Raw genomic sequence first — 115343 nt, forward strand, 5'->3', positions numbered from 1 at the left:
CTTCTAATGACGTTAGGTGGTAACCACCTGTTACACATTCATCGATAACAAGATCCACCTGACGACGAAGTTCACACAACTTTTGCCAACTCATGTTGGTGACAGTGAAAGCCCGGATAAGTTTTTGTTGCTCCAAGCGGCTAAGTATCGAAGACGTTTCTTTATAGCCTTTCCCTCTGCACGTTTTCGCATAATCAGGATAGCTGTTTATATCTGTTGGAGCATAAAGCACTTTCATTCGTTTGCGCTTTGTAAATGTCTGTTTTGTTAGGGGGGGCACAGAAAAGTCTTTTAGAAAAACATCTAAAGCATTGGGCACTGCAATGGCATTTGGGAAAAATCGCGCCTGCTTTTGGGCAACCACCAAGGTTGTGATGTCATTACGATAAAGCAGATCTCTGCCAGGAAACGCATGTTTGAGCACCTCAGGTTCGGAGTGATATTGCAACACGGCAGGCTTGTTTTTAAGCGCACTCCTAAAAGGTTTCATTTGTGGGCTGTCTTTGTCTAACCAATTGTGGAAATGCACGAAATCTGCACTAGCAAGCAGATGCTGCACCTTATTATTTTCGTTGAGCAAAACGTCTCTAGGGTATCGCCTGCCATTGGTGATTTGAGATGCCGTGATGACTCGACTGTGGTGAGGCGTATACCGATTGAGCATATTGTGCAGATTCCACAAGGCGCCAGCGCAGTTGGTCAATCCAACATGAACAATATTGAGCGCTTGTTTGACCCTAACCACTTTCGCCTTAGATTGATTCTCCGTGTTACTCGTCGAGCTCTGTAGCTTGCCGGACCTATTGGCGTCGAATACGACTAAACTTTGTTTGGGCAAGGAGGTTAACGCACTGTCTTGGCTTAAGTTGAATAGCTCAATCCCATTACTTTGCAATGACTGATATAAAGCACCATATTCTTGGTCAATCTGCTGTACTTTTTTTTGCAAAACGTGCTGCCCCGTGTCGGCAAAAAAATGATTGTCGGTTAAATCGACCCCGATCAAGCCAATACGTTTTGCGCCCATAAACGCCGCCAGACAGACTGCAAAATAAGGGGAGTTTTGCGTGTAGTGGATACCCGACGTTTGTGGAAAGTCAGCCCCTGCTTTAACACCTAGAGGCGTCTTAACAAGCTGACTGTACTTAAGAGGCAGCGGCAATTGAGAAAATACGTATTTGCACCGACTATGTTGCACGTAATGATAACGACCTAGCCTGTATTGGTGAGGAGGATTGAGTGCGACTAAGTAATTGGGCGTAAACAGCCGCCCAACGTCATTTACACCAATAGTGCTGTAGCGACTAGGATGTTTAAGACTAGTTAAAGAAGAGCCGCATCCGCAGACGATGATGTTGCTGCCTTGATGAATATTCCTAAAGACTTGCCAATCCAATTGTCTAACCACCCATTTTAATTTTTTGGGCCTCATGCAAGGTTTTAATACTTGGTATTACTTTTGTCTCCACCGTGTCTTGCCAGTTTTTTAACCCTCTGGCGCCGACATCCGGTGGTGTGTAGGCTCGAATCGCACTGTTAAACGCTGAGCGCGTGGCGAACCCTCCTGATAGTTTGCGAACAGCTTTTATTCTTGTCATCGTTGTACCGGTAAAGATAGAGGGGAAGAAAGGTCCTTTACCGCCGCTATATTCAATGGCACTTAACTGGGTTCCTGATGCGCTGGACAAGCTAGGTGTTTGGCTGGCAGAAAAATCAGGTTTTTCCACAACGGAAACATCCTTAATTTTAGGCTTGTTATCTTTTACCCAGTTTTTGCCACCTTTGTGCAAGTAAAGGCCCGCTTCCATTTTTACCGACTTGGCATAGGGTTTAAAGGTGCCACCGTGGTAGCTGACTGTAGATTTCCACCACACTACATTTTTGTCATTATCGGTCACAAAACGTTTAGCCACAGATTCAAACGAGCGCATAGTACCGGAATTGACTGAATTAGGGCCAGGGACCAGGTTATAAGGCTTGCCTTCGCCACCAATACTTTCGTTAACCAAGTGCATTTGCACCCATTTATTGGTGGCCGTTGTAAGCCCTTTTTGAGCGATTTTCTTCCATCCCGATACGCCTGAATTGATGCTGGTATCTACAGGTGTACTGCCGGCCACTAATTTGCCTTTGGACAGTTTGTCCACCTTAACTGTTGAAGGTCTGGCCGGACCTGAATTACCTCTTGCTGGGCTCCAGACAGGCTCTGGAATGTCGCCAGGGTTAATACCGCCACTGAGTTTGGCAAAAGCTTGTGATGTTGCTGCAACGTCCGCCACCATGGCGTCTTTATCGGATTTTTTAAATGGATGTTTAACCGTATGGGTTTCGGCTTTTTTCTGTTTATCGTCTGCATTATCAAGATGTTTTTGCTGAACCGGATCGGGATTGTCTTTGAGCTGCTTTTTCTTTTCTTGGATGTAACTTTCAACGGTCTGCGGCGTTGAAGCAATCATCATCTGGCCTTTTTTGCCCTTTTTCTTGAAGAACAAGGTGTGGTTTTCGCCAGCCTTGTTTTTGAATTTTTTCTTGGTGTTAAACCAAGAAACCACTTTGTCTTTAAGTTTACCCGCGCCTTTTTTGGCTTTCTTGAGCAAGTTCTTAGCAAATCCAACAATTTTATCGATGACTTTATTAACAATTTTATCGATGGGTTTTCGAATTTTTTTGATGATATTGGAGACCGCTTTGCCAATACCGGACAGACCAATCAATCGGGCCAGGAAGTTTAAAATAATTGGAATGGTCATCGCCAGTGCCGACTCGACTTTAGACGCCGCCGCAGAGATTTTACCGGCGGCAATATTGCCAATAGAATCAAACACGCTTTTGACAAACTCTACGATCCGTTGCCAGTTTTCCACAAAAAACATGATAGTGTTGTAGATGGCTAAAATGGCCTGAACAATGGCTCCAGCCGGATTAAGAAAGCTGAGCAATTTGATAACGGCTTGTTTAACGACATTGACGATTAGCCAATTACGTATGCCCTCCATCACTTGCTGTTTTATCTCGGCAGCTTTTTCTTTAATCATTTCCCATAAAGCAATCGGTCCCTCGGTAATCAGTTTTTTAACAATATCGACAGTGGTCTCGGCGATTTTCACCACACGCTCGCCTAGTCGCTTGACCAGTTTGATCCGGATCCGCTGCCAGGTGAGGCCAAGTATTTGCAGGACCAAACTGAAAATACCTTTAAGGTCCCACTTGTCTGGGAGGGTGATGGGAACCTCAGCCATAGCCCCCGTTAACCAGCTAATCAGGCCAGAAATCAGATGTTTTTTGATGTTGGTAACAAACTGGCCGATGCCTTTTTTGACCGCCTTGATGATATTGCCGATGAAGCCGACTGGATCGGTGACGATCGTTTTAATCACCACTTTACCTTTATTGATAATGCCCATCAGTTGGTCTGTGGCGAAACCTGCTTTTTTCAATGCCCATTCAAAAAACTTAAGCATGGCATTAAGCAGAAGGTTGCCAAGTTTGGATATCAGACCTGACATCTCTTCTTTCATCTTTTCAATTTTTTCTTCGATGGCTTTAATCGCTGCTTCACGTTTTTCTTCGAGTTTTTTCTTCAGCGCTTGTTCTTTGTCGTTAATTTTTTTGTCCAGTGCCTGCAATTTTCCTTTGATGTCCGTCAACGCTGATTGCCCGACTTCTTGCAGTTCGGGGCCTAGAGTTTGCACAAAGTTTTCTATTTTGACTTTGGCCGCTGCGACGATGTCTTTGCACTCCTGAATGACCTTTTTATTTTCTGCTGTGATTTTTTTAACCAGGCCATCAATTGCCGTCACAAAACGGGCTTTTTCTGAATCAAAAATGCCTTTTACTTCGGGCAATTCATCCATCCCAAAGAGTTTGTCTTTTGCCCACAATAAACTGCCACCAAAGCGGTCATAACGGCGTCGTTTGAAGGCGTCCATTCGGCGTTTAACATTGTCTTCAAACGAGTTGGTAGCCGCTTTTTCACCGTTATCAAAGTCTTTCAGAGATTGCGTTTCCAAATTCTCTAACTTTTGCTGAACCGTGGTATTTGCAGTTTCGTAAATGCTATTGATTTGATCGGTGACGGCTTGTCTTTTGAGTTCTAATTTTGATTTTGTTTTAGTTTGCTCTTGTTGCGCCCCTAACAACTCTTGTTGGCGCTCTTGTTGCATTTTTTGCTTTTCGCTTTGTTCTTCCTTGGCCAGCTCTTGAGCGACGGACTGTTTTTGATCTTGTTCGAGTTTTTTAACCTGTTTTGGGCCCTCCTTGACATTTTCTTTGACTTTTTTGCGTTCCTTATTCGCCTCGGCTAGGTCACCCTCATCGACCATTTCCAGGTGTTCGTCCTTGATTTGTTCTTCTTTGAGCATATCGTCGGATTCGCTTTCGAAGTTGCTCATGTCAGTGTGTTCGTCTTGCACTTCGCCGACCATGCCCGCACCCAGATTAAGTGCCTCGGTTTCAGGTGCCTGTTCAAGTTCAGGCAAGGGTTCAGCTTCAACTGCTGGGGCCGGCTCTGGACTCTCTTCTATTTCCTTGTAAGTGCTTTTGACCTCAATGGTATCTGCGCTGACAACACCCTTTACGGCTTGGCCGACTGCTCGGCCTTTACCTTCTTCCTTGAAGCTGTCGACTTCTTCCAAAGAAGAAGGAATAGCGTTTTCTAACGCGGTGTCGAAAGCCTGTTTTGATCCAGCTTCGTCAGGCTCAGGTGCAGATTTATTTTCGACTTTATCAACTTGTGATGCGTTTGCTCTGGATTGACTTTCATCCGTTGGCGCGACCACAGATTTTTGGGTGTCCTGGAGTTTTTTATCCGGAGACTCTTTGGTTTTTTGATCGTCTGCGAGCTTTTTAATGCCTTGGCTTTTGGCATTGAATGCAGCTTGAGTCGCTTTTTTCAAAAAAGCGCCCACATCGCCTGAGGATGCACCTTTGCCTTTAGTTTTTTTACCTGAAGATTTGGCTGCTTTTTTGCGCAGTTTTTTAGCGCCTTTTTTTGCTTCTCCTTTCTTACTATCTTCTTTTTTTCCTTGTTCTTTTTTGTCGTCTTTTTTGTCAGCATTTTCAGCATCAATGGCAGGTGCTTTTTGATCTAACTTTGTACTTCCGGTATCGCCGTTAGCTGGGGGCGTATTTGCGCCTTCCACTTGAGAATCAATTTGCTCAATCTTTTGTTCAGTTTCTTGTTCCTTTTTAACGGTCTCTTTATCAGTAGGGTCGGGAACAGGTTCATTGCGTTTTGCGTTGTTTTGTTCAATTTTTTGTTCGGACACTTTTTGCTCAGCGCCACCTTGTTGAACCACATGAGTCAATTCGTGGGCGAGTAGGGTCTTACCACGAACAGAATCAGGTTCGTACTTACCGGCGTTGAAAAATACGTCTTTACCGTGTGCAAAGGCCTGCGCCTTGAGGTCGCGATTCATCGCGACAGCGTCACCATCTTTGTGGATTTTCACATCTCTAAAATCGACGCCAAAGCCTGTCTCCATTTGAACGCGAGTCTCATCATCCATTTTTTCGCCTTTGCCTTTGTTGGCAAAGAGTTTTCCTTCTACCTGGTTCAACTCTGGGAATTGTTTTTTATCTCGCTTGTTAGCCCTTGCATCGCTTTTCGTTTGAACGGTCTCTTCTTCCTCTTGGCGCTGGATTTTCGTCTGGGGTTCATCCTCCTGCCGCTGGACTTTGGTTTGGGCTTCTTCTTCCTCTTGGCGCTGGATTTTTGTCTGGGGCTCATCCTCCTGCCGCTGGACTTTGGTTTGCGCTTCTTCTTCTTGACGCTGAATTTTCGCCTGGGGTTCTTCCTCCTGACGCTGGATTTTGTCTCGTTTAGTTGTCTCTTCTTTTTCTTCTTCTCGGCGCTGCAATTTAGTGCGCGGTGCGCTGTCGGCTAACCTTGATATCATGGGGGCTTTGGTGGCCGTTGCAGCGGCTTGATTTGGGGAGCCTCCACGAGTATTTTGGCTGCTAACCACGGTATCAGCCACGCGGTCAGCCTCTTGTTCATGACTATCATTGCTGCGACTAACACTCAGTTTTGTTTGCAACCGAGCGCCTGCGGCTCGGGTTGAGTCACTTGGTTGGGAGTGAGTTTTTGCCGCTGATTGCATCATAGTCTTAAAGCGTTTTGCCCTCCTTGGTTAATTCCCTGCGAACACCGGTGACCAGATCTTCAAATTTCAAATCCTTGGCTTCATTTTCCATGGTCACCAATGCGGCATAACGCACAACATTCATAATTGAGCCGCCAGCCAACTCATACCGGTCGGCGAGCACCGTTACGTCCCATTTCATTTCCAAATGAGAAAGCATACTCAAAGCCCCTTGCCAAAGCCGTTTTCGCTCTTCTTTGTTGGGCATCGGGAAGTACACAACCGCCTGGAATCGGCGCATGAAAGCATCATCTATATTGTGGCTAAAATTAGATGCGAGGATCACCACACCAGGAAAATCTTCGATTCGCTGCAACAGATAGGATACTTCTTGATTGGCGTAACGATCGTGTGCATCACTAACATTAGTGCGTTTACCAAACAACGCATCAGCCTCGTCAAAAAACAAGATGCAATCCATTTTCTCTGCGGCAGCAAAAATCTTATCCAGATTTTTTTCGGTTTCACCAATATATTTGGACACCACCGACGACAGGGCAATTCGATATACATCGCGCTGTAATTTTTTTCCCAGCAGTGTTGCAGTAAGTGTTTTCCCTGTGCCGGGTGGCCCATAGAATAGTGTTTTGTAACCGGGTTTGAGACGTTTCGCTAACCCCCATTCTTCCATTAATTTTTGCTGGTGTTTCATCCACATGATCAGCTCACTGAGCTGTTCGCGGGTTGTAGTGGGTAACACTAAATCATCCCATTCCATTTCAGTTTCAATCAATTTTGCCGGGAAGTCTTGACTGAAGTCAGGTTTGTTTAATTCTCCTTTAGTTAAATAATCGACTATCTCGTTTGAGATAGTCAGTTGGCCACTAAGCTTCGGCTCACCGCTGGGCGCGGGCTCCAGGGTGATGATATTGTGCTTGGCAAAAAAGTGATCACGCTCAAATAGTGCCAAATATTCAAAACGCGCATGTAAATTGGCTCCAGCCAATAAAAACATGGCGGTTTCTCCGGTGGGTAAAAATCCACTGTGTAGTTTTCCTTGTACACCACCAAATTCAGTAAAACCCCGCTGGTTGGTTGTATTGAGCATGAATAATATGTCTAACAATTCTGGCCTGACGTGCGGCGTAAGCACGAGGACAATAAGCAATCTCTCTGCGATGGTCATTTGGTAGTGATGGATAAAGTTGCCATAAATCGAGTCGTTGGGATCAAGATCAGGTGGCTGAATATCAGTTTCGATATCGGTTATGGTTTCCTTGGTGCGATCTTCGATACGGGCCATCAGCATCGCTGAAAACCAATTGAGTTCTTGGTCCAGTGTTTTTGCATTACTTGCTACTAACGTCATCGTGTCCACTATTTTAATCCATCGTTAAGCGCGTTTTGTGCCCTGATACGCCTGACCTGATGCTCACCATTCCACATAGATCGGTCCCTCCATCCACTTGGTCGACACTACGCCGATACTCCAGGGTAATTTTTCAAGCAACACGTCATAACCGCTGCGTTCTATAAACATATTCCAGTGGTTGTCGTGCCGTGTAAGTATTCCCTGCCGTTGCAAAAACGCTTGTTTGAACCCGCCAGCGGAGGTTTTGCCCAAACCCTGCCAATGGTGTAATACGCTATTTATTAACTCGCTACAGGCACGCCTTTCTTCTTTAGTCAGTTTGATTTTTACTTCTGTGGGGAGGTTAAAGGCGACGCCGCACAACAATTTGTTGAGCAATAATTGATGTTCAATGAAGGTGGTTTGCCCACTGACAAGATATTCTGTGAGTAACACTGCACGAATTCGTTTTTCAAAGGTTGAAAACTCGCCATCTTTGGTGAGTGCAACATCGCGAAAAAAGTGCCCTAAAAATGGCCAAAGCAACACAAGCCCCGCGTTATTGACGTAGAATTTCGCATTCTGCAATTCGGTGGGTAGCTGCTGGGCATTATTTAGCTCATCTAGGTCAGTTTGTATTGCTTCGTATTGCTCAGTTGAGGCTGCAGCTATATTGAGCAGGCCAACATCGCCCATTTGAGAAAGGGGGACGTCTTTTGTGTCTAATGGGCTCTGCTTGTCCTGCTCAGACGACCTGCCTTTTTGCGATTCAGTCAAATTGGGCGCCATTTCAGTGTCTTTTTTGACTGAGTCGAGGCTAGCCCCAATGTCAATTTGTGACAGAAACTTTGTTATTTCTGGGATGAATTCCCACTGCCTGGAATGGTTAGCATTGAATAATCTCACTAGTGCTGCAATCGATGATTTAGGCACCTGAGTATCTGTTCTGATAATGTCTATAAATTGCCTAATGTACTGCGGGCTAAAAGTTATGCTTTGGCTATTTTGATTGCTGTATTGATTATTGGTGGTGATTAACAGTGCCGTCGATTTCGATGAATTGGTTAGCCAATTCAGCACCTTTGTCTGAGCGGCTTTCAAAGTCATAAGCATTGCGGCTAGTTTATCACCTTGACGGCTACCTTTTTTCAACCAAGTTTTCAGCTCAGTGATATAGGCCTGCAGAGCAGTCAGTGGCAGTTGTGATTGTCGCTCCATTGCTTTTAATAGTTTGCTGACTTGGTCAGGGTTGAGTTGCTGGATCAGTCTGAGATTCGGTGCGAGGTTTTGCAAAGTGCCAAGACGACTTATTAATACCTCGGGTGTTTTTGTGAAAAGCTCGTCGAAATGGGCTTGAATATCCCAATTTGGGTTATTCTCCCACCAAGGCAATACGCCATGATCTAGATAGAAGAGCAACAGGTCTTGCGATCGTTGCACGTTGTCTTGAACGATGACGTCGGTATTCGGCATGGACGTTATACCATCGCTTTCGCTTTGCAGATGTAGATTTTGTATAAAGTGACTCAACTGTTCCTTCAATTTCTGTGCAAATTGCTGTTCGAAGTTTTCATCCAGCGGACAATCACCCAATTCCAGCGTTAGCGTGTCAATGTTGATGCAAAGGTTAGGGGGTACGTGTGCATCAAACACATCATTTAATTGTTGGGTCAGAACGTTTTTTTTAAGCCCATCAATGCGGGATTGGGCTTGCTGGGCAGAATACTGATCGCGAACTCGCAACTCTACACGTTGTGTCCTGATCACATGTGTTTGAATTTTTGTTACAAAGCTGTCTTGCGAATTTGCCATTGTTTATTCTGCCTTCGGTTAAACCCTTATTTAGCGCATTTTTTCCATAACCTCGGTAACACTGTTGGTTTTAATTGCATTGTTAAGCTCGCCCCAATCCTTTTGCACCTCTGCAAAATCAATCTTGGCTTTATTCAAATGACTACGTATCGTTGCCAACCGCTTTTTATCCGCTTCTGTCATAACATCGCCTTTTTTCAGTACTAATCTATCCATATAGCCATAGGCCGCCATTCTCATAAGGTTTTGGACCGCTGAAACCGTAGCCTGCTGTGCTCTTGGAATGGCTTTGATTAGCTCTTCGTTTAAGGATTTATACGTTTCACTGATTTGTGCTTCACTCACAGACATATCTGGCGAGAGGTTGAATACAAAGTCGTCGGTTGTTGCGACCAGTTTCTTCGTTTTTGCAGGCCCATTGGCAATTAATGAATCGAGTAGTGATGCCTGTTTGAACTTGTGACTTTTTAACGACGTTGTAACGATTTTAGCTGCTTCTTCGACGCTGACGCCGGTGTTCTCGGCAAGCAATATCCCCCAGTTTTTGCGGCCTTCAAGGGCCGCAATCCACGCGTCTATGCGAGGTGCCTCAGCCACTGCCCTTTGCATATTTATATCAATCTGATGGCTCTGGCTTGATTTCAAGCTGATATTACCGCTATTAGGTGCAAAGCCAGGCACTGTTGCTTCTACAGTGGTATTGCCTGGGGGCAGTTGGGCAAATTGGCTCGGAGAGCCTTGTTGCTCGAAGGTTTGTCTTTGCGCTGTGATCACTTTGACACTGGCATTTTTAAGCTCTCTTTGACTATTATTGTCAAATACGTTGACCTTAAGTTTTGCTGGTTTTATTCCTTCCATTGCTTGGGGAGTAATTGTGACGGTGTCATTCACTCCTGCAACAATCACATTCTGGAATGCGCTGTCAAAATACCCCTGAGCACGGGCAACGATTGAAATAGTGCCGGGAGTCAGATCGGAAATCGTTATCAAGCCTTTGTCATTTTTTGCATTGATAGTGGATTTTTCTACCGTAGTGACGCTGATTTCGGCATCGAAAATGTTTTCTTCGGTTCGTATATCAATCACCCGATATGAGACAGTTGCTTTAGGTTGTGGTTGCGGCTCTGGGGTCTTGTCGGGCACGGCAGGTGGTAAAAAATGAATAATCACTTCGCCAATATCTTGCTCTTTGCATTCATTGTGCTCGTCAATCAGTCGGTATTGGAAACGGTCAACCAAATGTGGCAGTGGGGCTTCATGGGAATAAATAATGCAGTGGTCTTCTGTTAACTTAAGTTGGCCTTCGAGATGCGTTGTTTCACTGATTAGTTCTATGCGTAGGTGTTCCAGGCAAACATTCATGGGGACGTCGCCTTTAAACGATAGGGAATGACTCATTAGTCCAAAATCGTTGCCCATAACGTTGATCACCCGTTTAACCGGCATATAAACTTCTGCCTGTTTTCTGATATTCACATCACGCTCTTCTTTGCTTAATTCTGCTTCTCTTTTAGCCTCTTCCGCGCGAGCCAACTCCCGTTCTCGTTTTTCTTCTTCTGTTTTTCCTAATACCAGTTCAATGGACTCTATGTCGGTAATCGCCAGAGGAGGAAGGCAGATTAACTCGGTTGGCTCGATACAACAGCAGTGACAATTTTCTGATGCAAAATCAGCAACAATGCGGTTTTCATCGTCATAAATCAGATATAAGGTGCCGCCTTTGGGGACGCTGAACAAAGGTTCCAACCCATTAAAATGTGACGCATAGTGTTTTAGCCAGGGAGTATTGGCTTCACGCATGGCTTGGTAGTATCGACTCAGTCCAGCCATAGCCGATATTACGCCGGTATGTCGCAAATTATTCAGCAGCATATCAAATTGGTTGTCGTAAGGATCAAGCACTCGAGTACGTTGGAAAACCTCACGGCGGATAGGTGTTTTTATCAGGTTGATTTTTGGTAGCAAAAGCAGCCGTGCATTCACGATTAGTGCCTGCATGCTCAGCAAGTGGGCCAAAAGCGCTTTGTATTTTGCCAGCACGATCTCAAAATTCCAGGCACAAATTTTTGTCGGTAAGTAGGTCAGCAGAATATCTATATCCTGCTTAAGCGCGATGATGTTAGTTTTTAACCAGACAAAAAAGGACAACTTGCTGATGTCTGGTGCGGCTATTGCGGATTGCATTTTTTCGCGAATAATTTTCCGTTCCAGCCTGGTCACGGCCTCTGCAGCTTCTTCAACTGACGCTTCTGGTTCGTGATCAAATTCATCGTAATATTTGAGAATCGATTCAGCGTATCCTCGCAATCCCATAAGATCCTGCATCAGTTGCGCGCGCAATATTTGGTAGTCAGATGCAAGGTATCCCATCTCACAAAGCATTGGCTCATTGCAGCGCATGTCACCCCATTTTTGAAATACATCGTACAGAAAGACTTGGTTACTGAAGATTTCTTTTCGCTTAGTACCCAAATCCGCTAGGTCTTTTTCATCAAGTTGTTCGTCGTAAAACCTTTCGCTGAATAAAATATGATACTCGCCTTGCAGGGCGGCTTCTTTGGTCAATGCTTGTTGTATTTTTTGTGCAAGCTGCTGTTGGGCTTGTTGTTTTTCATCAGTCAGGAACAGTGGCTGTACACAAAACTCCAAGTTTCGCTGATGCTGGTAGGCTTGGATCTCTTGGAGCGCATCGTCTAATTGCATTGATAAGTGGCCGTCAACACGCACAATGTCAGCCTGATTGTATAAGGTGTCGAGCTGAATGTTTGGGTCGTTCTTGTGATCGTATGCCCATGGTGCAGCATTAGTACAACACTCGTCAGCGCGCCAAATGTTTAGCACTTTTTGTTCTGCTGCGAAGTACCAGGGAATACCTCTTTCACTTAAAGGTTTATCCTGACGACTGCTTGGATAACACTGTAGTTTTGGTGAGTTGGCTAAGTCATTTAAATCAGGCAGTGCCTCAACCAGACAGGTTAAACGTTGATAAAGCGCTCGAACCTTAGGTAAATCACCCTGCATGACGTTGGCCACAGCTGCCGGCATAAATTCATGACGGAAGTGCTCTTTACCGCCGGTATGTCCCAACATTAAATGGCGCGGGAAATCCAACTGTAAACAGCATTGTTTAATGAGGGGGCAGGCGGAATCCATGAGTTCGTTATGAGCAGCCACGATGATTAAAACAACGTCATAAATGTATTGATTAACCTGGTCTGCCGTGGCGTTTTGCATGGCCATCCAGTTCTTTAGATCTCTTATCCAAGATGATGGGTCCTCAAAGCCTAATAACTTGGCACAAAGCCCTGTAGATGCATGGAGGCTATCTGCCAAAGGCTCGGCTAAATCCCTTACTATATTTAAATAAACTCCGTTGATATCAATTTCACTTTCTACTTTGTTTAATGTGGTTTGTGTATGGAAGCGAGGAACCTGAATATGTTGCAAAGCAGGTGGGCAGGTAGGCAACTCGGCTAACACCGAATCAGGAACAAGCAAAGCCTTTATTTGATATTGATAATTTTGCCCTTTGTCATCACAGTCGGTTACCAAGCAGGATTCTAACTCAATAATTTGTTTTTCCAGGTACAGCACCAAAATGCTGTCGGTAAAGACCTGGGCGTTGATTGGCTTGATTTCCAACAAGTCACCGTTTGCATCGACCAGTTCTAAATTAGCCGCTTCATCTTCGGTGAGTAGTTGGCGGATCCCTTCTACCTGTCCTACTTGGCTGCCAGTTTTCTGCCAAGGCTCATAAATTGGAGTGGGGGGCTGCTCTTCAGGATCGATAACATCAGGATCCCAGTAGGGCACGTAATGACTAAATTCAACGTCATCGATTTTTAGCAAAAAACCTTCACTGGACAAGCCATAACCGCCATCAATTTTTATGCGAGTTTTTCCCACATTGATGTCCCAATGCAGTCCACAAATGATCCCGGCACCGGTGAGTTTTATCCTTGAAAGTCTTTGTTGAGCGTCTAGGTAATCAAACAATTGGTTCAATTGAGTACTGGTCAGGAGCTGATTACTCACGAAGTTTGGATGTTTATAAATGGCTGTACTCATGCTTTTCATACCCCTTAGTTAATAAGAACCCAATGTCGAATGTCCCAGCACTAACACGGGATCATTGCCATCAAGTTCTTCGCACCCTTTGAGCCTCGCCAGCGGATAAACGGTGACTAACGAGTGCATGGTTTTAATTAATGCCTCAAGTTTTTGCGCGTACTCGGAGTCGTTGATGGGAGGGAGAGGGAGTTGTCCGTTTAATGGAATCTGTGTCAGGTCGGTCGCTTCTTCTCGACACAATTCACGGTGATCATTCAGATTAGCAAGGGCATTCGCCCAAGCAAAATAGTCAGAATCGAGCTGCTGCATTTGTTGATGACTAATCCAACAAATTTTACAAAATACATGGGCTGGCGCTTCACGACGCAAGGTATCCTCAACGAACTGGCGAAATGCGATATCTTGAAAACGGTCTGGCCAAGCAGGCAGAACCAACGTCATTCGGTAGGAATAGGGATCGATCACTTCACTGCAATTGCACTCTTGTTCTGCATTAACTTGAATAGGCATGAAAGGATCGGTTTTATGCCTTTTGCGCAGTAATATATGTTCGAGTAGGTGAAAACCTTCTGATTGAGCATACCTCGCAAAATACTCAATGACACGAGTGAGGCTTTCTTCATCAATGGTATGGCCAATGACTTCTCGATCGCCCTCTCGATTACAAATTGAGGTCAATACATAATGATTGTTGGCAGGATCAAATTGATAATTTTGCTCATCAGCGCCGATGATCAGTACATGGTCAATCATGTTTTCGATGAGCGATTTTTTGTCACAACACTTACTCTTAAACAGGATTTGTCCGGCTTCATCGTTGAGTACAAAATGCCAGCATATTTTGTCTGGTAATTGCTCTCGTACCACTTCAATTTGCTGTCCGGCAATATACCTTGCACTCACGTCTTTTATGCCGAGTAATCCATAAATCCGGTGTTGGAAGCCAGACAAGGAAGCGGGTGTCATGTCATCTGCAGCAAACTGAGGATATCGTTGGTCATAGCCCAACCCTCGGGCACTAGATGTTTGCGGATAAGTCTGCAAGAAACAGGATTTAGTCTGATTAACTTCATCTAAATTCGCTTGTTGATTTTGTTCTGATAAGCGAAACATTAGTAAACTGTAATCAGTAAAATTCTCACTAAATCGGCCTAACAGATGATCGAGAAAGCGACTTTTTCTTTCTTTGGCGGATTCACTGGTTTCAATAATTTGTTTGAGATCATCTTCAAGTTGCGGATAGTTGATGTAAAGCTCGTCAATGTCTTTGAGATCGTCAGCAGTAAAAGCACGGGTGAAATAACTGGGTGCGTCGGTATTAGACCAAGAGAACAACGACTTAACGTTATCGAGCTGAGCAAGGTAGTTGACCAGGAATTGCTCAAAAAACAGCATGAAGGCTTTGAGTTGTTTGGATTGCGCCTTACGCAATGCACTTTTTGATTCTTCCACGCGAATATTACCAACTCGATAAGTTTGCGGCATTTCGTGTTGCATTAAATAATAATCACCCACCGCCCGATGTTCGCCCACAGGAACCGGCAAATCATTTTCATGGCCTTTTAATTTTTTGCTCAGGTCACCGGCTTTTTTATCGTTAAGCAACACCGCAACCTTACTGCGATTGGCGTAGTCGGGAATACCATTTCGAAAGAAAACTACTTTAGATTTTTCGGAAGAGAAGCTGGGAGTGCGACCTTGGTCTTTAGCTAATGGCAGTTGCCAAGCTTCCTGTATTCGCAACATGTCATCAATAAAACTGAGTAAATGCAGGTGTTTGACGGCTTTAATGTGAGGAATATCCATCAAAATGTTAATGATGTCTGAACTGCGAATTTCACACTGGCGCTGCACGGCGGCAAATTCCTTGTCATCGATAAAACCGTGCTCCAACAATGGACCTTCAAATATCTCTTCCATGCTAAGGCCTCTGTCGACTAATTCATCAATCGAGTAAAAGTTAATCGCTGGTGAAACATGTTGCTCTAATCGATAAAACATCTCAGCCATGATTTCATTTAAGTCGGCGCCTGGCGATACCTCCAATTCGGTACAAACGGCGATCTCTTCTTGTTTGAGCTCACACACATTGACCATGTCCTGACATAGGCTACGGTGTTGATGCAACAAGTCATGGGCTTGGGTCATCACATCCCTGTAGGTAATACCCGACGCATACTGACGGGGAAGGTAGGTGATTTGCCAATCATAGAAAAACAAAAAAGCACCAACGGGGAGCCCAGCTTGAGAGCCTGAGGTTAGGTCGATTTGTCCTTCGATTGAATAGGGGTAGGTCGCTTGTGGTGTGCGGAAAAGTTTGAGGCTGCCACTACCCCCATAGGCTTCGAGGCGATAATTTTGTCCTGCTGGCAAGGCTATGTTTAGCGTCACTTTTTTACGTAAACTGACTGTGTTTAGCTGAACTTCTTGATCAAAAAAGATTTGTCCCTGTTCACTCAGTAATCGCAGTTTTACGCTGCCGACTTGGTCGGGATAGACAACAACAGAATTGAGCACTAAGGCTTCATGCACATCGAAGAGGATACCTTTTCCAGCAGGCTGAATAAATCCACCCGATGCGATGTTTTTAGCTGGCGTGTCAACGCCATGAGTGACAAACGCATCGCGGCGGATGACGCGTTCTTCGTACTCGATGAACACATCATACAAACCATTGAGGGCATCATTTTTTTGCTCCTCTTGGTGCTCGGCAGCGCAATCTTCAAGGCGCTTTGCTGGCCTATTCAAGCAATAGTGAATGCTACAGTGAGGTTCAATCCAGGCGTTTCTTACACCTTCGATGTCGATAAGGATTTTACGTAAATCATCAAATGTAACCGGTCGTGAAGTGAGTATGTCTCGCGCCGTATGAAAGTCAGCATCATTGTATGACACACCATTTTCATAGCGGGTGAGCAGGTCGGCGACATTATAGTCGGTACGAAATCCGAGGTCGGTGATCCCATAACATAACAATTCAAGTAAGGTGATCCCCGGATCATGAATGTTATAGTCAGACCATAATTGATGGCCCAATTTTTCTATATATTTCAGGCCAGTTTCGCGCAGCAACGCATAATTTTGCGGATCTTTCAGTCCGGGGTTTTTAACAATAAAGTTTGTTACCCCCATTTCACCACTGAGTTTCATCTGATTTGTGCTCGTCAATTGACTCATCGCGTCGATTTCTCCTTACCAAAACAGTAGGCACAATAGTCGTAGCCCTGTTTTAGTGCCTCATCCAAGGAGCGAAATGATTTAACTCGGTCTTTGCGGATCCGTTCGATATAACAACCCTGTTGTTGATTGGAAAGATCGTGAACCTCAGTGGTGCGGGAGTTACCGATATATCGAGATGTTTTTGTTAATGGCCGCTGGAGTCGATGCTTTTTGATGCTCTCAACACTTTCATTGACTTGTGTAGCTTGTTCGTTATTGTCTTTTTTGTCATTGCAGTTGCCGCAGTCACCGCATCCCTGGCAGTCTTCTTCGCTAATCTCACAACGATTTTTACCGGTGTAGCTCACACAAGGTGTGATGTCATGTTGGATGTCGTGTGTGGCCGCTGAAACCAATGCTGAACTGGCGCAGGTGGCTACAGCTTCTTCAATGTTCAACAAGGTGCCATCAGCTTTAACTTGGTCCATGGTGAAATCGGTGACAAAATCCACGTAGGGTAAATCTTCGATGGTTTTTAGAATTGATGAGCGATGAACACGGCCGCCAAAGGTCAAATCCGCGCCTTCATCATATAACCAAGGCGATAGGAATTTGACAATATCTCCATTGAGCACGCCAGTGTAAAACCCTTTGTCTAGTCCAGCTTGAAACTGCACATTGAAGTGCACTTTAATTTCTTCGTAATTGGGGTTGGTGACATTGATGCGCACAAAATTACTGGCGTATTGCTGCAGAAAATCGGAAATTTCAGTCAAGGTATTGAGACTGATTTGCGGTTTCAACGGATCAATCGCATTTTGGTTACGCAAATTGGGCACGACAATCATGCGCACATAGCCAGGCGCGTGTTCTGAGCATCGGCTGGTATGGTTAATACATTTGGCTTTGTATATTTGCGGGAATTGCTGCAGCACCAACCGTTCATAATCATAAATGCTGACAGCCCGTTGTTTATGTCTCAATCGTTCGCTCGCACGGGTATAAAAGGCTTGGTCTGTTTCTTTGGTTTGCCCTGAAAAAGAAGCATAGGGTTGAGAAACAGACTTGATCGCTGCAATGCGGCTTTTTAGTTTGCTGATGCTGCCAGCAGGCAAAGGGGATTGCAGGTGGCTCTCACTATTATTGTTGTCCGCAAAGCTGGCTGTCGCTGCCTGTGGATGCAAGGCGATCATATTCGGAACAGAAAGTGTATCTTGGCCTACCGCCGCACGTATCCAATGAGAGCCTGTAGGCAAAGACGTGTTGTCAGTACTGATTGATTTAGGCATCGCAAAGGTAACTATCCCTGAGCGTAACAGGCCATTCGTACTGTCTTGAATAATTTCAGTGAAATCAAAATCGATCCATCGCGTTTGATTCAGGTATGACCAAATTACCGGCTGATTAGGTAGATTAGGATCTTCACTGCCTTCTGCAATTTGGAACAAAATGGACAGGTTTTGCCCAGGTACAAGGTTGTCGAGTCCGATATAAAATAGACCGTGAGCGGTTTGCTCACTCGTTTGTTGGCTATCGTTTTGCGGGATTTCAACAGTGAACAGGGGGACTAAGTTGGCTTGATGGCTAAAGGTTTTGTCGCCCAGATCATCCACTGGAAAAATCTCTTTATTGCCAAACGGACCCAGCTGATAAAGCTGTAAGCTTCGTTGTTTAAAATCCGCTTCTGTTAACGCCTGGTAATCAATGGATTCACAGGCACGATAAGACAATTCAAAAGATTCGATCAACGGCGTATAAGGCTGATTAGGCAATGCTTGAGGTGGCGACGATGTTGGCAAGTCTATTGCAGCTTGAGACAACACACTCGGATAATGTTCATGCAAAAAGCTCTGATTCAATCTTACGCTGATAAATCCCTGGTTTAGGCCATTATCAAAAGATACAAATGCAGGCAGTTTGGCATCAGCTTCGATAATCGCTTCAGCGCTGCAATCATGCAGGGCTGGGCCCGTTGTTAGTCCTATATCCCATTGCTGCTTTGCGGCAATTTGTGGTGGAGATTCTGATGTAGTGTCAAACAAAATTTGTGCGGTGGACGCATTTAAATCTTGCCATTGCCCTTTGCTTAGGATGCTCAGGTTACCGGTAAAATAATCATTGCTGGTGGGCGTGCTGATCCCAACTGGATTTAGATATTGCGTGTAGGTTGCATAGTGTGAATTGAAACTTTTGGTTTCTGGTAAACCGCCCCAAGTTAATTTTGTAGAAATTCCATAAACGGATTTGCTAAATACTTCTTGACTGCCGATTAAAAAACGACTGCCGATCCGCGGAATTGTGCCAAATGGGAAAAAAGGCTTGGCAGGGTCGACTGAGCCCGTATCGTTGCCTAACACCAGATTTTTAAGCCCGATCTTTTCCTCACCGTCTTGGTCGCCACCTACCTGGACGTCGATAGTCAGTTTATTCACTTCAATAAACTGAAAATACTGATAGGGATAAACGAAGGGGATGAGTGCCCAATGTTGATCAATAAAATCAGAAGGCCGAAATCCGGTTTGGTTAATATCGTTAAGGGCCTGATACAAGGCATCTTGCTCAAAAACGTATTGTCCCTGGCTGAAAGTGTCAATCTCATCGTTGTATTCGATAATCTGTTCTTTGATGACCGCTTCTGTCAGTGCGGTCTCTGAAGTTGAAACTTGTGTTTCCATAAATTGCAGCACCTGATAGGGCAGGCCACGATTATTTAAGGTAAAGCGCAATATGGGAAAGTCGCTATCAAAACCAGCGCCATGGGTGTCAGCAAGGTAGGCAACAAGCGCTTCGTCGGTCACCGCCAGACTCATAATGAAGGTTAGGGTCTTTTGGGCATTGTTGATACTCACCGATTGGGTCGTCAATCTGCTCCAGCCACTTTCGCAACTCGCTTCAATGCTAACGTTATGCTTAAGCTCTTGCTCGACTCTGCTGGTTTGAGGTTCAACCTTATCCAGGCCATCAAAAGACCCGACATTAAAGGTTAGTGCAATACGTCTGTCACCTTCTGCAAGTAATAAAATAGGCGCACTTACAGCAAAACCTGTTGTGGCATAGGGCATCTTAGCGCTGCCAAAAACTGGCCATTTACCCTGTTCATTTTGCAGTGGCTCGGCAATCCCATCCTCGGTGTCAGCATCTTGTGCGCCGTAGAGGTTGACAACAAGGTCATCGATTTGCTCGATGAACAGATTTTTTAAGCCATGAACATCATTGATGACAGTGTTGTTTACCACTAATTCATTGTCGGTTTCATAAAAAAGGTTTTTGCCTTCATCGTCTTTCCCTGCAAGCAAGGTTGTTTGTTGTTTGACTAGTTGGGGCTGGGCACGTTTGGCCAACTCAAAAATAATGTGCACTTGATCGGGTATGGCAGGATGATGAGTGAGCCCAAGCACATCCTGGTAGTAGAAGTCTAAATGACGTTGACCAATACTATTTAGATGATTCTGAGCATATTCAAATAACCTCAAAAAACATAAAAACAGGGCCATGTGAGGTTGATGCTGGGGGTATGACTCTAACGTTTGTTCGAGCATGCTTTTTGCCTGATCAACCAAAAATACTAAGGCGTCAAAACATTCGTTAAATCGTCCATGTAAGTGGTTAACGGTCAGATCAAATTCTAACTCGTCAGCCAGGCCCGCAGATTGAAAGGCCAAGGTATCGGAGGTAACAGTGTCGAGCTCCCAAATACTATCCAGGGTAAATAGCGCTTCATCCAATATTGGTAATCCCAAATCCACGGCGCGCAAATATTGCCCATAGACACTCTGTAAACTTTCTTTGAGCACTGAATTGATCAATCTCTCCAATTGATTGGCAAGGCGTAAGGAAGGTGTTGCCTGTTGATACCATTGGTCAAATTGTTGTGCGAGCGCCGCCAACTGAGTGACAAGTTTGGGGTAAAGGGTTTGCTTGTCGGCAAAATTACAACTGCGGTAGGCGGTCAATTGTTTTTCGAACCCGTCTTTCACGCGCTGAACATCATATAGTTGCACAATGGCAACCTGAGTGGTTTCGTCGTTATCGATAAACGCTAGCCAATCGCCACCCGCATTATTTGACGGTGAATAAAACTGCAATAGTTGCGCATATTGTCTGGCATACATGAGTAAATCTGGCAGACCGCGCTCGTCAATTTTGACATAGTTGTGATCCAGAGCGGCCTCAAGACGTTGGCGCTGGCTCGTTCCGTCTCGTTTAAGCGGATTATGAAAACAGCAAGCGCATTGAGTCGATTCTGCAGCCATGAATTCTCACCTCATCCAATCTCCGTTCCCTCTTCTAAGTAGAAGGGGTAAACGAAGTTGTTTCGGGTGTTGGTGGTTGCAACTTTGTATTGAATGTCGATGTCAATTCGGCCTTCAAGGGGCTGCGGAATAAGTAGTACGTCGATCAAAATAATGCGCGGTTCAAAATACAAAATGGCAGTTTTGATCAGGTCTTTGATATAGGCTTGCAATCCGGTATCGACGGGCTCAAATAGCAGCTTATGTAAGTTGCAACCATACTTGGGTTGCATGACGCGTTCACCCACGTCGGTCGACAGTAAAATTTCTAAGCTTGAAGCAATATCTTCTTCATCACTCAGCATGTCGATACTCTTGGCGCTTTTGTTAAAGGTTGGGGGGAATCCCCAACCTTTGCCTAGAAACGAATACTCGGCTGCCATGTTAACCTCCGATCATCACTGTTGGCTCGCCCACCGCTGCCATCGCACCACAAATACAGGTGTCTGTAGTGCGTAGTGCTGGCATGCCCCCAATCAGCACTGTAGCGCTACCCATGGGAAAGGGGCTGACTGTCGGTAAATGAGCAGGCGGTGGGATCACGCAGACATGCTGATCAGTGGCGATTGCCGCAGGCATACCACCAATGAGAACCGTGGCAACGCCCGGTCCCACAATGGTGCCGCCATGGGTGCTGGTATCTGTCACACGTGCCGCTGCTGGCATAATAAATGGTCTCCTGTGTTAACAATGTTCTGGCAATTAACCTGAACCTGAACATCTTTTATGGGTTAATTAATCTGTACTAGGCTGCCTTTGACTGTCATGGTGCCCCCCGATGACACTTCGGCGCTACTGCTGCCTTCGGCTTTAAATTCTGCCGATGCCTTGGGAGAAATATTGGTGCCCTCGATGTTGACGTCCCCCGATGCCGTCAAATTGATATCCGCTGCGCTGGTAAGGCTGATCCCATCAGAATTCATCAGGATTTCATTGCCGTTTTCATCGGTAAAGGTGATGCTGCCTTCGTCGTCGCTGAACAAAAAGCTATTGCCGTTCGGGGTTTCTAAGGTCACAGTGTTTTTGTCGTCATTGAAAATCAATTTCATTTCGCTTCGTGATACATAACCTTTTTCGTGATTGTCGTCAGTCGCTTCTAACGGAGCGGGTTTGGCGCTACTGTGTAACATGCCTAGCACGACTGGGTGGCGTGGGTCGTCGTTTAAAAAACCTAATGCGACCTCGTCGCCAATTTCGGGTAAGAAGAAGGAGCCTCGATTCTCTCCAGCATCTAAGGTGGCGACTCTTGCCCAAATACCTTCTTCACTTGGGTCAATCATCGGCGTGCGAACCTGAATGCGATGTTCACCGTCAGGATCTTCCAATGACGTGACCAGGCCTAGCTGCAACCCTGATAAACCCGGTAATAGGCCACTTGCCTTGTGAGATTGAGGATCCTTTGTTAGTTGCTCAAAGTGTTCAGGGGACAAGCCCAGTTGAATGTCTGTTTCCCAATTTTTATCGTTGATTTCATGATGAACGCCCGAGACTAAAACTTGGCCATTGAACCTGTCACCCATACCTTTAATTTCAATCAAATCGCCAGGTTTGACCGCCGATACCCCCTGAACTTTGACCCGTCCTCGCACTTTTGAATAGGCACTGCTCATCCAATTGGCATCAGCCCAGGCTTGCAGTTCGTCATCTTTGACCGCACCGCCATGTTTGAGTTTGTATGCATCAAGACCGATCACATCAGCCAGCTCGGTGGCTTGCAAGTTGCCTGGCGTGGTGGCACCGGGGTCAACCGCGTCAATCTCAAACATTTCTTGATTCGCTGGATCCCAGGAAAGAGATTGCATGGCCGAGAATTGATCTCTTGCATCAACGAACATTTCTATGTCTAACACATTGCCACCGTAGGCGAGGGATAACACTGGATCACCAGAAGGATCCGGGGCTTTCGCGACTAAGCTGCCGTCTTGGGTGACAATGAGTTTGCCATTGGCTTGAGCACGGGCCAGGGCAAAATCCCAGTCAGTGGCATAAAATTGCACGATAAAAGGGTGGGTGACATCGGTGGATTCTATGTCGGTTTTTAAACCAGCATTACCGGCCAGCTCTTCGATGACATCTGAATCCAAACTATCGTAAAAATAGGCGCTTTTCGGGCCAATTGTCATTTTGACAGCGGCGTCTCGGCATTCCAGCTTCAAATACGATTGCTGACTTTTGTGCACCCGCAGGCTGTGGCGAATGATGATGCCTTTAAAAATCACTTCTTCATTGCCGTGATAGCCTGCGCTTATTTCTATCTCGACACCCGGTTTAAAGGCCTCATCATTACTGGCTTTAAAATCTTGTGTGGCCGGATCGCCGTCGAGGATCACGATGTCAGCGCTGGCAACGCGATTGAATTCACGATTAACAATAATCCCCTTGATTTGAAATTCACCGCTAATCTGATTGCCGTCAGCACTGATTTTAAAGCTCGGACGATCCGCAGGAGCTGGGGTGGGAATTTTAAGCTCGTCTGCCATCTGATCACGCCTCGCCAGTTAGATCTTTGATCGGGGGGAAAGCCAGCACCTGGCCTCGTTGCAATCGGCGATAATTTAATAGCTTATTGTAATGGGCGACTTGTAAATAACGTCCGGGTTCGCCGTAGTATTTATGCGCCAAAAGACTAAGATGCTCTCCTTGTTCTACGGTGTGCAAGTGAGTGAGATCTGGCGAGCTTTTGCGCTCCTCCGCCACTCTTAAAGCGTCTTCAACATTTTCTGAGAAGTTCGCTTTAACCTTAGCGCGCAGAGGATAACCATCAGATTTAAACAAGGTGTAGGTGACTTCTGCGGATTTGAGCACACATTTTGAGATCAGTGCGCCCCAGCTAAGTTTTAGATAAAGAGGACGATGGATTTCGCCATCATGTTTGCCGGTCACCGTTAGAAAACGCTCAACAGTGCTTTGTACATCCATTTCTGGCACCACCGCGCCTGTGCCATCAAACAAAAAGTCGAAGGTATATTCTTGCGGCTTTATTTTGCCAAATACTTGTGGACTGCCCGTGTCACCTTGCCCTTGACGTTCCTCGTATTCAATGTCGTATTTCTGGGTGTAAGTGTTGGGATTAAAGATCACCTCAAATTGATCCACCGCAGCACCGGAATAGTCGGCTTCTCGGTAGGCTTCAATTAGCATCTTTTTCAACTCACCACTCACATCACTCTCCAGATTTTCTGTGTGGAATGCAGAGGTTTTTCGCTGCACTCATGGCCTTATCAACGTTCCTGTTTACGCCTTAAAATGTCCATCACTTGCTCAACACATTCAGCAATGATTTCTTGCTTCATGGCTTCCTTATCAGCGGCCTTAGGCGCTGCGTTGGCCTTGTTACCTTGTTGCTCACCGACAGTGGCACGGATCACGAGTTCTTTAATTTCAATGGGCATGTTGTCTTCCGTTTTGTCAGACTTTTCTAAAGCGTTTATAAACCAATTCCATTGATTCAATAGCCAATGCATTCTCTTGTGCTTTGAGGTCCGACAACGACCATTTCACAGGGTAGGCGGCGCTAAATACCCATTCAGCTAACGGCGCGTCCTCGGCATCTAAAAGCGTCACGACTATGTCTCTTGGATTGAATTTAAAGTCTTCGACAGCGCTTCTCACCCACTTACCGACCTTGGAGTCTTCGATGTATCCGCGTTTTAACGACAAATTGCCGTATTTAGCTCCGGTCGGCAGCTTGTGTGCATACTCATTTAAGCCACCTTCCTTGAATTCTTCGGTGGTGATTTCAGCGCTAAGCCCAGAGACCTCTTGAAAGCGGTTGTCTTTTTGTTCCGAAAATCCGCCGCTGCCGTCATGAGAGTTAGGGCCAAACTCAACCTTAAAATGAAATACAACGGGCATATCGTACATCGCGATAACCTTTTTAATTCAATGGGTTGCATTAACCGTTAGCGATTTTGACGCCTTCATGGGCAATCTCAATCGACTCGATGGCGGCTTCGTTGCCACTGGCTTTTAGATCAGGCGAAGTCAGTTTTGTAGGCCAGGCATTGATAATATTCCAGGTCATCACCGGGCTACCTTCTTCATCGAGCAAGGAAATGTTGATGTCTCGTCGCTCAATTTGATTGAGATTGATCTCGTTTAGCCAATCAAAATATTCGTTATCATTGGCAAACACACCGCGCTTAAGGGTGATGTTGCCGTACTTTTTAAGACCGGGCATTTTGATGGTTGAATACTCGGGCGCGATACCGTCTCTGTATTCAATCATTTGTACTTCAATGTTGAGTCCTGTGACTTCAGAAAAACCGATGTTGGTGCCACCCCAATCAACTCTGAATGAAAAAACCGTTAATGGATATGCCATGACATTTTCCTTTCAACTTTCTAATCGTTACATTTTGGGCTTCCCCAACTCATACACTCAGCTTAGGATTCCTGTAACTTGTGCATAAATTTGAGGATGATGAATTCAGCGGGTCTGACCGCGGCCATGCCAATTTCGACATACAGACGACCTTCCAGAATATCTTGTGCTGTCATCGTTTCTCCCAAGCCGATTTTGACAAAAAACGCCTCTTCAGGTGTCGAGCCCGCCAGCGCACCTTCGCGCCATTTCTGGATCAGGTAATTGTCAATCATGCCTTTTATCTTGCTCCACAACTGGGCGGTGTTTGGTTCAAATACTGCCCAAGCAGTGGATTTTTTGACCGACTCTTCAACCATGTTGAAAAAGCGCCGTACTGGTACATAACGCCATTCGTTGTCGTTACCGGCTAAAGTTCGGGCTCCCCAAACAATGGTGCCGCGACCAGTAAAGGTGCGAATTGCATTAATTGACTTACCGCCCGTTACATCCACATTGAGCGATTCCTGTTCATTGGAATCAATGGCTTCAACAGGTCCTCGCACCGCATTGACGCTGACATTAGCAGGGGCTTTCCATACGCCTCTGGCGTTGTCAACAAAGGCATAAAGGCCTGCGACAGAGCCTGATGGAGGGACTTTGGAATATTCACGTTTGATATGTTCAACAATATTGCCAACAATGGTGTGAGTTTCGTAGAGGGTCGCTTGAGTGATATCCACATGGGTCTGCGCCGCTTCGAGCATGTCATTGACAAAATTGTTGATGCCATCAAATATGGCATCGATACTGACAATCTCGTCGGTGGGTGTAGAGGTTGGGTCGGGTTTGCCTACCAAGATATTTAGCGCAGTGGCTTTGGCACCTGCCGCTACTGCATAATCTGTTGTGGTCGCGGCGATTTCTGAAACAATGTCGCCATCGGCAGGAGAGCTGTCGAATTCATCCAGCCATCCGGTTGCATCATATTCCACATAACGGGTGTTCACTGCTGCCGCATCATTGGTGGTCAGGGCAATCACATCGGCATTTTTTTCCACAGCAACCAAATCATGAATAGACGATTTGAGTTTGTCTTTTGCATAGGCTGCTAAATCCAGCTTGAGGTTGTCGCCGAGTAAATCGGTTGCTAATTCAGGCAATTCGCTCGTCACGCTTTGCACAAAATCCAGCAACGCGGTGAGATCTGCCGCGGCATTGGCATCATCAGACGCCATCAATGCATTACGCAAAGTGGCGTAACGGGCCTTTAATGAATTTTCGTTTTGTCCAGTCAGAATATCCGACACCATCGTGCTTAGCGTGACCTGATCTGTCAATGCAGTTTTCGCTGTGGTCACCAACGCATTGAGATCGGCGTCTGCGGTAAGCTCCTCGAGGGCCTGTGGTGTGCCATCGGTTAATGTGACACTGTCTTGAAATACCTTCATGTTGATGGTTTTTTTGTACGCTGTATGCAGCCAAGGAGCGTAGGCAGCGCCATATTTGAGGTTGTTGATGCCGATATTGTTTCTAAACTCCTCGACGGCTTCATCCAACTCACGGTCTGATGTTTCATACAAATCAAACAAGCCAACACGGTCCTGTAAATTGGCACATTGCGCTAAGGTGCGCTGCTGCAAGGTGTAAAACGCAGCCGTATCGGTTAACAAGGGCGCATCGGGGTACAAAATAATGGTTGGCTCATCGTATTTTTCAAGGCGTTTTAAACCGACAGACAACCCAGGAAAATTGGCTGGGTCCGCGCTATTGCCCAAGGTCACATCATCACTAAAGGAGCCAACAGACACGATATAGCAGTCGCCACCGCCATTATCGAAAAATTGCCGTAAGGCTTCGTATAAATAAAAACGTTTGCTGGGCTGTACAGCAGTCACTGCAAAATTATTGTTTTGATCGACGGTGATCGCGACACTTTCGCCAGTGTCACTAGCGATGTCGTATTCACCACCAAATAAAGAGACAAAATCCAAAAGCGATGAAATTTTTGTCGGGACATTGGTTAATCCTTCACCCTTTTTTTCTGCTTTTTGTGTATAGCCAATAAATGCCGGAATTGCGGTTTCAACTTCCGCAACAGAAGGAGGAAATATCGAGATTTCCTTTACGTAAACACCTGGGGTTTTATATGCCATAGTATTACCTGCTCTGTGAGATGACGTTCATCAAACGTAAACGTACATGTCAGAAATAAAACTCCCCTCAGCTAAACCCTTCTGGAGGTGAGTCGTTAAATGTGGAGACGGCAATTTTGTCAGCTCAGTACCGCTATGGAAGAGCGTTATCGAAGCGGGAAGCTCGGATAAGTCACGTTCTTGATTAGACGTAAAGGTTGCTAAATTACCGTCGACACTTTTGCTAAAATCAGCAATGGGATCGAGATTGTTCAGTGTGTATGGGCTGGTATCGTATTTTTTGTTGACTAGATAGCGCCATGTGGTTTTTCTAGGCTCAAATTGCACCGTGTAGCCATCGATTTGCTGGATACGATTGTCGATTAAAAAGCGGTAGGCCAAAGGCACCTGTTCAGAATTGTCCGTGGTCAGATTTACCGTCGAGTCAAATAATTCGATGACGGCCAAGATCGAACCGCTAAGCGCATTGGGATCATAAAAGAAACTTAAAGCTTGCCCGGGTCCGCCCTGATGACGTAGTAGGTATCGTCCCGCCGCTAAATTATTGATAGAACTTAAATCGAGCCGATATTCCTCAGCAACATTGCCCAACTCAGAATGATCAAATGACTGTTCGAATATTGCATTGCCAAAGGCGTCTTCCAGCTCCATGGTTGCGCTGCTCACCGCTGGAGAAAAGGCGTAAGTGACAGTGTTGCCAAGCGGCCTGCTCAAAGGTTCGCCTATTCTCTGATTAATGAAGCTATCCCCCAAATGCAAACGCCCATCTACCTGATCGTCACGTAAATTATTGAAGTAGAAAAGCTGCTTGCCCGGTCGATAGTTGGGTAAATCAGTGATGTTGCTTAAGTAGGTGTTTTTTTCCACAAGGTAAAAATGCATTCGAAGCGCATCAATAGAAAATTCTCTTAGGGTTTCTGGCAGGGAAGGCGGACTGGTCGGTTCAATACTGTCTTGCGTGACTTCAACAAATATCGAAAAGCCAGAATGAGTAGGACGGAAAATGACGCCAGTTTGAGCAAATAAACGAGCGGTTGCCTCACTGGGAATAACGTTGAAATCCTCGGTACTTAAGCCAGATTGATAAAAACCATGACGCAAGTTGACCTGTAACAGTGGGCGATAGATGAGCTTCATACGCCTTCACCTTCGATATGAATTTCTTTGACTGGCGGCGCAATGCCTTCAACTTGATCATCACGGACTTCAAGCATGCCAACTTTGTAAACGACAGAGGGCATGTATTTAGCCCCCAACACACCCCAAAGATTGTTTTGCTGCTCAAAGGTCATGGAAAATAGTTCGAATGAAAGTCGGCCGCGAATGTTCTCAAGCCCACTGATTGATTTGTAATCGAAATAGGGATTCAACTGAAAAAAACTGATCACATTCGTCAGTGATTTCATGGCTTCAAAATAGCTAGACAGATTTGCAATGAAGAGTATGTATAAGTTGATATTGATTTCGGGTTTGAGTCGTTCGCTACTTCCATCGGGTAAGGTTCTGAAACTTTCTAACGGCTTATAAACTGCGTCCTGTTCAAGGTTCACCATCGACATCACAACTTTATTTTGCGCAGCAGAATTAACGTTACCATCGACATCAAACAGGCTGGCCGCCACTACATTACTATCGGCAGCGGCTCCGGTGCGCAGTCCAAAGTACGTATTAAGTTCAGAAACCACATGTTGCAGCGCGATATTAATCACGTTCATTCCCTTATTAATTCAATATTCCGACAATTCTGTTTTATTGATTTGCCTCGTAGTATTTAAATCCTACTTTGACAACTACAAGCATACGCCGAAGGATGACCAGTAAAGGGCAGTTAAATGGTCCATTAAGGAATCAAAAAAGAACTAGATCCCTGTTGTTGATCGCAGTTAATACACAAGGTCTGAAGCGTTAGCAGAATAAATGTTTGGGTGGCGAGGCAAAGACGGAAATCTGTGTTAAGAGGGAGGCGGCAATTTAATGTTCTGTGTTTATTCGAAAATACCAGTTAAGCTGAATGTTAGGCAGATAGCGCTCATTTGAGCCCTTTTCTTTTACCATCGATTTTTTTCAAGACTTCTCTTATGAACACAGTTGCTTCTTCTTCTTGTTGAAACACCTGATCTTTTAATAAGGTTTTAATACCGACAAGTTCGCGAGTTTTAGCAAGCTGATGTTCTGCCATGGCAATGTTCATAATGTATGCGTCCACTCTGCAACCCGCTTTAATGCAATCTGCGTGAGAGGAGAGCACTATTTTTCTGGCTTCCTCGGTAACAGCCACATAGTCAGTGAGTATTCCCAAATAACCCCAGGTATCATCTTTAATTTGTGGTAAAAGACATTCCACTTGTTTTACGAAGCTTGTTGCTAACTTCACGGTCCCTACGCCGGTAACGCGAGCGGTCATTATGCGATCTCGAAAGTACAAATCATATTCGCCATGCATGTCTTGGTAATGAAATTGAGAGACCGGGAGTGTCAAAAAGTCTGCTCTTTGCTTACTGTTTGATACTTACATTTTATGCACGTGATGTGAATTCGGTCAAGTTTGCCATTGTAACTGTTACTGATCACGGTAAGTCGAGCATACCGATATTGGTAGGTTAATCTTGGCTAGGAATTTTCTCTAACCGCGCACCCCGTTTTTCAATCTTTTATTGAGGTTGGTGTCTTTTATACTGGCTAATTTGGCAATGTTACACGCACCTCTAGGCCACCTTCTTTGCGGTTGGATAGCGATATGTGACCATGATGCGCATCCGTTATCTCTCTGCATAAAGCCAGGCCCAGACCACTGCCGGATGCTTTGGTGGAGTAAAACGGCACAAGAACATTGTTCATTACTGTCTCAGCAATGCCTTTACCCTTATCCATCACGCAGATAATTGATTGTTGAGGAGTCTGTTGAAATTCCACTTTAATATGCTTAGCTTCTGAGCCCGACTCGTGAGCATTTTTAATTAGATTGATAAGCAGCTGTTCAAGCTGGATTGGATCGGCAACTAGCGTCGCGTATTGCGTTTTGTCATACGCAAATGTCCACTGCTGCGAGAGTTGGTTGAGCAGGTCTTGCCAGTCGATTGAGGTGAGCTTTGGCTCAGGTAACTTGGCAAATTTGCCATAACCGTGGACAAAATCGCTTAGGTGTTTAATGCGCTCGTCAATCGTTGAAAAAACCCTTGCTAATCGCTCTTCATTAAATTGGGAGCTAATAATTTTTCCACTGTGCAACATCGATGAAATTGGACCAAGGGAGTTGTTTAACTCATGGCTGATGATTCGTATGACTTTTTTCCATACGGCCACCTCTTGTCGACTTAGCTCCCTTGTCATTTGTTTTAAAATGTAGAGTGTATGCACCTGATTGTTGAGCACAAAGTTTCCGGTGGAAATATGCCAGGTTTGGGTTTCGCTATCATCTCGAACCACACCGAACAAACCTTGTTTTGCAGAAAGTACAGCTTCAGAAACACCTTTAGGTGCGGAGGCAAGTAGATCAGTAAGTAGGCGGCCCTCTAACCCTTGCTTGGCATTAAAAAATTGGCGTGCGGCGATATTACTAAACACAATTTGTTGTTGGTCATTGACCAAAAATAGCGCTTCTGGCGAACTTTGAGTAACTTTGTCCAACAACAATTCCCGTTGGAACAGCCAATGTTTTTCGTCTCTGAGCTGCTGGACAGTGTGATTGTATAAGTGGCAAAGATGATCCAATTCGTCTTCATTTTGTTCAGACAGCGTGGTGGAGTACTCACCATCTTTTAGATTGAGCAAACCCATTTCAAGCGCTGACAGCCCTTCATGGGTATCGCGAAACAAATGATGAGCGAGCAATATGGACAAGCTGCTTACACCAATTGCCAACAATACTTTGTCAAATATGCCCCAAGGTAACATCCACAACAAAGGGATCAGGCCAACCGCACTGCAAACAAATGCGATCATGTTGATTTTGGTTTGCATGCGATAACGCACTAATATTCGATCCCTAGCTTGGTTAACCTTCGATACAAGGCTTGTCGGCTCATCCCATAATGTCTAGCGACTCTCGCAATGACGCCTCGATGTTCACGCAAAGCCAACTCTAATTCCGCTTTATCAGGTTCCTCCCGTTGTGCATTAGTGTGACTAATTCCCTGTGAAAGTGAAGCGTCCAAACCAAAGTCTTGTTCTTCAAGTACGCCTTCTGGTTTAAGAACCGCCACCCGTTTGCAGGCATTTTCTAACTCTCGAATATTGCCGGGCCAAGGGTAACTAAGTAATGCTTTTTCCGCTGACAAGCTCACATCACGTCCTGGTAGAAAATAGTGAATGAGGGGCATGATGTCATCAATGCGTTGCTGTAACGGCGGAATAGGAATTTCAATAACATTAAGTCGGTAGTATAAATCTTCACGAAATTTGCCTTCAACGATATCTTGCTGCAAATTGGCATTAGTGGCAGAAATGACCCTGACTTTAGTGTGTTGAGTGTTGACCGAACCAAGACGTTCAAATTCGCCAGTCTGTATCACTCTTAACAATTTTGTTTGGCCAGAATAAGATAAATTGCCAATCTCATCTAAAAATAAAGTTCCTCCGTGAGCGGCTTCAAATCTGCCTATTCGGGTTTTATTTGCGCCTGTAAACGCACCAGCCTCTGCACCAAACAATTCAGCTTCAATTAAATCTGCGGGCAGGGCAGCACAATTAACTTTCACAAAAGGTTTTTGCTTCAATTCGGATTGAGCCTGGATGACTTCAGCAATTTTCTCTTTGCCACTGCCATTGGCGCCAGTGATGAGCACCGAAATATCGGATTTAGCCACCTGAATGGCCATGTCTACGACTCGTTGCATTGCCGTACTTTGGTAGATCAGACCAACATCTGCAGCAACCTGTTTTGTCGGTGCCAGTTGTTCTTCGTGACGCTGAAGCTTGTCTGTCTTGTCTCGAGATTTGCCTAACTCAATTAAATTCGCAACACTGGTGAGTAACTTTTTATCATCCCAGGGCTTTGCGATGTAATCCGCCGCACCGGCCTTTACCAACTCAATGGCTTGCTCAAGATCTGTCCAAGCGGTGATTAAAATGATAGGTAAATTAGCGTTAAGTTCACGTAAATCGTTAAACAACTTTTTACCTTCTTCTCCAGAAGTAGTGTCGGCGGTAAAATTCATATCCTGGATCACTAAGGTGACACGCAATTGATTGACGTACTTCACTGCCTCTTGTGGGGAGGTAGTGGTGATCACATCGTATCCATGGATTTCAAGTAATAACGACAGCGCCTGCAGCACTGCCGTTGTATCATCAACAATAAGAATTTTATCCATCAATCACTCTGATTCTTAGTCCCTATACGTCTACACGTTTAAATGCTACGAGTTGCCACGCTTGGAGATATTTTCGCTGCACGATTCGCTGGGATCAACACCGACAGTATGCTCACAACAAAAACAAAGGCCGCAGTAATTGCCACATAATTATGATCCAATGCTGGCAACGAGTACAACTCTAACAAAGCTTGACCCATATATACTGCTGCAATTGAACCAATCAACAAGCCGGCTATACAAATCATACTATTTTCGACAATAAAGTACCTGACGATATCAGACTTACGCGCACCCAAAGCGCGGCGAGTACCGATTTGGCGTGTCCGTTTATTGATATTAAATACGGTTAATCCAAAAATACCTAGCGCTGTGATTAATACCAGTACAGTAATAAGGACCACTAACATGCGTAACATTAAAATGTCAGACGCATTATATTCGCGCTTAGATTCGTCCAAACCTTGCAATCCAACAATGACACGTTTGTCGTATTCGGCCAATAGCGTGTCTTCGATTTGGCGCATTACGGCTGCTCGCTGACTCGCTTCTGTTCTTACCACCATACGTTGAAAGTTATCTGCGCTGACAAAAGGGATAATCAAAAAATTGTCTGCGATTGATGCTCTAAGCCATGGGCCTTTCATTTTGTCTACTACACCAACAATCGTCATCGGCATATCGCCCAGATAAATAGTCTGACCTAATCCGTCTCCGTTTGGGTAGATTTCGTCAAGAAAACTCTGACTTACAATGCTCACATTTGGCATGACGTCATTGTTTTCAGCCACGATCACTTCATCTTGCTCAAAGTTTCGTCCTGCTATGATTTTGACACCAAGTGTATCAATGGCATGTTCGTCGCCAAAAGTGTAAGCCGCGGTCACTTCCAATCCCTCGCGACCTTGCTCAGTGGTGGGATTGATGCCAAATGACGACGCAGATCCACTGCCACTCAAAGGCACTTCTTGGATTGCTGCTGCATTTATAACGCCAGGCAGGTTACGCAACGTGGTTTCTGTTTCTTCAAATTGCTGGGATAGATTGCGATCTTTACCAAATGTCAGCACAGCAAAATGGAATATTTCATCCTCTGGATAACCGGTTTCCTGTTGCAGATATTGAAGGCGATCGTAAATGATAAACGCAGCATTGCTCACAATTGCAGTAGTGATAGCAATTTGAATCAACAACATGAAGGCGCCAACTTTGGAACGACGCATAGCATTAAAAATGGGTTTGATTTCTAACATGCTCGACTCCTATTGAGTTTTTAAATAGATGGCAGGGGTGGTTCGGCATACCAACCAAGCTGGGTAGAGCCCAGCGATAACGCAGGCGCCAATAGCAATAGCTGGGGCGGCCAACAACATGTATGTGTCCATTGTCGCTAATGCTGAATAGTAACTGTAGGTTTGACGAACACCCCATAGCCCCAATTGGGCTATACCTATGCCAAATAAACCACCCAACAAGCCCAAAACTGAAACCTCAACAAGATGCTGGGCAAAAATTTGGCGCTTACTTGCGCCCAGAGCTCGTCTGACACCCACCTCAGGCGCGCGTCTTAAGAACTTGCCTAGCATCAAGCCAAGGATGTTCGCTAAGCATACTGTGAGAAACATGAAGCTCAGACCCACCAAGACGCGATTGTCTTCAGTAACGACGTTATTGTATTCCAACCATTGATTAACGTTCCGAAGTGCAAATTGCACTGTTTCCCTCTCAAATCGGCCTTTCGTGGCTTGTTCTGAAAGGTAGGTTCGAAGATAATCACTATAGATTTGCTGCTCTTCAGGGGTATCTAATTCGGCCCAAAATTGGATCCAAAATTGTTCAGATTGTAAATGGTCTTGAAAAGTACGAACATCCTCAAATTTCCAACCATTTGTGTTTCCCCAGCTACTCAATTCTTTAGATACCACCAGGCTAAAAGGAACAAATATTTTTTCCATTCGATTAAATGCGCCGTTGTTGAGATCATAATATTTGGTATGGATTTCCCAGTTTTTCACAATACCGATGATTTCATAGCTTTCGTCGTCGAGATATATTTGCCTACCCACAGAGTTTTCTCCGCCAAACAGGCGTTCGTTAAGCTCTTGGTTGATGACTACGACAGGAGAGGCGTTTATCTGTTGATTTTCAGTCCAACTGGCGCCGTGGACAAAGTCCAAATCAAACATCGCGAAAAATTCACGGCCCGTGGCTCTCGCACCTTCGAGAAAAGGTTTTACCTCGCTTGAATTCATATGCACACTGAAGCCGGTGCGCATGGACATGGTTTTGCGCTCGGGAAAATCCGCATTGTAAAGGTTCATCGCATCTGTGTAGGTCAGTTGATAAGGTAAATTATCTTCAGTCGTCCAGGTCCGTCCTTCATCCATGGTGTTTAACTGCACGTGAAACAAACGGTCACTCTTGTGCGGAATAGGGTCCATAGACATCATGTGATATACCGACAAACTGGTCATGGTGATGCCAATCCCAACGGCAATTGCTGCAATCATGAGGGCCGAAATCAATGGTGTGCGTCGCAAACTGCGCCAGCTTAAATCAAGATAATGAATAAACATTTAAGCCTCCACTGCTACATTTGCGGGAGTCACAACACCAGAAGGACGACTTTGATACAAGGTGAAATCGGCCAATTGACCATCTACTACTTGGATGTTACGTGGTGCACGGCGAGCCAATTCAGCATCATGCGTGACCATGATGATAGTGGCTCCTTCGCGGTTAATGTCTTCCAATAGTTCCATAACCTGGCGGGCCATCAAGCTATCCAGGTTGCCCGTTGGTTCGTCTGCGAGCAAGAATCGTGGTTCTCCCGCCAGGGCTCGCGCAATGGCAACGCGTTGTTGTTGACCGCCAGAAAGCTGCTGCGGTAGATGTTTGGCCCGGCTGGCCAAACCCACTTTTTCCAGGCAGTTTTCGATACGGCGTTTTCGCTCTGCTGATTTAATGCCTCGATAGCGCAGCGGTACTTCAACATTCTCGTATAGGTTTAGGTCTGGGATCAAATTAAACCCTTGAAAAATAAATCCAATTTTTTGATTGCGTAGATCAGCACGTTGATTATCAGACAGGGTGCCAACGTCCACATCATCCAACAAATATTGTCCCTTAGTAAAAGGTTCGAGCATGCCTGCAATGTTTAAAAATGTGGTTTTTCCTGATCCAGAAGGTCCGGTAACGGCGATAAATTCACCTTCTTCGACATCAAGGCTGAAGTCGCGTAACGCGTGGGTTTGAACTTTTTCAGTTTGATAAACTTTATTGATGTTTTTCATTTTTAACATATGAGATGTCCTTGATATTAGTTGCGCAACAACACGGCTTCGGTGTCGATAAATTCGTCATAATTGGAAATGATTATTTGATCACCAGCATTCAAACCGTTCAAAATCTCGACTTCTCGCATGCTAGTTGCTCCTGTTTGAATATTGATTTTTCTGGCAATATTCTCTTCAACTTTGTAGGCGATAAAGCCGCCTGCCTGTAAAAAGCTTCCTCTGCGTACTTTGAGTACATTTGCTTTGTTCTCTAATAAAATACGCGCTGAAATTTGTTGATTTTGCCTGACACCTGAAAGATCGCCCTGATTGAATCTAACACGGGTAGTCACTTCACGATTTGTGACTTCGGGGGATATCGCAGAAAGTACTCCCATCACCTTTTGTCCACTGATATTCATTTCGACTGACATACCCAAACTCAACTCGCTTGCGACGCTTTCTGCAACATTTAATTCGGCTTCATATGCAGTGAGATCAACAAGTGTCATCAGCGCTTCATTTTGAGACACCAAAGCTCTTTGCTGAGTTAAAAGGTTGCCCACCACGCCGTCAACAGTGGCTCGTATGTTCAACTCGGCGGTTTTTCTTTCTAATTCTTCCACCACTAGATTTTGCCTAGCTAAGGTATTGCGTGTGCTTTCCAGTTCAAAAGAAAGGGTATCTTTGGCTAGTTCAACTTCCTGTTTGGCGTGTTTGAAATTGAGTTTTGCTCTGGCTAAATCATCAATCGCTTTCTCTAAATCGATTTGACTGATCACATTATCAACAATAGACGCTTGTGCACGACGCTCTTCTCTATTAGCCGCTTGTAGATCAACTTCTGCCAGTTCCATTTGCTTGGTGAGTAACAGAGTCTGCCTTCTTGTATCTAATTTTTTACGCGCCAGTTCTCCCTCCAAACTAGCCAACTCAGAACGCTGTTGTTGCAATTCGTTTTGCAACGAGGGACTTTCCACTACGGCGACAAGTTGCCCCGTTGTTACACGATCACCGGCCTTAACTTTTAATTCTACAAATCCTTGTTCGGGGCTGTACAATTGAGGCGCATTAGCGGCAACAATCCTTCCGTTTGAGGAAATGTCCCTGATCAAGTCGCCTATTTCCAGTGTTGCGATTTGCAACGTATTACGGTCAATTGACTTGGATGTAGTTGTCGTATTGATCAGTGCATGCGCCGACAGAGCTACCAGCAATAAAGCGACAATAGCTGTTGCCCAATACCTGAAAGTATTCGAAGTGGAAGTCAATTCGACATCTTGCCCACTCGTGTCCTTAATCATGCCAAATCTCCAGTTGGCCTTCCGTTTCGGACTCGTGAACACCGATGAATAGAGCAATAAAAATTAAGGTCATAGGCGAGACCAAAAACGTAAATGCCATCATGTCTGTTCCTCTGTGTTTACTGAATAAAAGTGACCTGCTCAATAAACTTAGCGAACTTCGTGCCAATGCCTAAGTATCTGAATTTTAAGATTAATGTAGAGGGTTTGATGAGGTGAAAAGTGTCCGCGGACAGAAAAAGTGTCCGCGATGGACACTTTTTGAGATTGAAATAGTCACAGGCACCGATTCAAATAAATACAAGGATTATCTGGTTTTTTACGTATCTAATGTTTTGAAATTTGTGCCTGAATAAACTGAGCCGTTATTTCACGCTATGCAATGCACAGATTTTATTGCCACTGGGATCTTTAAGATAAGCAAGGTACAACTTTCTGCCACCACCTTCTCTAATTCCTGGTGGATCTTCGCAGGTCTCGCCGCCATTTTCTAAACCGGCCTGATGCCACGCATCAGCAAGTTCGGGGGTTTTGGCAAAAAAGCCAATCGTCGAGCCATTTCCGTGACAGGCTGGTTCGCCATTAATGGGTTTGCTTAGGGCAAATATGCCTTTTTCGGTATAGTAAAAACAGCGGCCTTTGTCGTCTATGACACCCGGTGGATGTCCCAGTGCACCCAACACCGCGTCATAAAACTTTTTGGATTGTTGAATATCATTGGCGCCAATCATTACGTGACTAAACATGATTTACCTCTTTAATATGGGGTCAGTAAAAATAATAATTTATCACAGTCCTTCGCAGGGTATGAATCCGTTGTAGTTATTGAGCAGTATAGCCACCGTCTATCACCTGCAAACTTCCGGTAATAAATTTAGCGTTTTCGCTGGCTAAAAATAGTGCTAGTGCTGCGACTTCTTCAGGCTGACCTAGCCTCCCTAGAGGCTGCAGGGCTTGTTCTTCAGCATGCACATGTTCCTTGTCAGCACCAGATTTTTCCACGTAGCTGTCAATTGCTTTATGGTACAAGGGAGTCTCTATGGTTCCGGGGCAGATAGCATTGGCGCGTATATTAAATTTTGCATAATCGATGGCAGTGGTTTTTGCTATCGAAGCAAGCGCACATTTACTTAGGTTGTAGGCAAACGAGTTGGGTTTTGCGATAAGTGCCTGATCAGATGACATGAACAAGATGACGCCAGATTGTTGAAACTTCATTTGCGGCAACACCGCTTTTGTTGCACTCACCGCGCCCTTAATGTTGATGTCGATTATGCGATTTAAGTCGTCATCACTGGTTTGTTCAATATTGGCAGACAAATGCACACCGGCATTGGAAATTAACACATCTACTCTGCCAAACTGACCGATAACATTATCGATGGCACTTTTCACCTCTGCAGACTGACTGACATCACAGGGGATCCAAAGCATGTCGCGATTCTCTGTGTTGTGGCTGGCGATATCGAGGTTGATCACTTGATAACCATTGTTAGCAAACGTCTGGCAGATTGCTGCACCGATGCCGATACTGCCGCCGGTGACAATACAAACGGGTAGAGTGGACTTAGTTGTCATATGATAATTCAATGTGTGAAGGTAGTAATAGAAGCATAATCGACGCAATCGCACTATAACAAGGTATTTATGCAGGGCGATTGTGTCTTTGAACAGGTGAGCCGTTTAAAGCACTTTTGGTTTTATCACTTTACGGATTTGATCGCTGCATTTTAACAATCTCGTCTAACAGACCCATCATCAATTTAGTGCCGGTGCCAGATGCAATGGCATCAAATACGTTTTCTTCATTTTTACCTTTTTGTCCACCGGCTAGATCGCTGACCGAGCGGATCACCACCCAGTCTATGTTGTTGACAAAACAGACCTGACCTACGGCCGCAGATTCCATTTCAGTGACCTGGGCATTAAACACTTGGTGCAGCCAAAGACGATAGTCGGCATTGTCTAAAAACACCGATCCCGTTACACCATTTCCGCCAATTTCAACCTTTATCTCTTTTCCTGAGGGCAGTGTGATAGGGGGGATTTTGGCCAGTGCTTTATGGCTCAACGCGACTAGTTCAGGTGTAGCTGAGAAATAAGGGATTTTTTTGCGGTACTGCCATCCTTGTTTGATTACAGACACCTCATTGGGGTGTATAAATCCAAAATTTTGGTAATCAGGTGTATGTGGGTCGGTTTTCCTGCGGGCGGCGTAGGAATCCAGTTGCTGCTGATAATAATCAGGCAAGATATAGTCATTTGCTGAATGTTTCTGCGGATTTACATAAACAGATTCGTCGTGATAATACCAACGCTCTGGTACTGCGATATCACCAGGACGAAATTCAGGGTTAACGGCACCGGCAATTCCCATCATCACCACGCGTTCAATGGGAAAATAATCAATCGCCATCTGTACTGTCATCGCAGCATTGGCAACACTTACGCCTGTGGCAAAAATTACCACTGGTTCTCCTTTGTAATTGCCCAATTGATAAGTGACTCCTTTGAAGGCGACCGTAGAAGTGATCGTTGCATCCTCTGTTTGTGAAAATGCATGTTCAATGGCGGCTATTTCCGGTTCGTAAGCGGCAACAATAGCTGTCCACTCATTCTCAATATCAAAGGCCTTTGGGCCGTACACAGCATCCGTGTTTGCCCAAGTATTGAACGTTAAAAAATAGATTATCAATGAAAAAAAGGCTGTTTTGATTAGACGATCCATCCAAGGCTCCGTTATATTTCGGACAATTTTGCAGCGATTCAGTGTAGCCCCTTTAACTCGGTATTCAAAGTGGCAATCTTTGTTTAATAATTGTGTTGAATCATTAAGCTCTTGCTGCCTTTTTAAACATCTGTGATGTAGATCAGTTCTTTATTTCAGCGCAGTATTCATTATTTTTTCAAGATACAGGCAGACACAATCGCTGGAGGAGTAAATTTTGCCAATAGATTGATAATATTAACCTTCTCTCTCAAACATTCGATTGCATCAACTATTTTTTTAATTCACCAACAAATTCCACTACACTGGTTTTCAGGCTTGAAGAGAAAGTTTGCATATTGTGTTGGCGGTTAGACGCCGATAAACAAGGTGTGAGATAATCCGTTGAAAATAATCGTGAAAATAGTGGAGCAACAGCTATTAAGGGCTATAAAGCGAAAGTATTAATTGTCGAAGATGAGCCAATCAGTGCGGTGATAACCACACATGCATTGTCGGATAGTTTTGACACCTTCCATGTTAAAACCGGCGATGAGGCCCTATCGTTTTGCGCAAATATTGAGCCTGATCTCATTCTAATGGATATTAATATGCCAGGGATAAGCGGCCTTGAAACCTGCAAAATTATTAAAGGCAATGAATCACTCAAAGATATTCCCATACTATTCATCACTGCCAGCCAAGATGCTGAATCTGAGGATCAATGTTGGGAGTCAGGTTGCACAGACTTTATCACCAAACCCTTTTCAACCAATACGCTCAGACACCGAGTTAACGCTCATGTGGCAGCGAAACTTATGGCTGACAGGCTTAAAGAACTTGCCTCGATTGATGGACTTACGGGGGTGCACAACAGACGCTATTTTGAACAGTACTTTGATGAACAGGCTAAGTTGTCTGCCCGCAATAAAAAGCCACTATCAATTTTGATGATCGATATCGATTTTTTTAAACAATACAACGATTTATATGGTCATTTAGCGGGAGACGATTGTCTGCGTCTAGTTGCTAACATCATCGACAAAGCGTTGGAGCGCCCGACTGATCATGTGGCCCGTTATGGCGGTGAGGAGTTTGTCGTTATTCTGCCAGATACAGACATCAAGGGGCTTGAAGTGGTGGCAAAACACATTCTGCAAAAAATCCAAACGGCAAATATTGTTCACGAAGGCGCGCCAAATGGGGTGCTCAGTGTCAGTTTAGGAGGCTGTTCGGCGGTTTGTGATCTAACCCATTACAAATCCTTGATCCTTTCTGCTGACGAAAAATTGTATCTTGCTAAACGATCTGGCCGCAATCGCTATCAGGTTAATTAAGCCGATTTTTCCTAAGAAACAACAAAGTAAAATAGACAATCTGAGCGGGCGATATCTGCACGGGTTGTGACCATAAAGAGCTTTAACGGTTGTTTTGTTAGAATTTGCTCATTTTCAACGTAGAAATAATCTCCTACAGAAGAAGATTGACTATCTAGTTGCAATGACCGGTTAATATCACCATTTATCCATCCAATGCGCTGATTAGCAGGGGTGACACCAAAGTTAAACTTTTCAATATCTTGGCGGATAGTAATTGAACTCCCGTTCAGTCTCTGCTCACCGAAACTCACATCAACGTCGGGAACTAGCTCTAATCGTCTTGGAGTATCGAGGATCTCAACTTGTTGTTTGGTTTGAAATACGTTGTCTGAACAGACAAACGACAATAGTCCTTTGTATGCAGTCACATCTGCTTCATCGTCTTGAGCCCCGCCAGCTTCGACGGTCACGATTGGACAGCCAAAGTCCAATTCCATAACTGAACCCAGTCGTATATCTGTATGTATTAATCTATGGGTAAAATGAGACGCCAAAGCCCTGTGTTGGTTTGAGCGCGCAACGCCAACGCAAAAAGCGGGTCCGCTTCCTGAAGTATTGTGTACATCTACAATTGCCTCGGGTCTGACACTGTTGATGAATTCAGAGATGGCGCTTGCTAACACACTTTGCAAATCTTTTTCCGCAGTAGAAAAACAGCGATTTAAGTCCCGTTGACCCGGCAACATTCGATGCGTAAACACAGGTTCAGTTCTGGCAGCAACAACGGAAGCAATGATTATCTTAACTGATGTCTTGGGGCGAATTTGTTCACGGATAAATTGGTGCGTTGCTTTCAGACCAGAAGGTTCATTGCCATGCAAAAGTGTTAAGATAACACGACAGCGATCTGGCTCTTGGCCATCAAGATGAATAACACTAGGTCCTCCTAATCGCGCCAAAAACTCAAAACAGGTTTGCCCTAGCTCGTCATAGCTGGGATTATAAATGTGTGTTAGCTTGATACTGCTCATTGGGTTACTGCCATGATGATACAGCGTTGCCGCATTTCATATTGTTAATATAATCTTTAAGCATCATGCTAAGCGCCTGCTCGCGAGAAAAATCCTTTTCATATTCATCTAGTTTATCCAACTGCCATACAGAACCAGTTTGTTGGGTTGCCAATCGATCCTCTATCACTGCGATTAATCTATCGATTTCTTTTGATTCGACCTCCAGTTCAGTTAACCCTTTTGCTGCAAGTGGCAGTAGCTTGGTAATGACTTCGCTAACCGGGTGCTCGACGAGTTGGTTTTGCCCTTTTGAAGGCCATAAAACCTTGGCATTCAAGCCAGATTGCGCGGTGCGATAAAAATTATATTCGGCATATTGAAAAGGTAACTTAGATAAATAATCCTGAATATTGTGAGACAGGGATTGCGTTAATCCGATTGCTAATGCTGCATTGGCCATCATATCGGTGACGGTTGGCCCGGCTGGGAATGCGCGATACTCGATACGCAGATGACCACCATTATTGGGTTCAAAAACAGCACGATTCCACGACCAAACCGTACCATTATGTAAACAGAGTTCCGCAAAATCCGCATTTTCTGGCGACACGTAAGGCAAGATAGGCGGGTAGAGCGCGACATTTTCTGCAAACAATTCCCATGCACCGTCTCTTACCCATCCCTGGCCGTAGGATACTCGTGCAGGCTGGCGCCATTCAGTTAACGAGCGAATGCGATTGTCGATAGATTGCTTGAATAGCGCTATTCGCGTTTCTTGCCAAAGGCGTTGCCCCATAAATGTGGGTGAATTTCCAGCCATAGCCAGCACTAAAGGTGTCACTAATTGCGCGGCATTGTACAGTTCGGAAAATCTGTCCGCTGGGACTTTTAAATGTACTTGGAACGAGGTGTTTGCGCCTTCCATGGTGACTTCGTCACACTCCATTTGCAACGAGTCCTGGCCATGAATATCAACTAAAAACGGTTCGCCTTTCGACGCAGATAATTGATTAGTTAGCGCGCGATATCTAGGTAAATCGGACATGTACGAACGGTGCAGGTGAGCATTTTGTAGCGTAGGCAAAATTCCAATTGGAACAATTTTAGTGTTTAACGATGTCGCTGTACTTTGCAACTTTGACAATAGTGGACGCAGTTCATTTTCCATATTAGCAAACGGTTGGCCTTTGGCATCGACTGGGGATAAGTTAAATTCGAGATTAAATTGATTTAGCTCCTCGGTTAATTGTTGGTTATCCATCAAAGTAATGAGTTGCGCATTTTTTGCGGTAGGTATTCCTTGTCCGTTGACCAAGTACATTTCCAATTCAGCACCAATTGTCGAAGGTCCAGCAGAAAACCCCGGTTGTTCAATGACAGAGCGCAATTTTTCAATTTGCGACTGCAGCCGAAAATTAAAATCAATATAGTCTTGTCTACAAAAATGATCTTTATTAAAGAATTGACCCATAAACGAATAATCCAACGATGCTGATGAAATCAGTATAGACCTTTGGCTCGACCTGGCTAATTGATGTAGGTCAAGGAACAACGCATTTCATTTTTTCCCAATATGTTGATTTTTGAAGCACTTGAACTCGTACCAAATGAACGGTTTATTTCATTTCTATATTGAATGAACGCATCATGTTTGCTTGTAACTAAATCTTTTAAGTGAATATTCACAAGTTGTTACATTATGCCTATGTAAGCCCTTTATATGCTCATCTTAATTGTTTAAGAAAAAACTTGAATGATATGCAAATGTTAATTAGTATTAACATGATTGCAACACAATCACACACACATTAGTCAACCAAGGGCACACATAATGAGTAGAAAAAAACTATTTAAACCCGCTTTGTTGTCAGTTGCTGTTTCCACCGCAATGTGGTCTGGGCATGGTATTGCTCAACAAACGGATGCTGCGACCCCTAACGATGATGTAGAAGTCATCTCCGTACAAGGTATTCGCGGTTCTTTGATTCGAGCGCAAGCAGTCAAAATGGACAGCAGCTCAATCGTTGAAGCAATTTCGGCGGAAGACATTGGTAAACTCCCTGATTCATCCATCGCTGAATCGTTGGCTCGACTACCTGGTCTAGCAGGTGAGCGGGTAGGCGGCAGAACATCTGGTATTTCGGTTCGTGGTTTTAAAGAAGATTTTGTCGGTACATCACTAAATGGCCGAGAGCTTATTGGTATTGGTGACAACCGTGGTGTTGAATACGACTTGTACCCCTCTGAAATCATGACCGGCGCGACTATATATAAATCCACTGATGCAACACTTTTAGTTCAAGGTATCGGTGGTACGGTTGACCTTCAAACCGTCAGACCGTTAAACGCTGAAGAAACGCTGACCGTTACCGGTGTTTATGAAAACAGCGGCAGTGATTCAAGTAACCCTGAGTTCGACAACAAAGGTCATCGTCTAGCACTTTCATTTGTTGAAAAATTCGCCGACGATACCATTGGTTTAGCAGTTGCTATTGCGACAACAGAGTCGCCCAACAACCAGCAAAAATATGGTGTTTGGGGCTATGCAGACAACGGCGATGGTATTTTCTTGCCTACCGGTTTAGATACTCAGGCAATCAGCACCGAATTAGAACGAGATACGATTTCTGCTATTTTACAATTCCGCCCAACAGACAACTTAGATATTGTTGTTGATTATCTAGATATTGATTACTCAGATTCTGGTGTGTTACGTGGTTTTATTGAACCCTTTAACGTTGACCCAGCTTCAGTATCTGGCAGTGGCGCTAACTCTACAGGTACACAAGTTGGTGCTAATCCCGTGTTGCGTACTGATCCACTGCAAAAAGACGGTGAATTACAGGTCTTTGGCTTGAATATTGAGTATCAACTTAATGATGACTGGACCGTTGAATTTGACGCGGCGCGCAGTGAATCTAGCAAGCGTGACCTTCGCGGCGAATCCTATGCAGGTCTTGCTCGCTCAGGTACGTTAACTAATGACCAGTTTGGTACTCGCGACTTTGTGATGAGTCAAGATGGTATTTTCTTTACTAGCTCAACAGGACTTGATGCCTTTGCAGATCCTAGCACCTTACAATTAACTGGTCCGCAATTCTGGGGTGGTGGTTTAGCCAGCTTAGAAAGCCAATTTGCCACCAATACGCCACGACTTGATGGTGCGACAGATGCAGATGGTAATCCACTTAATTACAGTTTTTTGAATGCTCAAGATGGGTTCTTGAACTTTGCTGATTTTGAGGAAGAATTAACCACAGTGCGTATTGAAGCTCAAGGGTTCCTTGAGGGAGATGTGTTTACCTCTATTACCTTTGGTTTGAATTACAGTGATCGTTACAAAGACAAAGATAACAAGGGCTTTTTTGCTACGGATAGGGGAGCATTCCCAGGTTCGCAAGCCATTCCTTCGAGTTATGTTTTTGGTTTGGCAGATTTAACCTGGGCTGGTCTAGGCCAGGTCGTAGCTTATGACGGTTTTGCACCCTACAACGATGGTACATACGAACAAAATGATGCGGGTTTGCTCGAGCCGGATCGCTTGGGTGACACCTATATCGTGGAAGAAGAAGTTGTTACTGCCTACGTGAAAGCCGATTTTGCAACCGAGATTAGCGATATGCCATTAACGGGTAATATTGGCGTGCAATATGTTCAAACCGATCAGTCTTCTCAAGGATTCTTGGGTATAGTTGGAGCCAACCTTCGTGTCTGTGATGACAATTCAGACAATGTAATCGATGATTCCTGCCGTCGAGATATTGGAGCCGACTATTCAAACGTGTTACCGAGCTTAAACATGACTCTTGAAGTGGGTGACAATAGGTTTGTGCGCTTTGCTGCCAATAAAGCAATTAGCCGTGCCCGTATCGACCAAATGCAAGCATCTGGTTTTGTGAAATTTAACCAAAATATCGAATTGATTGCGATCCCTAATACTTTGGAGGATGTGCAAAACTTCGGTACGCCTTGGTCAAAAGCAGAAGGCAACCCAAGATTGCGTCCGCTTGAAGCAAATAATTTTGACTTGGCGTATGAGCATTACTTTGAAGATGAGGGATATTTCTCTGCGACAGTATTCTACAAAGATTTGACTAACTGGACCAACGATGCGTCAGCCAACGGCGAATTAATTAACTTCCGAAATGACCCGACAAACAATGGTGCTGATTACTTTATTCCTGGCTTCCATGATCGTGTGGCCGAAGAAACCCGACTGTATGGACCAGCGAACGTGCCTTACAGCGTTGGTGACACAATTTCACCTCCTGATTTTGGTACCTTTGCGTTCTTCGAAGATGGTTTAACCGGAAGTGTTGAAGGTTTAGAGATAACAGCTAACGTGCCCTTTGGTATGTTCGCTGATGCTCTCGATGGCTTTGGTATTGCTGCTTCAGCGACTTACATCGATGCAGAATTGGATAATGGAGCGAAAATCCCTGGTCAATCTGATGAGGTTTTCTCACTGACCGCTTATTATGCCATGGGTGGCTTCGAAATACGTCTCGCCGGAACTGACCGTTCAGAGTTTTTAACCTATGAGCGTGGAGGTTCGAACAAAATCTCTGAAGCGACTCGAGATGGGGTGACCTTGCTCGATGCGCAAATCAGTTACGATTTTGCTGACTCTGGTATCGAGTATTTGGAAGGTCTGCGTATATCACTGCAGGGCACTAACTTGACAGACGTTGATGAAGAAACCATTGATGGCAATGGCATCGTGACAACACGTCGTCAGTTTGGTCCTTCGTACCTACTGAACTTTAACTACTCGTTCTATTAAAAAGCGTCCCGTGAAAGACCTCATTTGTCAGATGGCTGATTTATTGGCCAACTGACACTTGAGGTCTTTTTTTACTTTCATCACAATAACTTTTAAAGTCCATTCATTACCGATTATTCAAAAGGTTAAGAAACATGCAACAGCCTGTTCGTAAAGTCGTTATCGCTGGCGGAGGAACCGCAGGGTGGATGACTGCTGCACTTTTACGCAAGGTACTACAACAGCAGATCGAAATTCAGTTAATCGAATCCGACGATATTGGTATCGTTGGGGTGGGAGAAGCTACGATCCCTCCGATTCAAATTTTTAATCAATACCTTGGTTTAGACGAAAAAGAGTTTCTACGTGAGACTAACGGCACAATAAAGTTGGCAATAAAGTTTGAAAATTGGCGAGTGCCCGGAGAAAGTTATTATCACACTTTCGGTGCTCCCGGTGCCCAAATGGGCTTTTGTAGTTTTCAACACTACTGGATGCGTGCGCAACAAGCGGGATTAAAAGAGTCCATGTGGGAGTTTGATCTTAACTACTTATGTTGTGAACGCGGACTATTTAACAAAATTAAGACTGAAAATCCCATTTACGATTTACAATATGCCTACCATTTCGATTCTGGTCTGTATGGGCAATATCTTAGAAAACGTGCCACCAAGTCAGGCGTTATTCGCACAGAAGGTATCATTGAACACATTAAAACCGACGATGCCTCTGGCTTCATTACCGGCTTGCAACTTAAAAGCGGCGAGCTGGTTGAAGGGGATCTTTTTATAGATTGCACGGGATTCCGAGGACTGTTACTGCGAAAAACCCTTGGAGTAAACTATGAAAGTTGGGCAGATTTGTTACCTGCAGACAGTGCATGGGCGGTACCCACTGAAAGATTCGAAAAGACATTGCCCTATACCCGAAGCATCGCACATCCGGTTGGATGGCAATGGCGCATTCCGTTAACTCACCGAAACGGTAATGGTATCGTATACAGTTCGAAATACATCAGCGATGAGAGAGCCCTTGAGGCGTTAATGAACAACCTGGATTCGAAACCTTTGGATGAACCAAGGAAAATTCAATTTGAGACAGGAAGAACGGCGCAACAATGGCATAAAAATGTCGTCGCTATCGGCTTGTCCAGTGGATTTTTGGAGCCCTTGGAATCCACCAGTATACATCTCATTCAATCTGGTATCGTGCGTTTGTTGAAGATGTTTCCAAACCAGGGGATCACTCCTGGCGTTATTGATTTATACAATGCTGAATCCAAATTCGAATTTGAAACCATCCGAGATTTTATCGTTTTACATTATTACGTGAATGAGCGGGAAGACTCACAGTTCTGGAAAGATATGCGCAATTTGACCTTGCCTGAACGTTTGCGGGTAAAGTTAGAGGCTTTTAAAGAGTCCGCAGCAATTTTTAATGATCCAAGTGATATATTTAAAGATGCATCATGGTTGCAGGTGATGATGGGGCAGGGGGCCATGCCAAAAGATTTTCATCCTGCCGCCAAGATTTCGACAGAAAACGAGTTACTGGCTGTGATGAAGAAGATACTCGATGCAAAACATCAACCGCTAGATAAGATGTTGTCACATGACGAGTTCTTAGCCCGTTATACTGGCGCTGCGTAGCGCACTTTATCAACACAATTGAAAAATCAGGAAGGCAATTTTATGGGACAGGACAGGCCCATAAAAACCACCTTCCTAACTTTAGACCAATCCACTTCTTTATGTGGATTGGTATTACATCAACTCTGGGTGTCCACCATACATATTACTGCTTGATAGGGCAGTAACTCGACGCTAGTTCCTTCATGCGCCAACGACGTGCAGTTGTTTTGCAGCACGCCGGTTATTTTTAATGATTCAGCTAACGTAACTGCGCAATTTTCTTCTGAAAAATTGAGCATAATCAATAAGGTTTCATCATCCAGTTTTCTCAGATAGGCAAACATCTGTTGATGCTCAGGGAAAAGCAATTCATAGCTACCATAGACCAGCGTTAGTTTTTGTTTGCGCAAGGCTACCATCTGGCGGAAATAATTCAGCTCAGAGTCGCTACGATCTTGCTGTTCTTCAACATTTACGTCGATGTGATTAGGATTGATTTTGATCCAAGGAACACCTTTCGTAAAACCCGCATTCTCATTCGCATTCCATTGCATCGGTGTTCTGGCGTTGTCACGGCCCACTAGCTTGTGTGACTCGATCAGTGCATCAACGTCACCACCCTCAGATTGAGTAAGGTGATACCAATTGAGCGTCATCAAGTCTTTGTAGTCTTCAATGTTTTCAAACTTAATGTTGCTCATGCCGATTTCATCACCCATATAATAATAGGGAGTGCCACGCATGGTGAGCAGAAAAGTGGTTAGCATTTTAGAGGCTCTTGCTCGCCATTTTGGCGCATCATTCGCCCAACGGGTAACCATACGAGGGAAATCATGGTTACCCAAGTAAATAGTATTCCACCCTTTTTCGGCAAAAACTGTATCCCATTCAGTCATGACTTTTTTGAACTTGACCAAGTTTTGGTAATCATCATTAACAATGTAGCGCTCGCCGACGCCGATGGACTGATGATCAAAGTGATAGCTCATATTGAGCTCTTTTCTGTCCTCATCGACAAGTTTCAAAACGTTATCTGTTTTGGTTCCAGGCCCTTCGGCAACGGTCATGATGTCGTAATGCTGCAGTACTTGTTGATTCATTTCTTGCAAATATTCATGCAACCTTGGACCTTGAGCGTAAATGTCTATCATGTTTTGGCCTTGATAGCGTTCGGGAAACTCGGGGTAGCCTGGGTGTTTTGAAATAAAAGTAATCACGTCCATGCGGAATCCATCAATGCCTTTTTTGAACCAAAAGTGCATCATGTCGTAGATTTCAGCCCGTAGTTTTGGGTTCTCCCAATTTAGATCAGGCTGTTTCTCCGAAAAATAGTGTAGATAGTAGGCGTCAGTCGTTTCATCGTACTTCCACGCAGAGCCATTTTTAGCAAAGTAGCTCCAGCGTTTCGGTGGGTGACCATGTTCAGCCGGCCACCAATGATAAAAATTACGGTATGGATTGTCACGAGATTGGCGAGATTGCTGAAACCATTCATGTTCATCACTGGAATGATTGACAACCAGGTCCATGACAAGCTTGATGCCTCTTTTGTGCATTCCTGCCAATAGCTCGTCAAAATCTTCCATCGTGCCAAATTCAGCCATGATGTTGCGATAATCCGAAATATCATAACCATTATCGTCGTTAGGAGAGCGATAAACCGGGTTTAACCAAACGACGTCGATACCGAGGCTTTTGATATAATCGAGACGTTGGATAATACCTCGTATGTCGCCGATACCATCGCCATTACTGTCTTGGAAACTACGGGGGTAAATCTGATATACCACGGCTTCTTTCCACCAAGCTCGTTGCATTTTGCTTAGTCTGGGCATGCTTTGCTCCACTTGAAAAAGTGTTTTATTAACTGTGTTGGAAAAGGGTATGCCGAGCTTAGCGCTCGGTCATACTTCTCGCTTCGGCTTCGGCTTTGAGCGCCTCACCGGTATCTGTGTCTGTCTTGTTGTCATGTAGTCTTAATGCAAAACACGCAGCAATCACCAGACAAACACCACATAAAACAATGGCATTACGGGGGTCACCCATAAGTAGTGAGTCGTAGTACAATCCGACCGTAAGCATGCTGATAATTTGTGGCAGACATATAAATGCGTTAAGCAGTCCCATGTATACCCCCATGCGTTTTGCAGGAACTACGTCAGCGGCAATTATAAACGGCAGAGTAATAATACCAGCCCAACCCACACCAACTAATATCATGGCTGTAAATACCAAGTGCAGTTGCTGGGTGAATAGAATGGAGATGAAACCCATACCACCGATAGCAAGAAATAGGGCGTAAGTATTTTTCTTACCTATACGATGGATAAAAGATGGTACCAAGAAGGACATAACCACCGTAGTTATATTCATTACCGCGAAAGCTAACCCAACGTTTGCTGTGCCTTCAGCAAACCCTGGCGAATCAGGTGTGGGAGCATTGAAACTGTGACGAGCAATTGAAAGCGCTAAAAATTGCCACATCAAAGGCATGCCGTACCAAGAGAAAAACTTCACCCACCACAAGCGCCTGATTTCATCAGGCATGTCTTTTATTGCTGAAAAAATTTCTACGATCGCGCTACCAAATGCGTTTTTGCCTTCATGTTCTTTACGAAAAGCCTCCAGATCTTCAGGGGGATCCTCTTGCGTGGTGTAGGCTGTCCAACACACGGTGACAAGCATGGCAACCACACCAACAACAAATGAATATTTGACAATATCTGGGATTGAATTCCCATCTGTGGCACTGGCTACACCAAATGCCAACATGATAAGGGGCATAAGACCGGCCAACAATTGACCACTGGCTAACATGAAGGTTTGTACGGCATAACCCACGGTTCGCTGTTCGGATTCGAGTTTATCTGCCACTAACGCCTTGTAGGGCTCCATAGCAGTGTTCATCGCCGCATCCAAAATCCAGAATAGACCTACTGCCATCCACAAGTATGGCACATAGGGCATGAACATTACCGCGATGCTGCCTACCAAGGCACCAATCAAAAAATACGGTTTCCTGCGTCCGAATCGAGTCCAGGTGCCGTCACTCATGGCACCAATAAGTGGTTGGATCAATAATCCGGTAACAGGGCCAGCTAGCCATAAAATGGGTAGTTCAGATTCAACAGCGCCGTGGTAGCGGAAAATAGGACTCAAATTGGCCTGTTGCAAACCAAATCCATATTGGATCCCTAAAAACCCAAAGCTCATATTCCAGATTTGCCAAAATGACATTCTTGGCTTTCGTTTGCTCACTCCAGACATAAATTCGACTCTTGTTAGTGATTGAAACGCTTACGACATTGCTTCCACATGTAAACGCAGTGTTAAATCATCTTAAAGGTTTAAGATAGATATTTCTATAGTTTTTTCAAGAATTTTTATCGATAGGGAGAGCAAGTAAGTGATGCGAAATCGACGATGCAAATATACTAGGGAACAGCCGAGATAGTATGAAATGTCAACAAATAGAAGGTGTCGCAGGAAATCTTCAATCAACCAATTGCTGATAAATATGCCATCCATGGTAAGTTTTTGACACGCTCGCAAGCACTTTGTACTAAAGTCGTATAAAGTGGTGATTGTTAATAAGTTGTATTGGCTATATCATACTGCGGTTCTTAACTAATTAAGCCGCGTGCTTCAATGAAAATAATAGTGTTTTTGTAAATCGACTTAACGACTATAAACCTTTAAGTTGAAAAGCAATATGGCTGTCAATATTCATTAGTCATAGCGGTTGAGGTGATCGTCTCATCAAACGTAAAGTTAATCTTAAACAAGTTGCTCTTGAATTGGGCGTGTCGACTGCAACGATTTCGAATGCATTCAACCGACCAGACCAATTATCTGCTAAATTGCGCGAACGAATTTTACGCGATGCAGCAAAGCTTGGGTATCATGGTCCCAATTTAGCAGCACGAACACTGCGAAGAGGAGAATCTGACGTTATTGGCGTGATGTTATCTGATTCTCTTACGTATAGCTTGTCTGATCCAGTTGCAAATCAGTTACTGCAAGGAGTATCAGAGGTTTTGGTTGAGCGTAACAAACACTTGCTTTTGCTCTCCAGTCATATCGACTCCTCAGAACAGCGAGGTGCTGAATCGCTTCCGGATGGTTTTATTTTGTACGGAACCATTGATCAGCCTTCTTTTGAGCGAGTGAAAAGAACCGGCAAGCCTTTGGTACTGGTTGACTTTGAATCTGATGAAATCACTTCAGTAAATATTGATAATGAAAAAGGTGCGTATAAAATCGCGGATCTTGCATTAAAACAGGGCAGTAACGAAGTTGCAGTGCTGGGGCTGAAATTGATAGATTTCGATCGCGTTTGTCGTTTAACACAGGCAGATTTGGATGCAGAGTATAAAGAAATATCTCGTTCTCGATTAGCCGGTTTTACTCGCGCTGCAACGGAAAATGGTTGTGCATTTCAGCCTGATAGTGTGTGGCATATTCCCATCAATAGCACGGCTAACGCGGAGATAGCTGCGCGTGAAGCACTGACTAAACATCCTCGGCCCAATGTGCTGCTGTGTATGAGTGATGTGATCGCACTTTCTGCTATCAGAGTTGCCCGTGATCTGGGACTAGATGTACCCAATGATGTCAGTATCACTGGCTTTGATGGCATACCAGAATCTGAACGCTCCAATCCTCCTCTGAGTACAGTGTGTCAACAAAGCATTGAAAAAGGCCGACTGGCAGCGACTATGCTTTTGGACGGTGCAGATGATAAACAAGTCACGTTGGAGACCAAATTGGAAGTCAGGGGATCGATAGGTAACAGTTGAGCACTTTGACTAACGTAAATCTTCGATTAGCAGTGCGCAGAGGCACTGCTAATCGAAGTTAGCGTTTGTCACTTGCCTTAATCGCGCACAATCCACATTATTTGATAGGGGTCGAGCATAATATTGTTATGTGATGAAGTGAGTCGAGTTTCACTAATCAAGTCTCTGCAAGCACCATGACTAATATGATCCAATACTTTGCCATCTGCCTCTTGTGCATGATCACTGAAATTGCAAAGCGCTAATAATGATTCACCCTGAGCGTCGTGACGAACATAAGCAAAAATATGTTGATCATTGGTCACTAAAATGTGCGTTTCTGCATCGCCCAAAATGGGTAACCTTTTGCGCAATTTTATGAGTTTCTCTAGGCCCATTGAAACTTCAAATTGAGGGCTTTTTTCACATTTCGAATTAGCAATTGCCTGATCATCTATGGCAATTCGATGCACCCAGCGATCATCATGTTTTTTGGTCTCGTCTTGCCGGTAGCTATAATCGTTCAACAAACCTAACTCGTCTCCTGAATACAGCAGCGGTATTCCACCGATGGAAAGTATGATCCCATGAACCAATAGTATTCTTGCTACCGCGTGGTCAATCAGCTGTTGATTGTTCTGTTGCAATGCCTGCTCTAAGCCAGCCAAAGATGCCAACGAGCCACATACTCGACAGTCGCCCGTGGAGGGGTTTTCTCCAAAGGCTACACCTGAGGCAAAACTACCTTCGAACCGACCAGTATAAAACTGATTAAGAAAGTGCCGATGATCCGTGCCGTTAATTCCGATATGCCAGGCGACCGAATCATCAAAGGTCCAGCCTATATCATCGTGGCCACGAACGTAGTTTACCCATGTGCAGTTGGGCGAAATGGAGAAGCTCTTTTGCATGGACTCCGTTAACAAACGTGTTTTTCGTGTTGCCAAGCTATTCCATATAAGGGCCATAAGTAAAGGGTTATAGGAGAGTTGGCATTCATCTTTGTCGATATATTTGACCACTTCATCAGGGTGCACAATGGCTTCGGATTTAAATACAACCGCCGGCGCTGAAATTTGTAAACAACAATTAAAGGCTTGAATTAATAGATGCGCTTTATGTTGATTTTCGCAGGACGTGCCCATTTCTTTCCAGATAAAAGCAAGTGCATCAAGTCGCAACACCTCACAACCAATGTTGGCAAGGTAAAGCATTTCTGAAGTAATCGCATTGAACACCGCGGGGTTCGAATAATTTAAGTCCCACTGGAAGTTATTGAATGTGGTCCAAACCCATTTTTGAGCGTCATCGTTCCAACTAAAATTTCCTCTTCGGACTTGGGGAAAGATTTCTCGCAAGTTTTGTTCATACTGGTCGGGTAAGGTCCGATCATCAAACATGTAATAGTAGTCCTGAAACTCTGAATGCCCAGCCTTCGCTAACTTTGCCCATTGATGTTCATCAGATGTGTGGTTGAAAACAAAATCAAGCACCAAACTGATACCCTTGTCAGACAACGCTTTGGCTAGTTTTTCAAGATCGGCGCTAGATCCCAACGACTCGTTAACTTTACGATAATCGGAAACTGCATAACCGCCATCACTATCACCCTTAGGTGAATCATACAAAGGCATTAGGTGAAGATAGGTAACCCCTAAAGATTGCAAGTAGGGTATCTTTGCAACAAGTCCCTTCAAATCGCCGGCGAATAGATCTACATAACAGGCCATACCAAGCATGTTTTGATTTTTGTACCAAAGTGGATCGGATAGTCGTTTTTTATCTTTGTTTTTTAATTTTCGCGAGCGCTCACTAAATCCGTTAGCCAACGAAATGACGAGTTGATTAAGGTAATAGTAGAAATCGTACCTTTGTCCATAAATATCGAACAACAGCGAAAACAGACGAGGGAAGTGCTCGTTGATTCTGGCCATAAAAATTTTTTGGTCAGCCTTTGTCATCGCAGACAAATCAATACTTTCAAGTATACGAGAGAGCGAGCGTTTGCTCTCTAATTGTATGTCCATAACCTGTGTTCTCTCTGGCTAATTAAAAAGGACTTAGCTTATTGAAGAAAGCCGATGAAATTTTTGTTTTACCCTTTCTTACACGAATTAGTATAACATGTGTTTAACATTTGTTAATTTAAATGCTAGAAAAATCTTAAACGATACAGTAGCATTATATCAAGGTGTTCAACGAATTTAGTGATTCACTTTAGTTACTCGGTAAGTGACCATAGCAACCCTCGATAAAAAGTACCCATTGCGAGGTGATTTCTGCTTTCATAACGTCATGACGCCGGCACATTTTGAGTCAGGTTTAGTTATCTTGGGGGATTTATGAGCCAATATTATGCAGTGATAGAAGCGGGTGGGACAAAGTTTAATTGTGCGATGTTCGACGCTCAGCATAATATCCTCAGCCAAAACCGAATTCCTACCACCACACCTGCAGAAACACTGGATGCCTGTATCGAGTTTTTTCTAGCTCAGAAGCAAGCGGGCTTGATGTTTTCACAACTTGGGTTGGCCTGCTTTGGGCCATTAGATCTTAATCAAAATTCGAATAATTATGGGTATATTACCAAAACCCCAAAGCCCGGTTGGTCTGACACACCGATTTTAGCAAGGCTAAAAAACGCGTTGGAATGTGACGTAGCCATTGATACGGATGTGAATGCCGCTGCATTAGCTGAATCGCGGTGGGGAGCGGCAAAAAATACCCAGGTTTCTGTGTACGTAACCCTAGGAACAGGGGTTGGCGTTGGTGTTGTTATTAATGGAAACACACTAAAAGGGCTGATTCACCCTGAAGCTGGGCATATGTTGATCCCTGCACCTGAAGGCATTGAGGGGCAATGTCCATTTCACGGAAATTGTGTTGAAGGACTGGCTTCAGGCAAGGCGCTTTCTAAGATATGGGGAAGGCCAGCCGAAACGCTAGAGGATGATCACCGTGCTTGGGATATTCAGGCACAGGTTGTCGCCAAACTATGCCATAACTTATTGGTGTCCTACAGCCCACAAAGTATTGTTTTGGGCGGTGGAGTGATGGCAAAACCGGGATTGCTAGACAATGTGATCCGCTATACTGAAACGTCTTTGCAAGGGTATTTGGATTTTCCCGATGGCGTATCGTTATCGAGTTTGATTACTCTTCCTGGACTAGGTGAAATGTCTGGATTGAAAGGCGCACTGGGACTAATTTTATAAATCACTTTTTAGCAACAACATCCGTAACTATCGAGACTCAGCATAGGCCAGGTTTACCCGATGCATTATATTCGGCGCATCGTCGACAGATTTTTTCAATACAAAATACATGGGCAACTCAAACAGTTGACTGGATTGAATATCATCTCGGTTGGCGCGTTTGGAAAACATCAAAGCGATGTTGTTAGGGCCAAAATATGAAATCGCATATTTCGCTCGGTTTTTTCTTAGCAAAATAATTTGTTGTTCAAGGTTACTTTGATCTGAATGCACAGTGACTTTGTTCGTTTGGTCAATCAAGTGCTCTTTTAATGGGCCTTCAAATGAATTCAAAGGAATTGGCAAGATAACGGAAGTGTTTTTTAATTCACTTAACCCAGCAATGCTAGGCGTTGTCGCCAAGTGATAAACGTAAAAATCTAAAATAAATAATGGTTCATCAGTAAACAAATAGTTGTCAGGATCATCCATCAGGGTCTTGGTAGCAATGAATCCATTGAGGTCCACGCGACCGATGAGTTTATCAATATCCTTCGGGAATGTTCTCACCAGCTCAGACTCTACTCTGGCACGCTTAAAAATATCCTGTAATTGCTTGCCCAGAAGCCCTCGAATGGACCCATCGGCGTTCGCATATATGTGCGGAGGTCGCTCAACAAACCCGATATATAAAGGTTTAGCTGTTGATGTATTGGCCCATAAGAAAATGCTTAATATGGCCACAATCATTTTTTTCATTTATTGTTTTACACCTGTTTTTAAAACTTAATTCATTATTGAGGCATCTGCTTTTATTGTCTCGTACACTGTGTTTAGATCAGAACCGAATGGTTGTTTATCATCATGTGATTTACTAAACACTTGACCTCAAATTATAGGACACAGAATTGCACGACACAGTTGTAAATGCCATAGAAATCAAAGAACTTGAGTTTAGTTACGCGAAGTCGGGCAGGCCAAAAGTATTGCAGGTCGACACATGGAAGGTGGCAAAAGGGCAAAGTGTATTTTTATCCGGGCCCTCAGGCACGGGTAAAAGCACATTATTGAATCTCATTGGTGGGACCTTACCCATTCATTCTCCCAATCGAGGTGAAATACGGCTTCTTGAGCAACCTTTTTCGAGTTTAAGCCCATCAAAGCGTGATAAGTTTCGAGCTAAACACATTGGCATGGTTTTCCAGCAATTCAATTTAATACCCTACCTAAGTGTTGAAAAAAACATTGAAGCTGCCGCCTACTTTGGTAAAACCTTGAGTCCTGATACCAAGACAATAGCCAAGGAATATCTTCAACGCATGGACTTGGCAGACACCATTCTTAGCCAACGTTCAGATACGCTGAGTGTCGGTCAGCAACAACGGGTAGCCGTTGCGAGAGCGTTAATTAACAAACCAGAAATTTTAATTGTCGACGAGCCGACCTCAGCGCTCGATGAAAGTGCCAAAATGGGCTTTATGAATTTATTAATGCAATGTGTCAAAGAGCTTAATGTAAGTCTTGTATTTGTTAGCCATGATAGTCGTTTGGCTTCGCATTTCGAGTATTCCCTTCAATTAGGGCAGCTAAATCGTGCTGAGACGAGTGAATTATGATTTTCACCATCGCGCTACAAAGTCTTAAAAGTCGAAGAGGGGCTGTTTTACTCACTATGTTATCGGTGATACTTAGTGTTGGACTCTTAGTGGCTACTGAGCATATTCGACTGCAAGCAAAAGACAGCTTTGGGCGCACAATCTCTGGTACCGATCTGATCGTCGGCCCACGCACTGGCCAGACCAACCTGTTGCTCTATTCGGTTTTTCGAGTCGGTAACCCAACTAACAACATTTCTTGGGCCAGTGTTGAAAGTATCCAAAATTATCCAGGCGTGAATTGGGCAGTGCCTATTTCGCTAGGGGATTCGCACAAAGGCTTTGCGGTGGTTGGCACGACCTCTGACTATTTCAGGTTTTTTCAATATGGAAATAAGCAAGCGCTGCAGTTCAAAGAGGGGCAAGCATTTGATTCGGTGTTTGGTGCAGTCATCGGCAGTGATGTAGCCAAAACTATGCGCTATAAAGTGGGAGATGAAATCGTCTTGTCACACGGCATGGCAGAGGTTAGTTTCAAAACACACCAACATTCGCCCTTTAGGGTTACTGGCATATTATTACCCACAGGTACGCCGGTCGACAAAACGGTGCATGTGAGTTTGCAAGGGCTTGAAGCGGCTCATATGTCTCAACATCAGCTCCACGAACTCGAGCATGATCTGCAAGAAGGCGAAGAAATCACTTTACCTATCGAGCAAGTCACGGCAGTGCTTGTGGGGCTGGATTCTCCAATTAGAACGCTGCAAATCCAGCGACAAATCAACCAATCTGCGCTAGAGCCAATGATGGCAATTCTGCCAGGCGTTGCATTGTCAGAGCTTTGGCAATTGGTCGGAAATATTGAAAATCTGTTATTGCTTATCTCTGTAATGATTTTATTTGCGTCCTTGCTGGGTTTAGCCACTATGCTGCTCACTTCAATACGAGAACGACGCCGCGAAATCGCCGTACTGCGCGCCATAGGCGCAAGTCCTGTTGTGGTGTTTCTGCTGATCCAGACCGAAGCTTTTTTAATTAGTGTCTCTGCGTCCATAATTGCTGTTTTACTGGTTTGGGGAACATTAATCATTGGCGCTAATTGGTTAAGTGAAGAATACGGGCTATTTGTTGATGCAAACCTATTTACTCTTGGAACCTTTACTGTCGTTGGCTTAGTGTGTGTGATTACATTTATTATTGCCTGTGTGCCGGCGATTACCGCGTATAAACAGACGTTACAGCAGGGGTTGAATGCCAGATGACAACTCCCTTAGATCCCTCACAAGCAATGCGTTACAGTCGGCATATTATGTTGGCAGGCTTCGATTTGGAAAAACAAGAGCGCTTGTTAGACAGTTCAATTTTGCTTGTCGGTTTGGGTGGTTTGGGCTGTGCGGCTGCACAATATCTGGTCGCTAGCGGAGTTGGGGAAATTACCTTGGTCGATGATGATGTTGTCGACTTAAGCAACATTCAACGTCAGATTTTGCATGGTGAAAGTGATGTGGGAACAAGCAAGTGTGCGTCAGCGAAACAAAGTTTACTGCAGTTAAATAGTCAGGTAAGTATACATACGATTGAAACGAGAATGGATGCCGAACAGCTAGCTGAGCAACTTAAAAAAAATGATATTGTTATCGATTGTACCGACAACTTAGCGTCAAGAAACTTGCTCAATCAAGTGTGCTGGCAAAACCAAAAACCACTGGTATCAGGCGCAGCAATTCGGCTAGAAGGGCAGTTGTTTAGCGTCATTCCCACTAAAAATACAGCTTGTTATGCTTGTTTAAGCCACTTTTTCGGTGAGCAAAACCTAAGCTGTTCTGAAGCTGGTGTGCTGTCTCCACTTGTCGGTATTGTGGGCAGCTATCAAGCCATAGAAGCGATTAAAATACTCACGGATTTTGGTGAACCTCTGGTGAATAAATTGATGCTGATTGATGCAATGACAACTCAAAGCAGAGTCTTTGAACTGCTTAAAAACCCCGGTTGCAAGGTGTGCGGGTAGGTGTTTTTGATACCACAACTATCAGCTCGCTCAAAATATATACAGTCAAAAATTAGCTGATGCAGTGCTCATGTGTACGCACTGATTAAAAGGCGATGTCTACGTTTGGCCGAACCAAGGTCATCGCTTCATTTATAAATTTGCGATGACCTGTGCCGCTTTAATGTTAGGTGTTCAAGTGATGAATCAAAGAAGGTCTAATTTGAGTTCATCTTGCAATTTTCCTTGTTTTAACAGATCACAAGCGCTTTCAATGTCGGGAGCAAAATAGCGATCTTTATCGTAAAAGGGGACTTCTGCGCGCAAGATCCCTTTCACTCGTTCAAGTTTGTCGCTGCTTTTTAGCGGCGCCCTAAAATCGATTCCTTGGCAGGCGGCCAGCCATTCTATTGCCAGTATACCTGCAACGTTTTCAAAGATATCGCGCAATCTGCGCCCAGCAAAGGTCGCCATAGACACGTGATCTTCCTGGTTTGCTGAGGTTGGCAGGGAATCAATAGAAGCCGGGTGAGCATAAGTTTTATTTTCACTGGCTAATGCGGCACAGGTCACCTGTGCGATCATAAACCCTGAATTGACACCACCATTGTTGACAAGAAAGGGTGGTAATCCACTTAAGTGGGAGTCAATCAGTAGCGCCATTCTGCGTTCCGACAAAGAGCCTATTTCACACAACGCGATAGCTAACATATCAGCAGCCATGGCAACGGTCTCAGCATGGAAGTTTCCACCAGAGAGAATGTCGCCACTATCGGCGAATACCAATGGATTGTCGGAAACGCCATTTGCTTCGGTCTCTAAAATCTGTGCTGCACAGCGCATTTGTTGCAAACAAGCGCCCATTACCTGCGGCTGACATCGCAACGAGTAGGGATCTTGAACTTTCTCACATTGTTGATGAGAATCGCCAATCTCAGAGCTGGCAAGTAAGTCTCGATACGCTACTGCGATATCAGACTGAGAAGCGTGACCACGAGCCTTATGAATACGCGCATCAAAAGGCACTCGAGAACCTAACGCAGCTTCTATCGTTAACGATCCAATACCTATGGCGCTCTCCAAGGCATTTTGTGCGTAAAACAACCCTTGTAATGCAAAGGCAGTTGATGCTTGCGTACCATTTAAAAGCGCTAAGCCTTCTTTCGGAGCAAGGTCGATTTTTTTCAGTCCCGCAATGGCCAGCCCTTGCTCTGCTGGCAGTCGCTCTCCATTGTGCAATACTTCGCCTTCACCTAGCAATATTGCGCTCATGTGTGCCAGTGGCGCAAGATCTCCCGATGCACCCACAGAGCCTTTTTCCGGGATGGCGGGATAAACTTCCGCGTTATACAGCGCAATTAACGCGTCAATAACGCTCAATCGGATCCCTGAAAATCCTCTTGCCAAAGAGTTAATTTTCAACAACATCAATAAGCGCACAGTATCGGTTGACATGAAATTGCCGATCCCCGCTGCGTGGGACAAAACAATACTGCGTTGTAACAATGACAATTCATCGGTTTTAATTTTGGTGTTGGCTAATAATCCAAAACCCGTGTTAATACCGTAAACTGTTCGGCCTTGTTCGATGACTTGCGCAACGGTTTTTTGAGATGCTTCAATGGCTGGGATCGCTTCTTTGGCAAGTGCGATTTTTTGATGACATTCATGCGCATTACGTAAGTCATCTAAACTCAGTTGCCCCGGGTGAATGATAAACACTGACACGTTTTATTCCTCTTCCAACATTGGCAAATCAAGTTGTTTGTCTTTGGCACATTGTATTGCCAAATCATAGCCTGCATCGGCATGGCGCATGACACCGGTAGCCGGATCATTGTGCAGCACTCTGGCAACTCGCTGGTGAGCATCTTCAGTGCCATCACACACTATGACCACCCCAGAATGTTGACTAAATCCCATTCCTACACCGCCACCATGATGAAGGCTCACCCAGGTTGCACCACCGGCGGTATTGAGCATGGCGTTGAGTAATGGCCAATCTGACACGGCATCGGAGCCGTCTAACATACTCTCTGTTTCGCGATTTGGAGAGGCTACCGAGCCTGAATCCAAATGATCTCTACCGATAACAACAGGTGCTGAAAGTTCACCATTTTTGACCATTTGATTGAAAGCCAATCCTAGCTTTTGACGTTCGCCCAATCCTACCCAACAAATGCGGGCAGGCAAGCCTTGGAATTGAATGCGCTCTTTGGCCATATCCAGCCAATTGTGCAGGTGCGGGTTGTCGGGGATAAGCTCCTTGACTTTGGCATCGGTTTTATAAATATCTTCCGGATCTCCCGACAACGCAGCCCAGCGGAAGGGGCCGATCCCTTGGCAAAACAGCGGTCTGATGTATTTTGGAACAAAACCTGGAAAATCGAACGCATTAGATACGCCAGTCTCAAATGCCATTTGACGGATGTTGTTGCCATAATCTAGCGTAGCGGCACCATTATCCTGCAAGGCTAACATGGCTTTGACTTGCACCGCCATTGACTGCTTGGCACATTCAACGACTTTACTTTCGTCCTGTGTACGCATCTGCTTGGCGTATTCAAGTGTCCAACCTTGTGGCAGATATCCGTTAAGCGGATCATGGGCGCTGGTTTGGTCTGTGACCACATCAGGGGTAACGCCCATTTCTACGAGTTCTGCAAACAGATCGGCTGCATTGCCCAATAACCCAATCGACACTGCTTGATTGGATTTTTTAGCCGCTTCAATCATTGCAAGAGCGTCTTTAAGAGAGGTTGCTTTTTTATCTAAATAGCCCGTTTTTAAACGGAAATCGATACGGCTTTCATCCACCTCAACCGCTATCATTGAAAAGCCTGCCATAGTGGCCGCTAGTGGCTGCGCACCACCCATTCCACCTAATCCACCAGTGAGTACCCATCGGCCTGAGGCATCACCATTGAAGTGGGTTTTGGCAACACTGACAAAGGTTTCATAAGTGCCTTGCACGATCCCTTGAGAACCAATGTAGATCCAAGATCCGGCCGTCATTTGGCCGTACATCATCAACCCTTGTTTATCTAACTGATTGAAGTGCTCCCAATTTGCCCAATGAGGCACTAGGTTAGAATTGGCGATGAGAACTCTTGGCGCATTTGAATGGGTAGGGAAGACACCCACAGGTTTCCCACTTTGCACTAGCAGGGTTTCGTCATCGTTGAGTCGTTTAAGTACTTCGAGGATTTTGTCGTAACATTGCCAATCACGAGCCGCCCGACCGATGCCGCCGTAGACCACAAGATCATGGGGGTGTTCGGCTACCGCAGGATCTAAGTTGTTCATCAACATTCGAAGCGGTGCTTCGGTTTGCCAGCTTTTTGCATTGAGCGTGGTGCCGGTATAGGCATGTATGGTACGACTGGGATCGTGACGATTGTTCATTTTGTTTTTCTCCTCACCCTTTGGGTGTAAATTCGAGGTGGCCACCTATTCTGTATCGATGACCAGGATGAAAAAGCCTGGCAAAACTCACTATGCCTTTTGCTGAAAAGGTGCGGCGCGCAATGACCAAGCAAGGATCACTGATTTGAATCTGCAGGGTGTCGGCAACCTGTTGTTCAGGGAGTACCGCTTCTACTATGTGATCGGCTTGTGTAAGGGGAGCGACTTGGCTCAGGTATTGATTTGCAGTGATCTGATTAAAGTCTTGAGCCAAGTACTCTGGTGCCCAACGAGGGTTAACGATTCTGTCTTCCAACTGAATTGGAAAACCCGCTTCAAGATGCACGATCCGTGTGTGGAATATTTCTGCCTGCGCTGCAACGCCTAATTGCGTGCTTTGTTGGGGGCTTGCAACAATACGTTGTTGACAGAGCACCTGATTATTATAGTGATGACCGCGATGAATGATTTCGTCATGAATGCTGCGAATTTCCAACATTGAACTCATTGGTCGGTGATCCGATACGTAAGTACCTAATCCTTGAGAGCGCATTAAGATCCCTTCATCGACTAACTCCGTTAATGCTCTGCGCGCAGTCATCCGCGAGACATTAAATTGCAAAGCAAGTTGGTTTTCAGAGGGCACCTGTTGATTGGGTGACATGTCACCGGACTCAATTTTGTCGAGAATGGCTGATTTAATCGCAATGTATCTAGCTTGCATAAGTGTCAGTCTATATTCCGGTTACACGCTAAAAAGAGACCGTATCTTACTTGTATATACAAGTATGTACAAGTACACTCTAGGCATTCTAATTCAATCTAAGTCAGCCCATGAATCAACCTGTCGATTTGTGTATTAACAATGTTCGCATCATGACAATGGCGAACACCGATAAGCCCCTGGAAGTCTTAGCCAACGGAGCCCTTGGGATCAAGAACGGCAAAATCACTTTTGTAGGCTCGCAAACTGACTTCGCAGAAGAAGCATGTAAAGTTATTGATGGCCAGGGAAAATGGCTGTTGCCTGGCTTCATCGATTGCCACACTCATTTGGTGTATGGCGGAAGTCGTGCTGCTGAATTTGAGAAACGGCTAGAGGGCATTAGCTACGCAGAGATCGCCAAGCAGGGTGGTGGCATTAAATCAACGGTCAAAGCGACCCGAGAAACGAGTGAAGAAATGCTCTTTGAGCAGGCATTAAAACGCGTTCGGAGGCTGGCAGAAGAAGGCGTTACCACCGTTGAAATCAAATCAGGCTATGGCTTGGACATGGACACAGAAGTTAAAATGTTAAAAGTCGCCAAACGGTTGTCTGCAGCAACACCGATAAATGTGCAATCAACCTATTTAGGTGTCCATGCATTGCCAAACGAATTTTTGGAAAGAGCGGATGCATATATAGATTTTGTTTGTAGTGAAGTTATGCCAGAAATCGCCGAGCAGGATTTGGCTAATTGTGTTGATGTGTTTTGTGAGTCCATCGGGTTTACACCAGCACAATGTCAGCGGGTTTTTGAGTCTGCTAAGTCACTCGGGTTAAATATTAAGGCTCACGTAGAACAATTGAGCGATCTTAAAGGCGCATTATTGGCCAGCCAAATGGGCGCGCTATCAGTCGATCATGTCGAGTACCTGGCCGAGCAAGATATTCCTACGATTGCTCAAACAGACACTGTAGCGGTATTGCTTCCTGGCGCTTTTTACTATTTGAACGAGACACAAAAGCCACCAGTTGATGCGTTGCGCCGCCACAAGGTTCCTATGGCTGTAGCGACAGATTTAAATCCCGGTAGTTCTCCTGTTGCATCATTATTAACGGCGATGAATATGGCCAGTGTATTATTTGGTTTAACGCCTGCTGAAGTGTTAATGGGCACAACGCGATATGCTGCAAAGGCGTTAGGTATGCAAAACAAAGGCACTATTGCCACAGGTAAAGATGCTGACCTATGTCTTTGGGATATTGAACACCCGATTGAATTAGTTTACGGGATCAATCATCATCGTCCCGATAAAGTCTGGCTCGGGGGCAAAGATGTCAGCTAAGTCTCATTTTGAATTTTGGCAAGGCAGGATAGACAGCGAAGACGGCGATCTCGGTAAGCGTTGGCATCAAGCATTAAGTTCCGATGCAAATGACACAGAGCTTGCATTGGTGGGTTTTGCCAGTGATTTAGGGGTGATCGCCAATAAAGGCAGAGCAGGAGCTAAAAATGGACCTAACGCGATTAGGACCGCGTTGGCTAATGTGGCATGGCATAGTGACAAGAGCTTTTATGACTATGGCAACATCGAAGCCAAAAATAGTTTAGCGACTGCGCAGCAACACTACGCAGATGCAATTTGTCAGTGTTTGCAGCAGCAAAAATACGTTATTGGGTTCGGTGGCGGTCATGAAATCGCGTGGGGCAGCTACCAGGGTTTACATGCTCATTTGGATCAACAAACCAAACAGGCAAATATCGGAATTATTAATTTTGATGCGCATTTTGATTTACGTAAGCCTGCACCAGATACCAGCTCAGGCACGCCATTTTATCAAATCGCCAAACATTGCCAGCAGCATGCACTAGATTTTCAATATACGTGTCTGGGAGTGGCAAAAACGGCGAATACCCAAGCGTTATATTCCCGAGCCAATACTCTCAATGTTCGCTATCTAAGTGATACCGACTTCTGCGTTGATGGCGCAAAATCAATATTAGCGGAGTTTTTACAGTCGATAGATCATCTTTATCTGACAGTGTGCTTAGACGTGTTTAACGCTGGTATTGCTCCTGGAGTGAGTGCACCAGCCGCCTTGGGTATTGATTTAAAGAAGGTAGTTGAGCTGATTCATTGGATTGGTCAATCTCAGTCTAAATTGAGGTTTAGTTGGCGTTTAGCCGATATCGCTGAAATGAACCCTGCTTATGATATCGACAATCGTACCGCTAAACTTGCCGCAAGATTAGTGTTTGAAATGCATCAAGCGATGATTGCTCAGTCATGACCGTTGACGATTAAGAACTAGCACTATTCATTCCATCAACTATTAACTATCACTATTCTTCATCCTAGTTGAATTTAAAAGTGTTATAAATACGATAATTGATAACAGGGGTCTCTTTATGTCTATTCGTCTAATCATAATTTCGTTATTATGCTCATGCATGATGACTGTTCAAGGTGCTGAACAGTTGTTTACCCAACAACCTACAATGATGCCAAAAATGGCAAAATCGGGCGAGCATAGCGTTGGCGTTAAAACCTTTGAAGTGGCGAATCCTCAACAACTCAACTTAACTGATTTTGAGAGTCTTCAAGACCGTCAATTGACATTGGAAGTATGGTATCCGGCACAAAAAGGCGGAAAATTAGCAACCTATGAAAACGTTACTCGGTTAAATAAAGCCTTTGCCGTTCAAGGTGAAGCATATCGAGACGCGAAGCCGCAAGCGCAAGGCGATTTTCCACTTGTCGTGTTGTCCCATGGTTATACCGGGTATCGAACTATTATGTTTTATTTAGGTGAGCATCTTGCGAGTCACGGTTATGTGGTGGTAGGTATTGATCATACTGATTCAACCAATGAAGACGTGGATTTTAATAACAATCCAGGAAGTGGCTTTGTGAGTACACTGATTAATCGAGCAAGGGATCAGCAGTTTGTATTGGACTATTTTTCTAAATCCAATCATGAATTTAGTGAAGTCACTAATACTGATCATGCCGCGGTGATTGGGTACTCAATGGGTGGCTTTGGCGCCATTAATACCGTTGGAGGCTGTTATGATTTTAACTCAGCAGGCTTGCAACGTCTTGGCTTTCCTGAGCAAGCAGCCAACGCAATGTTGCCATTGTTTAACTTTTGTCGGGCAGGTCTTGAAAACGTTGATAACCGTTGGAAAGCCATGATCTCCTTTGCACCATGGGGGCAGGAGCTGAATGTCCACAGTGCAGCATCTCTTGCACAAATCAATGTGCCCACGTTGTATATTGCTGGTGAGAATGATGATATTTCTGGATATGAAATGGGTGTAAAAAAGTTATATGAACAAACTGGTGGGGAAAATACATTTATGTTGGTGTATGAGAATGCGCGACATAACTTTGCACCGCATCCAGCGCCAAAAGTAGCCTTTGAAACCGATATTGAAATTGGTCACTATATTGAGCCAGCTTGGAGCAACGAAGCGCTGACTCGTATTAACGAGCACTTTGCCTTGAGCTTTTTAAATTGTTACGTGAAAAGCCATGAAGAATCTTGCCAATTACTGCCGACCCGAGAAGACGCGACCCAATTAAAAGATGCGCAAGGCAAGCTATCTGAACCCTGGCCTGGGTTTCCTGATCGCTGGGGCACAGGAATGCAATTCCATTCCAAGAAAGTGAACGAATAAAATTAAATGACGCCATAAACAGATGGGTTAAATGTCTGTTTATTGATTTACATCACGGCGATAGCCTGAGCTCCGATTAGACTTAACCGTAATTGTGTTTCCAGTTTCGAAAGAAGTTTGGGGGGCCGACAGGCAATCACGTGGAGTATCTCAATATCTCGTTGGCGGCGATAACCGCTGTTGTACTTTTTGTATTTGGCTTGGAACATTTTTCGCAGGAAATTGAACGGATCTCTGGCGAACGCTTTCGTAAGTCAATCAGCGCGGCAACCAAACTTCCGGTTGTTGGTGTTTTGCTGGGTGCGCTAGTGACCATGGTGATCCAGTCCAGCTCTGCGACGTCTGTCATCACCATCAGTCTGGTCAATGCCGGTGTATTATCATTTAAAAATAGTGTCGGGATTATTTTTGGTAGTAACATCGGTACTACAATCACCGCTCAACTCGTCGCATTTAAACTGACAAATTTTGCGCCTTTTTTTATCGTTTTGGGCTTTTTCCTATCCTTACTAAATAGTCGAGCATCGATTTTCGGCAAAGCTATTTTTTACTTTGGATTCGTCTTCTTTAGTCTCCAACTTGTGTCCGACTCCCTATCTCCACTGCAGCAAAATACCTATTTGATGAGTGTTCTGACTGAGCCGCAAAATCCTATCTTTGCGTTACTTATTGGCGCGCTGTTTACCGCACTGGTCCAGTCTAGTTCGGTGACTACCGGATTGGCCATTGTATTTACCCAACAAGGAATGATAGGTCTAGAAAACGCCGTACCACTCATAATGGGGGCAAATATTGGGACTACTGTAACAGCATTTATTGCTGTTTTTAATATGGACATTGCCGCCAAAAAAGCCGCGCTTAGCCACTTGCTGTTCAATCTCGGTGGAGTGCTTATGTTTATCCCGATACTCCTGGTTTATGGACATGAATTAGAGCAATATCGCTCAGATCCGGCGGTGGCATTGGCGACGATACATTTGGTGTTTAATGTAGTTACGAGTATTGTTTTCACCTTGGCGATTACACCGTTTACTAGACTTATTGATTATATAATGGGCGAGGGCAAAATGGATTTCGAGCGCCTCAACCTTCCTGTTTTCGATCAAAGCGAAAGCTTTGAAAGTGTCAAAGAAAAATTGGATAAGGGGCTGCCTGAACTCTTTGATTTTATGCAGGAGAATTACAATGTGGTGACCTTGAGTATAGAAACAAATTTCCGTGGCATTTTGCACGCGGCTGAAAAACGATTGCAATACACGGATTTTGTTAAAAAAGAGTTTTTGCACTATTTTTCGTCTGCCGTGACCTTGGTTAATGAACCGGCAGAATCCAAAGAGTTTATTCGACTGTTTAATCAATATGACTACCTGTTTCAAATCCACGATTCAATCAAGGATCTGCATGAAGCGAAGCGGGGTCTGGACGAGCGATTTATAGAAATGAAAAGTGATCTGTTGTTGATGACCCGTAGCTTGTCTAGCCTGACATTGGAATACTTTCATGACATCGCAGCGACGAAAGACGAAGTCGATTCCGAACAAGCAAAAACTTCAGCAAAAGCCCTGCAACATGAGATCGATGAAGCCAATCGCACGCTATTGTCACTCATGCTAGATTCCACTCGTGCCGATGTAGGCGTATTAACTAATTTTATGACCTATAGTCAACGTTTGAAAGATAAGTTAAGTAACTACTCGCGTTTACAAAAAATCGCATTGCAACGGGGATAAGCGGAAGGTGAATCACTCTGAGTTGGAAAAAGTAACCTGGGAAAAGCAGGCCATTGATGTATTTATTCAGTGGTACAACAGCAATCACACTGATGCGTTACAATTTTTAGCCCACAATTTGCCAACCAAGCCCGACGTCTCTTGTTTACTAGAACATAAACTCGTGGATATCGAGATCGCACATCTTTATGGTTCAACCTATGAAGCGAAACAGATTTTGGGCAAAGAACTCAATGCCAATACTAGGGAAGAGTTAACGTTTCTTGAGCAAAAGCAGGATGTAGATAGTCGTTTAGTCGAAGCGCTTAATCGGATCCTAATGAATAAATCCACAAAGTTTTATGATAGTGAGTGCACTTGGCTGGTCATACGCAATGCTCATCCAGCTTGGAATAGCCGATTTATTTCCAGATTTACTAACCTGCTTGTTATCCCAAAAGATCATCCATTTGAGAAAATCTGGATTATCGGGGATATCGATGCACAGTCGGGTGTTCTGCAACTTTTTCCAAACCAACAAAATGGCTGCCAACAATGAACGTGAAAACGGTCTTGGTAATAGAAGGTAGCGTCAATGTTTTGATGGTGCTGGCGAAATTTGCGGTAGGGTTGAAAACTGGATCCGCCGCAATTATTGCTGATGCTTTGCATTCGTTGACGGACTTGATCAATAACCTGGTTGCCTGGATGGCGGTGCGGGTGGCTGAGAAACCGGCTGATTCGGATCACCATTATGGCCATCAAAAATTTGAACAGCTCGCTGTGTTTTTTTTAGCGACTCTGCTGAGCGTGGTGGCAATAGAAGTGCTAATCAACGCCATCAGAAGATTCTCTCAACCTGTTGAAGACAGTACCATTGGCTTAGCAATTCTGGCCGGTGCAATGGTTATCAATTTAGCTTTATCTTTATGGCAAAAACGCTGGGCTGAAAAGCTTGATTCAGACATTCTTTTTGCTGATGCAAGTCATACTTTCAGCGATGTATTAACCACACTGGCTGTTATTGTTGGGTGGCAACTAGCAACCTTAGGCTGGTATTGGATTGATACGCTATTTGCAATCTTAGTTTCAGGGCTCATCGGTGTTTTGGCATTTCGCTTGTTCTCTCGCGCAATTCCTAACCTTGTTGACCAGAATCAGCTGAACACTGTCAATGTCAGGTCACGGTTACTGAGTCTGCCTGAGATAATTGAATTGCGAAGCTTAAGGATCCGCAGCATCAATAATCAACACTTTGCCGATATCACCATTGCTGTCGACGGGCAACGTAGTGTTAGCCGCACCCATGATCTCGCCGATCAAATAGAAGGGATCCTCGCTAGAGAATTTGCAATCTGTGACGTCACTGTGCACATCGAGCCTTATTTAGACAATTTAACCCTCGTTAAATAGCGCTGCCTCCATACTCTGACTCTATGCAGAACTCATACAGCAAAGATCAACACGCCCTAATTGTCACCATTTAACTTTTGTGCGCGATTGATTGCTAATTTACTTAGTGGTGGTCCTACGATTTCAAAAAATACCGTTGCTGTAATGACAATAGACAAAATAGCCTGAGCATGCTGTGGAAATTGGTTTGCAGCAATAAGTGCCATACCAATTTCGACACCTGCTTGAGGCAACAGCGCTAACCCCATCCACCTTTTTGTTGCCACATCAGCTTGGCTTAGTAGAGCACCTACATAAGCCCCCAAACATTTTCCAAAAATCCGTAAAACCACATAGGCGATCAGAATGTAAAGAGTGCCATTGAGTAATTCAAATTTAAGTGAGGCGCCAGCCAGCACAAAGAAAATCACCATGAATGGCCATTCTATGTTTTCGATTTCGTGAAAGGGATATTCATGATGTTGTGCAATATTGGCAATGGTTGCCCCTAAAACCATCACAGTAATAAGAAAAGAAACGTCTAAATAGATAGCTAGCCCACCTGAGAACAACACCAACCCCAAGGTTTCTACCAGCGTTGGCTGGCCGGGTTTGATTCTTCCAGTTAAAACCGACGCAGGCAATCCAATAAAAACACCAAGAAATACAGCGCCAACGATGTGTACTACCCCCTCAATGAAGGGGGCAATTGCGTTAGCGTAATTGACATCAACCAAAGCAAATGAGATTGCCATACTGAATAATATCATCGCCCACACATCATCAATCGCGGTGATCTGCAACAGTAATCGGGAAAAAGCGCTGTTGTCTTTTGTCTCCAGAATAATATCGACAATGGGGGCAGGAGCGGTCGCCGATGCGATACATGCCAAAACTACCACGACGCTAATAGGAAGAGCAGTGAACTGCATCCCTGCAAAGACCAATATAACGGTGAATAAGGCAGCGCATGCAGAAACCCAAAACATCGGTTTGCTGTTTACTTTAAGGTTTTTCAGATCAAACTGGCCACCTAACAAAAACCCAATAACCAATAACGCGATGGTTGAAAAAAATTCGAATTGTTGTGAGATAACAGCCGGGATCAATTGAAAGCCTTCATCCCCCATTAAAACGCCAAATAACAATAACAGGGTGACGCGAGGTAAGGGGGTTTTTCGTCCAATGAAATCTGTGGTCATGCCCAACAATAAGATACCACCAAGGCCAAGCAGAATAATTCCGATTTCGGTCATGGATGTGCTCTTTTTGTTATTAAATAATAGTGAACCGAGTATAGAAAAACTCACCAACCCCTTGTTGATTCAGATCAACAAGGTTCTGAAGAACATGAATATCACTGAGTGGAAGGGAGTCGCAGTACTTACTGATACAAATGATTAGCGGCGATGAATTTCGCTACGCCATTTGTGACTAGTTGGTCTAAAGGTTTGCCTGCGGTGATGGCCTCGCGCACAGCCGTGGAGCGCACCGCAACCCTTTCTGGCACGACGATGCGACCCCATTGTTTAAGAATGTTGTCCGCTTGATAAAATTTGTGCCAGTTTTTGAGATTGTCCGGTCCAATAACAAAAAACAACTGGTGCTCTTTTAACTGATTGTTTTGCAAATGCTGCAATAAATCATAGGTGTAAACTGGCTTGGAGCCGTCGCTTAAAGTATGTTCGATGGCGAATACCTCAACTTGTGACAAATTGATATCGCGCTGAAACTCATCAAGCAACGCTAATCGTGTGTCATACTCGAGCATATCTTTACCAAATGCATGGGCAAAAGACGGGACAAGTAGAATTTTGTCAACATTGGTAGACTCCAACAAATAGTGTAATGCGTCTAAATGGCCTCGCGTTGGAGGATTAAAAGCAGAACCAAATATTGCTACACGCATTTCTTCTCTTTCAAACAAGCTGATGGCAAAACGCTAAGATTATAGCAATTCTGACAATTATCTAGGGCAATATTTCCCTCATGCACTTGGACAAAATCTTTGATGTGCATAGGTTTTTGTCAAAATGATACTTGTATCAATGACCATTAGCAGTAATATCAATATTGAATAGTAAAAAAGGAATCTATCGATTGGCCAAATCACGCTTTATCGCTTCGATCAATGTCGACCCTCAAAAAGGTTTCACGCCTTTATGTCCTGACGAGTTACCGGTAAAAGACGGGCATTTGATTGTCCCTGAATTACTCAAACAAAATGCTTTAGCGGATCTGTTAGTGGCTTCTAGTGATGCCCATTGTGATGCTGCGCTATTTAAAGTGGAAAAAGACGAAGAACAATTTCAGCCACTTGATTATGCCAACACTGATTGCACGTTCAAAATGCATTGCCAACCGGGTACCAAAGGATTTGAATTATTAGATGGGTTACCAAATCCCACAGAGTATAACTTTTTTGTTTGGAAAGGCGTCGCACCCGATCTTCACCCCTACGGTGCTTGTTATCACGATTTAGCTGAAAAGCTTTCAACCGGACTAATCGAATATTTGGTCTTCAATGATGTTAATACTGTGATTGTTGGAGGGCTAGCTACCGACTTTTGTGTTGCAACGACAGCCAAGCAACTTCAACGTTCAGGTCGTTTTGATGTTTTGCTGAATGTCGCTGCATGCAGAGGTATTTCGCCCGATGGTGTCGCCGCACAGATCGAGGAAATGCAATCCTCAGGCGTGCAAGTTTTTGAAAACAGCGCAGCAATTGAGCGTTGGTTAGAGCAATAACTTTAAAAGTGAAACTGATGAAAACTGGCTTGCTTAGGAATACCTTGTTTAAAGAAAACCTCAATTTTTCTGCCTTGGATAATGATTTTTATAAAATGAACATGTGGCAATGCTTCATGCACCAGTATCCTTATGTGGAGGAGGTCGAATATAAATTTGTACTTCGCAGCGAAACAGATTTAAGACCCTTGATAGGCGAGATTCGAGACGAATTAGATAACTTGGACGGTCTAAAATTCACCGAAGATCAGGTCAATTGGTTGCAAAAAACCCCTTGGTACACCAAAGACTTTGTTGAGTGGGCCAGGATGTGGAGTTTTCAAAAACGCTTTCTATTTATTGGCGAAGAAAACAATCAGCTGACTATCACTGCCCGTGGCCCGTTGATGCATGTGCATAACTTTGAAATGCCCGTATTATCAACCGTTTCAGAAGTCTACAATCGAACCCATTATTCCGACAAAACCTACGAAGATGTCAGGCGACCCTTATTTCACAAAATAGAGTGGCTAAAGGCTCAGCATGAAAAGCACGATCTTACTGGGCTCAGTATCGCTGATTTTGGGACTCGTCGTCGGTTCAGCTATGAGTCTCAATTAACCGTTGTCAGCATGCTCAAAGACATGCTCCCAGAGTTTTTTATTGGTACATCCAATATGCACATTGCCAAGGAGCTTGGTGTTAACCCCATAGGCACGATGGCGCACGAAATTTTCATGCTGTCGCAACAAGTAGGCGTTCAGCTTGCCAATTCGCAAAAACATACATTGGAATGTTGGGTAAAAGAATTCAGAGGGCGTTTAGGCTATGCGTTAACCGATGTGATTGGGATGGACGCCTTCATTCGGGATTTTGATTTATATTTTGCCAAACTCTTTGATGGACTCAGACACGACTCTGGTTGCCCATTCGTTTTTGGCGAAAAGGCCATCAAAATGTATCAAGATTTGGGTATTGATCCTTTAACAAAGACGTTAATATTTAGCGACGGTGTCGATTTTGAAACCATGGTTGAAGTGTTTTTAAGGTTTAGGGGTAAAATCAAAACCTCGTTTGGCATAGGGACCTTTTTATCCAATGACGTTGAAGGAGCAGAGCCGCTAAACATGGTGATGAAGTTGGTCCGTGTCAATGGCCGTCCGGTGGCCAAAATCTCTGATTCTAAAGGGAAAAACTTGTGTGAAGACGAAAATTTCGTGAATTATCTCAAAGATGTATACAAGGTGGATTGGGCGGATTAATCGCCCTTAAAAAGTTGTTCATCCGTGCATCGCATGCCACACCTTCTTATACAATGATTCAACCTTTTGCTGATCAACCAAACGAGGATTATTAGCGGGTGAGCCAGATGCAATCGCCTGTTTGGCCATCGTGGAGATGAGCGCATCGTAGGTCTCCTTTTTCACGCCAAATTCTTTTAGCGTTGGCACATCTAATCTTGAATTCATACCCTGCAAATAGGCTACTAAGGTTTTATGGGCGGTTTTTTGATCTGAAGTACTACTGACTAAACCCATATACACTGCGCATTCAGCATAGCGCTGTGGATGTCCACTAAGGGAAAAATCCGTAATAGTCGGTAGTAACATGGCATTGCTCATGCCATGAGGAATATGAAAGTGCACACCAAGTGGTCGACTCATGCCATGCACTAACGCAACAGAAGCATTTGAAAACGCTATGCCTGCCAAGGTGGCGCCTAACATGACCTTTTCTTTTGCTTCTATATTGCGTGCGTTTAAATGCTCTGTTTCCACGCACGCATCAAGAATGTTAGGGGCAATAAGCTTCATGGCTGCAATGGCTTGCTGATCACTAAATAGGTTGGCCTTGCGACTAACAAAGGCTTCGATTCCGTGCGTTAATGCATCGATTGCCGTATCAGCAGCGACTCGTTTAGGTAAGCTTAGTGTCAGCTGATAATCAACGATTGCGGCTTTAGGCATTAACCCTGAGCCCATGCAAAGCATTTTTTCACCGCTGGTGGCGCTGGTTATCACTGTGACTGCCGTAGCTTCTGAACCTGTCCCTGCTGTGGTAGGTATGGCAATCACAGGAATCGATTCGGTTTCAACAAGTTTGGGCACTTTGTAGTCGGTCATAGTGCCGCCATGACTTACTAGCAACGCAATTGCTTTGGCGCTATCTATGGCGCTGCCACCACCTAATGCAATCAAACAATCACATTGGTGTTGTTTAACCAGTTCAATTGCGGGGAACAAACTTTTATCGTCTGGTTCAGCCATGACATCAGCGAAAATTTGCACAGGCAAAGGCTGCATAATGGCTTCGATGGTATCCACTAAACCCAAAGAAAACATAGTCTTATCAGTGATGATACAGGGTTTTTGGCAGCCAATACTGAAGATAACTTCCTTCAGTTGCTGTATCGAACCGCCCCCTATTTTAACTAAACCAGGGAGTCGAATTGAGTGGACCATAAACGGTATCCTTAGACTGGTTCAGTGATCTTCATGGGCGACGGATAAACGATGCATTAATACAGCAGCTTTGTGCATGTTCTTGCGGAAACTGTCCATATCGGCGACTTCATCTTTCGTATGACCTCCTGATCCCATCAACCCCAGGCCATCTAAGGCCATTTCAACATGGCTCGCAGCAAAAGAAATGTCAGCTGCTCCTGCATTACGTGGGTTGACAGCCTCAACTGTGCCATAGCCCAGCGACATACTGGCCTGGCTATACAACTCCAGCAGTTGGTAATTACCCGGCGTAGGTGCCATAGGGGGATAACCGTCACCTATTTGCAAGGTCGCATTGGTATGCAACAAGTTTTGCGAAACAATGTTGTACATGACAGTTTTTGCATTATCAAGTTCTTCTTGGGTTAATGCTCTAATTCCTCCTTGAACAATCAGATCTTTCGCCACGATATTGTTTTTACCGAAGGCTGTCGCTGTCGATGTTTTGGCCTGCAGGTTCGTTTCCGTGCCGCCAGCGATAAGACCAGGGTTGAAGGTCAGCTCTCCTTTTCCTGCTAGTTGTGTACGAAACTCATTTAAAATTCTGGCAGCTTCAAAAATTGCACCGTAGCCAACTTCATCACTGAAAATTTGTGATGAGTGGGCAGCACGACCCGATACATCAAGCTTCCAATTAACCGAACCCCTGCGAGCGACAACGGCGGTTTTTATGTTGCTGTCACCATCTTCAAACCCTAATGCAATATCTGCCCACTTCGCAGCATCAATAATAGCGGCCTTCGACTGGGATAGAGGTCGTCCGCTACTTTCCTCATCACCCGTCATTACTACTTTTATGTTGAGATTTTCTAGGGTGCCAGCGGCTTTTAAGGCCCGTAACACTTCGATTATAATGACGTTGCCGCCTTTCATATCCGTAATGCCCGGTCCGGCAACATAACGTTCATCGATAGGGCGGAATTTTTGAAACTCATCGTCTTGAGCAAACACCGTATCTAAATGACCAATCATTAAAATTTTAGGCCCATTACCCGCATATTCTGCAAGCAAATGACCAGAGCGATTGAAAGTTGCGCCGTCTACCCATTGGGTTGTTAAACCTATGTCTTCGAACTGTTTTTTATATAGCATTCCAACCGCTTTGACTCCTGCAAAGTTCATGGTGCCACTGTTGATATTCACTGACTTTTCCAATAACCGCATTGCCTCAGGGTATTGATCGTTGAGATGCTTTACGATTTTGTGCTCCTCTAAGGACTGGCCGGTACCAACGGAAACCGCATTTGTGTATGGCGCTAATATTAACGCTAGAATTAACAAGCCAATTTGAATTTTATTCAAAATGATTAACCGTGAAGGAAACTGATCTCCAGCATAGAATTATGCAAATGACTTGTCTAGCGCGTAGCAAGAATGAGGATGAATTGTCGTTGAACCTTAATAAACTGCGTTTTTTACTATTTGTTGCCATGCTAACCTGTAAAAAGTCCGTGTATTCATGTACATTACGCGCAATTTAAGTCTAGACACTAGTGAGAGTGAGGGATCCTGATTTGGTCATTATCCTGAACCCAATTCAACGAGGAATAATATGAAAACACACTCCGATATTGCCGTTGTTGGCCTGGCTGTAATGGGCGAAAACCTGATACTTAACATGGCAAGTAAAGGGTTCACCGTTACCGCTTTTAATCGCTCATACGGCAAAGTGGAAAAGTTTTTAGCTACCCGAGCTAAAGATAAAACTATTCGCGGAGCAGATTCTATAGAGAACCTCGTTAGCTCACTGTCAACGCCAAGAAAAGTCATGTTAATGGTGAAGTCTGGACAACCCGTCGATGACTTTATTGAACAACTTGTGCCTCACCTTGAAGCAGGAGACATCATAATCGATGGCGGCAACAGTCAATTTGAAGATTCCAATCGTCGTACCACAATGTTGGCCGAAAAAGGGTTATTGTACGTCGGGACGGGTGTATCAGGCGGAGAAGAAGGCGCACTCCTTGGACCATCAATAATGCCTGGCGGTAACCCAGAAGCTTGGCCACATGTTAAGCCTATCTTTCAAGCCATTTCTGCCAAAGTAAAAGATGAAAACGGTGAGTTGACCATCCCATGTTGTGATTGGGTCGGAGAGGGCGGTGCTGGCCACTTCGTTAAAATGGTTCATAACGGCATTGAATATGGTGACATGCAAATCATTTGTGAAGGCTTTATTTTAATGCAGGATTTGCTGGGTATGAGCACCGATGAAATGGAAACGGTATTCAGACAGTGGAATGAAACTGAGCTTTCCAGTTATCTTACAGAAATCACAGCTGATATTTTGGGCTATAAAGAAAATGGCGAAGCACTGGTTAACAATATCTTAGATACTGCGGGCCAAAAAGGCACAGGTAAGTGGACAGGCATCACAGCACTGCACCTTGGTGTTCCGCTGACACTCATTGGAGAAGCGGTATTTGCACGCTGCTTGTCAGCGATCAAAGAACAGCGGGTCAAAGCCTCAAAAGTTATCAAAGGGCCAACTGCTTCCTTTACAGGTGATAAAAGCGCATTTTTAGAGAGTTTGCGTCAAGCATTGCTGGCGTCAAAGATTGTCTCTTATGCACAAGGTTTTGCAGTGATGCAAGAAGCAGCCAAAGAATACAGCTGGAATTTGGATTACGGCTCCATCGCCATGATGTGGCGCGAAGGCTGTATTATTCGTTCTGTATTTCTAGACAATATCAAAGCCGCTTATGATACAAACCCTGGATTAGACAACTTGCTATTGGATGATTACTTCAACACCGTGGTTGAAAATGCACAACAGGGTTGGCGTGAAGTTGTTGCCACCGCTGCAATGCAGGGAGTAGCCATGCCATGTTTGTCTTCGGCCTTAAGTTACTTTGATGGCTATCGCACTGAAAATTTGCCTGCCAATTTGTTACAAGCTCAGCGCGACTATTTTGGTGCCCATACCTATGAGCGAAAAGATAAGCCTAGAGGTGAATTCTTCCATACTAATTGGACTGGACGAGGCGGCGACACTGCCTCGACAACCTATGACGTTTAATCAAGACATTGTTTAACCTAATCCAGGATTGGGTGTAGTTACTAAAGCCGACATTGTCGGCTTTTTTTATGCCTTAACTCAACAAAAGCAAAGATTTAGACGATCGGACATAAGCGCCATTCGTTTGGACATATTTAACGCCTAGCTCCTTAAGTAACATTCTCCCTGTCGAAACAAATTGGTTTACACAACTTCTACTTGAGGAATATGACATGACTAAATTATTTAACTTAAAAACACTTCTCGCTGTTTTGGTAATGGGATTTACTTCGGTTGCTTTTGCCGGTGTGGATACGCAAACAAACGAAAATGGCGTCATCTTGGCAGGTTATGATGCGGTTGCTTATTTTACGGTTGGTGAGCCAACGTTAGGAAATGCCGAGTTTACAGCCGTTCACAAAGATGCAATTTACCGCTTTAGTTCAGCTGAAAATCGAGATTTGTTTACCCAGAATCCTGAAAAGTATGAGCCAGCCTATGGTGGTTTTTGTGCCTTCGGTGCGACGTTTGGTAAAAAATTCGAGGTGGATGGCAAGGCATTCGAAATTGTTGATGGTAAGCTATACGTCAATAAAAACAGACAAGTATACGATGCTTGGAAACAAAATATTCCTAAGCATTTGATGGAAGCGAATACAGAGTGGCCTGAAATCGAATTTGTTGCTGCTAACGATTTATAAACGTAAAGAATATCTCCCTTCATTCCAGAGCAACTGGAACCTTGTAGCCCCGCACTTGTGGGGCTTTTTTTTGGCTGTTTCGCGGCCGCTTTATCAGTGCAATTCTTACATTTTTTTACGATAACAAATTCTTAAAAATCTAAACTTTACAATGCCTTATACGAAGTTGAGCTGATCTGTTAACAAAATACTTACACATTAAACGTTTTTTGTTACACAAAAAAACACTTAACTCTCTATTTTAAAAAGAGTTTTTAAGTCTGGAGAGTTGTTTTTTTGGTGAATTCAATCTATAACTAAAAATGTTATGAGCAGTCTTTGAATTATTCATAGGTAGTAGGCCTCGCTGATCACATGGAATTTTAATGGAGAGTTATCTAAGGATCGCTTTCCATTTTGCGCAAGGTCATTGTCAATGCAACGTTGATAATGAAACACCAAAAAATAATAAATTGGGAACAACACATGAAAAACAAGATCTCTAAGCTCAGTAGCAGTATACGACTGTCTATCGCGCTAGGCGCAGCTATGACTGTCGGATTTCAGGGAACAGCATTGGCACAGGACGTCACAGACGAAACCGCCAGTGTTGAAAAAATTGCCATTGTTGGTACACGTTCGGCACCTCGTTCTGTAGGTGAGTCGGCAGTACCTATCGATATTATCAGTGCTGAAGAATTTAAAAGCACAGGCTCTACAGATATTACCACTATGATGCAGGCAGCTGTGCCTTCGTTCAACGTAAACGACCAACCTATTAACGATGCCTCTACGCTTGTTCGCCCAGCAAACCTGCGCGGGTTAGCACCGGATCACACCTTGATACTTGTAAATGGTAAGCGTCGCCACCGCTCTGCGGTTATTACGTTTTTGGGTGGACAAATTTCTGATGGCGCACAAGGCCCGGACATCTCGGTGATCCCTTCTGTCGCCTTAAAACAAGTCGAAGTACTGCGTGACGGCGCTGCCGCCCAATATGGTTCGGATGCGATCGCTGGCGTAATCAACTTTGCGCTAAAAGATGATGCGGAAGGTGGCTCGGTTGAATTCAATACTGGCCGATACTATGAAGGTGATGGTGATGCTTTCATGTTAGCGGGTAACGTGGGTGTTGCACTAACAGATGATGGCTTCGCTAATTTCTCTGTGGAATATCGTACTTCTGATCCAACATCTCGCAGTGTACAACGTGATGACGCCGCAGCCTTGATAGCGGGTGGGAACACCTTTGTGGCTGATCCTGCACAAATATGGGGAAGCCCAGAAATCGTTGATGACCTGAAATTTTTTGCCAATATGGGCTTAGATCTCGGCGACAACAAAGAGGCCTATTTGTTTGGTAACTATGCCAGACGAGAAGTCGAAGGTGGTTTCTACTTCCGTAACCCTCACAACCGTGGTGGTGTAAATGACGGTGGTACAAATGAAGACGGTGAGCAATTGCTGTTGGTTGGCGATTTAACCTCTGATATGTCAGGTAATTGTCCAACGGATATTGTTGTTGGAAGTAATGTGTTGGAAAATCCAACGTACATTTCTGACGTTGCAAACAATCCAGATTGTTTCGCGTTTAACGAAATGTTCCCTGGCGGTTTCACACCTAGATTTGGTGGTATCGTAACAGATGCTTCAATCGTGGCGGGTACGCGTGGCACCCTTGATAATGACGTTAATTACGACGTCAGTGGTTATTTTGGTAACAACGAGATTGAATATGCAATCAGCAATACCATTAACCCGTCGCTTGGACCGGACACTCCTACATCATTTAAACCTGGTCGTTATATTCAAACAGAAGCTAGCTTCAACGTTGACGTAAACAAATCGTTTGATGTGGGTATGGAGGAGCCTTTATTCCTGGCAGGTGGTCTTGAATACCGCTATGAAGCGTTTGAAGCCATTGCGGGAGATCCGAAATCTTACGAAGTAGGTCCATTAGCAGCCCAAGGGTTTGGTATTGGCTCTAATGGTTTCCCAGGACTAGCCGCAAGATTCCAAGGCAAAGACAGTCGTAACAGTGTGGCGCTTTATGTTGACTCGGAGTTGTATCTAACCGAAGACTTCATGGTGGGTGCTGCAATACGCTTCGAGGATTTTACTGATTTTGGTAATACCACCAAAGGTAAATTCTCTGCGCGTTATCAAGCGTCAGACACTATTGCTTTGCGTGGTGCTGTGGCAACTGGTTTTAAAGCACCTACCATTGGTCAATCGAATGTACGTAACGTAACAACCGCATTCTCTGCAGCAGGTTTGGTAGATAGAGCAACCTTGCCACCTTCTGATCCCATTGCGATTCAAAAAGGCGCGACACCACTCGAGCCGGAAGAGTCTACCAGTTATAGCTTTGGTTTAGTGGGTGAGTTCGACAACGGTCTGTTTGTGACAATCGATTACTTCAATATTGAACTTGAAGATCGTATCAGTACCACTTCAGGTATCCAGTTGACTGACGCAGACATTGCAGCACTTTTAGCCCAAGGCGTAACGGATGCGTCAAGTTTCAGCGAAGTTAGCTTCTTTACTAACGACTTTGCGACGACAACCCAGGGTATTGATTTAGTTGCAAATTACAATGCAGAAATGTTTGGTGGCGACACCGTATTCTCATTGGCTGCAAACTGGACGGATACGCAAGTTGATGACGTGAAAACCTTTGAAGTGAATGGCGAAGAAGTTAAAAACATTTCTGACACCCGTATTCGCATGATTGAAGACAACTTGCCTGAATATCGTTTCAGTCTTACCGCCAATCACACTAATGGTGATTGGAGATTCTTGACTCGTGTTAATTACTTTGGCGAGATCTTCGAAGATCACATCGACGCAGGTTTGCCAATCGAAGAAGTGAGCTCTGAGATCACCGTTGATATAGAAGTGGGTTATCACTTGAACGAAAATTTTGTGCTGACTGTTGGTGCAAGAAACGCGTTTGATAATACCCCTGACGAAAACGTTTTATACGATACCGAAGTCGCTGGTTCTCAGTATCCAACCACTTCACCTATCGGTATAAACGGTGGTTATTACTATCTTAAAGGTGTTTACAGCTTCTAAGAAATAGCACTAATCAATTGTAGAGCCGGTCTTAGTGACCGGCTTTTTTTGTTTTAACTTATTGTGAATGGCGCAAGCGGCAAGATTCGAGTTATTTGCTAATAGCCATATCATCATTAAGAACTAAATTTGATGACGCGATTGCTGAGCCACAGTGTTTTTCAATATCGTCAATCTTCATATAAAGCATTTGATCAAATTCTCCGCTTGCTATGGCTTTACGGCTCGAAAATTCTCCTGCGATTAAATTAAAAATAATAGAGGTTGGCAATATGGACGCAATCCCATTGGCGATTTTTTCTGAGGTCGACGCCTTTTCAGCTTTGAGCATTTTAATGTCGCTGTGTGCATTGGCACAGTTAATTTGCCGATCCAGTTGGGCCTGAACCATATGGTGGCGATCTACGGCTGATGCGCAGCCAGACAACATGACTACTGACACAATTAAACCCATTTTCAAGTTCATAATCGATGTTTCCAAAATTGACCAGAATTTGAACACTATAGAAATCTTTCTGACAAGAAAAGAGCACAACATGCATTGTTAGGAAAACGTCACAAGGTGGATACTTTTGTTAGAAACCCGGACTAATTGTGAGACTTTCAGGCAATAAATCTCTCGTTTTATGTGTCATGTGCTAGGGTAAAAAATAGACAAAACAAATTATTCTCTCTAGGAGGCTCCATGAGCCAAATCGCCGTAAATAAAGTTTTTGATTATCGAGCGTTGCGATTACTCGTCGGGATCATTGCGTTAGCAATCCCATTTGTCGTGTGGTGGATCTCTAATGTCTATTTAACATCGATAAGCGCGTCATATTATACCGACGCACGAGATGCGTTTGTCGGTATGTTATTTGTGGTGGGCGCGTTCTTGTGGGCCTACAACGGGCATAGCCAAAAACAGAAATTGGCGAGTAAGGTCGCCGCGGTTTCAGCCATCGGCGTCGCATTATTTCCGACTACCTGTGATACCTGCACGTCTAGCACCACCGGCACATTGCACTACATATTTGCTGCAGTGTTATTCATTATATTGACGGTATTTTGTTTTGTGTTTTTTCAAAAGGATATTAAAGGTCAAGGCGGCGAAAAAGGCCGTCGTAGTAAGATATATTTTGCCTGTGGTGTCTTAATGGTGCTTGCAATGTTGATCTTAGCCTCTCAGCTAGTTATTGATTTCGAAGAAAAGTTTGGGTGGACGAGAGTGACGTTTTGGGCAGAGGCTTTGGCCCTGGGTGCATTTGGAGTTGCGTGGATTGTTGCGGGCAAATTCCTGCCAGGATTAGCATCAGATAAAGAGCGTTTAACGCTATTTAACTGATGCTTGGCTTGAGTCAGGCTATTTAGTTAACAATGTAAAGTTGAGCCTGGATTGATAATCCAGGCGACATTTTACAAATTAGGGTAACGTTGTTGTAGGCCGACATAGAGCTGCTCACTATAGTCATTCAGCGAAATGTCTAGTTCATCAAGAACGTCCACCAAATGTTCGTTATCCTCTCTTCCATGCCAAATTTTGATGTAGGTACCGTCTTTATAGCCATTATCTTGTCTAAAGAAATTAAGCACATTTTTACCGACATATTGACGATATAACTCGTTAGCATCCATTTGGGCTTGCTCAACAATTTTCATAAACAGCGGGACAGAAAATCTTTTTGCTGCGCACAACCCTGCCATCAATTCCAAGTTATCAAGTATATGCTGTTGGTTAAAGTGGTATTCTTTTCCGTCAAAAACCACAGTATCTTTGCCATCTGAGAGCTCATTCGCAATCGTATTTGCGGATTTTTGAATATCACCACCAAAGTCGATAATGATTGCGGAAAGTGCAAAATGCCAAATATCGACAAGCTCCATCTGCAATTGGGGTAGGTCTTTTTGTTGGGCTTTCCACCATTTCCATCCATGGTGCTCTATTCCTTCAACCGCTTCTATCATTGCTGCTCGCAAGTACTGGTATCCAGCGGCCAGCCATTCGGGATTGACCTTTTTGTTCATTTTGTCTTGCAAGTTAAGCATGGTATCGAGTTGAGTTATAGAAAGCATTGGAAACCTCATATTAGAATCTGAGAGCAAGTTTACTGGATCCTGATATTGAGGCAATGGCCTAACCCATAATTCCTAGCAATAATCTGAAAATTCGTTTGCCTTGGATTTCAAGTCATTAATATTTAATAATTTTTATTCAAAAAACGGTTGACTGCTACGAACAATTTCGTATAAGTTTGAATTATCTACTATACTTTTAGTAGATAAGTTTACTCACTATCCAGGAAGGTTGCTCGGGCGATAGGCCAAGCAGTCGAGAATTTAGGAATCGAATTAAATGAAATTTAAACTTATCTTGCTTTGCGTAATTGCGCTGGTTGCTACATCCGCTTGTAAATCTACATCGAACACGAACACTGCAGCGGAAAAATCGAGCAAAACAAAAGCCAGTCAAAGCGCCGATCTTTGTAATCAAAATACGGGATCACGTTTAAAGAAGAAATGCTAATTGCATTGACGCAGTAAGTGCAGTTATTCTGTACTTATTGCAATCTCGTTATTGTCACTGAGAACGAGAAAATTAGGTTAGTCTCATAATTGCTGTTTTGCATAACCTAAACCACTATGTGACCATAGGTCATCCAGGAGCATAGAATGGACAAGAACAAAACAGTTCCCACAGCTGCAGAATTAGAATTATTAAAAATTTTGTGGGGAATGGAACCTGCGACAGTTAGGCAGGTTCACGAGGCGGTCATTTCACGCCACAATGCTGCCTACACCACAACCTTAAAAATGTTTCAAATCATGCATGAGAAAGGCTTTGTGCGACGCGACGAGAGTACTCGTGCACACGTCTACACAGCTATTTACAGTCAAGAACAAACTCAAAGCTCTATTATTAAAGATATGCTTGCAAAAGCATTTGGTGGTTCGAAGTTTGACTTGGTAGTGCGTGCTTTGGGTGATTCAACCAGTTCTGACGAGATTGCCGAAATCAGACAATTATTAGATTCACTAGAGAAGAAACAAAAATAAGGAGGCTGAAATGGAGTTGTTCGCTTTTCTTTTAGATAGCCCAGTTATTAATGCGCTCGCAATGTCTTTGCTGCATTTCTTGTGGCAGGGGCTGCTTATTGCTTTTACATTGTATCTTGCGCTGCAGGTGGTAAGTAAGCGTCAATCAGAATTGCGTTACGTTGTTTCTCTTGGCGCTATGGCCATGTGTGTGGTGGTGCCCATTTGTACTTTCTTATGGGTTTATCAACCCGTTACAACAGTCTCAGCGGACCAACTGTCGCCTATTGTATTGGCAAGTATGTCCGGAGAAATCTCCGCCTCGTCGAGTTTGCACCTCCTTAGTTGGGAAAACGTCCTGTCATTAATGTCGGTGCTGTGGATGGTGGGTGTTGTTTATCTGAGTGCGCATCTCATATTTGAACTAATCAGTGTTTATCAGTTGCCGAAAAAACATGTGACTCAACCCGACAAAGATATGCAAGTGTTGTTTGACAAATTAGTGAATCGCTTGCAGGTCAATAAGCTTACGCGGTTGTTGATTTCGTTGAAAGCAGAAGTGCCTATGGTGGTTGGATTCATCAAACCCGTTGTTCTTGTGCCTTTCACCATGGCCAGTGGGTTAACGTCGGCACAACTAGAGATGCTTTTGGCACACGAATTAGCACATGTTAAGCGTCATGATTACTTAATTAATTTTTTCCAGACACTGGCAGAAATTTTGTTATTTTTCCATCCAATTGTGAAGTGGATATCAGACCAAATTCGTATTGAACGAGAATACTGTTGTGATGATATCGCCGTGCACACGTGTGGCAATGCCAAAGCTTATGCCACAGCACTAACTGATGCAGAATCAATCCGCAGTCAACACATTCCGCAGCTAGCTATGGCTGCAACCGGCGGAGACTTAAAAGGTCGCGTTGTTCGCATGATAGAACATACCGACTGTGCCAATAAATATTCTCGCAGTTGGCACAGCATGGTGTTGGCCGCACTCGTTGCGATTACTATGGCATTCATGTTGTTTTCAGCTCATGCAGGGTACCAGACAAGAGTGTCTGAAGTATTGCACGATGAAGTGGTCGAAAAAGAAGTGATTATCCGACTGGAACGCAATATTGCCAGTAAAAAGCTACCTCCAAATCAAACTGATGCGACGGCATCAATTGAAGGGCCTGCCAAGGTTGCCGTCTCTCAACCTATAATAAAACCAGTTGCAACAACGAAAGCTGAAAAACCTAGTACGTCTGCCAATCAAATCGACGTCGTTGATTCGTCGAAACAAAATCCAGAGAGTACAGAAGTTGTTGTTAAAGCTAAAAACATTACTGATAAAAATATCGAACATGGATCGATAAAATCAACTGAGCCAGCGATAACTGAAAATCAGACAGTGGCAACGGGTCTGTCTGAGCAAAGTCAAACGAGTGTCGAACAAGGCCTAGCAGTGATGCAAAGTGATATATCTTCTGACAATGAAGCACTCGTCCAAGATGTTGAAGTTGTTGAACAACTGACTTCCACTGATACCGCTGAAAATGGCGTTGATGTTAGGAGCGTTGAAAATTCGCCGATGAATACTGATGTCGCACAAAGTGTGCAGGTTGTGCAGCAGACATTGCTCTCAATTGTTGCTCCTAATTTGGTTCGCAATGCACGTCCTAATTACCCCAGAACTGCCATTGCAAGAGGGACTGAAGCCGATGTTAAGGTGTCTTTTGTAGTCACCAAAAGTGGTCGAGTAGAAGAGATAGAGTTTGAGAGAAATGTGCCTGGTTATTTCAAGCGCTCAGTTCGTAAGGCCCTTAAACACTGGCGTTTTAAACCCGGTTCTATTGATGGCAAAGCCACCGAAATGACTCTTACGCGTATTTTCTCGTTTACTGACCCGGATGCGAAAATCACCGACGAAACGTCTTTACGTGTCACAGGTTCAAGAATAGCGAAGCAAATCTGAGCAAAAAGACTGAAATACATCTTTTAGCCGACTGCTAGCCAATGAATACCCATCAGTTAAGCCACTAACCGAATGGTATTCATTGGCTTACCTTATTTCGCTTCTAGCATAGGCGTCATGTCTTGTAGCACAGTTTCCCTATAAAACCCCTGGTAAATTAGACATTAATAACGCTGCATATATCAGGGTTAAGTCACGCAGATTGTTTTCATCCAAAAAGACATGTTTTTCGTAGTAGTCAGCACAGTTGAAAAAAGGAAAACAAATGCCTGGTAGCTTAATAGCTGATAATAAAACAACAATAAAAGGGGTGATTTTCGACTTGGACGGAACACTCATGCATTCCAGTTTGGATTTTACATTTTTACGTAATCAAACTGGATGTCCTGAGAATACGGATATTCTCGATTATGTCAGTGGTTTATCACCGCGACATAAAGATCATGCCAAGCAAATCATCATTGATCATGAATTAGAAGACGCTAAATCCTCCAGTTGGATAGATGGTGCAAAAGAATTTGTCGAGGTGCTGGCGACAAAGGGTATTCCTATGGCCATTGTCACTAGAAATTGTCGTCAAGCTGCTCAATTAAAATTGGCCTGCGAACAATCATTGATAGATATCTTGCTGACGCGAGAGGATGCACCACCGAAGCCTGACCCTACCGCATTATTGCATATTGCGAAGGTTTGGGAGTTGGATGTTAAAGAGCTGATTTATGTTGGAGATTACCTCTATGACGTGCAGGCCGCTAACAATGCAGGAATGCGCTCTTTTCTCTATGCCCCTTCGATAAACCCTGACTATGCTCACCAAGCGGACATTGTATTTGAACATTTCGATATTTTGCACTCGCATTTTTAACGGACAACTTCTGCATGAATCTGCTAGGCGCTTGCCGTGTTTATTGATAAGGTTTGTTTTTAACTCAATCAGGTTCACCGTAAATCTGAAAGTGTTTATCAGGGTTAACACCGTTTTTCGTTTCATATTCATTTAATGTGCATTGACACGTTCAATCTTTACCGAGGTTGACGAGCGCAGTATAGGAGCTATATGTGAAAACAATCAGTACACTAACAATACTACTACTTTTGTTTTTTTCTCACCCGGCCTTCGCACAAAGTCCGTCAATTGAGGAATTTACTCAAGATATGGAGCAACAAGAAGGCTTTTATACATTTTATTATCACCCTGACAGCGGCAAAATATATTTAAGAGTTGATCAGTTTGACCAAGCCTTTATTTTTCAAAGTAGTTTGCCTCAAGGCGTCGGCTCAAACGACATAGGCTTGGACCGAGGTCAACTAGGAGGGACGCGCCTAGTCGAATTTGAGCGGTTTGGGGATAAGGTGTTGCTGAAGCAGCTAAATACCGAATACCGAGTGAACACAAATAATGCAGCGGAAAGCGCAAGCATTGACCAGGCATTTGCTGACTCAGTCATTGCCGGACTGCCTGTTGTTGCGCAGCAGGAGGGCGCGGTGCTGGTCAACTACACAGATTTTTTATTGTCAGATATCCACGGCATCGCCAATCGATTAGATCGCACCAAACAGGGGAGCTATAAACTGGATAAATCTCGCAGTGGCGTTTATCTTTCAAGAAGCAAAAGCTTCCCGGACAACACTGAAATGGAAGCTTTGGTAACCTTTGGCGGCAGCAAACCTGGTCAATACGTCAGGCAAGTTACCCCAGCACCACAAAGCATCAGTGTGCATCTTCATCATTCGCTCATTCAGCTACCCGACAACAATTATCAACCCCGACAATTTCACCCGTTTTCAGGATTTTGGAAGGTCAGTTATCAGGATTATTCGGTACCGATTGACGCCGCGATGGAACAAAAGCTCATTCCTCGTCATAGATTGGAGAAAAAAGATCCCAGCGCGCTTGTAAGCGAGGCAATTGAGCCGATAGTTTACTATCTGGATCCTGGTATACCAGAGCCGGTTAAAAGTGCCTTGTACGACGGCGCTATGTGGTGGAATCAAGCGTTCGAAGCGATTGGCTACAAAGATGCTTTTCAGGTGAAAACGCTGCCTGAAGACGCTGATCCTATGGATGTTCGCTATAACGTTATCCAGTGGGTGCATCGTGCGACAAGAGGGTGGTCGTATGGCAGCTCAGTGATTGATCCTCGAACGGGAGAAATCCTGAAAGGGCACGTGACGCTGGGATCATTGCGAGTGCGCCAAGACCTATTAATCGCATTGGGACTCACGAGCCCATTTGATCATGTAAACGCATCTACTGAAGCACAACAACAAATGGCGTTAGCTCGTATTCGTCAGCTTTCCGCCCACGAAGTCGGACATACTTTGGGTATCGCGCATAATTTTGCGGCAAGCGAAGATGGTCGTGAGTCAGTAATGGACTATCCTCATCCCAAAGTTTCTGTTGTTGACGGAAAAGTTACACTAGATGGTGCTTACGATGTGGGCATGGGGCAATGGGATTTGCACACCATTGCTTACGGTTACCAGGATTTGCCCGCCGAACAATCTGAGCACGCCTATTTAGAAAATGTTATCAATAAAGCACTAACTGCAGGTTTGTCGTATCAATCTGATCCTGATTCACGACCAAGTCATGCAGCAAATGCTTCCGGTCACCTTTGGGATAATGGTAAAAACCCCATTGATGAATTGCAAAATCTGTTTGAAGTGAGAGCTACCGCATTAGCGGATTTTGGTATCAATTCGATTCCCAGCGGCGCGTCATTATCTTCACTGCAAGAGTCACTTGTCCCGATTTACTATTTGCATCGTTATCAAATAGAAGCTGTCGCCAAGTTAATTGGAGGCGTGCATTATCAATACGAATTAAAAGGGGATTTTAGCCAGCCTAAAGGGGTATCTTTTGTCGACCAATCAGTGCAGCAGCGTGCTCTGGAAAGCATGTTGTCAACGCTAGACTATCAATTTTTAAAACTACCTGATCCGTTGACGCAGCTCATAACACCTAAAGTTTATGGTGAGACAAATACCCGAGAGAGTTTTAATGGTCGCAATGGTCTGGTGTTTGATCCTATTAGTGCTGCTGAAGCTGGAGCAGGACATACGCTGTCTTTACTTTTGCAAACGCAGCGGCTTAATCGGTTGGTTTCCAGGCCTGTGAAAAGCAAAGACCAATTAACGGTCTCGACCCTGTTGAAGAGTTTATTTGAAAAAACGATTCAAAATAAGCCTAATAAGTTTACGCAGCAGGTCAAAAATCGCGTGGACTACGTGGTGTTAAATTCGGTAATGAATGCCTTGCTGCAACCCGAGCTTGCGCCCGAGGCAAGAGGAATTATGCTCAATCAAGTGACATTGCTGCATAAATGGTTGAAGAAAAATAGCAGAGCAGAACAAAACCGTTCAATGGCGCAACAACTGGATTGGTTCATGCAATCAGGAGAGTGGAAAGGTGACTTCACAGTTAAGAGCTTACCACCAGGTTCGCCAATCTAATCGAACGATCAGAACATAAAAAAGCCGGCGTATGCCGGCTTTGTTTTGTGTTGTTAGCGCGTTTAGAAACGCTTCTTCACTGTGATACCAAAAGTTCTTGGCTCTGACACATATGCATTTAACTTACCGCCTTGAATAGGCGTGTTGAAGTTAGTTTTATTGATATATTCTTCATCCAATAAGTTACGTGTCCAAATAATCACATCGGTATCGATGTCAGTAAAGTTCATGAAGAAGCGTAAATTTAGGATGTTGTAAGAATCTTGCAACGTTAGCGGGTCATTACTGCCATCTAGGTAGTAATCACCGGTATGGCTATACTCAGCCAAAACATGTGCATAGATACTATCTGACAAATCGAAATCTTTTTTGACTGTGACAACTGCATAATCTTCTGGCTCACCACCAGGGCGATCACCAGTTCGGTCACAGAATCCGTTCAGATTAGCAATATCTGTGCTTTGCTGGCCCGGATCGGCAGGTAACTGACCATCTGGTGTGTTATGGAATTCAAATGCATTCCAGCAGTTTCCACGCTCGAAAGACTCATATTCAGCATTAACGCGTGCATACAAGAAGTTCACTTCAACTGTATCAACTGGGAACCAAGTCGCCTCAAGCTCAAGACCACTAATTTTGTAGTCACCAGCGTTTTGCAGGTTGAAGCCATTTCCGGTGAACGTATTCGCTTGGAAATCTTCAACTGTTGTGTAGTGTGCTGCGGCGTTGATTCGGAAGTTTTGCTCTGGGAAATCTTTTTTCAGGCCAAACTCAAATGATTCAGAGGTTTCAGCATCAAACACTGGAACAAAACCATCACCAATTCTATCTGTATTGGTACCGCCCGACTTATAGCCAGTGCCATAAGATGCATACATCAGAGTGTCGCGATTAGGTTGATAACTCAACTTCAACGTACCCGTAATTTGGTCATCTTCCAGAGTCTCGATAATATCGGGACGGCTTGCCGTAGTAGCACCTAAAGCTTGGAAGCCCCATCCAGGCGTTTGGAAAGGAACAAATGCTTGCAAGGCCGCTTGACCTTCGGCAGTCATAATGTTGATTGAACCATCTGCGATACCCGCTGCAACAGCGCCTGCGACACCTGCACCATAGATCAAGGTGCCAGGAACAATTGTTTCAGGTACGGCAGGGTTACCAATGCTGTTAAAGAAAGGCACAAACTCGGTACCGCCAGGGAGATTCTCAGAGAAAATTGTCGACAAATCTTTGGTTTCGTCTGTGTAGCGTAAACCAGCAGTTAAGGTGAATTCGTCATTGATTTTGTAATCAAATTGACCGAAAACCGCGTAACTTTCATGCTCTTGCTCTGCGATATGGTCAAACCCTGTTCCTGCAGGAGCCGCTTGGGCTGAAGGTGCAATCAACCCGCCTGTTGCTGCACTTAGCGCATCAATACCACCAAGCAGTGGATCAAGTGCTCCTTGGAAATTAGACATAAAGAATGGGTTGAACAAGTCGTCGGTAAATAAACTGTAATCTAGATCTAAATCTTGCTGGAAATAATAAACACCAGCAATAAAGTTTAACTCATCGCTAGTGTAGTCAATGCGAAGTTCTTGCGAAAACGAATTTTGAGAAGAGTCATTTTTCGTTCCAAACAAAGGTGCATCGGTGAAATCACTGTCGATTAAGTCGAACGAGTCAAATTTACGATAGGCGGAGATTGCAACAAAACTGTAGTTGTCATCAATATCCCAATTAATTTCGGCTGAAATACCACGGTCTCGCATGCTTGATTCGGGTAAGAAAGACACAGCAATTTGACGATCAAAGAACGAATCACCGCCCGCAAATACGGTTCCACCTAGGGAAGGAAGAACTGCATCAGTTCCAAAACGTCCTGGCACATTTAGCGCTTGAACATTACTCAACTGAACAGGGGCCCCACAACAGGTTTCATCAATTTCAGAGTAATCAGCAATGATTCTTACAGAGACGTCTTCAGTCGGCGTGTATAGGGCTTGCAGGCGTGTACCCCAACGATCTCTGTCGTTGACCGCTTGGTGACCTAAATTGACATCTGTGACGATACCATCACGCTGGCTGCCAAAACCTGTTACGCGAAACGCCAAAACATCTTCAATTGCAGAAAATGATGTGGCACCAGACCAGTTTAACAGACCATAGTTGCCTAATGTGCCTTCTACAAATGAATCGTCACCATCGTGGCTAGGTGCGACAGTTCTGACTAACACAGCACCAGAAGGTGTGTTTTTACCAAATAGTGTACCTTGTGGACCACGCAACACTTCTACCGCAGCAACGTCGACCAGGTTATTGATCATGGAGTTTTGACGAGCGCGATAGACGCCATCAACATACAAACCGACCGATGATTCAAGGCCGAAGTTTTGCGAGGAGGTTCCAACCCCACGAATAGAGAAGCTTGAGTTGGTGGCGCTTTGACTTTGAAACGCACCTAATCCAGGAACATTTGTTTGTAAATCGTACAAATCTTTAATGACAGCTTCTGCCATCTCATCACCTGTAAAGGCGGTAACCGCTACAGGGACTTCTTGAAGGTTTTGTGCACGTTTTTGTGCAGTAACGGTGATTGTTTCTAAACCTGAAACTTGCTCTTCCGTTTGCTCTTGCGCGAGCGCATTTGCGCCGCTTAGACCAAGCGATAATGCAACAAGCAATGGAATAGGTTTGCGCTTGAAATTCGATGGCAAATTCATACTCATAATGTGTTCTCGTGAAACTGTGTTAAGGGTTTATTCTAATTATTGGGGTAGGCGAGAGCTCAAAATTGCAGGCAGCGATTATATTAGGGAGTCGCTTTAGCCGGACAATTAGATGTCAACTCATCGTACCAATGCCTACGTTAACAAGAATTGAGGGGAAAAGTAAAAAAAATGTTATCCGTCTGTTAAATGTGGGCAGTGAATACATGCCAGGCTTTTGCTCGCTTGACGTTAGGCAATACGGGAACTTCAGCAGTATTGAACAGATTTGTTTGCTGGTTATTTATAATACTAATATAAAAGTATTAGGATAATTAATTAAACTTATAGACCCGCAGACTCTACTATTTTCGAAATTTATTTTGGATGACACCTATGCATTTCGATTACTCGCCTAAAACCCAATCGCTTCTTGATCGCCTCAATCAATTTATGAATGAGCATATTTATCCTGTAGAACAAGAATATATTAATGCAGTGCACAACAACTCCGACCGGTGGTCCACGCCATCAATGATGGAGTCGTTAAAGGAAAAAGCTAAGGCAGCCGGCCTATGGAATCTATTTTTGCCTGAAGAATACCTTCCTTATGGTGCTGGGCTGACAAATCTCGAGTATGCCCCACTTTGCGAAGCCATGGGGCGCGTACTATGGAGTTCAGAGGTATTTAACTGCAGCGCTCCTGATACAGGGAATATGGAAGTTTTGTCAAAGTACGGAAGTGACGCGCATAAAAAGCAATGGTTGGAGCCGCTTCTCAACGGTGAGATACGCAGCGCATTTGCGATGACTGAACCTGCTGTTGCCTCAAGTGATGCAACAAATATTGAGACAGCCATTGTGCGTGATGGTGACGAATACGTTATCAATGGTCGAAAGTGGTACACCAGTGGCGCGATGAATACTAATTGTAAAATTATGGTGGTGATGGGAAAAACGGATCCTAGCGCTGACAGGCATCGCCAACAATCACAAATTCTGGTACCCATGGATACGGCTGGCGTGACGGTTGTTCGTCCCATGCAAGCGATGGGTTATTACGATGAGCCCGTCGGTCACGCTGAGGTCGTGTTTGATAATGTTCGGGTTCCCGCTGCGAACTTGTTAGTAGGTGAAGGGGAGGGCTTTGCCATCGCACAAGGTCGTTTAGGACCAGGTCGCATCCATCACTGCATGCGACTAATCGGTTGTGCTCAACGGGCTTTAGACTTGGCATGCGAAAGGGTGGAGCAACGGGTTGCTTTTGGACAACCACTAAGTAAACAACAATCGGTGAGAGAATCGATTGCACAGATGCATTGCGATATCGAACAAGCAAGGTTGTTAACCTTAAAAGCGGCTGACAAGATGGACCGCTATGGCAATAAAGTGGCGCGGGACATTATCGCTGCTATTAAAATTGTTGCGCCTAATATGGCTTGTAAGGTGATCGACCAAGCGATTCAGATGCATGGTGCGGCAGGGACGAGTCAGGATTTTACACTCTCTGCAACCTATGCTTATGCAAGAACAATCAAACTGGCTGATGGACCCGATCAAGTGCACATGATGCAATTAGGCCGAAACTTGATCAAAGATCATGTTGGGCAAAGAGCCAATGGATAATAATTAGTACCAGTTAAAAAGAGAGCACATTTTGACGCAATCAGATGTTAGTCAATTAAATGAAGCAGTCCTTGCTGAATACTTGCAAGATAAACTGCCTTCATTCTCTGGAAATTTGCGCGCTGAAAAGTTCGCTGGCGGTCAGTCCAATCCAACATTTAAATTGACCGTCGGTAATGATCACTATGTATTAAGGCGTCAGCCACCGGGTAAATTGCTCAAATCCGCGCACGCGGTTGATCGCGAGTTCCGCGTACTCAAGGCACTTTCCAGTACGAATGTACCTGTCGCGGATGTTTACCATTTGTGCGAAGACACCTCTGTGATCGGCAGCATGTTTTATGTCATGCAATACATGGATGGCGAGGTGTATTGGGACAGCAGCTTACCTGAGATAGCCGAGCAACAAACTCGCAATGATATGTATCAACAAATGAGCCATGTGCTGGCTGATTTGCACAGCGTTGATATTGAAAAAGTGGGATTATCTGATTACGGCAAACCGGGCAATTATTTTGAACGTCAGTTAAGTCGTTGGAGTGCCCAATACAAGTTGTCTGAAATTGATCCCATACCTGACATGGATACATTGATTAGGTGGTTAGAGGCTAATTTACCCGAAGATGATGGGCGGGTTTCTTTGGTCCACGGTGACTATCGATTGGACAATTTAATGTTTGCCAAGTCGGCGCCTAAAATAATCGCCGTTTTGGATTGGGAGCTGTCTACCCTGGGCCATCCACTGGCGGATTTAGCTTACCAGTGTATGCAATTACGACTTCCTGCCCATATTGGCCACTCAAGTGGTTTAGGGGGCGTTGATCGAGAAGCGCTGGGTATTCCCTCTGAAAAAGAGTTTATTGATCAATATTGCCATCGTGCCGGTATCGAAAATATTAGTAACTGGCATGTGTATCTTGCCTTTAGTTTTTTCCGGCTGGCAGCCATTGCACAAGGTGTGGCAAAACGCGCCCAAGAAGGGAATGCATCAAGCGATCAAGCAGGTAAAGTCGGTGCGATGGTTCCACCACTGGCCAAAATGGCTGTAGAACTAATTAAGGAATTTGAATGAAAGCAATTGTATGTAGAGAGTTTGCGAGCGTTGATAAGCTTGCCTATGAAGAGCTTCCGGATCCCGTTGCCAAAAAAGGTGAGGTGGTTGTTGATGTCAAAGCCTGTGGCGTAAATTTCCCAGATGGGCTGTTGGTACAAGGACTGTATCAAATGAAACCGGATTTTCCTTTTATTCCTGGCAGTGAAGTAGCTGGAGTTATCAGTGAAATTGGTGAAGGGGTTCCGCATTTAAAAGTCGGCAGTAGGGTGATTGCCTTATGCATGCTAGGTGGTTATGCGGAAAAAGTCGCAGTGCCAATGAGCCATGTGATGCCCATTCCTGATCAAATTCCAGATGATGAGGCAGCCGCATTGGTTACCGCACATGCTACCGCGCATCACGCACTAAAACAGCGCGCAAATATTCAACCAGGTGAAACGCTTGTTGTCACGGGGGCAGCTGGCGGCACAGGTCTAGCGGCAGTGCAAATTGGTAAAGCAATGGGGGCGAAAGTTATTGCCGTGTGCTCGACCCAGGAAAAACTCGATGTCGCTAAGCAAAATGGTGCCGACATTCTGATCAATTATACTGAAAACGATTTAAAAACGGCGCTTAAAGAAGCCACTGGTGGTAAAGGTGCAGACGTTGTTTATGAGTGCGTAGGCGGCGATACGTTTCACGCATGCTCGCGCTCCATGGGCTGGAACGGGCGTTTACTGGTGATTGGTTTTGCTGGCGGAACTATTCCCGAATTTCCAGTTAACCTAGCACTGGTAAAAGGCTATTCCGTTGTGGGCGTATTTTGGGGCTCTTTTACGCAGCACCAACCGCAAGAGTTCCAACAGAATATGAAGGAGCTTATTGAATGGTATCTAAAAGGCCAGGTCAAAGTCATCGTTGACCAAACATTACCTCTAAAACAGGCTAAAGACGCCTTGAACAAGGTCATGGGGCGAGAAGTTAAAGGAAAGATGGCACTTCAGCCTTAACAATCAGACTTGAACAACCCTAATCGAAATACTAAACTGCGGCCTCTTATTCAGAGGCCTTTTATGTTTCAGTGCAAACGTTTCACACCAATTATCATTAGTCTAGTGACAATTTCTTGCTTGGCGTTGAGTGGCTGTGCAAAGAATAAAATCGTTTACACCGAGGCTGAACAACAACAAATCACAGAACATCAAGCGCTTGTTGATCAAGCCCAAAAATTTGTACATGCCAATTTATTTGCTGGCATGATCCAAGTTTGGAATACCGACAGAGCAGCTTGGAATGCGTACCTAAACGCGCAATTATGCGGCGCTGTTGATAAAGCTGAATTGATTGCACAAACCAGCAAAAAAAATCTGCCCATTTTTGTGAGTAATATGACTCAGGTCGCTAGCCATCAGGCGCTTTTTTTGGAACCCAACGAACAAGCAGCTTTAGAGGATGTGGCGCAACTCGCCTACCAACTTTTTAGTACCAGCTACGCCAAAGGCTATGCACGTCAAGTGAGTTTGGCCGATGAAATGTCACCTGGCATGCAAGAAGAAATGTGTCAGGGACGAGTATTGACAGATGAACAGCAAAACGAGGTTAATACAGGTTTACGCTGGACATCTTTTACCACACCGGTGCTGGCAAAAAACAACGGCTTGAACCCTCATGCTCAAAATGGTGAAAAGGCATTCCAACAGCTTTTGCAGCAGCAATATGCGCAATTTGATGCTCTGGTGTATAGTCATGCTTACCAGCAATCTGAAGCCTATCAAGTATTGTTTTTTGAGGTAAATAAATACGAAAACGTACAGTCTTATGGCGAGCATGTGAGCCGTTTGTCGGGAACGGCATTGGGAGCACAAAACAGTCAATTTCACGATGATTTTGCTTACCTGATCCTCTCTTCCGGTTTTCACTGGGGTATGCTTTCTGTACTTGCCGTGTTAGAGGAAGAATATCCAAGATTGCATGATCGGAAAAAGCAGCAAGCAGCGATTCAAATCAAAACCATTACTCAGGAAATTGAGGCAAAAAATCAACAAGGGTAGGCAACTCGATTTGTTGGTCTGCCTGAATATCAGACACAAAAAAACCTCCGCGCTGGAGGTTTTTTAGTTTTAAAGAAAATTAAATTCGTTCATTAAGCGCACTAGCGATTGGCGAACTAGCTAAACCGTTTTCGTTTACCCACTGTTGTAACGTTTTACCGTCTTTTTCGGGTGCTTTAAGGTCACCTTTTGGCATTTTTTTCACCAATAATGTACCGGTTTCAGCTGCATTGTTAAGCATTGCTGTGCGTATTAAGCTGTTACCACCACAGGTGATACCAGAATAGTAATCTTTCAATTTTAGTCTGTAGTCAGACTGCACTTTTTTCATTTTCTTTCGCAATTCACCTTTGTCATCGGTTTTAACAATGGTGCATATGTTTTGTAATGCAGCATTAATATCGGCATGTGCGGTGCCCGAAAACATCAAAGTCGCGGCGGTGATAGCAATAGAAGCTTTAACAATTTTCAACATGGTTAATTCCTCCTTCAGTTAATTGTTCAAGAATCACTGTTGAATTAAAGTACAATTAAATTAAAGACCAACTTAAGTATTAAAAAAATCTCTGATCTGATACTTGGGTATGTAATTTAATACATGTTCATTAAATTGGAATTAAACGGATCCGCTGACGATTTTGCTACGTTGCTTCGATTTTGAAATCGGTTCATATGCACTTCTAACGGGGTACGACATGCTTGACCGACAAAAAAAGAGGCCATGAGGCCTCTTCAAATGGCTTGATATTCCCCGTTAGCTGGCGAATTCATAATCTTTATAGGTCTGACGTAAAGCCAATTTATTGAGTTTGCCCGTTGCAGTGTGTGGAAGCTCTTCGGTAAATATTACATCATCGGGTACCGACCACTTGTGCAATCGCGCTTGTAAGTATTCTATAATATCCTCTTTACTCAATGTTGCTCCGGGACTCAATACTACGATTAATAAAGGCCTTTCGGTCCATTTGGGGTGATATCGGCCAATGGCTGCCGCTTCGGCAATCTGCTCGTGACTTGCTGCAGCGTTCTCGATTTCAATTGAACTAACCCATTCACCGCCTGTTTTAATTACATCTTTTGTGCGGTCGGTGATCTGCATAAAACCATCCGGATCGATAGTGGCCACATCACCAGTGTTTAACCAGCCGTCCGCATCAACAGGGCAGTCATCCGCACCGGGCTCCTGCGACATGCCGTAATAACCCGTTGCAATCCAAGGACCTTTAACTTTGAGAGCGCCAAAGGCAACACCATCCCAAGGAAGTTCGTTGTTGTTGTCATCAGCAATTTTCAATTCGACACCAAACACGGTTCTACCCTGTTTTGCTTGGAGATCAGTAATTTTTTCTTCAGGTAAGTCTTCCATTCCCGGTTTGAGACTAAACAGAGTGCCAAGTGGGCTCATTTCAGTCATCCCCCAGCCTTGTAAGACGCGAGTATTGTAGTCGAATTTAAGTCGCTCAATGATCCCGCGAGGGCAAGCTGCGCCGCCTGTACTGGCGGTTTCGAGGGAATCAATTTTTTTGCCTGAACTATCTAAATAGTCGAGCAATGCCATCCATATTGTCGGTACACCTGAACTGTAAGACACCTTCTCAGTCTCAATTAGATTCTGCAAGGTTTCACCATCAGCCATTTTGGGGCCAGGCATAACTAGCTTCGCACCAACCATAATAGAGGCGTAGGGAATACCCCAGGCGTTGACATGAAACATCGGCACAATAGGCATGCAAACGTCGCGATTAGAGGCATTGGTCGCATCGGGAAGTGCACCAGCGTAGGCATGCAACAACGTTGAACGGTGACTGTAGACAACGCCCTTTGGATTTCCGGTGGTTCCCGAGGTATAGCACATACCACAGGCTGTATTTTCATCAAACTCAGGCCAGTCGTAATCGTCATCTTGTTCAGCAAGCAGCTCTTCATAACAATACACGTTAGGGAGCTCTGTTATTGGCATAGTGTCTTTGCCAGTCAACACAATAATGCCTTCCAATGATGTTAAATGAGGGTGCAATGCTTCGATCAGCGGCATTACAAGCACATCCACAAAAATGAATTTGTCTTGAGCGTGGTTGATGATGTAATTAATTTGCTCTGGAAAAAGCTTTGGATTGATCATATGGCAAACCATGCCGGAACCTGATACGCCGTAATACAGCTCTAAATGTCGATAATCATTCCAGGCCAGTGTACCGATCCTGTCACCAAATTTTGCGCCTAGATTGGTCAAAGCATTAGCTAACTGTCTTGAACGTCGGGCAAAATCAGTATAGGTGTATCGGTGCCTTGGGTTGTCCGCAGTCACGGACACAATTTCTTGATTGGGATAGTTTTTTTCAGCATGACGCAAAATTGATGAAATCATCAATTGCGTCTTCATCATCAAGCCTTTCATTCATATTTCCTATCGGTCGTGTTACTGTGATAACGCTGTTCTGGCAGCGCTATAAGTCATTGGTGATAGCTTGTTTCGCTATTTACCACGCACTTACTGCACCATCGATCGCGATGGTTTGGCCGCTCATGTAAGAATTTCCTGGCGACAATATAAGTATCATAGTATTAACCACTTCCTGCGGATCAGCCAATCGACGCATTGGGCACCCTCGTGCAAGGCGTTCTTGACTCTCAGGTGAATCGTAACCATCAACCGCAAGGATATTGGTGGGGCTATAAAATGGACAAATCGCGTTGGCGCGGATACCTTTTTTCGCATATTCGACCGCGGCTGTGCGAGTTAAACCGACTACAGCATGTTTGGCCGCGGAGTATGCAGCACCTTTTGGTGCGCCGCCTATTCCTGCCATTGAACTGACATTTAATACATGGCCCGAGCCTTGTTTTAGCATTGCCTCAATTTGGTATTTCATACCAAATAAAACGCCATTTACGTTCACTGCCATTTGCTTATCAATGGTTGCCTGGTCAACTTGATGAAGTGGCATTAGAGAATGTGCGATCCCTGCATTGTTGACACCAATGTCTAATCTGCCAAATGTTTTTAACGCCCCATCGACCATGGCCTTAACTGCTGCTTCATCGCTTACATCGCAGGCCATGGAAATGACTTGATTATCGGTGAGCGAGAGGGAGTCAAGGGTATTTTGTAATTCGTCCAGGTTGATATCACCAAGTACAAGATTACATCCTCTTGAGGCAAGTCCTTGTGCAAGTAGACGACCAAAACCGCTAGATGCGCCGGTTATCATGGCCACTTGGCCGCTAAAATCGAGTAGTGAGTCCAAAAAAATTCTCCTTGGGAAAGGTTTTATAAATTATTGAGTTGCGTCAATGAATGACAACACAACTTGAGCGAAGTCTGGGCCTTGATCTTCTTGTAGGAAATGACCACCATTTTTAATCGTTGTGTGCGCCTGTCCGGCACACCCTGGAATTAATTTCTGGAAAAGTTTGTCACCGCCAGCGCTGACCGGATCTGAGTCACTAAAGGCAGTCAAAAATGGTTTGTTCCACTTTTTTAATATCTGCCATGCCTGTCGATTGGCCTCAGAGGCGGGATTATCAGGTGTAGCAGGAACGAGCAGCGGGAAAACTCTTGCGCCGGCTTTGTATGATTCGTCAGGGTAGGGCGCGTTATAAGCATCAATAACACTTTGGGGCAATTCAGTAACAGTACCGCCTTTGATAATTCCCCCTGCAGGAAAAACCTCGACACTTTGTGAAAATGCTTTCCAATTATCGAAAGCTTCCCCCATGGGATGATCACCTGTGGGCAAAAAGGTATTGGCTGCGCAGACGCGGGCAAAGTGGTCAGGGAATTGTGCCACCAATCGTAGGCCTAATAAGCCTCCCCAATCCTGACATACTAGGGTGATGTCATTCAATTCGAGTTGAGTCACGATGTTGGCAATCCAATCCACATGGCGTTGATAAGTGTAATCGGTCTGCTTAGTGGGTTTGTCCGATCTTCCAAATCCGATTAAGTCAGGCGCTATCGCACGAAACCCTGCCTTTTGGACCGGAACGATCATTTTTCTATACAGAAAAGACCAAGAGGGTTCGCCGTGAAGCATTAATACCACAGGCGCGTCTTTTTCGCCCTCGTCGACATAGTGCATTCTAAGCTGGCCACCTTCTGTATCATCCACCTGAATGTAGTGGGGTGAAAACGGATAATCGGGTAAATCAGCAAAGCAATTATCCGGTGTGCGAAGCGCTTCCATAAGTATCCCTGTTTACAAGTTGTAAATCGTTATGTAATTCCAAGAGAATCAGATGCACAAAGCAAAGTCAATAACTGCAATCCTTTGCAATAACTGACTTGCCGACAGATATCAGTATTATCAACGGTTCGGCTTTATATCAATTTGATTTATTTATACGCATAAAACCAATAAATTTGGATGATTAAGACAGCTGTCCTAGTATCGTGCTCTACTCGAATTTTTCATTCTGTTAACAGGGGATTTTATGAGCGCTGACAAGTCTGCAGCCGTAATAAGCCAAAATCAGGGCAATGTGGCATTAGTATTAATGCAAAGTCCGCCAGTGAACGCGTTATCTAAAGCGGTTCGTATTGGTCTAATTGAAGAGATTAAAGCAGCATTGAATGATGACAGCATTCAGGCCATCGTCATTTCGTCTCAACAACCGCTATTTTCAGGCGGTGCAGATATCAGTGAATTTTCAGGTGGGGATTTTGAGCCACCGTTACCCGATGTGCTTGATTTAATCGAAAATGCTGACAAGCCTGTGATTGCCGTGCTGAATGGACCAGCATTTGGCGGTGGATTAGAAGTTGCCTTAGCATGTCATTACCGCATTACGTTTGCGGCGAACAAAGTAGGCTTGCCTGAAGTCAACCTTGGCATTCTGCCTGGAGCAGGAGGAACTCAGCGTCTACCTAGGCTGGCGGGCGTAGCAAAAGCATTGGACATGATTGTTACGGGCAAACCTGCGAAAGCTAGCACAGTAAAAGGTGCGTTTGATTTAATCGTTGAACAACCAGAAGCGTTGATGGAAGAAAGTTTGAATTTTATCAACGAGCTTATTAAAAATGGCGCAGCCATCAAACGAACAAAAGATATTTCTATCGATCCGGCTTCGGCGCCGGCTGAATTGTTTGCCCAATTCCGTCAGGGAATTGCCAAACAGGCGAGAGGATTCTTCTCTCCAGAACGTTGCATACAAGCAGTGGAAGCCGCTGTTGAATTGCCCATGGAAGCTGGCCTCAAACGAGAAGGCGAGCTGTTTATGGAATGTATGCAGTCTCCACAAGCGCGGGCTCAACAGCATTTCTTTTTCGCTGAACGAGCCGCTGGTCATGTAGACGACTTCGATAAATCAACACCAGTAAGAGATATTAAAAAGGTTGGTATTATTGGTGCAGGCACTATGGGTGGCGGTATTGCAATGAATTTTGCTAACGCGGGTATCCCTGTTGTGATGTTAGAGCTTAAGCAGGAGGCGCTGGACAAAGGCTTAGCAGTAATCCGTCGCAACTACGAAAACTCAGCTAAAAAAGGCAAGCTTAGTGCTGATGATGTTGAAAATCGCATGGCTTTACTCATGGGCGCAACAGACTACGATGCGCTGTCGGATGTCGATTTGGTAATCGAAGCGGTGTTCGAAAAAATGGAAGTGAAAAAGCAAGTCTTTGGCAAGCTGGGCGAAGTTTGTAAGCCAGGCGCTATCCTCGCTTCCAACACATCTACCCTCGATTTAGATGAGATTGCTGCTTCAACTTCGCGTCCGCAAGACGTGATCGGATTGCACTTCTTCAGCCCGGCTAATGTCATGAAATTGCTCGAAGTTGTTAAAGGTGAAAAAACCGCTGCAGACGTAATCAAAACCAGCATGAAAATGGCTAAGACGATCCGCAAAGTCGCCGTGTTGGTTGGCGTCTGTTTCGGATTTGTCGGAAACCGAATGATTGAACCTTACGGTCGCGAATCAAATCGATTGACGCTGGAAGGGGCCTCCCCAGAGCAAGTGGATAAGGTTATTTACGATTTTGGTATGCCGATGGGACCCAACACCATGGGAGACATGGCTGGTCTTGATATCGGTTACTTCGTTCGTCAATCCCGTCAAGAATTTATCTCACACGATCCCAGTTATGCAGTGGTTGCTGATCGGCTGGTTGAAGAGGGGCGTGTCGGTCTGAAAGTCGGTAAAGGTATATACCTGTACGAAGACGGAAGTCGCGTTCCTGTGCCTGATCCACAGGTGCTCGAAATTGCCAAACAAGAAGCCGATAAACTCGGTGTTGAACAACGCGCTCACAGCGAACAAGAAATATTGGAACGTTGCATTTTTCCATTGATTAACGAAGGTGCACAGATCCTTGAAGAAGGTATTGCAGCCAAGTCTAGTGACATCGATGTGATCTACGTTTATGGCTATGGATTCCCGGTTTATCGAGGCGGACCCATGCAATACGCAGATGAAATTGGTTTGGACAAAGTGTACCAAGCTATGTGCAAGTATCGTGATGAGCTGGGTGAGTATGGAAAAATGTGGTTTGAACCTGCGCCGTTATTGAAGCAACTTGCTGAGCAAGGCAAACGCTTTGCTGATTATCGCAAATAAGTACCTCGAAAAAAGAATATCTTAAGGATTTAACTATGAAAGAAGCAGTCATTGTATCTACCGCTCGTACGCCAATTGGTCGAGCGTATCGAGGTGCGTTTAATAATTTAGAGGCACCTAGTCTTGCTGGTCATGCGATCAGCGCAGCGGTTGCCAAAGCAGGCATCGACCCAGCTTCCGTCGATGATGTGATCTTGGGCAGTGCGCTGACTCAAGGCTCTGGCGGTATGAATATAGGCCGCTTGGGGGCATTAGCGGGGGGACTACCCGTAACAGTGTCTGGCATGACCCTAGACCGTCAATGCAGTTCAGGCATGTACGCGATTGCCACCGCCGCTAAACACATCATTACCGACAATGTACCGGTGATGGTTGCAGGAGGTTTAGATTCCATCAGTTTGGTGCAAAACGACAAAATGAATACGTTTCGGATGGTGGATAAAGCACTAGTAGCCAAACACAAAGACATTTATATGCCGATGCTGCAAACCGCAGAAGTGGTTGCTAATCGTTACGGTATTAGCCGAGATGAGCAAGATGAATACGGTTATCAGAGCCAAATGCGTACCGCGGCTGCTCAGCAAGCGGGCAAGTTTGATGATGAGATTGTGCCGGTTACGGCGACCAAAGTGGTGGTTAACAAAGAAACCAAAGAGCAAAGCTTAGAAGAAGTGACGCTAACAAAAGATGAAGGTAATCGTGCGGAAACGACACTTGAAGGCTTGCAAGGGTTGAAGCCCGTAATCGAAGGTGGATGTATCACCGCAGGTAATGCCAGCCAGCTTTCAGACGGTGCTTCGGCCAGTGTAATGATGGACAGCAAGCTGGCTGAACAGCAAAACCTTACTCCTCTAGGCGTCTATCGCGGTATTGCTGTGGCCGGTTGTGAACCAGATGAGATGGGTATCGGGCCCATTTTTGCCGTGCCAAAGTTGCTAAAACAACATGGTTTGAAAATCGAAGATATCGGCTTGTGGGAACTGAATGAAGCGTTTGCAGTTCAGGTGCTTTACTGTCAGAAAAAACTGGGCATTCCAGCAGAACTCATGAACGTAAATGGTGGCGCAATCTCTATTGGACACCCATATGGTATGAGTGGTGCGCGAATGGTAGGTCATGCACTTATCGAAGGAAAACGTCGCGGCGCAAAATATGTCGTGTGCACGATGTGCATCGGTGGTGGCATGGGTGCTGCCGGATTATTCGAAGTATATTAAGACATAAGAAAGGTAGTAACGAATTATGCAAAATTTTAAATCTCCAGTGCGTGACACCTTATTTGTCATGAACGAATTACTTGGTTTCGAAAAGCATTATGAGCAATTGGGCTTTGACGATGCGTCGCCAGATATGGTCGAGGCTATTTGTCAGGAAGCGGCAAAATTTACCGACAATGTGCTTGCGCCTATTAATGCAGCGGGTGACGAAATCGGTTGCAAGTGGGAAGATGGTGTGGTGACAACACCGCCAGGTTTCAAAGAAGCATACCAAACCTACGTTGAAGGTGGGTGGCCGTCTATGACCCATCCACAAGAGTTTGGTGGGCAGGGGCTTCCTTACTCTCTACAATCATCTATTGCAGAATGGTTTTCGGGAGCAAACCACTCGTGGGCGATGTATCCAGGCTTGAGTCAGGGCTGTATCGCAACGATTTTAGCCCACGGTACTGATGAACAAAAACAACGTTTTTTACCTTCATTGATTGAAGGCAGTTGGACGGGAACCATGTGTTTGACAGAGTCGCATTGTGGCTCAGATTTAGGCATGTTAAAAACCAAGGCAGAGCCTAATGATGATGGCACCTATAGCGTTACAGGGACAAAAATTTTCATCTCTGCTGGGGAACATGATTTTTCCGATAATATTGTTCACATCGTTTTAGCGCGTTTACCCGATGCACCAGAGGGAACTCGCGGCATATCCTTGTTTGTTATCCCTAAATTTAATGTCAATGAAGACGGTTCGGTTGGTGAGCGAAACGGTGTTAATTGTGGCTCTATCGAACACAAGATGGGGATCAAAGCTAGCGCGACCTGTGTGATCAATTTTGATGGCGCTAAAGCATATTTAATTGGTCAGCCAAATCGCGGGTTGAACTGTATGTTTACCTTCATGAACTCTGCACGTATTGGTACCGGGCTTGAAGGGCTAGCCGGCACCGAAGCTGCCTTCCAAGGCGCGCTTGCCTACGCCAAAGATCGTTTGCAGTTCCGTTCTACAAAAGGCCCAGTTAACCCTGATGGTCCAGCCGATCCAATTATTGTCCACCCTGATGTGCGCCGTATGTTGTTAACGCAAAAAGCGTTCCGTGAAGGGAATCGTGCGTTAGCAATTTATTGCATGCAGATGGTTGACAACACACTGTATAGCGACGACGAGCAGGTAAAACAGTTAGCAGAGTCTAAACTTGCGCTTCTCACGCCAATTGTTAAAGCATTTTTGACTGAAACCGCCCAAGAAACCACAAGCTATGGCATGCAGGTTTATGGCGGGCACGGCTACATTAAAGAATGGGGAATGGAGCAACTTGCCCGTGATACCCGGATCTGTACTATGTATGAAGGGACAACGGGTATACAGGCCATTGATTTATTGGGCCGTAAAATTATGGGCTCAAACGGCGAATTACTGAAAGTTTTCGTCAAAGAGGTGCAAGAATATTGCATGAGCGTACGGGACAAAGCGCAATTTAATGCATGGTCCAATGCCATTGAAACGCACATTGACGAGTGGGTGCAAATGACCCAAGAAATCGGTAAACGTGCCGCACAGAACCCGGATGAAGTAGGGGCCGCTTCGGTCGATTATTTGATGTACTCAGGTTATATTATCGTTGGCTACATGTGGTTAAAGATGGCCGTCGTGGCGCAGCAAAAACTGGATGCAGGCTCATCAGAAACAGCATTTTATCAAGCTAAATTGCAAACTGCTGGATTTTACTTTGACCGTCTATTGACTCGCACTCGTTCATTAGTGTCTTCAATAGAAACGGGTTCAGATAATCTTATGAGTATGCCAGAGGAGCACTTTCTGGTCGGTTAATGCTATATGTAATTAACTGAAAGCGGGTGTGATGAGCATCCGCTTTTTTGTTTCTATTATTAATATTACCTTGTAGCCACCAAAGGAAATCGACCCATGCAGAGCAAACAAATACAGATTGATGATTGTTATTTGCATTATATTGAATATCAGCAATGCAATGACCCTTTGGGCACTATGGTGTTCTTGCATGGATTTCCAGAAAATTGGCGAACTTGGCGAAAACAAATCGAACATTTTAGTCATCGGTATCGCGTCATCGCGCCAGATTTACCCGGATACAACAATTCTTCTAAACCTACCCAGTTAGCTTTTTATGATATTTCCAACCTCATTAGAGTAATGAGCCGGTTTATTGAATTTGTCGGTGATGGTCAACAGGTCATACTTTGTGCTCATGATTGGGGTGGGGCTATTGCTTGGCCTATGGTTGCCTTTCATGAGCCGCTATTTAGTCACTTGATCATTCTCAACGCTGCGCACCCTAGTACTTTCACTCGGGAGATGATCCACAACCCACTGCAAAGGAAAAAGAGCGAGTATATACACCAACTAATTGCTGAGGATGGTATTGAACAGGTTAGCAAGGACGATTTTGCGTTTTTGGTTAAAATGTTTTTGGATGACCAAGGACAATCGGTGCTGACCGAGGCAGAATTGTTTGAAAATCGGCAAAGTTGGTCAATTCCTGGTGTTTTACCAAGTATGCTGAACTATTACAAAGCGATGCCACAGCTAGCGCCAAAATCGTCAACTGAAAACACGTCAGGCCCTGTTACAGACTTACAAGCTATGAAAATTCCCAACATAAGAGTGAATGTCAAAACGCTTGTTTTGTGGGGAGACAATGACCTGGCATTTGTGCCTGAACTTTTAGACGGATTAAACGAATATGTTCTGGAGCTTGTTATTCGGCATTTACGCGAGGGAAACCATTGGATCCATCATCAATTTTCCGATCGCGTCAACGAAGAGATCGAAAACTTTTTGACCCCACAACGAAAAACAGCCTCATAAGAGGCTGTTTCCCGAGGACGTAGACAGCGCCTGTCTACTTACCATGTTGAACTAGTGTTCGTGTATTGGTTCCTTTGAATAACGCTTAGATACGGTCGTTGATTACAGCTGTGATAGGGTTACCGTCTAGGCCGTTTTCAGATATCCACGCTTGAAGCGTTTTACCGTCTTGCTCAGGAGACTTAAGGTCACCTTTAGGCATTTTCTTCACTAAAAGTGTGCCAGTTTCTACTGCGTTATTTAACATAGCCGTGCGGATAAGGCTGTTGCCTCCACACGACACACCTGAATAGTAATCTTTAAGTTTCAATCTGTAGTCAGATTGTACTTTTTTCATTTTCTTACGTAACTCGCCTTTGTCATCTGTCTTAACTATCGTACAGATGTTTTGTAGTGCACCGTTGATGTCTGCTTGAGCAGGACCGGCAAGTAATAAAGAAGTAGCTGCGATGGCGATAGAAGTTTTAACAATTTTCAACATGGTTAAATTCCTCAAAAAGTTTTAATTAATGGTTAATGTTTCTACGAGATTCATTAAAGCGGATTGAGGGAAAGTTTAAAATCTGAAGGTTGATACTTGGGTATGCGAAATCATAACTAATAGTAACTGATTTAGCGGTGTGGAAACAAAAAGCAGTTAATTTACAATGATATAGGCTAAAATGTGTCGGCGTGTAGAAAAAGCGATTTTCCGCAATAATAAGCGAAAAATCGCTTTGAAGCATTTTAGTTTAGATGGACTTTACGTCGTCTCGCGGCCAAACCTAAGCCAAGAACACCCGCCAAAAATAACGAAGCAATCGCTGGCTCTGGAATTTGTTCAATGGTGATTGTGGCAACGTTGAAGCTTGCTGGATCTGACAGGAAATCAATAAGATTGGCGTCGAGCACTTGACCGTTGGCTAGTGTAATCCCTGCAAACGAAGCTAAAGATTCAGCGGCTCGAATAACACCTAGGGCGTCAGCGGGACTGTCAGTCGGGGTGTTACCAGGTATAAAGGGCGCGGCTGTAGTATCTAGACCCTCAGTGCCTGCATCCCAAAGATCTGCTCCCGTAACATTGATAACTTGGTTGCCCAAGAAGTAACCTGCGGCATCAAATAGCTGTAGGGCATTGTCCCTGCCAAAAAAGGTGTCATTTGAGGGTAGGATCATAGACAGAAATGTAAAGTATTGGTTACTTACAGTATCAGTGATGTTGAATTCTCTGTAGCCTGATTCACCAGGGAATAAAGGACGCATGCCACCTGTTGGAAATACTACACCTCCAACGGAACCTGGATCGACCATTAACCTTTCACTTGCCAAGGTTGAAGCGCCACCAAGTTCAGCGAGCTGTTCAAGTCCGGCTGAAGCCGTTCCACCCACATCAAATGCGTCAAAAGCTGCACTGTGAAATGCTGAATATAGTGGCGTAAAACTGAGTCCGCCGACGGAAGCATTATTTTCTACCGTGACCCGGATAATGGCAGCTTGAGACGCGCTCGAAAAGACAAATAGCATTAGAAGTATCGTCCTAAAAAGTGCTTTTGGCACTCTGAACACTGGTGTCGAGAAATTCATATTTATATCCTTGTTTAAACGTTAAAGGGTAGGAACAAATAACCGTGCTTTATATTAATTGATCGCAGAGTATTTTGTGTCGCCAAAATAAGCATAATATAGCGATACAAAGGTTAAAAATGCCGGAACGGCTAGAACGAATAAATGAGTCAAAATTCTGTGGTGTAGTGATGTTTATTTGATGATTAATTCATTAAAAACAGATGCTTATCGAAATTTATAACGATTTTATAACATTTTTATAACGGACGTTTAAATGGACATTTAAGAAGAGGTTTTAACCAGCATAACGAAAAACAGCCTCAAAAGAGGCTGTTTCCCGAGGACGTAGACAGCGCCTGTCTACTTACCATGTTGAACTGGTGTTCGCGTATTGGTTCCTGAGATCGTTCTACTTAGATACGGTCGTTAATTACAGCAGTGATAGGGTTGCTGTCTAAGCCGTTTTCAGCAATCCACGCTTGAAGCGTTTTACCGTCTTGCTCAGGAGACTTAAGGTCACCTTTAGGCATTTTTTTAACAAGTAGTGTGCCAGTTTCAACGGCGTTATTTAGCATGGCAGTGCGGATCAAGCTGTTGCCGCCGCATGTCACACCAGAGTAATAATCTTTCAATTTCAATCTAAAGTCAGACTGGACCTTCTTCATTTTTTTACGCAGCTCGCCTTTGTCATCTGTCTTAACGATGGTACAGATGTTTTGTAGTGCACTATTGATGTCTGCATGAGCAGGACCGGCAAGTAATAAAGAAGTAGCGGCGATGGCGATAGAAGTTTTAACAATTTTCAACATGGTTAAATTCCTCGAGTAGTTTTAGTTAGTGGTTAATGTTTCAACGAGACTCATTAAAGCCGATGTAGAAAAACTTTAAAATCTGAGGGGTGATACTTAGGTATGTTAAGTTATAACTATAAAGGTTGTTTTCTGGCTTTTCAGTTGATTTAACTTATATAAAACAGAGGGTTGAATATTTCTGTTGTACAGTACAGAATGAGAGGAAACGTTTGAAATTTGCACAAAAATGCTGGAGACAACCCTATAGTTGACTCCAGGATTGAGCAAATCAGTGAGGATTGAATGACTTGCACACCTCAAAAATTTGGTCGCGCATCCAAATGTGTGCATGGTCGTGATCAGCACTTACGTGCCAATACAGGAAATACTCCACTGACGGCACATTAAAAGGCATTTCGTAGATAGAGAGGTCGTAATGCTTGGCTAAATGATAGGGTATGCACGCTATCAAATCTGTTTTAACAATGGTACTTGGTACGGTCAAGAAGTGTTGCCCGCGCATTACAATTTTTCTTCTTTTACCTATTTTGTCCAAGGCGATATCTATAGGGCCTGCGCCACTTCTTCTATGTGAAACATTGATTTGCCCCAATCGCAAAAACGTTTCCAAATCGATTCCTTGCTTTAAATCAGGATGGTTTTTACGGGCCATAACTACAAAGCGGTCCTCAGCGATTTTTTGTTTACAAAGATGAGGGTCGGTAAATGTCGATGCATCAGCATAAAAGTCTAAACTGCCGCTGGCCATTGCAGAAACAACAGAATTGCGAGCAATTTCGTAATTTGTCACGGTGATTCTAGGAGAGCGAGATTGCAGATTTGCCAACAAACGTGGCATTACACTGGCCTCTAATAAATCCCGGGTCGCAAAATGAAAACTTTTTTCGGCAGTCGTGGGTTCAAAGGTGTGACTGTCTTGTACACTTTTGCGCAATAAAGACAAAGCGTCTCGTGCCGGCCCAATAATATTTTGTGCGACTGGCGTTGGGGTCATGCTATGTCCCGTGCGAACAAACAGTGGGTCATTGAGCATTTCTCGAAGCCTTGCAAGTGAATTGCTTACAGCTGGTTGGGTGATGCAAAGCACATCTGCCGCTTTGGTTAAACTTCCCGCTGTATAAATCGCATCGAAAACTGCAAACAAATTTAAGTCAATTCGGTTTAGATTCATAAAGTTCTCTATAAGTGTTGAAGCTCAAACTTCATATTTTACCATTAAATATCATGATAGATTATTATACATAACATTCATTTCGTTAATAGTACTTGGGTTGCTAAGATTTAAAAAAATGTTAAAAAATGTGTATGTAAAAGAGGGCATCATGGCTAAAACATTGACTGAGTTAAATGAAGGTGATTCGCTGGGCGTTACCCAATGGGTAAAAATCGACCAGCCTATGATTAATGCTTTCGCTGATGCAACCGGGGATCATCAATGGATCCATGTTGATGAAGCCCGCTGTGCAACACAAAGTCCCTTCAAAATGCCCATTGCCCACGGGTTATTGTCTACTTCATTGATGCCAAAAGTGTTTTATGAGCTTATTTCACTGGATTCAACAAAACAGACACTACTAAATTACGGCATGGATACCCTTAGGTTTTTAGAGCCTGTCAGAGTGAATGACCGTATTCGTTATCATGTGGCGCTGGAAGCTAAAGAACAAAAACAATCAGGCGTTTTATATCGTTTTAACTGCCAAGTTGAGATCGATGGCCGAGAAAAACCAGCCATGGTCGGTAAGTTTCTTATGCTGTTGGTGTCTTAGTGCCTACCTTAAGACTGGTTGGTCCATCTTAAAAATAAATGTTCACATATAAATAACATTATATTTACATCTGTGAGTTCTCCTCCTACCATTTGAGTCGTGGTCTTGCGTGAGCTTGACCCATACTAAAAAACTAAAATGTATCAAAAGCCTATGTCACTTTTTGGGAAGGTAATCCACAAATAGGACGTTTGCCAATTGAACAGGGGAAACACAATGAAGATTAAGACAAGAGTGAGTGCGATTGCGGCAATCGTCTCAGCGCAATTTCTTGCAGTACCAAATTTCGCCCTCGCCCAAGAACAACAAACTGATAATAGCGACGTAGAACTGATCATGGTGACAGGGAGTTTTGTACGTCGTTCTGAAAATTTCGAGTCACCCTCGCCTTTGGCTGTTGTCGACAGCGTTGCAATCGATGCGATCGGTGCAAAAAATATTGGCGATATCACTCAAACACTCACAATTAATACAGGAGCGGAAAACTCCCCGGATGCCTTTACGCAAAATGCCACTGCGGGTACATCCAATATTAACTTACGTGGTTTGGGGGTGGCATCAACACTCGTGCTACTCAACAATAAAAGGCAAGTCGTCAACGCTCAACCTAATAATGGCGGGGTTAACTTTGTCGATACAAGTTCTTTAGTTCCCATGATCGCAATTGGTCGAATGGAAGTGGTTAAAGACGGTGCTTCTGCATTATACGGTTCTGATGCGGTTGCAGGCGTCGTAAACTTTATTACTAAACAAAACTATGACGGTGCCCAGGTTTCTTTGGATTACCAAGATGGCGCCCATGGCGACAACAAAGAATATGTCGTGCAAGGGTTATGGGGTGCTTCTGGTGATGACGGTAGTGTAATGGCTGCGATTAGTTATACCAATCGAAGCCCAATGTTTACGTCAGATCGCAGGCTTAGCCGTCCTCAAGATGACACAAGTTCGTTAGGTAACCCTGGATCATTCTTTATAGGTGCCACACCTTTTATTGATCCAACTGGATGTGCAGAGTTTGGAGGATTCCCAACACTCCTCGCACCATCAGGTACGGTACCTGGGCTTGAGATTGGATTTTGTGGATTTGATTTTGGTAACACCTATTCCTTTGTCCCCGATGAATCGCGAGTTAATGCGTACTTTAAAGGCACTCGTGAATTGACAGACGATATCCAATGGATAACTGAAGTAAGCTATGCAAGAAACCGAGCAGAGCGGGGCGGTTCACCGACTTTCCCAATTCTAACTTTCCCAACCGTACCTGCTAGCCATCCAAGCAATGTATTTGGCCAGGACGTATCTTTCTTTGGCCGGGCAATTGGTAATGGCGGCGAAGGTGATCCCGCTAACACCGAATCCGATACAATGCGATTCATGACCATGTTAACAGGTGAGCTCGACGATGGTTTCTGGGAAGTGAGTTATACAGCTGCACGAAACGATTTCTTGTTTACCGTTAATGATACGCTTGCGCAAGAATTTCAAAATGCATTGCGTGGATTGGGCGGCGTAGGTTGTGATCCGGTAACAGGCACACCAGGGGAAGGAGCTTGTGAATACTTCAACCCGTTTGCTACTTCATTTACAACATTACCTAATAGCCAAAGTGTCATAGACTCATTCACTGCACGTGAAGAGATAGACTCAGTATCAAACCTTGAAGTGGTCGAAGCCTTTATGTCCACAGAAGTCTTTGAAATGGACGGTGGCGCCGCTGGGTTGGCATTTGGCGCTCAGTACCGTTATCAAGATTTGACCCAAGATTACGACGCGCTGGCGAACCAAGATAGATT

At 44.3% G+C, this 115343-nt stretch carries 85 protein-coding genes (2 of these 85 cut by a window edge); 34 read left to right on the top strand and 51 right to left on the bottom strand.

Features of this window, described 5'->3' with window-relative positions:
- The 27 genes from FM019_RS16895 to FM019_RS17020 form a co-directional block, all read right to left on the bottom strand.
- Nucleotides 1-1432: the 5' portion of a glycosyltransferase family 4 protein gene (locus FM019_RS16895; RefSeq protein ID WP_143837141.1), read on the bottom strand. The gene continues 1124 nt to the left of window position 1, outside the view; only the first 1432 of its 2556 coding nucleotides appear in the window; the start codon lies at nt 1430-1432; the stop codon falls past the left edge of the window.
- On the bottom strand, nt 1401-6104 hold the full coding sequence (locus FM019_RS16900; protein WP_143837142.1) for a DUF4157 domain-containing protein: 4704 nt from the start codon (nt 6102-6104) through the stop codon (nt 1401-1403). Before FM019_RS16900 ends, FM019_RS16895 begins: the two co-directional genes overlap by 32 nt.
- Nucleotides 6105-6108: 4 nt before the next feature.
- Entirely contained in the window at nt 6109-7452 is a 1344-nt protein-coding gene (locus FM019_RS16905) for an ATP-binding protein (protein WP_143837143.1), read from the bottom strand.
- A gap of 63 nt (nt 7453-7515) precedes the next feature.
- A complete protein-coding gene (locus tag FM019_RS16910) occupies nt 7516-9246 on the bottom strand; it encodes a contractile injection system tape measure protein (protein WP_143837144.1) in 1731 nt (576 codons plus the stop codon).
- Between the two features lie 30 nt (nt 9247-9276).
- Complete coding sequence (locus tag FM019_RS16915) at nt 9277-13314, bottom strand: collagen binding domain-containing protein (RefSeq protein ID WP_143837145.1); 4038 nt, start codon at nt 13312-13314, stop codon at nt 9277-9279.
- A gap of 18 nt (nt 13315-13332) precedes the next feature.
- Nucleotides 13333-16494: a hypothetical protein gene (locus tag FM019_RS16920; protein WP_143837146.1), complete on the bottom strand. Its 3162-nt coding sequence runs from the start codon at nt 16492-16494 to the stop codon at nt 13333-13335.
- Nucleotides 16491-20729: a baseplate J/gp47 family protein gene (locus FM019_RS16925; protein ID WP_143837147.1), complete on the bottom strand. Its 4239-nt coding sequence runs from the start codon at nt 20727-20729 to the stop codon at nt 16491-16493. The genes FM019_RS16920 and FM019_RS16925 overlap by 4 nt, the downstream gene beginning before the upstream one ends.
- An 11-nt stretch (nt 20730-20740) precedes the next feature.
- The gene (locus FM019_RS16930; RefSeq protein WP_143837148.1) at nt 20741-21151 is read right to left on the bottom strand and encodes a GPW/gp25 family protein; all 411 of its coding nucleotides are present in this window, start codon (nt 21149-21151) and stop codon (nt 20741-20743) included.
- 1 nt (nt 21152) lies between these two features.
- Nucleotides 21153-21434, bottom strand: a complete 282-nt coding sequence (locus FM019_RS16935) for a PAAR domain-containing protein (protein ID WP_143837149.1) — start codon at nt 21432-21434, stop codon at nt 21153-21155.
- A gap of 65 nt (nt 21435-21499) precedes the next feature.
- On the bottom strand, nt 21500-23248 hold the full coding sequence (gene vgrG, locus FM019_RS16940; protein WP_143837150.1) for a type VI secretion system tip protein VgrG: 1749 nt from the start codon (nt 23246-23248) through the stop codon (nt 21500-21502).
- A 4-nt stretch (nt 23249-23252) separates the two neighbouring features.
- Nucleotides 23253-23978: a CIS tube protein gene (locus FM019_RS16945; protein ID WP_143837151.1), complete on the bottom strand. Its 726-nt coding sequence runs from the start codon at nt 23976-23978 to the stop codon at nt 23253-23255.
- An 11-nt stretch (nt 23979-23989) separates the two neighbouring features.
- A complete protein-coding gene (locus FM019_RS20850) occupies nt 23990-24160 on the bottom strand; it encodes a DUF5908 family protein (protein ID WP_185969328.1) in 171 nt (56 codons plus the stop codon).
- A gap of 16 nt (nt 24161-24176) precedes the next feature.
- Nucleotides 24177-24632, bottom strand: a complete 456-nt coding sequence (locus FM019_RS16950; protein WP_221934393.1) for a phage tail protein — start codon at nt 24630-24632, stop codon at nt 24177-24179.
- 31 nt (nt 24633-24663) lie between these two features.
- Nucleotides 24664-25092, bottom strand: coding sequence for a phage tail protein (locus FM019_RS16955; RefSeq protein ID WP_143837153.1), 429 nt, complete (start codon nt 25090-25092; stop codon nt 24664-24666).
- 62 nt (nt 25093-25154) lie between these two features.
- Nucleotides 25155-27227 carry a phage tail sheath family protein gene (locus FM019_RS16960; protein ID WP_143837154.1) on the bottom strand — a complete coding sequence of 691 codons (2073 nt, stop codon included), beginning with the start codon at nt 27225-27227 and terminating at the stop codon, nt 25155-25157.
- Nucleotides 27228-27257: 30 nt separating this feature from the next.
- Nucleotides 27258-28364: a hypothetical protein gene (locus tag FM019_RS16965; protein WP_143837155.1), complete on the bottom strand. Its 1107-nt coding sequence runs from the start codon at nt 28362-28364 to the stop codon at nt 27258-27260.
- On the bottom strand, nt 28361-28936 hold the full coding sequence (locus FM019_RS16970) for a DUF4255 domain-containing protein (RefSeq protein WP_185969329.1): 576 nt from the start codon (nt 28934-28936) through the stop codon (nt 28361-28363). Before FM019_RS16970 ends, FM019_RS16965 begins: the two co-directional genes overlap by 4 nt.
- A 320-nt stretch (nt 28937-29256) precedes the next feature.
- On the bottom strand, nt 29257-29706 hold the full coding sequence (locus FM019_RS16975; protein WP_143837157.1) for a hypothetical protein: 450 nt from the start codon (nt 29704-29706) through the stop codon (nt 29257-29259).
- 200 nt (nt 29707-29906) lie between these two features.
- Nucleotides 29907-31187 (bottom strand): sensor histidine kinase, encoded by a 1281-nt coding sequence (locus tag FM019_RS16980; RefSeq protein ID WP_143837158.1) that lies wholly within the window; start codon nt 31185-31187, stop codon nt 29907-29909.
- Nucleotides 31188-31198: 11 nt separating this feature from the next.
- Entirely contained in the window at nt 31199-32539 is a 1341-nt protein-coding gene (locus FM019_RS16985) for a sigma-54-dependent transcriptional regulator (protein WP_143837159.1), read from the bottom strand.
- A 38-nt stretch (nt 32540-32577) separates the two neighbouring features.
- A complete protein-coding gene (locus FM019_RS16990) occupies nt 32578-33792 on the bottom strand; it encodes an ABC transporter permease (protein WP_143837160.1) in 1215 nt (404 codons plus the stop codon).
- A gap of 9 nt (nt 33793-33801) precedes the next feature.
- Entirely contained in the window at nt 33802-35115 is a 1314-nt protein-coding gene (locus FM019_RS16995; protein ID WP_143837161.1) for an ABC transporter permease, read from the bottom strand.
- Nucleotides 35116-35841, bottom strand: a complete 726-nt coding sequence (locus FM019_RS17000; RefSeq protein ID WP_143837162.1) for an ABC transporter ATP-binding protein — start codon at nt 35839-35841, stop codon at nt 35116-35118.
- 17 nt (nt 35842-35858) lie between these two features.
- On the bottom strand, nt 35859-37118 hold the full coding sequence (locus FM019_RS17005) for an efflux RND transporter periplasmic adaptor subunit (protein ID WP_143837163.1): 1260 nt from the start codon (nt 37116-37118) through the stop codon (nt 35859-35861).
- A gap of 365 nt (nt 37119-37483) precedes the next feature.
- On the bottom strand, nt 37484-37864 hold the full coding sequence (locus tag FM019_RS17010) for a VOC family protein (RefSeq protein WP_143837164.1): 381 nt from the start codon (nt 37862-37864) through the stop codon (nt 37484-37486).
- Nucleotides 37865-37940: 76 nt separating this feature from the next.
- Nucleotides 37941-38696: an SDR family NAD(P)-dependent oxidoreductase gene (locus FM019_RS17015; RefSeq protein ID WP_143837165.1), complete on the bottom strand. Its 756-nt coding sequence runs from the start codon at nt 38694-38696 to the stop codon at nt 37941-37943.
- Between the two features lie 130 nt (nt 38697-38826).
- Nucleotides 38827-39846, bottom strand: a complete 1020-nt coding sequence (locus tag FM019_RS17020) for a 5'-methylthioadenosine/S-adenosylhomocysteine nucleosidase (RefSeq protein WP_143837166.1) — start codon at nt 39844-39846, stop codon at nt 38827-38829.
- 446 nt (nt 39847-40292) lie between these two features.
- On the opposite strand from FM019_RS17020, the gene FM019_RS17025 reads away from it, so the two are divergent.
- Nucleotides 40293-41162: a diguanylate cyclase gene (locus FM019_RS17025; RefSeq protein ID WP_260681658.1), complete on the top strand. Its 870-nt coding sequence runs from the start codon at nt 40293-40295 to the stop codon at nt 41160-41162.
- 11 nt (nt 41163-41173) lie between these two features.
- Here the strand turns inward: FM019_RS17025 and FM019_RS17030 are convergent, their stop codons facing one another.
- Nucleotides 41174-42175, bottom strand: coding sequence for a hypothetical protein (locus tag FM019_RS17030; protein ID WP_143837168.1), 1002 nt, complete (start codon nt 42173-42175; stop codon nt 41174-41176).
- 4 nt (nt 42176-42179) lie between these two features.
- Complete coding sequence (locus FM019_RS17035) at nt 42180-43628, bottom strand: hypothetical protein (protein ID WP_143837169.1); 1449 nt, start codon at nt 43626-43628, stop codon at nt 42180-42182.
- 360 nt (nt 43629-43988) lie between these two features.
- On the opposite strand from FM019_RS17035, the gene FM019_RS17040 reads away from it, so the two are divergent.
- Nucleotides 43989-46940 (top strand): TonB-dependent receptor, encoded by a 2952-nt coding sequence (locus FM019_RS17040; RefSeq protein WP_143837170.1) that lies wholly within the window; start codon nt 43989-43991, stop codon nt 46938-46940.
- A 134-nt stretch (nt 46941-47074) separates the two neighbouring features.
- Entirely contained in the window at nt 47075-48568 is a 1494-nt protein-coding gene (locus tag FM019_RS17045; protein ID WP_143837171.1) for a tryptophan halogenase family protein, read from the top strand.
- Between the two features lie 119 nt (nt 48569-48687).
- Here FM019_RS17045 and FM019_RS17050 read toward each other — a convergent pair whose 3' ends face one another.
- On the bottom strand, nt 48688-50385 hold the full coding sequence (locus FM019_RS17050; RefSeq protein WP_143837172.1) for a glycoside hydrolase family 13 protein: 1698 nt from the start codon (nt 50383-50385) through the stop codon (nt 48688-48690).
- Between the two features lie 58 nt (nt 50386-50443).
- The gene (locus tag FM019_RS17055) at nt 50444-51817 is read right to left on the bottom strand and encodes an MFS transporter (protein WP_143837173.1); all 1374 of its coding nucleotides are present in this window, start codon (nt 51815-51817) and stop codon (nt 50444-50446) included.
- 491 nt (nt 51818-52308) lie between these two features.
- Here FM019_RS17055 and FM019_RS17060 point away from each other — a divergent pair, with 491 nt between their 5' ends.
- Nucleotides 52309-53349, top strand: coding sequence for a LacI family DNA-binding transcriptional regulator (locus FM019_RS17060; protein ID WP_143837174.1), 1041 nt, complete (start codon nt 52309-52311; stop codon nt 53347-53349).
- Nucleotides 53350-53426: 77 nt separating this feature from the next.
- Here the strand turns inward: FM019_RS17060 and FM019_RS17065 are convergent, their stop codons facing one another.
- Complete coding sequence (locus FM019_RS17065; RefSeq protein ID WP_143837175.1) at nt 53427-55355, bottom strand: alpha-amylase family protein; 1929 nt, start codon at nt 55353-55355, stop codon at nt 53427-53429.
- 315 nt (nt 55356-55670) lie between these two features.
- On the opposite strand from FM019_RS17065, the gene FM019_RS17070 reads away from it, so the two are divergent.
- The gene (locus FM019_RS17070) at nt 55671-56543 is read left to right on the top strand and encodes an ROK family protein (protein WP_143837176.1); all 873 of its coding nucleotides are present in this window, start codon (nt 55671-55673) and stop codon (nt 56541-56543) included.
- A 27-nt stretch (nt 56544-56570) separates the two neighbouring features.
- Here the strand turns inward: FM019_RS17070 and FM019_RS17075 are convergent, their stop codons facing one another.
- Nucleotides 56571-57281 carry a hypothetical protein gene (locus FM019_RS17075; protein WP_143837177.1) on the bottom strand — a complete coding sequence of 237 codons (711 nt, stop codon included), beginning with the start codon at nt 57279-57281 and terminating at the stop codon, nt 56571-56573.
- A 149-nt stretch (nt 57282-57430) separates the two neighbouring features.
- Here FM019_RS17075 and FM019_RS17080 point away from each other — a divergent pair, with 149 nt between their 5' ends.
- The 3 genes from FM019_RS17080 to moeB are packed head-to-tail and all read left to right on the top strand — an operon-like array spanning nt 57431 to nt 60125.
- Nucleotides 57431-58138 carry an ABC transporter ATP-binding protein gene (locus FM019_RS17080; protein ID WP_260681654.1) on the top strand — a complete coding sequence of 236 codons (708 nt, stop codon included), beginning with the start codon at nt 57431-57433 and terminating at the stop codon, nt 58136-58138.
- Nucleotides 58135-59379: an ABC transporter permease gene (locus FM019_RS17085; protein WP_143837178.1), complete on the top strand. Its 1245-nt coding sequence runs from the start codon at nt 58135-58137 to the stop codon at nt 59377-59379. The genes FM019_RS17080 and FM019_RS17085 overlap by 4 nt, the downstream gene beginning before the upstream one ends.
- The gene (moeB, locus tag FM019_RS17090; protein ID WP_143837179.1) at nt 59376-60125 is read left to right on the top strand and encodes a molybdopterin-synthase adenylyltransferase MoeB; all 750 of its coding nucleotides are present in this window, start codon (nt 59376-59378) and stop codon (nt 60123-60125) included. The genes FM019_RS17085 and moeB overlap by 4 nt, the downstream gene beginning before the upstream one ends.
- A gap of 186 nt (nt 60126-60311) precedes the next feature.
- Here the strand turns inward: moeB and hutH are convergent, their stop codons facing one another.
- From hutH to hutC, 3 genes are read right to left on the bottom strand one after another with little or no spacing between them, the layout of a single operon-like run.
- Nucleotides 60312-61832, bottom strand: coding sequence for a histidine ammonia-lyase (gene hutH / locus FM019_RS17095; RefSeq protein ID WP_143837180.1), 1521 nt, complete (start codon nt 61830-61832; stop codon nt 60312-60314).
- Between the two features lie 3 nt (nt 61833-61835).
- Nucleotides 61836-63509, bottom strand: coding sequence for a urocanate hydratase (gene hutU / locus FM019_RS17100; protein ID WP_143837181.1), 1674 nt, complete (start codon nt 63507-63509; stop codon nt 61836-61838).
- Between the two features lie 13 nt (nt 63510-63522).
- On the bottom strand, nt 63523-64233 hold the full coding sequence (hutC, locus tag FM019_RS17105) for a histidine utilization repressor (protein WP_143837182.1): 711 nt from the start codon (nt 64231-64233) through the stop codon (nt 63523-63525).
- Nucleotides 64234-64343: 110 nt separating this feature from the next.
- On the opposite strand from hutC, the gene hutI reads away from it, so the two are divergent.
- The 6 genes from hutI to FM019_RS17135 all read left to right on the top strand — a co-directional run bounded on the left by hutI (nt 64344) and on the right by FM019_RS17135 (nt 71016).
- Entirely contained in the window at nt 64344-65558 is a 1215-nt protein-coding gene (gene hutI / locus FM019_RS17110) for an imidazolonepropionase (protein WP_143837183.1), read from the top strand.
- Complete coding sequence (hutG, locus tag FM019_RS17115) at nt 65548-66504, top strand: formimidoylglutamase (RefSeq protein WP_143837184.1); 957 nt, start codon at nt 65548-65550, stop codon at nt 66502-66504. Before hutI ends, hutG begins: the two co-directional genes overlap by 11 nt.
- Nucleotides 66505-66664: 160 nt before the next feature.
- Complete coding sequence (locus tag FM019_RS17120; protein ID WP_260681655.1) at nt 66665-67894, top strand: alpha/beta hydrolase family protein; 1230 nt, start codon at nt 66665-66667, stop codon at nt 67892-67894.
- Nucleotides 67895-68034: 140 nt separating this feature from the next.
- Entirely contained in the window at nt 68035-69624 is a 1590-nt protein-coding gene (locus FM019_RS17125) for a Na/Pi cotransporter family protein (protein ID WP_260681656.1), read from the top strand.
- A gap of 7 nt (nt 69625-69631) precedes the next feature.
- A complete protein-coding gene (locus tag FM019_RS17130) occupies nt 69632-70162 on the top strand; it encodes a hypothetical protein (protein WP_143837186.1) in 531 nt (176 codons plus the stop codon).
- Nucleotides 70159-71016, top strand: coding sequence for a cation diffusion facilitator family transporter (locus FM019_RS17135; RefSeq protein ID WP_143837187.1), 858 nt, complete (start codon nt 70159-70161; stop codon nt 71014-71016). The genes FM019_RS17130 and FM019_RS17135 overlap by 4 nt, the downstream gene beginning before the upstream one ends.
- Before the next feature lie 56 nt (nt 71017-71072).
- Here FM019_RS17135 and FM019_RS17140 read toward each other — a convergent pair whose 3' ends face one another.
- The gene (locus FM019_RS17140) at nt 71073-72251 is read right to left on the bottom strand and encodes a cation:proton antiporter (protein WP_143837188.1); all 1179 of its coding nucleotides are present in this window, start codon (nt 72249-72251) and stop codon (nt 71073-71075) included.
- Nucleotides 72252-72379: 128 nt separating this feature from the next.
- Nucleotides 72380-72904 (bottom strand): nicotinate-nicotinamide nucleotide adenylyltransferase, encoded by a 525-nt coding sequence (locus FM019_RS17145; RefSeq protein ID WP_143837189.1) that lies wholly within the window; start codon nt 72902-72904, stop codon nt 72380-72382.
- 191 nt (nt 72905-73095) lie between these two features.
- On the opposite strand from FM019_RS17145, the gene FM019_RS17150 reads away from it, so the two are divergent.
- Nucleotides 73096-73743: an isochorismatase family protein gene (locus tag FM019_RS17150; protein WP_143837190.1), complete on the top strand. Its 648-nt coding sequence runs from the start codon at nt 73096-73098 to the stop codon at nt 73741-73743.
- Nucleotides 73744-73760: 17 nt separating this feature from the next.
- A complete protein-coding gene (gene pncB, locus FM019_RS17155) occupies nt 73761-74984 on the top strand; it encodes a nicotinate phosphoribosyltransferase (protein ID WP_143837191.1) in 1224 nt (407 codons plus the stop codon).
- An 18-nt stretch (nt 74985-75002) separates the two neighbouring features.
- On the opposite strand, the gene FM019_RS17160 is transcribed toward pncB, so the two are convergent.
- Complete coding sequence (locus tag FM019_RS17160) at nt 75003-76184, bottom strand: iron-containing alcohol dehydrogenase (protein WP_143837192.1); 1182 nt, start codon at nt 76182-76184, stop codon at nt 75003-75005.
- Between the two features lie 21 nt (nt 76185-76205).
- Entirely contained in the window at nt 76206-77531 is a 1326-nt protein-coding gene (locus FM019_RS17165) for a M20/M25/M40 family metallo-hydrolase (protein WP_409553386.1), read from the bottom strand.
- A 247-nt stretch (nt 77532-77778) separates the two neighbouring features.
- Between FM019_RS17165 and gnd the strand changes: the two genes are divergently transcribed.
- The 3 genes from gnd to FM019_RS17180 all read left to right on the top strand — a co-directional run bounded on the left by gnd (nt 77779) and on the right by FM019_RS17180 (nt 82982).
- The gene (gene gnd, locus FM019_RS17170) at nt 77779-79245 is read left to right on the top strand and encodes a decarboxylating NADP(+)-dependent phosphogluconate dehydrogenase (protein ID WP_143837193.1); all 1467 of its coding nucleotides are present in this window, start codon (nt 77779-77781) and stop codon (nt 79243-79245) included.
- Between the two features lie 212 nt (nt 79246-79457).
- Entirely contained in the window at nt 79458-79925 is a 468-nt protein-coding gene (locus tag FM019_RS17175) for a YHS domain-containing (seleno)protein (RefSeq protein ID WP_143837194.1), read from the top strand.
- A gap of 465 nt (nt 79926-80390) precedes the next feature.
- On the top strand, nt 80391-82982 hold the full coding sequence (locus FM019_RS17180; RefSeq protein ID WP_143837195.1) for a TonB-dependent siderophore receptor: 2592 nt from the start codon (nt 80391-80393) through the stop codon (nt 82980-82982).
- Nucleotides 82983-83073: 91 nt separating this feature from the next.
- Here the strand turns inward: FM019_RS17180 and FM019_RS17185 are convergent, their stop codons facing one another.
- Nucleotides 83074-83448, bottom strand: a complete 375-nt coding sequence (locus FM019_RS17185) for a hypothetical protein (RefSeq protein WP_143837196.1) — start codon at nt 83446-83448, stop codon at nt 83074-83076.
- 219 nt (nt 83449-83667) lie between these two features.
- Here FM019_RS17185 and FM019_RS17190 point away from each other — a divergent pair, with 219 nt between their 5' ends.
- A complete protein-coding gene (locus FM019_RS17190) occupies nt 83668-84306 on the top strand; it encodes a DUF998 domain-containing protein (protein WP_143837197.1) in 639 nt (212 codons plus the stop codon).
- 71 nt (nt 84307-84377) lie between these two features.
- On the opposite strand, the gene FM019_RS17195 is transcribed toward FM019_RS17190, so the two are convergent.
- Complete coding sequence (locus FM019_RS17195; RefSeq protein ID WP_143837198.1) at nt 84378-85034, bottom strand: dUTP diphosphatase; 657 nt, start codon at nt 85032-85034, stop codon at nt 84378-84380.
- A gap of 597 nt (nt 85035-85631) precedes the next feature.
- Here FM019_RS17195 and FM019_RS17200 point away from each other — a divergent pair.
- The 4 genes from FM019_RS17200 (at nt 85632) to FM019_RS17215 (ending at nt 91410) form a co-directional block, all read left to right on the top strand.
- On the top strand, nt 85632-86015 hold the full coding sequence (locus tag FM019_RS17200) for a BlaI/MecI/CopY family transcriptional regulator (RefSeq protein ID WP_143837199.1): 384 nt from the start codon (nt 85632-85634) through the stop codon (nt 86013-86015).
- Between the two features lie 10 nt (nt 86016-86025).
- Nucleotides 86026-87954: a M56 family metallopeptidase gene (locus tag FM019_RS17205; RefSeq protein ID WP_143837200.1), complete on the top strand. Its 1929-nt coding sequence runs from the start codon at nt 86026-86028 to the stop codon at nt 87952-87954.
- Between the two features lie 265 nt (nt 87955-88219).
- Complete coding sequence (locus tag FM019_RS17210) at nt 88220-88819, top strand: HAD family hydrolase (RefSeq protein ID WP_143837201.1); 600 nt, start codon at nt 88220-88222, stop codon at nt 88817-88819.
- A gap of 290 nt (nt 88820-89109) precedes the next feature.
- On the top strand, nt 89110-91410 hold the full coding sequence (locus FM019_RS17215) for a zinc-dependent metalloprotease (RefSeq protein WP_143837259.1): 2301 nt from the start codon (nt 89110-89112) through the stop codon (nt 91408-91410).
- 62 nt (nt 91411-91472) lie between these two features.
- Here the strand turns inward: FM019_RS17215 and FM019_RS17220 are convergent, their stop codons facing one another.
- Nucleotides 91473-94121, bottom strand: coding sequence for a TonB-dependent receptor (locus tag FM019_RS17220; protein ID WP_143837202.1), 2649 nt, complete (start codon nt 94119-94121; stop codon nt 91473-91475).
- A 375-nt stretch (nt 94122-94496) separates the two neighbouring features.
- Between FM019_RS17220 and FM019_RS17225 the strand changes: the two genes are divergently transcribed.
- The 4 genes from FM019_RS17225 (at nt 94497) to FM019_RS17240 (ending at nt 98810) form a co-directional block, all read left to right on the top strand.
- On the top strand, nt 94497-95726 hold the full coding sequence (locus FM019_RS17225; RefSeq protein WP_143837203.1) for an acyl-CoA dehydrogenase family protein: 1230 nt from the start codon (nt 94497-94499) through the stop codon (nt 95724-95726).
- A gap of 28 nt (nt 95727-95754) precedes the next feature.
- Nucleotides 95755-96798 carry a phosphotransferase family protein gene (locus tag FM019_RS17230; RefSeq protein ID WP_143837204.1) on the top strand — a complete coding sequence of 348 codons (1044 nt, stop codon included), beginning with the start codon at nt 95755-95757 and terminating at the stop codon, nt 96796-96798.
- On the top strand, nt 96795-97769 hold the full coding sequence (locus tag FM019_RS17235) for an NADPH:quinone oxidoreductase family protein (protein ID WP_143837205.1): 975 nt from the start codon (nt 96795-96797) through the stop codon (nt 97767-97769). Before FM019_RS17230 ends, FM019_RS17235 begins: the two co-directional genes overlap by 4 nt.
- 63 nt (nt 97770-97832) lie before the next feature.
- The gene (locus FM019_RS17240) at nt 97833-98810 is read left to right on the top strand and encodes a hypothetical protein (RefSeq protein WP_143837206.1); all 978 of its coding nucleotides are present in this window, start codon (nt 97833-97835) and stop codon (nt 98808-98810) included.
- A 79-nt stretch (nt 98811-98889) separates the two neighbouring features.
- Here the strand turns inward: FM019_RS17240 and FM019_RS17245 are convergent, their stop codons facing one another.
- The 4 genes from FM019_RS17245 to FM019_RS17260 all read right to left on the bottom strand — a co-directional run bounded on the left by FM019_RS17245 (nt 98890) and on the right by FM019_RS17260 (nt 102997).
- A complete protein-coding gene (locus FM019_RS17245; RefSeq protein ID WP_143837207.1) occupies nt 98890-99285 on the bottom strand; it encodes a DUF3718 domain-containing protein in 396 nt (131 codons plus the stop codon).
- Nucleotides 99286-99564: 279 nt separating this feature from the next.
- Complete coding sequence (locus tag FM019_RS17250) at nt 99565-101208, bottom strand: long-chain-fatty-acid--CoA ligase (protein ID WP_143837208.1); 1644 nt, start codon at nt 101206-101208, stop codon at nt 99565-99567.
- An 82-nt stretch (nt 101209-101290) separates the two neighbouring features.
- On the bottom strand, nt 101291-102058 hold the full coding sequence (locus FM019_RS17255; RefSeq protein ID WP_143837209.1) for an SDR family NAD(P)-dependent oxidoreductase: 768 nt from the start codon (nt 102056-102058) through the stop codon (nt 101291-101293).
- A gap of 30 nt (nt 102059-102088) precedes the next feature.
- Complete coding sequence (locus tag FM019_RS17260; RefSeq protein ID WP_143837210.1) at nt 102089-102997, bottom strand: haloalkane dehalogenase; 909 nt, start codon at nt 102995-102997, stop codon at nt 102089-102091.
- 247 nt (nt 102998-103244) lie between these two features.
- On the opposite strand from FM019_RS17260, the gene FM019_RS17265 reads away from it, so the two are divergent.
- The 4 genes from FM019_RS17265 to FM019_RS17280 all read left to right on the top strand — a co-directional run bounded on the left by FM019_RS17265 (nt 103245) and on the right by FM019_RS17280 (nt 109424).
- Nucleotides 103245-105365 carry a 3-hydroxyacyl-CoA dehydrogenase NAD-binding domain-containing protein gene (locus FM019_RS17265; protein WP_143837211.1) on the top strand — a complete coding sequence of 707 codons (2121 nt, stop codon included), beginning with the start codon at nt 103245-103247 and terminating at the stop codon, nt 105363-105365.
- 35 nt (nt 105366-105400) lie between these two features.
- Entirely contained in the window at nt 105401-106582 is a 1182-nt protein-coding gene (locus tag FM019_RS17270) for an acetyl-CoA C-acyltransferase (protein WP_143837212.1), read from the top strand.
- A 25-nt stretch (nt 106583-106607) separates the two neighbouring features.
- Nucleotides 106608-108407, top strand: coding sequence for an acyl-CoA dehydrogenase C-terminal domain-containing protein (locus tag FM019_RS17275; RefSeq protein ID WP_143837213.1), 1800 nt, complete (start codon nt 106608-106610; stop codon nt 108405-108407).
- A gap of 96 nt (nt 108408-108503) precedes the next feature.
- On the top strand, nt 108504-109424 hold the full coding sequence (locus FM019_RS17280; protein WP_143837214.1) for an alpha/beta fold hydrolase: 921 nt from the start codon (nt 108504-108506) through the stop codon (nt 109422-109424).
- A gap of 85 nt (nt 109425-109509) precedes the next feature.
- Here the strand turns inward: FM019_RS17280 and FM019_RS17285 are convergent, their stop codons facing one another.
- The 4 genes from FM019_RS17285 to FM019_RS17300 all read right to left on the bottom strand — a co-directional run bounded on the left by FM019_RS17285 (nt 109510) and on the right by FM019_RS17300 (nt 112952).
- Nucleotides 109510-109905: a DUF3718 domain-containing protein gene (locus FM019_RS17285; RefSeq protein ID WP_143837215.1), complete on the bottom strand. Its 396-nt coding sequence runs from the start codon at nt 109903-109905 to the stop codon at nt 109510-109512.
- Nucleotides 109906-110150: 245 nt separating this feature from the next.
- Entirely contained in the window at nt 110151-110987 is an 837-nt protein-coding gene (locus tag FM019_RS17290) for a spondin domain-containing protein (protein ID WP_143837216.1), read from the bottom strand.
- Between the two features lie 395 nt (nt 110988-111382).
- Nucleotides 111383-111778 carry a DUF3718 domain-containing protein gene (locus FM019_RS17295; RefSeq protein ID WP_143837217.1) on the bottom strand — a complete coding sequence of 132 codons (396 nt, stop codon included), beginning with the start codon at nt 111776-111778 and terminating at the stop codon, nt 111383-111385.
- Nucleotides 111779-112049: 271 nt separating this feature from the next.
- Nucleotides 112050-112952, bottom strand: a complete 903-nt coding sequence (locus tag FM019_RS17300) for a LysR family transcriptional regulator (RefSeq protein WP_143837218.1) — start codon at nt 112950-112952, stop codon at nt 112050-112052.
- Nucleotides 112953-113103: 151 nt separating this feature from the next.
- Between FM019_RS17300 and FM019_RS17305 the strand changes: the two genes are divergently transcribed.
- Together FM019_RS17305 and FM019_RS17310 are read left to right on the top strand one after the other, a co-directional pair.
- Nucleotides 113104-113550, top strand: a complete 447-nt coding sequence (locus FM019_RS17305) for a MaoC family dehydratase (RefSeq protein WP_143837219.1) — start codon at nt 113104-113106, stop codon at nt 113548-113550.
- Nucleotides 113551-113766: 216 nt separating this feature from the next.
- Nucleotides 113767-115343 carry the 5' portion of a TonB-dependent receptor plug domain-containing protein gene (locus tag FM019_RS17310; RefSeq protein WP_143837220.1) on the top strand. Its footprint extends 1099 nt past the window's final position, so the window shows 1577 of its 2676 coding nt (coding positions 1-1577); its start codon is at nt 113767-113769; its stop codon lies off the right edge, out of view.

The sequence above is a fragment of the Aliiglaciecola sp. M165 genome (assembly GCF_007197995.1).
GTDB lineage: Bacteria > Pseudomonadota > Gammaproteobacteria > Enterobacterales > Alteromonadaceae > Aliiglaciecola.

Coding starts and splice junctions, on each gene's coding strand:
- FM019_RS16900 (WP_143837142.1), bottom strand. CDS start 6,104: ATGATGCAATCAGCGGCAAAAACTCACTCCCAACCAAGTGACTCAACC.
- FM019_RS16905 (WP_143837143.1), bottom strand. CDS start 7,452: ATGACGTTAGTAGCAAGTAATGCAAAAACACTGGACCAAGAACTCAAT.
- FM019_RS16910 (WP_143837144.1), bottom strand. CDS start 9,246: ATGGCAAATTCGCAAGACAGCTTTGTAACAAAAATTCAAACACATGTG.
- FM019_RS16915 (WP_143837145.1), bottom strand. CDS start 13,314: ATGAGTACAGCCATTTATAAACATCCAAACTTCGTGAGTAATCAGCTC.
- FM019_RS16920 (WP_143837146.1), bottom strand. CDS start 16,494: ATGAGTCAATTGACGAGCACAAATCAGATGAAACTCAGTGGTGAAATG.
- FM019_RS16925 (WP_143837147.1), bottom strand. CDS start 20,729: ATGGCTGCAGAATCGACTCAATGCGCTTGCTGTTTTCATAATCCGCTT.
- FM019_RS16930 (WP_143837148.1), bottom strand. CDS start 21,151: ATGGCAGCCGAGTATTCGTTTCTAGGCAAAGGTTGGGGATTCCCCCCA.
- FM019_RS16935 (WP_143837149.1), bottom strand. CDS start 21,434: ATGCCAGCAGCGGCACGTGTGACAGATACCAGCACCCATGGCGGCACC.
- vgrG (WP_143837150.1), bottom strand. CDS start 23,248: ATGGCAGACGAGCTTAAAATTCCCACCCCAGCTCCTGCGGATCGTCCG.
- FM019_RS20850 (WP_185969328.1), bottom strand. CDS start 24,160: ATGCCCATTGAAATTAAAGAACTCGTGATCCGTGCCACTGTCGGTGAG.
- FM019_RS16950 (WP_221934393.1), bottom strand. CDS start 24,632: ATGTACGATATGCCCGTTGTATTTCATTTTAAGGTTGAGTTTGGCCCT.
- FM019_RS16955 (WP_143837153.1), bottom strand. CDS start 25,092: ATGGCATATCCATTAACGGTTTTTTCATTCAGAGTTGATTGGGGTGGC.
- FM019_RS16960 (WP_143837154.1), bottom strand. CDS start 27,227: ATGGCATATAAAACCCCAGGTGTTTACGTAAAGGAAATCTCGATATTT.
- FM019_RS16965 (WP_143837155.1), bottom strand. CDS start 28,364: ATGAAGCTCATCTATCGCCCACTGTTACAGGTCAACTTGCGTCATGGT.
- FM019_RS16980 (WP_143837158.1), bottom strand. CDS start 31,187: ATGCAAACCAAAATCAACATGATCGCATTTGTTTGCAGTGCGGTTGGC.
- FM019_RS16985 (WP_143837159.1), bottom strand. CDS start 32,539: ATGGATAAAATTCTTATTGTTGATGATACAACGGCAGTGCTGCAGGCG.
- FM019_RS16990 (WP_143837160.1), bottom strand. CDS start 33,792: ATGTTAGAAATCAAACCCATTTTTAATGCTATGCGTCGTTCCAAAGTT.
- FM019_RS16995 (WP_143837161.1), bottom strand. CDS start 35,115: ATGTTTATTCATTATCTTGATTTAAGCTGGCGCAGTTTGCGACGCACA.
- FM019_RS17000 (WP_143837162.1), bottom strand. CDS start 35,841: ATGTTAAAAATGAAAAACATCAATAAAGTTTATCAAACTGAAAAAGTT.
- FM019_RS17005 (WP_143837163.1), bottom strand. CDS start 37,118: ATGATTAAGGACACGAGTGGGCAAGATGTCGAATTGACTTCCACTTCG.
- FM019_RS17010 (WP_143837164.1), bottom strand. CDS start 37,864: ATGTTTAGTCACGTAATGATTGGCGCCAATGATATTCAACAATCCAAA.
- FM019_RS17015 (WP_143837165.1), bottom strand. CDS start 38,696: ATGACAACTAAGTCCACTCTACCCGTTTGTATTGTCACCGGCGGCAGT.
- FM019_RS17020 (WP_143837166.1), bottom strand. CDS start 39,846: ATGGATCGTCTAATCAAAACAGCCTTTTTTTCATTGATAATCTATTTT.
- FM019_RS17030 (WP_143837168.1), bottom strand. CDS start 42,175: ATGAGCAGTATCAAGCTAACACACATTTATAATCCCAGCTATGACGAG.
- FM019_RS17035 (WP_143837169.1), bottom strand. CDS start 43,628: ATGGGTCAATTCTTTAATAAAGATCATTTTTGTAGACAAGACTATATT.
- FM019_RS17040 (WP_143837170.1), top strand. CDS start 43,989: ATGAGTAGAAAAAAACTATTTAAACCCGCTTTGTTGTCAGTTGCTGTT.
- FM019_RS17045 (WP_143837171.1), top strand. CDS start 47,075: ATGCAACAGCCTGTTCGTAAAGTCGTTATCGCTGGCGGAGGAACCGCA.
- FM019_RS17050 (WP_143837172.1), bottom strand. CDS start 50,385: ATGCCCAGACTAAGCAAAATGCAACGAGCTTGGTGGAAAGAAGCCGTG.
- FM019_RS17055 (WP_143837173.1), bottom strand. CDS start 51,817: ATGTCTGGAGTGAGCAAACGAAAGCCAAGAATGTCATTTTGGCAAATC.
- FM019_RS17065 (WP_143837175.1), bottom strand. CDS start 55,355: ATGGACATACAATTAGAGAGCAAACGCTCGCTCTCTCGTATACTTGAA.
- FM019_RS17070 (WP_143837176.1), top strand. CDS start 55,671: ATGAGCCAATATTATGCAGTGATAGAAGCGGGTGGGACAAAGTTTAAT.
- FM019_RS17075 (WP_143837177.1), bottom strand. CDS start 57,281: ATGAAAAAAATGATTGTGGCCATATTAAGCATTTTCTTATGGGCCAAT.
- FM019_RS17085 (WP_143837178.1), top strand. CDS start 58,135: ATGATTTTCACCATCGCGCTACAAAGTCTTAAAAGTCGAAGAGGGGCT.
- moeB (WP_143837179.1), top strand. CDS start 59,376: ATGACAACTCCCTTAGATCCCTCACAAGCAATGCGTTACAGTCGGCAT.
- hutU (WP_143837181.1), bottom strand. CDS start 63,509: ATGAACAATCGTCACGATCCCAGTCGTACCATACATGCCTATACCGGC.
- hutC (WP_143837182.1), bottom strand. CDS start 64,233: ATGCAAGCTAGATACATTGCGATTAAATCAGCCATTCTCGACAAAATT.
- hutI (WP_143837183.1), top strand. CDS start 64,344: ATGAATCAACCTGTCGATTTGTGTATTAACAATGTTCGCATCATGACA.
- hutG (WP_143837184.1), top strand. CDS start 65,548: ATGTCAGCTAAGTCTCATTTTGAATTTTGGCAAGGCAGGATAGACAGC.
- FM019_RS17120 (WP_260681655.1), top strand. CDS start 66,665: ATGATGACTGTTCAAGGTGCTGAACAGTTGTTTACCCAACAACCTACA.
- FM019_RS17135 (WP_143837187.1), top strand. CDS start 70,159: ATGAACGTGAAAACGGTCTTGGTAATAGAAGGTAGCGTCAATGTTTTG.
- FM019_RS17140 (WP_143837188.1), bottom strand. CDS start 72,251: ATGACCGAAATCGGAATTATTCTGCTTGGCCTTGGTGGTATCTTATTG.
- FM019_RS17145 (WP_143837189.1), bottom strand. CDS start 72,904: ATGCGTGTAGCAATATTTGGTTCTGCTTTTAATCCTCCAACGCGAGGC.
- pncB (WP_143837191.1), top strand. CDS start 73,761: ATGAAAACTGGCTTGCTTAGGAATACCTTGTTTAAAGAAAACCTCAAT.
- FM019_RS17160 (WP_143837192.1), bottom strand. CDS start 76,184: ATGGTCCACTCAATTCGACTCCCTGGTTTAGTTAAAATAGGGGGCGGT.
- gnd (WP_143837193.1), top strand. CDS start 77,779: ATGAAAACACACTCCGATATTGCCGTTGTTGGCCTGGCTGTAATGGGC.
- FM019_RS17175 (WP_143837194.1), top strand. CDS start 79,458: ATGACTAAATTATTTAACTTAAAAACACTTCTCGCTGTTTTGGTAATG.
- FM019_RS17180 (WP_143837195.1), top strand. CDS start 80,391: ATGAAAAACAAGATCTCTAAGCTCAGTAGCAGTATACGACTGTCTATC.
- FM019_RS17185 (WP_143837196.1), bottom strand. CDS start 83,448: ATGAACTTGAAAATGGGTTTAATTGTGTCAGTAGTCATGTTGTCTGGC.
- FM019_RS17190 (WP_143837197.1), top strand. CDS start 83,668: ATGAGCCAAATCGCCGTAAATAAAGTTTTTGATTATCGAGCGTTGCGA.
- FM019_RS17195 (WP_143837198.1), bottom strand. CDS start 85,034: ATGCTTTCTATAACTCAACTCGATACCATGCTTAACTTGCAAGACAAA.
- FM019_RS17200 (WP_143837199.1), top strand. CDS start 85,632: ATGGACAAGAACAAAACAGTTCCCACAGCTGCAGAATTAGAATTATTA.
- FM019_RS17205 (WP_143837200.1), top strand. CDS start 86,026: ATGGAGTTGTTCGCTTTTCTTTTAGATAGCCCAGTTATTAATGCGCTC.
- FM019_RS17210 (WP_143837201.1), top strand. CDS start 88,220: ATGCCTGGTAGCTTAATAGCTGATAATAAAACAACAATAAAAGGGGTG.
- FM019_RS17215 (WP_143837259.1), top strand. CDS start 89,110: ATGGAGCAACAAGAAGGCTTTTATACATTTTATTATCACCCTGACAGC.
- FM019_RS17220 (WP_143837202.1), bottom strand. CDS start 94,121: ATGAGTATGAATTTGCCATCGAATTTCAAGCGCAAACCTATTCCATTG.
- FM019_RS17225 (WP_143837203.1), top strand. CDS start 94,497: ATGCATTTCGATTACTCGCCTAAAACCCAATCGCTTCTTGATCGCCTC.
- FM019_RS17235 (WP_143837205.1), top strand. CDS start 96,795: ATGAAAGCAATTGTATGTAGAGAGTTTGCGAGCGTTGATAAGCTTGCC.
- FM019_RS17240 (WP_143837206.1), top strand. CDS start 97,833: ATGTTTCAGTGCAAACGTTTCACACCAATTATCATTAGTCTAGTGACA.
- FM019_RS17245 (WP_143837207.1), bottom strand. CDS start 99,285: ATGTTGAAAATTGTTAAAGCTTCTATTGCTATCACCGCCGCGACTTTG.
- FM019_RS17250 (WP_143837208.1), bottom strand. CDS start 101,208: ATGAAAGGCTTGATGATGAAGACGCAATTGATGATTTCATCAATTTTG.
- FM019_RS17260 (WP_143837210.1), bottom strand. CDS start 102,997: ATGGAAGCGCTTCGCACACCGGATAATTGCTTTGCTGATTTACCCGAT.
- FM019_RS17265 (WP_143837211.1), top strand. CDS start 103,245: ATGAGCGCTGACAAGTCTGCAGCCGTAATAAGCCAAAATCAGGGCAAT.
- FM019_RS17270 (WP_143837212.1), top strand. CDS start 105,401: ATGAAAGAAGCAGTCATTGTATCTACCGCTCGTACGCCAATTGGTCGA.
- FM019_RS17275 (WP_143837213.1), top strand. CDS start 106,608: ATGCAAAATTTTAAATCTCCAGTGCGTGACACCTTATTTGTCATGAAC.
- FM019_RS17280 (WP_143837214.1), top strand. CDS start 108,504: ATGCAGAGCAAACAAATACAGATTGATGATTGTTATTTGCATTATATT.
- FM019_RS17285 (WP_143837215.1), bottom strand. CDS start 109,905: ATGTTGAAAATTGTTAAAACTTCTATCGCCATCGCAGCTACTTCTTTA.
- FM019_RS17290 (WP_143837216.1), bottom strand. CDS start 110,987: ATGAATTTCTCGACACCAGTGTTCAGAGTGCCAAAAGCACTTTTTAGG.
- FM019_RS17295 (WP_143837217.1), bottom strand. CDS start 111,778: ATGTTGAAAATTGTTAAAACTTCTATCGCCATCGCCGCTACTTCTTTA.
- FM019_RS17300 (WP_143837218.1), bottom strand. CDS start 112,952: ATGAATCTAAACCGAATTGACTTAAATTTGTTTGCAGTTTTCGATGCG.
- FM019_RS17305 (WP_143837219.1), top strand. CDS start 113,104: ATGGCTAAAACATTGACTGAGTTAAATGAAGGTGATTCGCTGGGCGTT.